117 protein-coding genes and 1 pseudogene (2 of these 118 running past the window's edge) are annotated in these 113,002 nt (G+C 58.6%); 65 read left to right on the top strand and 53 right to left on the bottom strand.

The window, feature by feature from the left end; translation table 11 throughout:
* The 4 genes in view from EAO82_RS05690 to EAO82_RS05675 are tightly spaced (at most 19 nt apart) and all read right to left on the bottom strand, a layout consistent with a single transcriptional unit that may run on beyond the window.
* Positions 1-47, bottom strand: partial view of a phospholipid-binding protein MlaC gene (locus tag EAO82_RS05690; RefSeq protein ID WP_096346819.1) — the start only. It extends 601 nt beyond the left edge of the window; the window shows 47 of its 648 coding nt (coding positions 1-47); the start codon lies at positions 45-47; the stop codon falls past the left edge of the window.
* A 13-nt stretch (positions 48-60) separates the two neighbouring features.
* Positions 61-525 carry an outer membrane lipid asymmetry maintenance protein MlaD gene (gene mlaD / locus EAO82_RS05685; protein ID WP_096346818.1) on the bottom strand — a complete coding sequence of 155 codons (465 nt, stop codon included), beginning with the start codon at positions 523-525 and terminating at the stop codon, positions 61-63.
* Positions 526-544: 19 nt separating this feature from the next.
* Positions 545-1,327 (bottom strand): lipid asymmetry maintenance ABC transporter permease subunit MlaE, encoded by a 783-nt coding sequence (mlaE, locus tag EAO82_RS05680; RefSeq protein ID WP_096346817.1) that lies wholly within the window; start codon positions 1,325-1,327, stop codon positions 545-547.
* Positions 1,327-2,142 carry an ABC transporter ATP-binding protein gene (locus tag EAO82_RS05675; RefSeq protein ID WP_096346816.1) on the bottom strand — a complete coding sequence of 272 codons (816 nt, stop codon included), beginning with the start codon at positions 2,140-2,142 and terminating at the stop codon, positions 1,327-1,329. Before EAO82_RS05675 ends, mlaE begins: the two co-directional genes overlap by 1 nt.
* Before the next feature lie 310 nt (positions 2,143-2,452).
* On the opposite strand from EAO82_RS05675, the gene EAO82_RS05670 reads away from it, so the two are divergent.
* From EAO82_RS05670 to EAO82_RS05625, 10 genes are all read left to right on the top strand, one after another.
* Positions 2,453-3,424: a KpsF/GutQ family sugar-phosphate isomerase gene (locus EAO82_RS05670; RefSeq protein ID WP_096346815.1), complete on the top strand. Its 972-nt coding sequence runs from the start codon at positions 2,453-2,455 to the stop codon at positions 3,422-3,424.
* Entirely contained in the window at positions 3,421-3,954 is a 534-nt protein-coding gene (locus tag EAO82_RS05665; protein WP_096346814.1) for a KdsC family phosphatase, read from the top strand. Before EAO82_RS05670 ends, EAO82_RS05665 begins: the two co-directional genes overlap by 4 nt.
* A complete protein-coding gene (gene lptC / locus EAO82_RS05660; RefSeq protein ID WP_096346813.1) occupies positions 3,954-4,541 on the top strand; it encodes an LPS export ABC transporter periplasmic protein LptC in 588 nt (195 codons plus the stop codon). Before EAO82_RS05665 ends, lptC begins: the two co-directional genes overlap by 1 nt.
* Positions 4,528-5,061 (top strand): lipopolysaccharide transport periplasmic protein LptA, encoded by a 534-nt coding sequence (gene lptA / locus EAO82_RS05655; RefSeq protein WP_096346812.1) that lies wholly within the window; start codon positions 4,528-4,530, stop codon positions 5,059-5,061. Before lptC ends, lptA begins: the two co-directional genes overlap by 14 nt.
* Entirely contained in the window at positions 5,058-5,783 is a 726-nt protein-coding gene (gene lptB / locus EAO82_RS05650) for an LPS export ABC transporter ATP-binding protein (protein ID WP_096346811.1), read from the top strand. Before lptA ends, lptB begins: the two co-directional genes overlap by 4 nt.
* An 82-nt stretch (positions 5,784-5,865) precedes the next feature.
* Entirely contained in the window at positions 5,866-7,365 is a 1,500-nt protein-coding gene (locus tag EAO82_RS05645; protein WP_096346810.1) for an RNA polymerase factor sigma-54, read from the top strand.
* A 93-nt stretch (positions 7,366-7,458) separates the two neighbouring features.
* Complete coding sequence (hpf, locus tag EAO82_RS05640) at positions 7,459-7,767, top strand: ribosome hibernation-promoting factor, HPF/YfiA family (RefSeq protein ID WP_096346809.1); 309 nt, start codon at positions 7,459-7,461, stop codon at positions 7,765-7,767.
* A 17-nt stretch (positions 7,768-7,784) separates the two neighbouring features.
* Entirely contained in the window at positions 7,785-8,246 is a 462-nt protein-coding gene (ptsN, locus tag EAO82_RS05635; RefSeq protein WP_096346808.1) for a PTS IIA-like nitrogen regulatory protein PtsN, read from the top strand.
* 3 nt (positions 8,247-8,249) lie between these two features.
* Entirely contained in the window at positions 8,250-9,104 is an 855-nt protein-coding gene (gene rapZ / locus EAO82_RS05630; protein ID WP_096346807.1) for an RNase adapter RapZ, read from the top strand.
* A 2-nt stretch (positions 9,105-9,106) separates the two neighbouring features.
* Positions 9,107-9,379: an HPr family phosphocarrier protein gene (locus EAO82_RS05625; protein WP_096346806.1), complete on the top strand. Its 273-nt coding sequence runs from the start codon at positions 9,107-9,109 to the stop codon at positions 9,377-9,379.
* 236 nt (positions 9,380-9,615) lie between these two features.
* Here the strand turns inward: EAO82_RS05625 and pmbA are convergent, their stop codons facing one another.
* The gene (gene pmbA / locus EAO82_RS05620; RefSeq protein WP_096345655.1) at positions 9,616-10,971 is read right to left on the bottom strand and encodes a metalloprotease PmbA; all 1,356 of its coding nucleotides are present in this window, start codon (positions 10,969-10,971) and stop codon (positions 9,616-9,618) included.
* A 103-nt stretch (positions 10,972-11,074) separates the two neighbouring features.
* Between pmbA and yjgA the strand changes: the two genes are divergently transcribed.
* From yjgA to egtB, 3 genes are all read left to right on the top strand, one after another.
* The gene (gene yjgA, locus EAO82_RS05615; protein WP_096345689.1) at positions 11,075-11,590 is read left to right on the top strand and encodes a ribosome biogenesis factor YjgA; all 516 of its coding nucleotides are present in this window, start codon (positions 11,075-11,077) and stop codon (positions 11,588-11,590) included.
* Between the two features lie 120 nt (positions 11,591-11,710).
* Positions 11,711-12,688 carry an L-histidine N(alpha)-methyltransferase gene (gene egtD / locus EAO82_RS05610; RefSeq protein WP_174958734.1) on the top strand — a complete coding sequence of 326 codons (978 nt, stop codon included), beginning with the start codon at positions 11,711-11,713 and terminating at the stop codon, positions 12,686-12,688.
* Positions 12,685-13,887 carry an ergothioneine biosynthesis protein EgtB gene (gene egtB, locus EAO82_RS05605; protein ID WP_096345657.1) on the top strand — a complete coding sequence of 401 codons (1,203 nt, stop codon included), beginning with the start codon at positions 12,685-12,687 and terminating at the stop codon, positions 13,885-13,887. Before egtD ends, egtB begins: the two co-directional genes overlap by 4 nt.
* A gap of 93 nt (positions 13,888-13,980) precedes the next feature.
* Here egtB and EAO82_RS05600 read toward each other — a convergent pair whose 3' ends face one another.
* The 8 genes from EAO82_RS05600 to bioB form a co-directional block, all read right to left on the bottom strand.
* A complete protein-coding gene (locus EAO82_RS05600) occupies positions 13,981-15,786 on the bottom strand; it encodes a phenylacyl-CoA dehydrogenase (RefSeq protein WP_096345658.1) in 1,806 nt (601 codons plus the stop codon).
* 260 nt (positions 15,787-16,046) lie between these two features.
* Entirely contained in the window at positions 16,047-16,799 is a 753-nt protein-coding gene (locus EAO82_RS05595) for a putative metalloprotease CJM1_0395 family protein (protein ID WP_096345659.1), read from the bottom strand.
* Positions 16,800-16,817: 18 nt separating this feature from the next.
* Positions 16,818-17,126, bottom strand: a complete 309-nt coding sequence (locus EAO82_RS05590; RefSeq protein WP_096345660.1) for a flagellar basal body rod C-terminal domain-containing protein — start codon at positions 17,124-17,126, stop codon at positions 16,818-16,820.
* 91 nt (positions 17,127-17,217) lie between these two features.
* Positions 17,218-17,898 (bottom strand): dethiobiotin synthase, encoded by a 681-nt coding sequence (gene bioD, locus EAO82_RS05585; RefSeq protein WP_096345661.1) that lies wholly within the window; start codon positions 17,896-17,898, stop codon positions 17,218-17,220.
* Position 17,899: 1 nt separating this feature from the next.
* Positions 17,900-18,688, bottom strand: a complete 789-nt coding sequence (gene bioC, locus EAO82_RS05580; protein WP_096345662.1) for a malonyl-ACP O-methyltransferase BioC — start codon at positions 18,686-18,688, stop codon at positions 17,900-17,902.
* Entirely contained in the window at positions 18,681-19,397 is a 717-nt protein-coding gene (locus EAO82_RS05575) for an alpha/beta fold hydrolase (RefSeq protein ID WP_174958731.1), read from the bottom strand. The genes bioC and EAO82_RS05575 overlap by 8 nt, the downstream gene beginning before the upstream one ends.
* Positions 19,390-20,580, bottom strand: a complete 1,191-nt coding sequence (bioF, locus tag EAO82_RS05570; protein ID WP_096345664.1) for an 8-amino-7-oxononanoate synthase — start codon at positions 20,578-20,580, stop codon at positions 19,390-19,392. The genes EAO82_RS05575 and bioF overlap by 8 nt, the downstream gene beginning before the upstream one ends.
* A 133-nt stretch (positions 20,581-20,713) precedes the next feature.
* A complete protein-coding gene (bioB, locus tag EAO82_RS05565; protein ID WP_096345665.1) occupies positions 20,714-21,775 on the bottom strand; it encodes a biotin synthase BioB in 1,062 nt (353 codons plus the stop codon).
* Between the two features lie 361 nt (positions 21,776-22,136).
* On the opposite strand from bioB, the gene EAO82_RS20965 reads away from it, so the two are divergent.
* The 9 genes and pseudogenes from EAO82_RS20965 to yaaA all read left to right on the top strand — a co-directional run bounded on the left by EAO82_RS20965 (position 22,137) and on the right by yaaA (position 34,771).
* On the top strand, positions 22,137-22,595 hold the full coding sequence (locus tag EAO82_RS20965) for a ComF family protein (RefSeq protein ID WP_231703288.1): 459 nt from the start codon (positions 22,137-22,139) through the stop codon (positions 22,593-22,595).
* A 134-nt stretch (positions 22,596-22,729) separates the two neighbouring features.
* Positions 22,730-23,710 carry a serine/threonine protein kinase gene (locus EAO82_RS05555; protein ID WP_096345667.1) on the top strand — a complete coding sequence of 327 codons (981 nt, stop codon included), beginning with the start codon at positions 22,730-22,732 and terminating at the stop codon, positions 23,708-23,710.
* 88 nt (positions 23,711-23,798) lie between these two features.
* Positions 23,799-25,601, top strand: coding sequence for an acyl-CoA dehydrogenase (locus EAO82_RS05550; RefSeq protein ID WP_096345668.1), 1,803 nt, complete (start codon positions 23,799-23,801; stop codon positions 25,599-25,601).
* A gap of 156 nt (positions 25,602-25,757) precedes the next feature.
* Positions 25,758-29,105 carry a mechanosensitive channel MscK gene (gene mscK, locus EAO82_RS05545; protein ID WP_174958728.1) on the top strand — a complete coding sequence of 1,116 codons (3,348 nt, stop codon included), beginning with the start codon at positions 25,758-25,760 and terminating at the stop codon, positions 29,103-29,105.
* 106 nt (positions 29,106-29,211) lie between these two features.
* Entirely contained in the window at positions 29,212-29,778 is a 567-nt protein-coding gene (gene yeiP / locus EAO82_RS05540; RefSeq protein WP_096345670.1) for an elongation factor P-like protein YeiP, read from the top strand.
* A 38-nt stretch (positions 29,779-29,816) separates the two neighbouring features.
* Entirely contained in the window at positions 29,817-30,473 is a 657-nt protein-coding gene (locus EAO82_RS05535) for an alpha/beta hydrolase (protein ID WP_096345671.1), read from the top strand.
* 113 nt (positions 30,474-30,586) lie between these two features.
* Positions 30,587-32,020: pseudogene (gene rhlB / locus EAO82_RS05530) on the top strand (ATP-dependent RNA helicase RhlB); the annotation flags it as partial.
* A gap of 386 nt (positions 32,021-32,406) precedes the next feature.
* Complete coding sequence (locus tag EAO82_RS05525) at positions 32,407-33,789, top strand: PhoH family protein (RefSeq protein WP_096345672.1); 1,383 nt, start codon at positions 32,407-32,409, stop codon at positions 33,787-33,789.
* Positions 33,790-33,994: 205 nt separating this feature from the next.
* On the top strand, positions 33,995-34,771 hold the full coding sequence (gene yaaA, locus EAO82_RS05520; protein WP_096345673.1) for a peroxide stress protein YaaA: 777 nt from the start codon (positions 33,995-33,997) through the stop codon (positions 34,769-34,771).
* 12 nt (positions 34,772-34,783) lie between these two features.
* Here the strand turns inward: yaaA and EAO82_RS05515 are convergent, their stop codons facing one another.
* Positions 34,784-35,557, bottom strand: coding sequence for a class II aldolase/adducin family protein (locus tag EAO82_RS05515; protein WP_096345674.1), 774 nt, complete (start codon positions 35,555-35,557; stop codon positions 34,784-34,786).
* 120 nt (positions 35,558-35,677) lie between these two features.
* On the opposite strand from EAO82_RS05515, the gene EAO82_RS05510 reads away from it, so the two are divergent.
* Complete coding sequence (locus tag EAO82_RS05510) at positions 35,678-36,433, top strand: Crp/Fnr family transcriptional regulator (protein WP_143520280.1); 756 nt, start codon at positions 35,678-35,680, stop codon at positions 36,431-36,433.
* A 9-nt stretch (positions 36,434-36,442) separates the two neighbouring features.
* Here EAO82_RS05510 and EAO82_RS05505 read toward each other — a convergent pair whose 3' ends face one another.
* Positions 36,443-36,901, bottom strand: a complete 459-nt coding sequence (locus tag EAO82_RS05505) for a flavodoxin domain-containing protein (RefSeq protein WP_096345676.1) — start codon at positions 36,899-36,901, stop codon at positions 36,443-36,445.
* Positions 36,902-37,022: 121 nt separating this feature from the next.
* On the opposite strand from EAO82_RS05505, the gene EAO82_RS05500 reads away from it, so the two are divergent.
* Positions 37,023-37,469: a PAS domain-containing protein gene (locus EAO82_RS05500; protein WP_096345677.1), complete on the top strand. Its 447-nt coding sequence runs from the start codon at positions 37,023-37,025 to the stop codon at positions 37,467-37,469.
* A gap of 202 nt (positions 37,470-37,671) precedes the next feature.
* On the opposite strand, the gene EAO82_RS05495 is transcribed toward EAO82_RS05500, so the two are convergent.
* Positions 37,672-38,637 carry a MerR family transcriptional regulator gene (locus EAO82_RS05495; RefSeq protein WP_174958722.1) on the bottom strand — a complete coding sequence of 322 codons (966 nt, stop codon included), beginning with the start codon at positions 38,635-38,637 and terminating at the stop codon, positions 37,672-37,674.
* 169 nt (positions 38,638-38,806) lie between these two features.
* On the opposite strand from EAO82_RS05495, the gene EAO82_RS05490 reads away from it, so the two are divergent.
* Positions 38,807-39,259 carry a thiol-disulfide oxidoreductase DCC family protein gene (locus tag EAO82_RS05490; RefSeq protein WP_096345679.1) on the top strand — a complete coding sequence of 151 codons (453 nt, stop codon included), beginning with the start codon at positions 38,807-38,809 and terminating at the stop codon, positions 39,257-39,259.
* Positions 39,260-39,268: 9 nt separating this feature from the next.
* On the opposite strand, the gene EAO82_RS05485 is transcribed toward EAO82_RS05490, so the two are convergent.
* The gene (locus tag EAO82_RS05485) at positions 39,269-39,532 is read right to left on the bottom strand and encodes a hypothetical protein (RefSeq protein ID WP_179298437.1); all 264 of its coding nucleotides are present in this window, start codon (positions 39,530-39,532) and stop codon (positions 39,269-39,271) included.
* Between the two features lie 253 nt (positions 39,533-39,785).
* On the opposite strand from EAO82_RS05485, the gene folM reads away from it, so the two are divergent.
* From folM to EAO82_RS05455, 6 genes are all read left to right on the top strand, one after another.
* Positions 39,786-40,487 carry a dihydromonapterin reductase gene (folM, locus tag EAO82_RS05480; RefSeq protein WP_096345681.1) on the top strand — a complete coding sequence of 234 codons (702 nt, stop codon included), beginning with the start codon at positions 39,786-39,788 and terminating at the stop codon, positions 40,485-40,487.
* 20 nt (positions 40,488-40,507) lie between these two features.
* Complete coding sequence (folE, locus tag EAO82_RS05475; RefSeq protein WP_218838573.1) at positions 40,508-41,071, top strand: GTP cyclohydrolase I FolE; 564 nt, start codon at positions 40,508-40,510, stop codon at positions 41,069-41,071.
* A 14-nt stretch (positions 41,072-41,085) separates the two neighbouring features.
* A complete protein-coding gene (gene folX / locus EAO82_RS05470; RefSeq protein ID WP_096345691.1) occupies positions 41,086-41,463 on the top strand; it encodes a dihydroneopterin triphosphate 2'-epimerase in 378 nt (125 codons plus the stop codon).
* 78 nt (positions 41,464-41,541) lie between these two features.
* Positions 41,542-41,844 (top strand): DUF1244 domain-containing protein, encoded by a 303-nt coding sequence (locus tag EAO82_RS05465; protein WP_096345683.1) that lies wholly within the window; start codon positions 41,542-41,544, stop codon positions 41,842-41,844.
* On the top strand, positions 41,844-42,179 hold the full coding sequence (locus EAO82_RS05460) for a HopJ type III effector protein (protein WP_174958719.1): 336 nt from the start codon (positions 41,844-41,846) through the stop codon (positions 42,177-42,179). Before EAO82_RS05465 ends, EAO82_RS05460 begins: the two co-directional genes overlap by 1 nt.
* Positions 42,180-42,207: 28 nt before the next feature.
* Positions 42,208-42,702 carry an RDD family protein gene (locus EAO82_RS05455; RefSeq protein ID WP_096345685.1) on the top strand — a complete coding sequence of 165 codons (495 nt, stop codon included), beginning with the start codon at positions 42,208-42,210 and terminating at the stop codon, positions 42,700-42,702.
* 16 nt (positions 42,703-42,718) lie between these two features.
* On the opposite strand, the gene lptG is transcribed toward EAO82_RS05455, so the two are convergent.
* Positions 42,719-43,780, bottom strand: a complete 1,062-nt coding sequence (gene lptG / locus EAO82_RS05450; RefSeq protein ID WP_096345686.1) for an LPS export ABC transporter permease LptG — start codon at positions 43,778-43,780, stop codon at positions 42,719-42,721.
* Complete coding sequence (gene lptF, locus EAO82_RS05445) at positions 43,767-44,882, bottom strand: LPS export ABC transporter permease LptF (RefSeq protein WP_096345687.1); 1,116 nt, start codon at positions 44,880-44,882, stop codon at positions 43,767-43,769. The genes lptG and lptF overlap by 14 nt, the downstream gene beginning before the upstream one ends.
* A gap of 159 nt (positions 44,883-45,041) precedes the next feature.
* Between lptF and EAO82_RS05440 the strand changes: the two genes are divergently transcribed.
* The 13 genes from EAO82_RS05440 (at position 45,042) to EAO82_RS05380 (ending at position 58,139) form a co-directional block, all read left to right on the top strand.
* A complete protein-coding gene (locus EAO82_RS05440; protein WP_096345688.1) occupies positions 45,042-46,535 on the top strand; it encodes a leucyl aminopeptidase in 1,494 nt (497 codons plus the stop codon).
* 75 nt (positions 46,536-46,610) lie between these two features.
* The gene (locus EAO82_RS05435; protein ID WP_096344727.1) at positions 46,611-47,042 is read left to right on the top strand and encodes a DNA polymerase III subunit chi; all 432 of its coding nucleotides are present in this window, start codon (positions 46,611-46,613) and stop codon (positions 47,040-47,042) included.
* Between the two features lie 3 nt (positions 47,043-47,045).
* Positions 47,046-47,648, top strand: a complete 603-nt coding sequence (locus tag EAO82_RS05430) for a hypothetical protein (RefSeq protein ID WP_096344726.1) — start codon at positions 47,046-47,048, stop codon at positions 47,646-47,648.
* A 121-nt stretch (positions 47,649-47,769) separates the two neighbouring features.
* On the top strand, positions 47,770-50,670 hold the full coding sequence (locus EAO82_RS05425) for a valine--tRNA ligase (protein ID WP_096344725.1): 2,901 nt from the start codon (positions 47,770-47,772) through the stop codon (positions 50,668-50,670).
* 77 nt (positions 50,671-50,747) lie between these two features.
* Complete coding sequence (yejK, locus tag EAO82_RS05420) at positions 50,748-51,755, top strand: nucleoid-associated protein YejK (RefSeq protein WP_096344724.1); 1,008 nt, start codon at positions 50,748-50,750, stop codon at positions 51,753-51,755.
* A gap of 254 nt (positions 51,756-52,009) precedes the next feature.
* Entirely contained in the window at positions 52,010-53,200 is a 1,191-nt protein-coding gene (locus EAO82_RS05415) for a PepSY-associated TM helix domain-containing protein (RefSeq protein WP_096344723.1), read from the top strand.
* Positions 53,197-53,739 (top strand): thiamine pyrophosphate-binding protein, encoded by a 543-nt coding sequence (locus tag EAO82_RS05410; RefSeq protein WP_096344722.1) that lies wholly within the window; start codon positions 53,197-53,199, stop codon positions 53,737-53,739. The genes EAO82_RS05415 and EAO82_RS05410 overlap by 4 nt, the downstream gene beginning before the upstream one ends.
* Positions 53,739-54,059, top strand: coding sequence for a hypothetical protein (locus EAO82_RS05405; RefSeq protein ID WP_096344721.1), 321 nt, complete (start codon positions 53,739-53,741; stop codon positions 54,057-54,059). Before EAO82_RS05410 ends, EAO82_RS05405 begins: the two co-directional genes overlap by 1 nt.
* Positions 54,056-54,622: a DUF6162 family protein gene (locus tag EAO82_RS05400; RefSeq protein ID WP_096344720.1), complete on the top strand. Its 567-nt coding sequence runs from the start codon at positions 54,056-54,058 to the stop codon at positions 54,620-54,622. The genes EAO82_RS05405 and EAO82_RS05400 overlap by 4 nt, the downstream gene beginning before the upstream one ends.
* 16 nt (positions 54,623-54,638) lie before the next feature.
* Positions 54,639-55,568 carry a metal ABC transporter solute-binding protein, Zn/Mn family gene (locus EAO82_RS05395; RefSeq protein ID WP_096344719.1) on the top strand — a complete coding sequence of 310 codons (930 nt, stop codon included), beginning with the start codon at positions 54,639-54,641 and terminating at the stop codon, positions 55,566-55,568.
* Positions 55,565-56,335: a metal ABC transporter ATP-binding protein gene (locus tag EAO82_RS05390; protein ID WP_096344718.1), complete on the top strand. Its 771-nt coding sequence runs from the start codon at positions 55,565-55,567 to the stop codon at positions 56,333-56,335. Before EAO82_RS05395 ends, EAO82_RS05390 begins: the two co-directional genes overlap by 4 nt.
* Positions 56,332-57,231 (top strand): metal ABC transporter permease, encoded by a 900-nt coding sequence (locus tag EAO82_RS05385; RefSeq protein ID WP_096344717.1) that lies wholly within the window; start codon positions 56,332-56,334, stop codon positions 57,229-57,231. Before EAO82_RS05390 ends, EAO82_RS05385 begins: the two co-directional genes overlap by 4 nt.
* A complete protein-coding gene (locus EAO82_RS05380) occupies positions 57,228-58,139 on the top strand; it encodes a metal ABC transporter solute-binding protein, Zn/Mn family (RefSeq protein ID WP_096344716.1) in 912 nt (303 codons plus the stop codon). Before EAO82_RS05385 ends, EAO82_RS05380 begins: the two co-directional genes overlap by 4 nt.
* 27 nt (positions 58,140-58,166) lie before the next feature.
* Here EAO82_RS05380 and EAO82_RS05375 read toward each other — a convergent pair whose 3' ends face one another.
* From EAO82_RS05375 to EAO82_RS05335, 9 genes are all read right to left on the bottom strand, one after another.
* Positions 58,167-59,501 carry an MFS transporter gene (locus tag EAO82_RS05375; RefSeq protein WP_174958716.1) on the bottom strand — a complete coding sequence of 445 codons (1,335 nt, stop codon included), beginning with the start codon at positions 59,499-59,501 and terminating at the stop codon, positions 58,167-58,169.
* Positions 59,494-60,303 (bottom strand): class D beta-lactamase, encoded by an 810-nt coding sequence (gene blaOXA, locus EAO82_RS05370; protein ID WP_096344736.1) that lies wholly within the window; start codon positions 60,301-60,303, stop codon positions 59,494-59,496. Before blaOXA ends, EAO82_RS05375 begins: the two co-directional genes overlap by 8 nt.
* A 10-nt stretch (positions 60,304-60,313) precedes the next feature.
* Positions 60,314-61,066: a TerC family protein gene (locus EAO82_RS05365; protein ID WP_096344715.1), complete on the bottom strand. Its 753-nt coding sequence runs from the start codon at positions 61,064-61,066 to the stop codon at positions 60,314-60,316.
* Between the two features lie 143 nt (positions 61,067-61,209).
* Positions 61,210-61,971, bottom strand: coding sequence for an ABC transporter permease (locus tag EAO82_RS05360; RefSeq protein ID WP_096344714.1), 762 nt, complete (start codon positions 61,969-61,971; stop codon positions 61,210-61,212).
* Positions 61,968-62,933 carry an ABC transporter ATP-binding protein gene (locus EAO82_RS05355; protein WP_096344713.1) on the bottom strand — a complete coding sequence of 322 codons (966 nt, stop codon included), beginning with the start codon at positions 62,931-62,933 and terminating at the stop codon, positions 61,968-61,970. Before EAO82_RS05355 ends, EAO82_RS05360 begins: the two co-directional genes overlap by 4 nt.
* A gap of 76 nt (positions 62,934-63,009) precedes the next feature.
* Entirely contained in the window at positions 63,010-63,621 is a 612-nt protein-coding gene (locus EAO82_RS05350) for a hypothetical protein (protein WP_143520250.1), read from the bottom strand.
* Positions 63,622-63,765: 144 nt separating this feature from the next.
* The gene (locus EAO82_RS05345) at positions 63,766-64,989 is read right to left on the bottom strand and encodes an SLC13 family permease (RefSeq protein WP_096344711.1); all 1,224 of its coding nucleotides are present in this window, start codon (positions 64,987-64,989) and stop codon (positions 63,766-63,768) included.
* A gap of 103 nt (positions 64,990-65,092) precedes the next feature.
* Positions 65,093-66,028, bottom strand: coding sequence for a glutathione S-transferase family protein (locus tag EAO82_RS05340; protein WP_096344710.1), 936 nt, complete (start codon positions 66,026-66,028; stop codon positions 65,093-65,095).
* Positions 66,029-66,041: 13 nt separating this feature from the next.
* Complete coding sequence (locus EAO82_RS05335; RefSeq protein ID WP_231703331.1) at positions 66,042-66,338, bottom strand: GIY-YIG nuclease family protein; 297 nt, start codon at positions 66,336-66,338, stop codon at positions 66,042-66,044.
* A 152-nt stretch (positions 66,339-66,490) separates the two neighbouring features.
* Here EAO82_RS05335 and EAO82_RS05330 point away from each other — a divergent pair, with 152 nt between their 5' ends.
* Positions 66,491-66,973, top strand: coding sequence for an asparaginase domain-containing protein (locus EAO82_RS05330; RefSeq protein WP_096344708.1), 483 nt, complete (start codon positions 66,491-66,493; stop codon positions 66,971-66,973).
* A 113-nt stretch (positions 66,974-67,086) separates the two neighbouring features.
* On the opposite strand, the gene tldD is transcribed toward EAO82_RS05330, so the two are convergent.
* The 8 genes from tldD to mreB form a co-directional block, all read right to left on the bottom strand.
* Positions 67,087-68,529 (bottom strand): metalloprotease TldD, encoded by a 1,443-nt coding sequence (tldD, locus tag EAO82_RS05325; RefSeq protein WP_096344707.1) that lies wholly within the window; start codon positions 68,527-68,529, stop codon positions 67,087-67,089.
* Entirely contained in the window at positions 68,522-69,382 is an 861-nt protein-coding gene (locus EAO82_RS05320) for a carbon-nitrogen hydrolase family protein (protein WP_096344706.1), read from the bottom strand. The genes tldD and EAO82_RS05320 overlap by 8 nt, the downstream gene beginning before the upstream one ends.
* Position 69,383: 1 nt before the next feature.
* On the bottom strand, positions 69,384-73,241 hold the full coding sequence (locus tag EAO82_RS05315; protein ID WP_096344705.1) for a YhdP family protein: 3,858 nt from the start codon (positions 73,239-73,241) through the stop codon (positions 69,384-69,386).
* Positions 73,242-73,257: 16 nt separating this feature from the next.
* Entirely contained in the window at positions 73,258-74,715 is a 1,458-nt protein-coding gene (gene rng, locus EAO82_RS05310; protein WP_096344704.1) for a ribonuclease G, read from the bottom strand.
* 98 nt (positions 74,716-74,813) lie between these two features.
* Positions 74,814-75,401: a Maf family protein gene (locus tag EAO82_RS05305; protein ID WP_096344735.1), complete on the bottom strand. Its 588-nt coding sequence runs from the start codon at positions 75,399-75,401 to the stop codon at positions 74,814-74,816.
* 7 nt (positions 75,402-75,408) lie between these two features.
* Complete coding sequence (mreD, locus tag EAO82_RS05300) at positions 75,409-75,885, bottom strand: rod shape-determining protein MreD (protein WP_096344703.1); 477 nt, start codon at positions 75,883-75,885, stop codon at positions 75,409-75,411.
* Positions 75,882-76,862: a rod shape-determining protein MreC gene (gene mreC, locus EAO82_RS05295; protein ID WP_231703287.1), complete on the bottom strand. Its 981-nt coding sequence runs from the start codon at positions 76,860-76,862 to the stop codon at positions 75,882-75,884. The genes mreD and mreC overlap by 4 nt, the downstream gene beginning before the upstream one ends.
* A gap of 141 nt (positions 76,863-77,003) precedes the next feature.
* Positions 77,004-78,041 (bottom strand): rod shape-determining protein MreB, encoded by a 1,038-nt coding sequence (gene mreB, locus EAO82_RS05290; protein WP_096344701.1) that lies wholly within the window; start codon positions 78,039-78,041, stop codon positions 77,004-77,006.
* 304 nt (positions 78,042-78,345) lie between these two features.
* Here mreB and gatC point away from each other — a divergent pair, with 304 nt between their 5' ends.
* From gatC to EAO82_RS05265, 5 genes are all read left to right on the top strand, one after another.
* Positions 78,346-78,633 (top strand): Asp-tRNA(Asn)/Glu-tRNA(Gln) amidotransferase subunit GatC, encoded by a 288-nt coding sequence (gatC, locus tag EAO82_RS05285; RefSeq protein ID WP_096344700.1) that lies wholly within the window; start codon positions 78,346-78,348, stop codon positions 78,631-78,633.
* 103 nt (positions 78,634-78,736) lie between these two features.
* Entirely contained in the window at positions 78,737-80,188 is a 1,452-nt protein-coding gene (gene gatA / locus EAO82_RS05280) for an Asp-tRNA(Asn)/Glu-tRNA(Gln) amidotransferase subunit GatA (RefSeq protein WP_096344699.1), read from the top strand.
* Between the two features lie 18 nt (positions 80,189-80,206).
* The gene (gatB, locus tag EAO82_RS05275) at positions 80,207-81,652 is read left to right on the top strand and encodes an Asp-tRNA(Asn)/Glu-tRNA(Gln) amidotransferase subunit GatB (RefSeq protein ID WP_096344698.1); all 1,446 of its coding nucleotides are present in this window, start codon (positions 80,207-80,209) and stop codon (positions 81,650-81,652) included.
* A gap of 48 nt (positions 81,653-81,700) precedes the next feature.
* Positions 81,701-82,105 carry a septal ring lytic transglycosylase RlpA family protein gene (locus EAO82_RS05270; protein ID WP_096344697.1) on the top strand — a complete coding sequence of 135 codons (405 nt, stop codon included), beginning with the start codon at positions 81,701-81,703 and terminating at the stop codon, positions 82,103-82,105.
* A gap of 168 nt (positions 82,106-82,273) precedes the next feature.
* Positions 82,274-84,358, top strand: coding sequence for a BCCT family transporter (locus EAO82_RS05265; RefSeq protein WP_096344696.1), 2,085 nt, complete (start codon positions 82,274-82,276; stop codon positions 84,356-84,358).
* Positions 84,359-84,419: 61 nt separating this feature from the next.
* On the opposite strand, the gene EAO82_RS05260 is transcribed toward EAO82_RS05265, so the two are convergent.
* Entirely contained in the window at positions 84,420-85,004 is a 585-nt protein-coding gene (locus EAO82_RS05260; protein ID WP_096344695.1) for a YajG family lipoprotein, read from the bottom strand.
* A gap of 165 nt (positions 85,005-85,169) precedes the next feature.
* Here EAO82_RS05260 and EAO82_RS05255 point away from each other — a divergent pair, with 165 nt between their 5' ends.
* The gene (locus EAO82_RS05255; protein WP_096344694.1) at positions 85,170-85,439 is read left to right on the top strand and encodes a hypothetical protein; all 270 of its coding nucleotides are present in this window, start codon (positions 85,170-85,172) and stop codon (positions 85,437-85,439) included.
* Here the strand turns inward: EAO82_RS05255 and EAO82_RS05250 are convergent.
* Positions 85,400-85,693 (bottom strand): PA4642 family protein, encoded by a 294-nt coding sequence (locus tag EAO82_RS05250; protein ID WP_218838538.1) that lies wholly within the window; start codon positions 85,691-85,693, stop codon positions 85,400-85,402. The genes EAO82_RS05255 and EAO82_RS05250 overlap by 40 nt on opposite strands.
* 58 nt (positions 85,694-85,751) lie before the next feature.
* Complete coding sequence (locus EAO82_RS05245; RefSeq protein WP_143520249.1) at positions 85,752-86,231, bottom strand: hypothetical protein; 480 nt, start codon at positions 86,229-86,231, stop codon at positions 85,752-85,754.
* Positions 86,232-86,304: 73 nt separating this feature from the next.
* Between EAO82_RS05245 and dauA the strand changes: the two genes are divergently transcribed.
* Positions 86,305-88,050 (top strand): C4-dicarboxylic acid transporter DauA, encoded by a 1,746-nt coding sequence (dauA, locus tag EAO82_RS05240; RefSeq protein ID WP_096344733.1) that lies wholly within the window; start codon positions 86,305-86,307, stop codon positions 88,048-88,050.
* A 27-nt stretch (positions 88,051-88,077) separates the two neighbouring features.
* Here dauA and EAO82_RS05235 read toward each other — a convergent pair whose 3' ends face one another.
* Complete coding sequence (locus tag EAO82_RS05235; RefSeq protein WP_096344692.1) at positions 88,078-88,635, bottom strand: hypoxanthine-guanine phosphoribosyltransferase; 558 nt, start codon at positions 88,633-88,635, stop codon at positions 88,078-88,080.
* A 163-nt stretch (positions 88,636-88,798) separates the two neighbouring features.
* Here EAO82_RS05235 and upp point away from each other — a divergent pair, with 163 nt between their 5' ends.
* Together upp and EAO82_RS05225 are read left to right on the top strand one after the other, a co-directional pair.
* The gene (gene upp / locus EAO82_RS05230) at positions 88,799-89,440 is read left to right on the top strand and encodes a uracil phosphoribosyltransferase (protein ID WP_096344691.1); all 642 of its coding nucleotides are present in this window, start codon (positions 88,799-88,801) and stop codon (positions 89,438-89,440) included.
* Complete coding sequence (locus tag EAO82_RS05225; RefSeq protein ID WP_096344690.1) at positions 89,440-90,705, top strand: uracil-xanthine permease family protein; 1,266 nt, start codon at positions 89,440-89,442, stop codon at positions 90,703-90,705. The genes upp and EAO82_RS05225 overlap by 1 nt, the downstream gene beginning before the upstream one ends.
* A gap of 9 nt (positions 90,706-90,714) precedes the next feature.
* Here the strand turns inward: EAO82_RS05225 and EAO82_RS21090 are convergent, their stop codons facing one another.
* The 6 genes from EAO82_RS21090 to EAO82_RS05195 form a co-directional block, all read right to left on the bottom strand.
* Complete coding sequence (locus EAO82_RS21090) at positions 90,715-91,116, bottom strand: type IV pilin protein (protein WP_096344689.1); 402 nt, start codon at positions 91,114-91,116, stop codon at positions 90,715-90,717.
* A 31-nt stretch (positions 91,117-91,147) separates the two neighbouring features.
* On the bottom strand, positions 91,148-94,273 hold the full coding sequence (locus EAO82_RS05215; RefSeq protein WP_096344688.1) for a PilC/PilY family type IV pilus protein: 3,126 nt from the start codon (positions 94,271-94,273) through the stop codon (positions 91,148-91,150).
* Positions 94,254-94,775, bottom strand: a complete 522-nt coding sequence (locus EAO82_RS05210; RefSeq protein ID WP_096344687.1) for a PilX N-terminal domain-containing pilus assembly protein — start codon at positions 94,773-94,775, stop codon at positions 94,254-94,256. The genes EAO82_RS05215 and EAO82_RS05210 overlap by 20 nt, the downstream gene beginning before the upstream one ends.
* Positions 94,776-94,788: 13 nt before the next feature.
* Entirely contained in the window at positions 94,789-95,613 is an 825-nt protein-coding gene (locus EAO82_RS05205) for a prepilin-type N-terminal cleavage/methylation domain-containing protein (protein WP_096344686.1), read from the bottom strand.
* Positions 95,613-96,266 carry a type IV pilus modification protein PilV gene (pilV, locus tag EAO82_RS05200; RefSeq protein WP_174958713.1) on the bottom strand — a complete coding sequence of 218 codons (654 nt, stop codon included), beginning with the start codon at positions 96,264-96,266 and terminating at the stop codon, positions 95,613-95,615. Before pilV ends, EAO82_RS05205 begins: the two co-directional genes overlap by 1 nt.
* Before the next feature lie 191 nt (positions 96,267-96,457).
* On the bottom strand, positions 96,458-97,396 hold the full coding sequence (locus EAO82_RS05195; RefSeq protein WP_096344684.1) for a 2-hydroxyacid dehydrogenase: 939 nt from the start codon (positions 97,394-97,396) through the stop codon (positions 96,458-96,460).
* Positions 97,397-97,460: 64 nt separating this feature from the next.
* On the opposite strand from EAO82_RS05195, the gene EAO82_RS05190 reads away from it, so the two are divergent.
* A complete protein-coding gene (locus tag EAO82_RS05190; RefSeq protein WP_096344683.1) occupies positions 97,461-98,105 on the top strand; it encodes a LysE family transporter in 645 nt (214 codons plus the stop codon).
* Between the two features lie 5 nt (positions 98,106-98,110).
* On the opposite strand, the gene hemH is transcribed toward EAO82_RS05190, so the two are convergent.
* Both hemH and EAO82_RS05180 read right to left on the bottom strand, forming a co-directional pair.
* Positions 98,111-99,133, bottom strand: coding sequence for a ferrochelatase (hemH, locus tag EAO82_RS05185; protein WP_096344682.1), 1,023 nt, complete (start codon positions 99,131-99,133; stop codon positions 98,111-98,113).
* Positions 99,134-99,145: 12 nt separating this feature from the next.
* Positions 99,146-100,042: a TIGR01777 family oxidoreductase gene (locus tag EAO82_RS05180; RefSeq protein ID WP_096344681.1), complete on the bottom strand. Its 897-nt coding sequence runs from the start codon at positions 100,040-100,042 to the stop codon at positions 99,146-99,148.
* Positions 100,043-100,349: 307 nt separating this feature from the next.
* Here EAO82_RS05180 and EAO82_RS05175 point away from each other — a divergent pair, with 307 nt between their 5' ends.
* From EAO82_RS05175 to EAO82_RS05130, 10 genes are all read left to right on the top strand, one after another.
* Entirely contained in the window at positions 100,350-101,339 is a 990-nt protein-coding gene (locus EAO82_RS05175; RefSeq protein WP_096344732.1) for an NAD(P)/FAD-dependent oxidoreductase, read from the top strand.
* The gene (locus EAO82_RS05170; protein ID WP_096344680.1) at positions 101,336-101,554 is read left to right on the top strand and encodes a TIGR02450 family Trp-rich protein; all 219 of its coding nucleotides are present in this window, start codon (positions 101,336-101,338) and stop codon (positions 101,552-101,554) included. Before EAO82_RS05175 ends, EAO82_RS05170 begins: the two co-directional genes overlap by 4 nt.
* A gap of 145 nt (positions 101,555-101,699) precedes the next feature.
* A complete protein-coding gene (locus tag EAO82_RS05165) occupies positions 101,700-102,596 on the top strand; it encodes a MerR family transcriptional regulator (protein ID WP_096344679.1) in 897 nt (298 codons plus the stop codon).
* Positions 102,597-102,601: 5 nt separating this feature from the next.
* Positions 102,602-104,026, top strand: a complete 1,425-nt coding sequence (gene phrB, locus EAO82_RS05160; RefSeq protein WP_096344731.1) for a deoxyribodipyrimidine photo-lyase — start codon at positions 102,602-102,604, stop codon at positions 104,024-104,026.
* Entirely contained in the window at positions 104,019-104,447 is a 429-nt protein-coding gene (locus EAO82_RS05155; RefSeq protein ID WP_096344678.1) for a nuclear transport factor 2 family protein, read from the top strand. The genes phrB and EAO82_RS05155 overlap by 8 nt, the downstream gene beginning before the upstream one ends.
* A complete protein-coding gene (locus EAO82_RS05150; protein WP_096344677.1) occupies positions 104,444-105,217 on the top strand; it encodes an SDR family NAD(P)-dependent oxidoreductase in 774 nt (257 codons plus the stop codon). The genes EAO82_RS05155 and EAO82_RS05150 overlap by 4 nt, the downstream gene beginning before the upstream one ends.
* Positions 105,217-106,464 carry an NAD(P)/FAD-dependent oxidoreductase gene (locus EAO82_RS05145; protein ID WP_096344676.1) on the top strand — a complete coding sequence of 416 codons (1,248 nt, stop codon included), beginning with the start codon at positions 105,217-105,219 and terminating at the stop codon, positions 106,462-106,464. The genes EAO82_RS05150 and EAO82_RS05145 overlap by 1 nt, the downstream gene beginning before the upstream one ends.
* Before the next feature lie 5 nt (positions 106,465-106,469).
* On the top strand, positions 106,470-107,273 hold the full coding sequence (locus tag EAO82_RS05140) for a DUF1365 domain-containing protein (RefSeq protein ID WP_096344730.1): 804 nt from the start codon (positions 106,470-106,472) through the stop codon (positions 107,271-107,273).
* Complete coding sequence (locus tag EAO82_RS05135; protein WP_096344675.1) at positions 107,263-108,615, top strand: SAM-dependent methyltransferase; 1,353 nt, start codon at positions 107,263-107,265, stop codon at positions 108,613-108,615. The genes EAO82_RS05140 and EAO82_RS05135 overlap by 11 nt, the downstream gene beginning before the upstream one ends.
* A gap of 1 nt (position 108,616) precedes the next feature.
* On the top strand, positions 108,617-109,147 hold the full coding sequence (locus tag EAO82_RS05130; protein ID WP_096344674.1) for a DUF2878 domain-containing protein: 531 nt from the start codon (positions 108,617-108,619) through the stop codon (positions 109,145-109,147).
* A gap of 83 nt (positions 109,148-109,230) precedes the next feature.
* On the opposite strand, the gene EAO82_RS05125 is transcribed toward EAO82_RS05130, so the two are convergent.
* The 5 genes from EAO82_RS05125 to prfA form a co-directional block, all read right to left on the bottom strand.
* On the bottom strand, positions 109,231-109,758 hold the full coding sequence (locus EAO82_RS05125) for an acyloxyacyl hydrolase (RefSeq protein WP_096344673.1): 528 nt from the start codon (positions 109,756-109,758) through the stop codon (positions 109,231-109,233).
* A gap of 65 nt (positions 109,759-109,823) precedes the next feature.
* Entirely contained in the window at positions 109,824-110,612 is a 789-nt protein-coding gene (murI, locus tag EAO82_RS05120) for a glutamate racemase (RefSeq protein ID WP_096344672.1), read from the bottom strand.
* A complete protein-coding gene (locus tag EAO82_RS05115; RefSeq protein ID WP_096344729.1) occupies positions 110,609-111,358 on the bottom strand; it encodes a molybdopterin-synthase adenylyltransferase MoeB in 750 nt (249 codons plus the stop codon). The genes murI and EAO82_RS05115 overlap by 4 nt, the downstream gene beginning before the upstream one ends.
* Positions 111,351-112,178 carry a peptide chain release factor N(5)-glutamine methyltransferase gene (prmC, locus tag EAO82_RS05110; RefSeq protein ID WP_096344671.1) on the bottom strand — a complete coding sequence of 276 codons (828 nt, stop codon included), beginning with the start codon at positions 112,176-112,178 and terminating at the stop codon, positions 111,351-111,353. Before prmC ends, EAO82_RS05115 begins: the two co-directional genes overlap by 8 nt.
* On the bottom strand, positions 112,178-113,002 hold the 3' portion of the coding sequence (gene prfA, locus EAO82_RS05105; protein WP_096344670.1) for a peptide chain release factor 1. 261 nt of this gene lie beyond the right edge of the window; the window shows 825 of its 1,086 coding nt (coding positions 262-1,086); its start codon lies beyond the right edge, outside the window; the stop codon is at positions 112,178-112,180. The genes prmC and prfA overlap by 1 nt, the downstream gene beginning before the upstream one ends.

Raw genomic sequence — 113,002 nt, 5'->3', positions numbered from 1 at the left:
GGAATGCTCAGCGCCAGGGTCAGAAACAGGTTGGTCAGTACACGCATAGTGAATCTCCGATTAATCTTCTTTGCTGACGGTATTGAGCAGGAAACGTCCAATCAGTTCCTCAAGCACCAGTGCTGACTGGGTATCGTAGATCTGATCCCCGTCTGCCAGCATGGTCTCCTCGCCGCCGACGCTGATACCGACATATTTTTCACCGAGCAGCCCAGCCGTCAGGATGGAGGCGGTGCTGTCCGATGGCAGGGTATTGATGTTGTCGTTGATGGCCATCTCGACCTTGCCGGTGTAGCGATTCTTGTCAAATTCGATGCCCGTGACCTGGCCGATGGTGACACCGGCCATGGTGACCTTGGCGCGCGAGGTCAGCCCCGCCACGTTGTCAAAATGAGCATAGACCTTGTAGCTGTCAGTCGAGGCGCTCATGGTCAGGCCGCTGACACGCAATGCCAGCACCAGCAAGGCCAGGATGCCAATCAGGATGAACAGACCAACAGTTAATTCGAGTGTACGGGTACGCATGTTCGGTTTCCTTGGCTGATCAGAACATCAACGCGGTAAGAATGAAATCCAGGCCGAGAACAGCCAGTGACGCATAGACTACGGTGCGGGTCGTCGCACGACTTATACCCTCGGAGGTAGGCTCGCAGTCATAGCCCTGGAACACCGCGATCCAGGTCACCACAAAAGCAAACACCACGGACTTGATCAGCCCGTTGACCACATCATCCGAGAAGGTCACGGAGTTCTGCATATTGGCCCAGTAGGAGCCGGAATACACACCCAGCCAGTCCACTGCGACCATCGCACCACCCCAGATACCCACCACGCAGAAAATCATTGCCAGCAGCGGCATGGAGATAAAGCCGGCCCACAACCGCGGCGCAATCACATACTTGAGCGGATCGACGCCGATCATTTCCAGGCTGGACAGCTGCTCGGTGGCCTTCATCAAGCCAATCTCGGCGGTCAAGGCCGAGCCAGCACGACCGGCGAACAACAGCGCAGTCACCACCGGCCCCAGCTCCCGCAGCAACGTCAGGGCAACCATCTGCCCCACGGCCTGTTCCGAACCGTAAGTGCTCAGAATGTTGAAGCCCTGCAGGGCGAGCACCATACCAATAAACAGGCCGGACACAATAATAATCGCCAGCGACAATACGCCGACCGCATACAGCTGCTTGAGCAACAGCGTCCAGCCGCTGCCAAAATTCGAGCGCCCGCACAGGGCCTGAAACAAGAACACGCCGGAGCGGCCCAGCGCCGCCAGCACATTCAGCCCCGAGGCCCCCATCAGCGCCACTCTGTCAGTCAGGGTTCGCATTATTGGCTCTTCCCTTTGAGCAGATCGTCCATAAAGGACGGCGCAGGATAATGGAAAGGCACAGGGCCGTCAGGCTCGCCGAGCATGAACTGGCGAATACGCGGATTGTCCGAATGCATCAGATCGTCCGGCTTGCCGTGCCCGAGCACCTGGCCGTCACCTACTACATATAGATAGTCGGCAATGCTTGCCGTCTCGGCCAGGTCATGCGACACCACGATGCTGGTCAAACCCAGCGCGTCGTTGAGCAAGCGAATCAGCCGCACCAGCACACCCATGGAAATAGGATCCTGGCCAACGAAAGGCTCGTCATACATCATCAGTTCGGGATCCAGTGCAATGGCTCGAGCCAGGGCAACACGGCGCTTCATACCACCGGACAGCTCGTCCGGCATCAGCGCATGGGCACCGCGCAGGCCCACGGCCTGCAACTTGAGCAGCACGATATCGCGGATCAGCTCTTCGCTAAGATCAGTGTGCACGCGCAGCGGAAAGGCGACGTTTTCGAACACCGACAGATCAGTAAAGAGCGCGCCGCTCTGGAACAGCATGCCCATATGCTGACGAGCCTCGAACAAGGCCTCGCGCTTGAGCTGCGGAATATTCTGGCCATTGACCAGCACTTCGCCGCTTTCCGGGCGCAGTTGCGCACCGATCAGGCGCAGCAGCGTGGTCTTGCCGCAACCGCTGGGACCCATGATCCCGGTCACCTTACCGCGGGGTATGCGAATATCCACCCCATCAAAAATAAGGCGGTCGTCGCGCCTGAAAGTTACCTTTTTCAGGTCAACGATATAGTCTGAAGAGTCGGTCATAAATGAATCAGGCTTCTCGGAGCTGCCATACTGCGGCGGGCAATTTGAACGCGCTAATATATCAGTTTGCGTTAGGCAGCCCAAGTAACCGTCGAACAATTGGTTGCTTAGGCAATATCTGCTAATCAATTGGGCGCGCGGATCAAGCGCCCACTGCTGGAATGGGCTAGTGACAACCCCCTGGCAATAACCCAAGGGAACGTCAGGGCGCTGAGGCCCTCCAAGTTGACATAGCGCTGCCACCCTCACTGGTGAGTTGGGCGGCACAAGGCGCTATACTAGCCAGTCAGACCATCACTCAAGATACTTCATGCCTGATTTCAACTACATAGCTTCTGCCCGCCGCACCATCGAGATGGAGCGCGATGCCGTCAACAGTCTGCTGGAGCGGCTGGACCACCATTTTGATGCCGCTTGTACGGCGCTGATGGCCTGTACCGGGCGGGTGGTGGTCACCGGCATGGGCAAATCCGGACATGTAGGCAAGAAGATCGCCGCCACCCTGGCCAGCACCGGCACCCCGGCATTTTTTGTTCATCCTGGCGAGGCCAGCCATGGCGACATGGGTATGATTACCCGTCAGGATGTGGTTATCGCTCTGTCCAACTCCGGCAACACTGCTGAAGTGGTCACCTTGCTGCCACTGCTCAAGCGCCTGGGGGTGCCGCTGATCAGCATTACCGGCAACCCGGATTCGATCATGGCCCGTTCGGCGCTCGCTAACCTGCACACCGGCGTAGAGCAGGAAGCCTGCCCGCTCAATCTGGCCCCCACCTCCAGCACCACTACCGCGCTGGTAATGGGCGACGCCCTGGCCATTGCGCTGCTGGAAGCGCGGGGCTTCAGTGCCGAAGATTTCGCCTTTTCCCATCCAGGCGGCACGCTTGGAAGGCGGCTGTTGCTGTTGGTAGATGACATCATGCATGGCGAGGCAACCATGCCGCTGGTAAGCCCGTCGACCTCATTACGCGACGCCCTGCTGGAAATGACTCGCAAGGGGCTGGGGCTGACCGGCATTGCCGATGAAGAAGGACGCCTGGTCGGCATCTTTACCGATGGCGATTTGCGTCGCACGCTGGATCAAAGCATTGATATACGCACTGCCGGCATTGCCGAGGTAATGACCCGTAACTGCAAGACCGTGCAACAGGGCATACTCGCCGCAGAAGCGTTGAAGGTCATGGAAGACGGCAAGATCAGCGGCCTTTTCGTCGTCGACGAGCAGCATCGCCCGGTCGGCGCCCTCAATATGCATGACCTTTTACGCGCAGGAGTTGTATGAGCGGACCAGACCAGCAATTGCTTGAGCGCGCCAGAGCCATCCGTCTGGCCATTTTTGATGTGGACGGTGTACTCACTGACGGGCGCTTGTACTTCATGCCCGATGGCACCGAGTTCAAATCCTTCAACACCCTGGACGGACACGGCATCAAGATGTTGATGGCATCGGGGGTGGAAGTTGCCATTATCAGCGGCCGTTCGTCGCCGCTGGTGGAAAAGCGCGCCGCCAACCTGGGCATTCGTCACCTGATTCAAGGCCGCGAAGACAAGCTCAATGCTCTGGCCGAGCTGCGCAACGTGCTGGACTTTGAGCTGGAGCAGATTGCCTTTCTGGGCGACGACCTGCCAGATCTGCCGGTGATGCGTCGCGTTGGCCTGGGTATAGCCGTCGCCAGCGCTGATTCTTTCGTCCGTGAGCATGCGCACGGCATTACCGAAGCATCAGGCGGAGCTGGTGCAGCGCGCGAGTTCTGCGAACTGATCATGTACGCGCAGGGTTCGCTTGATAACGCCCGGGCAGCCTACCTCTGATGCCGACTATTCCGAAAATTCCGCGCTATCTGCTGACTGCCGGCTTTATTGGCCTGGCGGTGGTGCTAGGCCTGTCGATCGGTTATTTCAATATCCGGCCGGCCAGCTTCAATGACAGCCTGACCATCAGCGATCCCAATCAGCCGGACTTCTTCATGGAAAACAATCGCATACTCATGCTCAACGAGCAGGGTACGCCGGCCTATGAACTGACCAGCGTCCGCGCCACCCATCAAGCCGACGACGACAGCACCAAGCTGGAGAGTCCGCGGTTGATTTTTTACCGGGCGGAGGACGGTGAGCCCTGGCTGTTGGAAGCAGAGCACGGCGTCGTTACGCAGGCAGGCGATCAGGTTGAACTGACCGATAATGTCTTGCTGCAGAGCCAGAATCCCGCCCAAACCGACCGACGCATGACGACACAGGCGCTGACGCTGTTTCCCGCGCGAAATTATGCCGAAACCGCACAAAGCGTTAGAATCGAAAACGCCGGCAACGTGACCAACGCTGTCGGCATGCAGGTTTATCTTAACGACGGCCGCCTAGAGCTGCTGTCCACCGTAAGGGGTCAACATGAGGTGCGTTAAATCCCTGGGCCTCGCGGCCCTGGTACTGGGGCTGGGAATGTCCGCGGCAGTGTTTGCCGCCGACCGTGACCAACCCATCCGCATTCAGGCCAACAGCGCGACGCTGGATGACCGCAGCAACACCGCCATTTACACCGGTAATGTCATCATCACCCAAGGCAGCATGCGCCTGACCGGCAACCGGGTGACGCTGAACACCGACGCCGAGGGCGCGGTGAGCAAGATTGTCAGCCAGGGCACACCTGCGACTTACAAGCAGACGCCCGAAGGCGGCTCGCCAGTGGATTCCCGCGGCCAGACTATTGAATATCTGGCCGATGCCGACCGCGTAGTGCTGATCGACGAGGCCTTTCTGGAGCAGGACGGCAATACCTTTCAGGGTGAATACATCAGCTATGACATCACCCGCGAGGTGGTGGACGCCGGCCGCGCCAACAGCGACGGCGGCACTGGTGGCGAGCAGGACCGGATCGAAATCCTCATCCAGCCACGCAAACGCACTGAACCGGCCAACCCATGACCACACTGGAAGCGCGTCACCTGGCCAAAGCCTATAAATCCCGCAAAGTCGTACGGGATGTATCGGTCTCCATCAACAGCGGCGAAGTGGTCGGTCTGCTCGGGCCCAACGGGGCAGGCAAAACCACGTGCTTCTACATGATTGTCGGCTTGGTCAAAGCTGACGAAGGCAATATTCTGGTCAACGGCGTGGATGTGACCAAGCTGCCCATGCACGGTCGGGCACGCCAGGGTATCGGCTACCTGCCTCAGGAAGCCTCCATTTTTCGCAAGCTCAGCGTCGCCGATAACATCATGGCGATCCTGGAAACCCGCAAAGACCTGAACAAGCAAGGCCGCGCGGACGCGCTGGAGTCGCTATTGCGTGAATTCCACATCCATCACCTGGCCAACAGTCTGGGTATGAGCCTGTCCGGTGGCGAACGCCGCCGCGCGGAGATCGCTCGCGCTCTGGCCACCGAACCCAAGTTCATTCTGCTGGATGAACCTTTCGCCGGCGTTGATCCGATATCGGTCAACGATATCAAACAGATTATCCAGCACCTGAAAAGCAAGGGCATCGGTGTACTCATCACCGATCATAATGTGCGAGAAACACTGGATATCTGCGACAAAGCCTATATCGTCAACGACGGGCATATCATTGCCGAAGGCGACGCTGAAACCGTCCTGGCCAACCAGACGGTGAAAGACGTGTATCTGGGGCACGCCTTCCGCCTGTAGATATTCAACCGACCATGCATGCTAAAATTCTGTCGATTAACGCTATCGATTTAACATTGCGCACAAGGTAATACGCTCAAACATGAAACCATCGCTCGCCCTCAAGATGGGGCAGCAGCTGACGATGACGCCGCAGCTGCAGCAAGCCATCCGACTGTTGCAGCTATCCAGTCTGGACCTCCAGCAAGAGGTCCAGGAGGCGTTGGAAGCCAATCCCATGCTGGAGATGGCTGATGAAGGCGATGATGATTTCTCTCCGAGCCAGGAAAATGGCTTGGACAAGGATGACGCGCCGGCGGTCACCATCCCGGAACCGGTGGCGATGGACGCGATTGAGCAACACAGTCAGGCCGAAGAAGAAGGCAACTGGAACGAGCAGATCCCCAGTGAGCTGCCGGTGGACACGCAATGGGATGACGTATACCAGACCTCAGCCAGCTCGCTACCCAGCCAGGATGACGACGAGTGGGACTTTACCGCCCGCACCGGCTCTGGCGAGACATTGCAAAGCCATCTGGAATGGCAGCTCAACCTGATTCCGCTGTCGGAAACCGATCAGTTGATAGCGCTGTCGTTGATCGATGCGATCAACGCCGACGGCTATCTGGAAGAGTCCCTGGAGGAGATTCTTGCCTCGCTCGATCCCGAGCTGGAAGTCGAGCTGGATGAAGTAGAGATGGTTCTGCACCGCATTCAGCAGTTCGAACCTCTGGGTGTCGGCGCGCGCAACCTCAGTGAATGCCTCTATCTGCAACTGCGCCAGCTTCCCAAGGACACCCCCCTGCTCGAACAGGCGCAGAAGATCGTCAAGGATCACCTGGAACTGCTCGGCAGCCGCGATTTTACTCAACTGATGCGCCGGACCCGGCTGAAGGAAGAGCAACTGAGCCGCGCGATCAGCCTGATACAGACGCTCAATCCGCGCCCTGGCTCGGAAATCGCCTCGGGCGAGCCCGAATATGTGATTCCCGATGTGATCGTGCACCGTGACAACAAGCGCTGGATTGTCGAGCTGAACCAGGAGTCAGTACCCAAGGTGCGGGTGAACAATCATTACGCCTCCATGGTCCGCCGCGCGGATGCCAGCCAGGACAACACTTACCTGCGTAATCATTTGCAGGAAGCACGCTGGTTCATCAAGAGCTTGCAAAGCCGCAACGAAACACTGATGAAAGTCGCCACGCAGATCGTCGAGCATCAGCGCGGCTTCCTGGAGCATGGCGAAGAAGCGATGAAACCCCTGGTGCTGCACGATATCGCCGAGGCGGTGGGCATGCACGAGTCGACCATTTCGCGCGTAACGACGCAGAAATACATGCATACCCCACGCGGCATCTTCGAGCTAAAATACTTTTTCTCCAGCCATGTCGGCACCGCAGAAGGCGGTGAATTCTCCTCCACCGCCATCCGCGCGCTGATCAAAAAGCTGGTGGCAGCAGAAAACCCGAAGAAACCATTGAGCGATAGCAAGATCGCTGGTTTACTGGAAGAACAGGGCATCGATGTGGCCCGCAGAACCATCGCCAAATACCGCGAGTCGCTCAACATCGCCCCTTCGAGCGAACGCAAACGGCTGGTCTAGCCAGCATGCAATAACGATTTTAGTGATAGCAGGTGGCACCATAGGGAGCCAAGCACGGTTCCCTGTTACTCCAAGCCAATCAGGAGAAGTCGTATGCAACTGAACCTTAGCGGTCATCAACTGGACATCACCGATGCATTGCGCGATTACGTCAACGAGAAAATGTCACGTCTCGAGCGACACTTCGACAAGATAACCAACGTACAAGTCACCCTGGAAGTTGAAAAGCTGCGCCAGAAGGCCGAAGCTACACTCCACGTGGCCGGGGGCGAAGTAGTCGCCAATGCCGAGCATACGGATATGTATGCAGCCATAGATTTACTGACGGACAAGCTTGATCGTCAACTGATCAAGTACAAGGAAAAGAACCTGAATCGCCAGCAAGGCGTCAACGACCGTTAAGGCAGACTCTCCGCATCATTATGCAAATTGATCACATACTCACCCCCGAGCGCACCTTTGCCGGTGTGCAGGGGGTTTCAAAAAAGCGCGTTCTGGAGCTGATTGGCAAACTGGTCGCCCAGCATAGCCATCTTGATCCCGACAGCATTTATGAAAGCCTCATCGCCCGTGAAAAACTGGGCTCCACCGGCTTCGGCAATGGTATCGCCATTCCGCACTGCCGCCTGGAGGGCTGTCACAAGGCTGTTGGCGCGTTATTGCAACTCGAATCCAAAATCGACTATGACGCCCTTGATGGCGAGCCCGTCGACCTGATTTTTGTGTTGCTGGTGCCGCTTGAGGCTACCGAGCAGCATTTGCAGATTCTCAAGATGCTTGCCGGCAAGCTGGATCAGTCTAGCTTGCGCGAAGCCCTGCGCAACGCACCGGACGCCGAGAGTCTGTACCGCATCATGACCAGCGAAGACGACGGGAGCTGACCCATGCGTCTGGTTGTCGTCAGCGGACGCTCTGGATCCGGCAAGAGTACAGCTCTGCATCTGCTGGAAGACAACGGCTATTACTGCATAGACAACCTGCCTGCTGGCTTGCTGCCGGAGCTGGCCAAGCAGGTTAATAATACCGGTTTGAATCTGCCCAAAGTCGCCATCAGTATCGACGCACGGAATCTGCCCAGTGATCTGGAGCGTTTTCCCGAGCTGCTGCAGCAGGTGCGTGAAGCCGGCGTTCAATGCGACATTCTGTTTCTAGCCGCTACTGATGAAGTACTGATCAAGCGTTTCTCGGAAACCCGACGCAAACACCCGCTGACCAATGGTACGCATTCGCTGGGAGAGGCACTGGCCGCAGAATTACGTTTACTTGAGCCGATCATTGATCTGGCCGGCCTGAAGATCGATACCAGCCATCTCAACCTGTATCAGCTGCGGGACTTGCTGAAGCAGCGTTTGCTGGGCAGCCAGTCCCACGGCACCTCAGTGATGATCCAGTCTTTTGGCTTCAAGCGCGGCGTTCCAGTCGACTCCGACCTGGTATTTGACGTGCGCTGCCTGCCCAATCCCTACTGGAAAGCCGAGTTGAGGCCCTATTCTGGCCGTGACCCGCAAATTTGCGATTACCTGCAAGCCCAGCCCGAAGTGCAGGAAATGTATGACGATATTCACCAGTTCCTGAGTAAATGGCTGCCCCGCTACGCGGCGGGCGAACGCAGCTACATGACCATTTCCATCGGTTGCACTGGCGGTCATCACCGCTCGGTTTACCTGACCGAACGATTGGTCAAGGAACTGTCCACAAGCATCCCGAACCTGCTGATCCGCCACCGCGACCTGCCCTGACGATGCCAACGACCCGCGTACAAATCATCAACAAACTCGGCCTGCATGCCCGCGCCGCCGCAAAATTCGTCGGCGTGGCCAACCGCTATGGCTGTCAGGTGAAAATCGGCGGAAACGAAGAAGAATTGGTCGACGGCAAAAGCATCATGCAAGTGATGATGCTGGCCGCAAGTAAAGGCTCGGAAGTCTGTATCAGCTGCGAAGGCGAAGAAGCGGATCAAGCCATGGAGGAACTATTGGCCTTGATCGAGGATTATTTCGGCGAGGGGGAGTAGCGCAAGCTGCAAGCTGCAAAATGGTAACCGGCACCCAGCTATCCCACAACCCGCCCAGTCATTCCCGCCGATCCCCCGTCATTCCGCTGATCCCCCGTCATTCCCGCCGCCCCCCCGTCATTCCCGCGCAGGCGGGAATCCAAGCGGACCAAAAACCAAACCCAGAACTCTCAAACCCCTGGCTTTACTTGCCGCTTGCCGCTTGCAGCGTGCAACTTGAAGCTTGCCGCTGCGTCTCACTCCCCTCCCACCGTCATGCCGTCTACCAGCCAGCTGCCGGTCAGATTATTACCGCGACGCTCAATATCCGAGCCGACACAGCGCAAATTGGCGAACATGTCTTTCAGATTGCCGGCGATAGTCACTTCCTGCACCGGGAACTGGATTTCGCCATTCTCCACCCAGAAGCCCCCAGCACCGCGTGAATAGTCACCGGTCACCCCGTTGATGCCCTGCCCCATCAATTCGGTCACCAACAGCCCGGTGCCCATTTCCTTGAGCAGCGCCGGTAAATCGCCGGCGTTGCTGGTCACGTGCAGGTTGTGCACGCCCCCCGCATTTGCGGTACTCGGCAAATTGAGCTTGCGCCCGGAGTAGGTGCCCAGGACCCAGCTACGCAACACGCCCTGATCAACGAACGCCTGTTCGCGAGTCGCCAGACCGTCACCATCAAACGCGGAGCTGCCGAGAGCACGGGGCATATAGGGCCGCTCGTCGATGGTTACCCAGTCAGGAAATATCGGCTGACCCATGGCATCCAGCAAAAAAGTCGATTGCCGGTAGACTGCGCCGCCAGCAATCGCACCAATCAAATGTCCCAGCAGCCCCGAAGCCTGATCTGCGGCGAACAAGACCGGGACTTTGGCGGTTTTGACTGTGCGCGTACCTAACCGTGCCAGCGTGCGCTGCGCCGCCTTGCGACCCAGAGCCTCGGCACTCGGCAGATTGGCCGCCAAACGGTCAACACCATACCAATAGTCGCGCTGCATACCCTGATCCGATGCCACGATCATCACCGCCGAAGCACTATGCCGAGTGCCCAGCGAACTGCCGATAAAACCATTGCTGTTGCCATAAACCCGGCAGCCTTGCTGGGTGCTGATATTGGCACTGTCGCTGGTCAACCGCGGGTCCATCTCCAGCGCGGCGTTCTCACACACCAGAGCCCGCTCGATAGCCTGCTCGGCACTCAACGCCCAGGGATGATAGAGATCCAGATCCGGCAATTCAGTGGCCATCAACTGGGGATCGGCGAGCCCTGCGAAACTGTCTTCGGAGGCATGCTGGGCGATGCCCAGCGCAGCTTCGATAGCCGAGCGAATGGCTTCGTCCGAGGTGTCGGAGGTGCTCGCCGAGCCTTTACGTTGCCCTGCGTATAGTGTGATCGCAAAGCCCTGGTCGCGATTGAACTCGACGGTTTCAACCTCTCCCTGACGCACGCCCACTGACAGGCCAGTATTCTGACTGACACCCACCTCACAGGCGGTCGCGCCCTGGCGACGCGATTCGTCCAGAATAAAGGCAACCCGTTGCTCCAATTCGGCGCGCAGGATTTCGGGGTCTTCGAGTTGGGCTGGTTGAATCTGGCTCATGTAATCTCCTCTAAGGCAGGCATTGTACCTCGGACAGCGCTGCTGTGAACGGGTATCATGGCGCATTGAAACGTACCCGCAGCCGGGCCGCAACGAGGTGACCATGACAGAGTTTTACGACGACGAACAGTACGAGGAAGGCATCAGCAAAACTCAGGTCAAGCGCGAGCTGCAAGAGATGCGCGATCTGGGCCGCCGCCTGGTCGAACTCAAGCCGGCCCAGCTACAGAAACTCGAGCTGACCGAAGAACTGCGCGTTGCCCTTGAAGAAGCACACCGGCACACCGCCCGCGGCGCGCTCAAGCGCCATCTGAGTTTTGTCGGCAAGCTGATGAAGGATCAGGACGTAGACGCCATTCGCGCTTATATCGACCGGCTGGACAGCAGTACTCAGGCGCACGCTCAGCATTTTCATCAAATGGAGCGCTGGCGCGATCGGTTGCTGACCGGCAGTGCAGAAGAGCAGCAAGCCTTTATGAGCGCCTACCCGCAAACCGAGCGCCAGACGCTGCGGCAACTGGTGCGCCAGGCCAGCAAGGAAGCCGCCGAAAACAAGCCGCCAGCCGCTGCACGCAAGTTGTTCAAGCTGATCCGCGAGACCGTGGAAGCGGATATGTAATGACCCTCTGGGCTGCTGCCTGCTAGCCGAACGGTACGACCTGTCGTCCGATCGGTTGGCAAAAGCACGGACCTACTGCTAGCTTTCAGATTCTGAGCCCACAATGCACAGGATCTGACCGTGACCCCAGCCCTCGCCGTGCCACGTCTGGAAAATACCCTGGTGGAAGATCACACCAGGGAGCATCAACTCCTCCGCCAACGCCTCCTGCAACCCGCCGCACGCATCGACTCCAAGTATTTCTACGATGATATCGGCTGCGAGCTCTTTACCCATATTTGCGAGCTCGACGAGTACTACCCTACCCGCACTGAAGCCGCGATTCTCAGTCACTGCGGTGCCGAGATAGCCGCCGCCTTACCCAGCGGCGCGCAATGGATCGATCTGGGCTGTGGCGATTGCTCCAAATCCAGAAAATGGCTGGACAAGGTGCAGCCCTCGCGCTTGGTAGGGGTCGATATTGCCGCTGACTTTCTTCAGCATTCATTGGCCAGAATAGCGATCAGCCATCCCGGCGTTGAATGTATCGGCGTGGTCAGTGATTTCACCCAGTCGCTGGAATTGCGCGATCTGTTGTCGGAGCAGCCGCTGGCCCCTCCGGTATTTTTTTACCCCGGCTCCTCAATCGGCAACTTCGCCAGACCGGATGCGTTACGACTGCTGCGGCGCATCCGCCAGCATTGTGGCGAGCACGGCAAGTTGCTGATCGGCGTTGATCTGGTCAAGCCCCGCGCCATACTCGAAGCCGCCTATGACGATCGTGAGGGAGTCACGGCCGCCTTCAATCTGAATGTGCTTAACGTCGTCAACCGGGAACTGCGGGCGGATTTCCAACTCGAAAACTTCAAGCATGATGCGGTTTTCAATCAGCGCGACAGCCGTATCGAAATGCGCCTGGTGTCGCAAACGGATCACGACGTAGGCCTGGGCGCTGGCAGCGTCAGGCATTTCGATCAGGGGGAGAGTATCTTGACCGAGTACTCGCACAAGTACACTTCAGCGGATTTTGCCGCCATGTTGTCGGAAGCGGGCTTTACCCGGCACCATTACTGGAGCGACGAACAACACTGGTTCGGCGTGTTTCTGGCGCAAGCATGAGCCTGCCTCAGCCATTACCCCGTGCCGCCTCACTGGCCGCTCGCTTCAATTCAGTACGGGCCTACAGCCTGGCACTGGTTGAAGGCTTGAGCGCAGAGGACTGCCAGGTGCAGTCCATGCCCGACGCCAGTCCACTGAAATGGCACCTGGCGCATACCAGTTGGTTTTTCGAGACCTTTCTGCTTGCGCAGTCGAGCCGCCCGCCACCGGCCTTCGATCCGGACTTCAAGGTCCTGTTCAACTCCTATTACATTGGCGTCGGCGAGCGACACCTGCGCGCCGAACGAGGCCTGCTCACGCGTCCTGGGTTGGACCGGGTTCTCCAGTACCGCGACCATGTGGATCGGCATATGCTCGCCCTGCTTGCCGATTCCGATCTCCGCGATACAGAGCTCGATCTGATCGAGCTGGGGCTGCAACACGAGCAGCAGCATCAGGAGCTGATACTCACCGACCTCAAGCACCACTTCAGCTGTAACCCACTAGCGCCTGCCTGGCGGGCAGAGTCAGCGGATCAGTCACCCCGTGCGGGCGACGACCTCGACGCGGCTTTCCAGACTTATTCTGGCGGTCTGATCGAAATGGGTCATCAGGGCTCGGGTTTCAGTTTTGACAATGAACGGCCCCGGCATCGGGTCTGGCTGGAACCCTTCGAACTGGCCACGCGCAATGTCAGTAACGGAGAGTATCTGGCGTTTATGCTTGATGGCGGTTATCGCCGGCCCGAGCTGTGGCTGTCGGAAGCCTGGGACCATATCGGTCTGCATGGCTGGCAGGCGCCGCTTTACTGGCAGCACGATGCACAGGGCTGGAGCGTATTTACCCTGCACGGGAAAGTGCCGCTCAATCACCATGCGCCAATCAGCCACATCAGTTTCTACGAGGCGGACGCTTATGCACGTTGGGCCGCGGCACGTTTGCCCACTGAAGCGGAATGGGAGCTTGCTGCACAATCAGAGGATCTGCCGGGACTACATGGGGAAGTATGGCAATGGACCAACAGCGCCTATCTCGCCTACCCCGGATACCAGCCAGCGGCGGGCGCGGTGGGTGAATACAATGGCAAATTCATGCTCAATCAGATGGTCTTGCGCGGCAGCTCGGTCGCTACGCCAGAAAGCCATGCGCGGCATAGCTATCGGAATTTCTTTCCTGCCCAGGCGCGCTGGCAATTCAGCGGCGTGCGTCTGGCACGGTAGCCATCGGCCTAAAGCCATCAGCACAAAAAAGGCCACTCCCTTGCGGGAGCAGCCTTTCTCAGTACGACTATTTCAGCACTACAACCTGAAAGATCAATAACCCAGAGCGAAGTTCTCTGCAGGCATGTCCATCAGGTTGTCTGCGCCTGACAGCATCGCATCTACGTGCATGCGAGTGCGCGGCAGAATGCGCTGGAAGTAGAAACGCGCGGTCTGCAGCTTGGCCTGGTAGAAGGCTTCGTCAGAAGTACCTTCGGCCAGCTTCTCGGCTGCAACGCGAGCCATGTCGGCCCAGAAGTAAGCCAGGCAAGCGTAACCGGAGTACATGCAGTAATCCACTGACGCAGCGCCGACCATTTCGCGGTCCTTCATCGCAGCCATACCAACCTTCATGGTCAGCTCGCCCCATTCCTTGTTCACCTGATTCAGCGGCGTTACGAATTCCTTGATGGAGTCGTTGCCTTCCTGGTTCTGGCAGAACTTGTGCACGATCTTGGTGAAGCACTTCAGCGCCTCGCCCTGGGTCATCAGTACTTTACGGCCGAGCAGATCCAGTGCCTGGATGCCGGTAGTACCTTCATACAGCATGGAGATCCGCGCATCACGTACGTTCTGCTCCATGCCCCACTCGGCGATAAAGCCATGGCCACCGTAGATCTGCACGCCGTGGTTGGCAGCTTCGAAGCCAACTTCGGTCATGAAGGCCTTGGCAATCGGCGTCAGGAAGGCCAGCAATGCGTCAGCCTGCTTCTTCTGCTCTTCATCCTGGCTGTTCTTGACGATGTCGACCTGCTTGGCAGTGAAATACACCATTGCGCGGTTGCCTTCGGCAAAGGCTTTCATGGTCAGCAGCATGCGGCGTACATCAGGATGCACGATGATCGGATCAGCGGCCTTCTCTGGCGCCTTCGGACCGGTCAGTGAACGCATCTGCAAGCGATCGCGAGCGTACTCGATGCCACCCTGGAAACCGATCTCGGCATGCGCCAGACCTTGTAGTGCAGTACCCAGGCGCGCGGTGTTCATAAAGGTGAACATCGCATTCAGGCCCTTGTTCGGCGGCCCAATGAGGAAGCCGGTGGCGCCGTCGAAGTTCATCACGCAGGTCGCGTTGCCGTGGATGCCCATCTTGTGTTCCAGCGAACCGCAGTTAACGCCGTTACGCTCGCCGTTCTCGCCATTCGCATCGGGCAGGAACTTCGGCACGATGAACAGGGAGATACCCTTGGTACCAGCCGGTGCATCGGGCAGGCGGGCCAGGACGATGTGGACGATGTTCTCGGCCATATCGTGCTCACCCGAGGAGATGAAGATCTTGGTGCCGCTGAGCTTGTAGCTGCCGTCGGCCTGTGGCTCTGCCTTGGTACGCAGCATGCCCAGGTCAGTACCGCAATGCGATTCGGTCAGGCACATGGTGCCGGTCCACTGGCCGGAAACCAGCTTGGTCAGGTAGGTGTGCTTCTGGTCGTCGGTGCCGTGGGTGGAGATGGTGTTCATGCAACCATGGGACAGACCGGGGTACATGCCCCAGGACCAGTTGGCCTGGCCGATCATTTCGCTGATCGCCAGCCCCAGTGACTCGGGCAGGCCCTGGCCGCCGTGATCGACATCATGTGCCAGGCTCGGCCAGCCGCCTTCTACGTACTGCTTGTAAGCTTCCTTGAAACCGGACGGCGTCTTGACGCCTTCAGCGCTCCAGGTACAGCCTTCGGTATCGCCAACACGGTTGAGCGGCCCGATCACGTTCTCACAGAATTTGGCGCCTTCTTCCAGAATGGCATCGACCATATCCGGCGTGGCGTCTTCGCAGCCAGGCAGGCTCTTGTAGTGTTCTTCATAACCCAGCAGTTCGTCGCGGACGAAGCGGATGTCACGCAGGGGAGCCTTGTAATCGGGCATGGTACTTGACCTCAACGGTTATAACGGGATTCAAGAGCAGCATCAGGGCTGCGGTTGGGTGCTGCGTTTGATCATGTGCGGACTAAATCCAGCACGCCATCAGCAGCTAATTCAAACAGACGTTTGAAACATACGTTTACGCGCAAATGATGTCAACTCTTTGTACGCCGCGAGGCTACAAAAAAATTGTAACGGGAGAGCCCAGAGAGAGATTGAGTGGTGGAGAAAATGACTTGCGCCTGGGAGTCAGGCTGGAACGTTTAAGCTTGAGCGCGCAACGTCGGGCCGGGGATGCTGTCTGCTGCATCTACCTGCTTGTATGCAGCGATGCCCTTGTCAGCTTCGGTATTAACTGGCGTGCGATCGCGATTATCCGCTTTCGCATCATCTTCACCGGTCGCAGCATCCAGGGTGTCAGTCGCCAGCTCAGCTCGCGCTTGCGCCATCGCCTGCGCCGCCTGCGCAGCAACTGACAGATCCTGCGCGGAGGGTTGCGCTGGAGCCAGAGCTGCGCGCTGAACCTGCTGCAATTTCTGCAGCGTCGCTGCCGGATCGCCGGGGATTGCCGCCGTATCGATGGCAACCGACCCGCCCACCGCATACATGCGGCCATCCGGACCACGCTCATAACTGTAACTGACAGCACCGGCATACTGACCGCCGACCGCCTTGTGCGCCTGCTCGTGCGTACGCACTTCCCGGTCACGAGTGGCAAGCTCACGGATTTCTGTCTGGGTAACGCGTAACAGTTCCGCCTCTACCTGACTGAGCTGACGCTGTACTTGCGCCTGTTGCTCGGATTGGCTATCAGCGGAGGATTCATCAGAAGGGCTGGCGGCAGTAACTGTGAGCGCAGCACTCCGCGCCGCCGGGTCATCTTCCCGGCCAATGGAACTACTGACAGCAGCAGGATCGGAAGAGCCGTTGACCGCAACGCCCATCGACGCGCCCGCCATGCGCGGGTAGGCAGAAGCCGTGCCCGAAAAGGCGGGGGAAATAGAGAGATTACTCATTGAAGAAAGCCTGGCGGATCAGGCAGTGACGTCCAGCAGTGTGCCAAGCACTTCATCTGCTGTATCAATGACCGAGGCGCCCGCCTCTACTTCGCGTTGACTCAGCTGCAACTCGACCAAGCTATCCACCAGATTGACTGGCCGATTGGTATCCACGGCAACGGTGGCTGCAGGCTGGCCATTGGCAGGTTGCAACGGTATAGCCTGGGACGCGGCGGGGTCGCGCTGAACGCCCATGCGGGCGATCTCGGCAGCGGCAGTATTGGCGCGGTACTGTCCCTGACGAACACTATTCAGTCCGGCTGACATCAGGTCGAGTGAAGCCATGGGGTTTACCCTCAATAAATACGGTTAACACCATTAAAGCACAAAGCCACTACAGCGAGCACCGCCATCGGTCAGTTCGCGACAGCCGGGATCAAGACAGTGGTGCCAGATCCAGATAGTCGGCAATGGCGGCCGCTGAAGGCTGCTCCATCCACGGCACGAATCCCAGACACGGCGCACTCAACTGCAGACGCAGGGTCGCCAGATTTTCCGACGGACGGCTCATATGTGGATCGACCTGGTTGGCTACCCAGCCGACCAACTTCAATCCATCGGCAGCAATGGCTTCAGCGGTCAAGATCGCGTGATTGATGCAGCCCAGCTTCATGCCCACCACCATCACTACCGGAATATCCAGATCCCTGGCCAGATCTGCCAGGGTTTGTTCGTCATTCAAGGGCACGCGCCAGCCACCTGCGCCCTCCACCAGAGTCAGGTCGGCATTGCTGTCGAACACCTGGAGGCAGCCACCCGCCAGTATTTCTACCGTCAATGGCACGCCCTCTTCGAGCGCGGCAATGTGCGGCGCTATGGCCGATTTGAGCGCAATCGGATTGATCAACTCGTAAGCCAGTTCGGGCTGACACTGCGCCTGTAACGCCAGCGCGTCTTCATTGCGCAGGCCGTTTGGGGTTTCATCACAGCCCGCCGCGACCGGTTTGGCGGCAGCCGTAGTCAAGCCCGCCTTCCTGGCCGCATGCAGCAGGCCACAGGCGATGGTGGTTTTACCTATCTCGGTGTCGGTACCGGTAACAAAGAAACGTTGGGGCATGTTACGACTCCTTGAACATGAGTATTTGCGCCACCTGGTAGGTCGCGGGCAGCCCGGCGGGCTGACGGAAGGTTTCATAGGCCTGGGTTAGCGCGCGCAGGCGCGCACGCCCGGTCAAGCCGCCCGGACGTCCTGCATTAAGGTTATGGGCACCCAGTGCCTTCAACTCCTGGGTCAGCCCACTGAGCTGCGCGTAACGCAGCACGTGCTCTTCTACCTCACAGTGCCAGCGGCCAAAACCGGCCATCGCCAGCATTTGCTGCAAGTCGGCCAAGGGCATGAAGCGGTTGACGTGGACGAAGCCATCGACAGTCTGCCAAGCCTGCTGCAACTCTGTCAGCGTGCCTTCTACCAGTGTAGAAAACGCCAGACAACCGCCAGGTCGCAATGCTTGCGCGGCCTGAGTCAATGCCCGCAGCAGATCAGGGCACCATTGCAGCGCGAGACTGGAGAAGATCAAATCCTGTGAAGCGGGTTTGAGCGGCAATGCTTCCGCATCGGCCACTACCCAGGAACTCTCGGCAATGGATTGGCTATTGGCGAAGCGCAGCATGCCTTCTGCCAGATCCAGACCCATTACCGGCTGTTGAAAGCGTTGCGTCAGCGCGCGGGTGAAATAACCAGTGCCACAGCCCAGGTCAATTATCGCCTGCGGCGCAAAGCGCTCGGGCAACCGCGCGAGCAGATTCGAGCCTACCTGACGCTGAAACTCTGCCGCCTGATCATAGGAGCTGGCGGCGCGGCTGAAGGATTCAGCCACCCGGCGCTTATCGATAACCATCTCAGTCATATAGCCGACCCAAAAATGCGGCGATGCGCTCGGCCAACCAATCTGGCTGTTCCAGAGGGAGCGCATGGCTGGCCTGAGCGTGAACTGCGACCTGCAAAAGGGGTTGCAGGTCTGCAAGCGCCTGCGCCGCCGCCGCGGGTACCAGCGCATCCTGCCCGCCGAAGCAATGAAGGCTGGAGGCAGCCGAGGCTTTCAGCGCCGCGCGACTGTCCAGCACACCGAGCAAGGCCAGCGCATGCAGCCGCTGGTCCGCATCGGCGCCATCCCATTCGAGCTTCTGTGCCAGGGCGCGTGGTTGCTCGCTGCCCTGACCCACCAGCAAGGCAAAACGTTTGAGCGTTTTTTCAGGCTGAATACGGAAATCATTCAGAAATGTCTTGAACGTCTCGGCTGGCATGGCCGCGGGCCAATCCTTGCGCACCACAAAACAGCCATTGCTGGCGATAGTCACCACGTGACTGAAACGCTCGGGGAACCGCCGCTGTAATTGAATCGCAAGCATGCCGCCCAACGACCAACCTACCAACACCCCCGCCGGCAACTGCTCAGCCAGGGCCGCCAGATCGGTTTCCAGCGTCGAAAGTTGCAACGCCGACATTCCCTGGGTGCCGACCTGCCAGCCGGGAAGCGCTTGGGTCAATGCATCGGCCAGTGGCTGCATGGCATCCTGGGAAAGAGCCCAGCCGGGTAAAAGCGTAATGTCAGGCATCATGAGCCTCGGATGATTGCGTCACGGGTAGCTGCGCCACGGCGCGTTTCAAGGCGTCCAGCAACTGGTTGACGTCGTCTTCGCTGTGCGCCGCGCTGAGCGTCACGCGTAGCCGCGCGGTGCCCCGCGGCACGGTAGGCGGGCGGATGGCAGTAACTAGAATGCCCTGTTCACGCAACGCTGCCGAGAGCGCCATCGCACGCTCGCTGCTGCCGACCAGAATCGGCTGGATCGGTGTGGGGCTGTTCATCAGTTCCAGGCCGATATCCGCCACACCAATGCGGAACTGCGCAATCAATTGCGCCAGCCGCTCCCGGCGCCAATGTTCACCCTGAAGCAATTGCAGGCTGCGCAACGTGGCGCAGGCAACTGCCGGCGGCTGACTGGTGGTGTAAATATAGGGTCGGGCGAACTGAATAAGCGTCTCGATCAACTCTTCACTGCCCGCCACAAAGGCGCCAGCAGTACCGAAAGCTTTGCCCAGGGTGCCGATCAATACCGGCACCTGCTCCACACTGAGGCCGAAATGCTCGACAATCCCGCCGCCATTGTTGCCAAGACAGCCAAAGCCGTGCGCGTCATCGACCATCACCCAGGCCCCCCGCTCGGCAGCGGTCGCACACACACCTGGCAGCTCCGCCAGGTCACCGTCCATGCTGAATACGCCGTCGGTGACAACCAGGGTATTGCCTTGCGATTTGTCGAGCCGACCGGCAAGGCTGTTCACATCGTTATGCAGATAGCGCGAAAACCGTGCACCGCTGAGCAGGCCGGCATCCAGCAATGACGCATGATTGAGCCGGTCTTCCAGTACCGTATCGCCCTGCCCCGCTAAGGCGGTGACTGCACCCAGGTTGGCCATATAGCCGCTGGACATGAGTAACGCTCGCGGCCGGCCGGTAAACTCGGCCAGCGCCTCTTCCAGTTCATGATGCGGCTGGCTGTGGCCGACCACCAGATGCGAGGCACCACCGCCCACACCCCAGCGACGCGCGCCCTCGGCAAAGGCTTCGATCACCGCCGGATGACTGGCCAGGCCGAGGTAGTCGTTATTGCAGAACGCCAGCAGCGGCTGACCATCCACCACCACGCGCACGCCCTGAGGTGACTCCAGCAGCGGGCGCTGCCGGTACAAATGAGCCGCACGGCGCTCAGCGAGACGGGATGACAGATTGAAGGACATAGGGCTCACGCAACTGCTAGCCGCCAGCTTGAAGCTGGCGGCGCATATTACCGATTGAGAAGATGACAGGCCGAGGGTGTTGAAGGCACCCGCGGCTTGCCGCTCGTCGCTGAAAGCTTGCTGCTGCGGTTAATCAGCCCGCCGCATTCACGAACATTTCACTATCGCGTTGTTCCACCAGCGCCTGCTCGATGGCCGCCTGATGAACTTCGTCGTCATGCTCTTCACGCTCTTCAGGCTTGATGCCCAGGCGGTCGAACAGACGCATGTCCTTCTCGGCCTGCGGGTTGGACGTGGTCAGCAGACGATCGCCGTAGAAGATCGAATTGGCACCAGCGAAGAACGCCAGGGCCTGGGTTTGTTCGTTCATCTGTTCACGACCAGCGGACAGGCGCACGTGGGATTTGGGCATCATGATGCGTGCCACGGCCAGCGTGCGAATGAAATCAAAGGGATCTACATCGGCTTCGTTTTCCAGTGGGGTGCCCTTGACCTTGACCAGCATGTTGATCGGCACGCTTTCCGGATGCTCAGGCAGATTCGCCAGCTGGATCAGCAGGCCGGCGCGGTCTTCCAGCGACTCACCCATGCCGAGAATACCGCCCGAACAGATCTTCATGCCGGCGTCGCGCACGTAAGACAGGGTCTCCAGGCGGTCACCGAAGGTGCGGGTGGTAATGATGTTGCCGTAGAACTCCGGAGAGGTGTCCAGATTGTGGTTGTAGTAATCCAACCCGGCTTCAGCCAGCTCGCGCGTCTGTTCCTTGGTCAACTTCCCCAGCGTCATGCAGGTCTCCAGGCCAAGCTTGCGCACGCCTTTGACCATTTCCAGCACATAGGGCATGTCCTTGTCGGACGGATGCTTCCAGGCCGCGCCCATACAGAAGCGGGTGGCGCCAATGGCTTTGGCAGCAACGGCTTCATCCAGGACCTTCTGGACTTCCAGCAGCTTTTCCTTCTCCAGCCCGGTGTTGTAGTGACCCGACTGCGGACAGTACTTGCAGTCTTCCGGACAGGCACCGGTCTTGATCGACAACAATGTGGAGACCTGTACCCGGTTGGCATCGAAGTGCTGGCGGTGTACGGTTTGTGCCTGGAACATCAGATCATTGAAGGGCTGGCGAAAGAGCGCCAGCACTTCGGCTGGCTTCCAGTTATGACGGGTGACTGAGGTGGTCAAGGATGAAACTGTCATGAATAGAATCCTGAAATAGGGATGAACAACCATCTATATTTAAGCTATGCACGCATGATAGCGACGGCAGGGAGGCTGTCAACCATTGCAAATCGCCAAGCTTTACAACTGGCTAAATAACAACCAATCCAGCCATTGTCTTTTATGCCTGAGTGGCGACTCAACTCGTCATCGCGCCTCTGTTCAACAAGGGCTGTGTGAGCCCTGCAGGCGTGATCTGCCCTGGCTCGGTACACGCTGCCGCCAATGTGCCCTGCCGCTGCCCTTTGCCGGCCAGCTCTGCGGGAAGTGCCAACAGCATCCCCCGGCTTACTCGCAGGTGATCTGTCCGTTTCTCTACCGTTTCCCACTGGATAGTCTGGTGCCCGCCTTCAAGTACCACAACCAACTGATTTACGGTCGCCTTCTCGCGCACCTGTTAACGGATTACGTCACCTATATGTATCAGGAACAGCAGCACGCTTTGCCCGACGCGCTGATCCCCATGCCGTTGTATCGCCAACGCCAGGCGCAACGCGGCTTCAATCAGGCCCTGGAGTTGGCCCGACCCGTAGCCCGTGCATTAGCCTGCCCCTTGCTGAGTTCGACGCTCAAACGGGTGCAAGCTACCCACACCCAGCAAGGCCTTACCGCGCAACAGCGAAAACACAACCTCAAGGGTGCCTTCGCCTGTTCCTCGCCCGACAAGGTGGCTGGCCTGCATCTGGCGCTGATTGATGATGTGTTGACTACTGGCGCCACCGCCGACGAGGCCGCTCACACATTGCTGCAGGCTGGCGCGCACAGCGTGAGCGTCTGGTGCGTAGCCAGAACGCCTTAGTGTCTGAAGGGTTATTTGCCGCGATAAAAGGGACCGGGAATACCGCTGTTACTACAGTCAGTTACATTGCGCCGTTACCCGAGTGTGCCGGGATGTGACACCATGGCAGCCTAATTCGGTCTGGCGGAGCTACCATGGACTCGCAACATCCTTTTGCCCTGCTTACCCCTGACACCGTGCTGGATGCGGTGGAATCGCTGGGGTTTCTCAGCGATGCCCGCACTCTGACGCTGAACAGCTACGAGAACCGCGTGTTTCAAATTGGCATTGAAGGCGAACAACCCCTGATCGCCAAGTTCTATCGCCCGGACCGCTGGAGCGATGAAGCCATTCTCGAAGAACATGAGTATTCGCTGGAGCTGGCCGACCGCGATATTCCGGTTATCCCGCCGATGCAGATCGACGGCCGCACCTTGTTCGAATTCGCCGGCTTTCGCTTCAGCCTGTTCAAGCGCTTTGGCGGTCGCGCGCCCGAGCTGGATAATCCTGATCATTTATTGATGCTCGGCCGCCTGCTCGGCCGCCTGCATGCGGTAGGTGCGATGAAGCCGTTCAAGCACCGGCCGACACTGACAGTGCAGAATTTCGGCCATGACAGCCTGGCCTGGCTGCGCGAATCGGGCATAGTCCCGGAAAATCTGCGCCCGGCGTATTTCTCCGTGGCCGATGATCTGATGCAGGTGATCGATCAGCGCATGCAGGCCAATCCCTATTCCACCATTCGTCTGCATGGCGATCTGCATGTCGGCAATCTGCTCTGGCGCGACGAGAGCCTGTATATGGTGGATATGGACGATTGCCGTCAGGGTCCAGCCATCCAGGATCTGTGGATGATGCTGTCCGGCGATCACAACCAACGCCAGGGGCAGTTGGCCGAGCTGGTGGAGGGCTATAATGAGTTTTATGATTTCGATCCACGGCAACTGGCGCTGATCGAATCCCTGCGCACGCTGCGCCTGGTGCATTACAGCGCCTGGCTGGCCCGCCGCTGGGACGATCCGGCGTTCCCTCGGCACTTCCCCTGGTTTGCCAGTGAGCGCTACTGGGCCGATCAAGTACTGACACTGCGCGAACAGCGCGCAGCGCTGGATGAGCCGCTGCTCCGATTGTTCTGATCAGGCCGTATAAGAGATATCAATGGCCGTTCCCAGTCACCTTTTGACTGAATACACTGCAACGCATCTTTTTTGAGAGGCAACGAGCATGACCGACACACTCCTCGACTCCCGCAATCTGGCCTTCGAACTGTACGAAGTGCTAGATGCCGAAGGTCTGACCCAGCGACCACGCTTCGCTGACCATAACCGTGAAACGTTCGACGCGGCGATTGGCACTGCACGCACCATCGCGGACAAGTATTTCGCTCCGCACAACCGCAAAAGCGACGAAAACGAGCCCAAGTACGTGGATGGTGCGGCCGAGCTGATTCCGGAGATCAAGCCAGCGGTCGATGCCTTCCTGGAAGCCGGTTTTCTGAACGCCACGCGCACTTTCGAGCAGGGCGGCATGCAGATGCCCAACCTGCTGTCGCAAGCCTGCTTTGCGCATTTCCAGTCTGCCAATGCCGCGACCTCTTCCTACGCGATGCTGACCATGGGTGCAGCCAACCTGATTGAAGCTTTCGGTAATGACGAGCAGAAGCAACGCTTCCTGCAGCCGATGATCGACGGCCGCTTCTTCGGCACCATGGCGCTGACCGAGCCGCACGCTGGCTCGTCCCTGTCGGATATCCGCACCAAGGCAGAACCCGCTGAAGATGGCAGTTACCGCCTGAAAGGCAACAAGGTCTATATCTCCGGCGGCGATCACCCGCTGTCAGACAACATCGTTCACATGGTCCTGGCCAAGCTGCCCGACGCCCCTCCGGGCGTCAAAGGCATCTCGCTGTTTATCGTGCCCAAGTTCCTGGTCAATGATGACGGCAGTGTCGGCGCACGCAATGACGTCGCCCTCGCAGGCCTGTTCCACAAGATGGGCTGGCGCGGTACGACATCGACCGCGCTGAACTTTGGCGAGAAAGGCGAGTGCGTAGGTTACCTGGTGGGCAAGCCGCATCAGGGTTTGAGCTATATGTTCCAGATGATGAACGAAGCACGTATCGGCGTCGGTATGGGCGCAACCATGCTCGGCTACGCCGGCTACCTGTACTCGCTGGAATACGCCCGCGATCGACCACAGGGCCGCCTGCCAGATGGCAAGGACCCCAGCTCCGCCCAGGTCGCGATCGTCGAACACACCGATATAAAACGTCTGTTGCTGACGCAGAAGGCCTACGTGGAAGGCGCCTTTGACCTGGGTTTGTATGCCGCCCGCCTGTTCGACGACACCGAAACTCTGGAGACCGAGGAGCAGCGCCGCACTGCGCTGGAACTGCTGGATCTGCTGACGCCCATCGTCAAATCCTGGCCGTCGGAGTTTTGCCTCAAGGCCAACGAGCACGCGATTCAGATTCTTGGCGGTGCCGGTTATACCCGCGAGTATCCGGTTGAGCAGTACTACCGTGATAACCGTCTGAACCCGATCCACGAAGGCACCCACGGCATTCAGTCTCTGGACCTGCTGGGCCGCAAGGTGGCGATGAACAACGGCGCCGCGCTCAAACAACTGTCCGGCCTGATTCAAGCTACTTGCGCCCGCGCCAGTGAGTACGATTCGCTGACCGCACTGCGAGAGCCGTTGGAAAAATTGCACGCGCATCTCGGCAAGGTCACCATGGCGCTGCTGGGCGATATGGGTCAGGGCAAGATCAACCAGGCATTGGCCAACTCGGCGCTGTACCTGAATACCTTCGGGCATATGGTCATCGGCTGGCGCTGGTTGGAACAGGCAGTCTGTGCCGAACGCGGACTGGCCGACGGCAAGGCCAGCGACGCGGACTTCTATCGCGGCAAGTTGCAGGCTGCGCGTTTCTTCCTGACCTGGGAAGTACCGGCTTGTCACCACGCGTTGAGCATTCTGGAAAATCGCGACGCCACCTGCCTGGAGATGCAGAACGACTGGTTCTGATCCGATCCGGCGCCTTGGCTGCACGCCACAGAAACCGCCCCCAGGGGCGGTTTTTTTATATCCTCGCGTATGTTTGCCGAAGGACCTGCTGAAGCTGCTTCCCAATCTCTGCGCGTAGGACTAACCTTTCGCACAGGATCATTCTGGAAACTCTTCATGTCGCGTTTTTTCAAACTGTTGTGCAGTGCCCTGTTACTGGGTCAATGGGCTCTGGCCGGTCATGCCCTGGCCCAGTCGGAAATCGAACAATCTATCGAATCCCTGCAGACCGAGATCACCACACTCGCCGAGAGTACGCAGCCGGATGCGGAAAAGCGCGAGTTCCAGGAAGCCTACCAGAACACCCTGACCTACCTTGAGCGCACTCAGAAACTCGCCGAAGACACCACAAAACTGGAAGAGGAGCTACAGCGCGCTCCGGAGCGGATACGTGCGGCCCGCCAGCAAATGGAGAATCTGCGTGCACAGGATTCCGAAAGCATACGTCGCCAGTTTGCCAGCCAGAACCTTGAATCGCTGGAAGATCTGCTCGGCGAAAAGGTCGGCCAGATGTTCACCTGGCAAAATGACCTGACCAGCGTCAATAGCGACCTTATCGCCGCCCAGACGCGACCGGAACGCACCCAGGCACAAGTGTCGGCCAACCAGACCCGTGAGCAGGCGATTGTCGAGCAGATCCGCATATTGCAGCGGCAACCGGACACGCGCATCAACCAGGCCAACCTGCGCATGCTCACCGCCGAGCAGGAAAGTCTGCAACTGACTAATCGCTTTATGCGTCGGCAACTGAACGCCAATAGCGTTCTGCAGGACCTGGCCACGCAGAAACGCGATCTGCTCAAACAGCAGATTGATGATATCGAGCGCGAGGTGGGCATCCTTCAAGAGGTGATCAATGAGAAGCGTCGCAGCCAGTCTGAACAGACGGTCAGCGAAGCGACAGAAGCCCTGGAAACCACCGAAAACGAACTGTTGCGCGAACAAGGCGGCCTCAACCAACGCCTGAGTGAAGAACTGCTTGCCGCGACCACGCGGGTCGGCGAGCTGACCAGCAAGAACATCCAAACGTTGCAACAGATCGAAAGCATGACCCAGATCGACCGCGCCTTGGAGCAGCAGATAGACGTACTGGAAGGCAGTGTGTTGCTATCGCGAATACTCCATCAGCAAAAGCGCGCTCTACCCAATGTGCGGCTGGACGCCAGCGTCGCCGACCAGATCGCCGATTTGCGCTTGCGCCAGTTTGAACTCACCAGCCTGCGCGACGAACTCGGCAGACCCCAGGTCTATCTGGATGAATTGCTCGGCCGGTTACCCGAAGACCTGCGGGACAACCTGCGGGACGATATGCAGCTGGTGATCGAAAGCCGTACCAATCTGGTCGACCAGCTCAGCAACAACATCAATACTCTGCTCAGCCAGGCCATCACGCTGCAGATCAATCAGCGCCAGTTGCAGCAGCTGAGCGGTGACCTCAGACGCACCATTGACGACCAGCTGTTCTGGGTTGCCAGCAACCGACGGATAGACCGTGCCTGGGTCACTTCATTTGCCGAGCAGGCCCAGCAGCAGGTGAGCGATATGCAACTGGCAACACAGGCCAGGCATGCGTTCGTCGCGCTGGAGGAAAAATGGCCCTGGCTGCTAGTGCTCGCACTGCTGGTAGTGGTGCATACCGCATACAGGAAAAGGATCAAGCAACGGCTGTTTACCCTGAATGAGGATGTCGGCCACTTCCGTCGCGATACTGTCTACCATACGCCCAAGGCCATTGCGCTCAGTGCATTGAACGTGCTGCCGGTGCCCGTGGTACTGGCGGCACTGGGCACGCTGCTGGGGCGTAGCGAAGATGCCGGTATGCCGGTCATCGGTGCGGCCCTTCTGAAGCTGTCGGTAGCCTGGTTCGTTCTGCATTTGCTGTATCGGGTGCTGGACCCGAAGGGCATCGCTGTGCGGCATTTCCGCTGGGAAGCCAGGCTGGTGCACCGGCTGCATCGGCTGACTCGCAACCTTGCCTGGATCACCCTGCCCGTGGTGCTGATCATCAGCCTGAATGCAGAAGTACCCGAGCAGCAGACCAACGACGTCATCGGCCGATTGCTGATGATGACCGGCATGCTGGTGCTGTCCGGTTTGCTGGGGCGGATGATGTGGCGCAGCGAGCCGCTGTACAACTCCCGCGTGCTGCACTTCACCGCCATGCTGGTACTGACGCTGACACCACTGGCGCTGGCGGGCATGACCTATTGGGGCTATCACTACACCTCGACAAAACTCGCCGACCGCTTTATCGATACGCTGTACCTGATTGTGCTGTGGATGCTGGTCGAGGGCACCGTAGTCCGCAATCTGAGCGTCGCCGGCCGCCGGCTGGCCTATCAACGGGCGATGGCCAAGCGCGAAGCTGCGCAGAACCGTGAAGGCCAGGAGAACGAAGCCGGGATCGAAATCCCCGAGATGGATATTCAGCAGATCAACCAGCAGTCCTTGCGCCTGACCAAACTGGGTATTCTCGTGCTGTTTGGCATTTTGGTCTATTTCGTCTGGTCCGATCTGATCAGTGCGGCCTATTATCTGGAGTCGGTCACCCTGTGGGAGTACGCCAGCGGTACACCGGAAAATCCGTCTACCACAGCGATGACCGCCGGAGACGTACTGGGAGCGCTGCTGATAGTGGTCTTCACCGTGACGCTGGCGCGCAACCTGCCCGGCCTACTGGAGATTCTGGTGCTGTCGCGCATGAAGCTGGAACAGGGCAGCAGCTACGCCATAACCACGTTGCTTAGCTACATCATCGTCAGTATCGGTGTTATCAGCGGTCTGTCCGCACTTGGGGTCAGTTGGGACAAGCTCCAATGGCTGGTAGCGGCGCTCAGTGTCGGCCTGGGTTTCGGCCTCCAGGAAATTTTCGCCAACTTCGTGTCCGGTCTGATCATCCTGTTTGAAAAGCCTATCCGTATCGGCGATGTGGTGACCATCGGGGAGCTGTCCGGCACCGTCAATCGCATACGTATTCGCGCCACTACCATCACCGACTTTGACCGCAAGGAAATCATCGTTCCGAACAAGACCTTCGTGACCGACCACCTGATCAACTGGTCGCTCTCGGATACCATTACCCGGGTGATCATCAAGGTCGGCGTGGCCTACGGCTCTGACCTGGCAAAAACCAAGGAACTGATGATGCAGGCGGCCACCAGCAACCCCCGGGTACTGAAGGACCCCGAGCCGCTGGTGTTGTTTCTCAACTTCAGTGACTCCACGCTTGAGCATGAATTGCGCATTCACGTGCGCGAGCTGATTGACCGGAATATGGCCATCGATGAAATCAACCGGGAAATTGACCGCTTGTTCGAGGAGAATGGCATTGAGATCGCCTTCCGCCAACTGGATATCAATCTGCGCACCAGCTCAGGAGTTGAAAAAAAGGTACTCAGCCAATTGCTCGACGAAAAGCCTCCAGAGCCTGAATCACCCCAGCCTGATAGCCCCGCGTCGCTCTAAAACACCGTTGATCCGCTGCGCCGGGGCCCCACCCCCGGCGCTTGATGCCTTCATACAAATACCCGCACAATATCCCTCTTCAACTTCCACCCGAGTATGCCGTTCCATGCCCAGAGCCGCCGAACTGAAAAAAGGCCAGATCGTCCAGATCAACAGCCAGCCGTACATCGTCTCGCATATCGAAGTGAAAAGCCCTTCGTCGCGCAGCGGTACGACCCTGTACAAGGTGCGTTTCAACCATGTGCAGACCAAGCAGAAGTTGGACCAGAGCCTGACCGGCGATGACATGCTCGCCTCTATCGACTTTCAGAAGCGCGCTGTGCAGTTTCTCTATCTCGACGCTGACGGCTACACCTTTATGGACAATGAGGACTTCAGCCAGTACACCCTGACGGCAGAGCAGCTGGAAGATCAGATTCCTTACCTGCACGACGGTATCGCCGGTCTGTACGGCCTGATTGTCGAGGGCAACCTGGTTGGCGTGGAGTTACCCGCGGTAGTGGAAATGCCCATCGAAGAAACACCGCCGGCGATTAAAGGCTCCTCCGCCAGCGCCCGAACCAAGACGGCTCGTTTCGCTACCGGCCTGGAAATTCAGATCCCTGAATATCTGGAAACGGGCGAGACACTGCGCATCAATACCGAAACCGGGAAATTCATGTCGCGCGCCTGAGTGCGTATCCCAGTCCGTTTCCCCACAAGGAATTACTCATGTCACAGCCGCATGTCATCGAACCCTCTACCACGACCCGCCACTGCGTTATCTGGCTGCACGGTCTGGGCGCCGACCGTTTCGACTTTGTTCCGGTAGTCGATGCCCTGGATCTGCCAGATGATCACGGCATTCGCTTTATTTTTCCCCAGGCGCCAACGCGGCCGGTCACCATCAATGGTGGTTTCCCGATGCCCAGTTGGTACGACATCCTGGGCATGGCTCCCGCGCGGGCGATCAGCCACGAACAAATGCAGGAATCGGCGGACACGGTTCTGAGCCTGGTTAACCAGCAGATTGCCGCCGGCGTGCCGGCAGAACACATCATCCTTGCCGGCTTTTCCCAGGGCGGCGCCGTGGTCTTGCATGCTGCGATGCAAAGTGATCTGACTCTGGGCGGCGTCATGGCTTTGTCTACCTACGGCCCCACTCTGGACACCCTGGTCGAGGGTAAAACCGCACGACCGCTGGCGGTGTTCTGCGCTCACGGTTTGAACGACGAGATGGTCAAAACCACTCTGGGCCGCCAGGCACATGACGTGCTGGAAGCCGCTGGCCATCAGGTTGAATGGCATGACTACCCGATGGGCCACGAAGTCTGCCCAGCACAGATTGCCGACATTCGGCAGTGGTTGGTCACCCGCCTGGCACTGTAATCCGAATGCCCCGGCCGGATTGGTCAAAAATTAACCGGCCAGGGCTTCGCGAATACAAAACGTTGCAGTACACTGCTGGGTGAATATCCATTTGCCCACACTGAGAGATGCCTGTGCTCAAAGCACTGAAGAGTCTGTTCAAGCCGCAAGACAAGCCTCAAGCCCAGCCGCAGCCTGCCACATCTAGCCCTCGTACTAGCTCTGCCGCTGACGCAAGAAAAAGCCCGTCTGTTGCCGCAAATACCGTTGCCAACAATACTGCCAATGGCCGCTTGGCTGGCAAACAGCGACCGCGCAAAGACAAGCCAGCGGCGCCACCGGTTGAGCCCATTACACCCTGGGCACGCGAGGACTTCTCAGTCGAGCCGGCCGAAGGCAAAACCCGCTTTCATGATTTCGACCTGCCCGACAGCCTGATGCGCGCGATTCAGGATCAGGGCTTCAGTTACTGCACACCGATTCAGGCACAGGTACTGGGCAGCACGCTCAAGGGCCAGGATGCCATCGGCCGGGCACAGACCGGTACCGGCAAAACAGCTGCGTTTCTGATCTCGACCATCACTCAACTGCTGGAAACGCCCCCGCCGGATGAGCGCTTTATGGGCGAGCCGCGTGCGCTGATCATCGCGCCGACCCGCGAACTGGTGATGCAGATTGCCAACGATGCAGTAGGCCTGACCAAGCATTGCCCGTTAAACGTGATGGCTTTTGTCGGCGGCATGGATTTCGACAAACAGATCAAGCAGCTGGAAAAGCAGCATTGCGACATTCTGGTGGCCACCCCGGGCCGTCTGCTGGACTTCTGCAACCGCGGTGAAGTGCATCTGGATCTGATCGAGGTATTGATCCTGGATGAGGCCGACCGCATGCTGGATATGGGCTTTATTCCGCAAGTACGGCAGATCATCCGCCAGACCCCGCGCAAGGGTGACCGCCAGACGCTGCTGTTCTCAGCCACCTTCAGCGACGACGTGATGAACCTGTCCCAGCAATGGACCCAGGATCCGGCCATCGTCGAGATTGAGCCAGAGCGTGCCGCCTCGGAGAACGTCGATCAGCAGGTGTACGCCGTGACCGGCAGCGACAAGTACAAGCTGCTGTACAACCTGATCACCCAACTCGATCTGACCCGAGTCATGGTGTTCGCCAATCGCAAGGATCAGGTTCGCCGCATTCAGGAAAGGCTGGTACGCGATGGCATCAATGCCGCCCAATTGTCCGGTGATGTGCCACAGCAAAAGCGCGTGCGCACCCTGGACAGTTTCAAGGATGGCAGCCTGCGCGTGCTGGTTGCTACGGACGTGGCCGGCCGAGGCATTCACGTCGACGGCATCAGTCATGTGATCAATTACACCTTGCCGGATGACCCTGAAGATTACGTACACCGCATTGGCCGCACTGGCCGAGCCGGCGCCAAAGGTACGTCTATCAGTTTTGCCTGCGAGGATGATGCATTCCAGATTCCGCCCATTGAAGCGCTATTGGGCAATAAGCTGGTATGTATTCCGCCGGAAATGCATCTACTCAAAGCCCTGCCTCAGCGCCACCAGAGCGCCGACGAGAAAGCCGCCAGCGATGCCAACGAAGCCGAGCAGGCCGCAGCGGCGGCAGCCAACAAGAAACGCGCAAGTGGACGTGACGGACAGCGGGGAAACCGGCGCTAACAGCGTTTTTCATCTCACCGGGCCAATGACTATAACGTGGTTTTTTGGCCCCTGAACATCCCCGTTCGTCGCCTGCAATATTTATTTCCAGTTTGGCTTTTTTGCGCTTGTGAAGGTCATTTGAACTGCGCTATATATCGGTCAACCGACCGAATCCTCAAGGTGATCCTCTGATACCTGATGGCCTATCGAGTCGGCCCGCGGACTGCCAGGCGCAGCTCAAGCGCCTGATACAGTCTCGTAAAATGGCACTTGCGAGGTAATTGCATATGGAAGCGTGCGGACCGACACGACATACCTTCTATGTTCTCGACACCAACGTCCTCATCCACGATCCCAACGCTCTGCTGAACTTTGAAGAACACCACGTCATCATCCCGATGACCGTTCTGGAAGAACTCGACAAACTCAAATCAGGTAAAGCCAGCACTGCCGCTGATTGTCGCCAGGCCATCAGATTGATAGACAAGACCCTCGCCGATGCTCCCCCTGACCAGGTAGAAAAAGGCGTGCCGATCCAGCGAGGCAAGCTGGGTCCGAATGGCACTCTGGCCATTCTGATGGACAAGACACCGATTCCGGCACACTGCCTGCCCAACGATCTGAACGACAACAAGATCATCAACCAGCTCTGCCAATTGCAGCACAAACATCCCGATTCTCGCGTGGTGCTGGTATCCAAAGATATCAACATGCGCCTGAAGGCGCGCGCCTGCGGCATCGATGCCGAGGACTATCAAACCGATCAGCTACTCGATGATATCTCTCTGTTAGCCCGCGGATACCATCAGGTTGAAGGATCCTTCTGGGACCGCGTCAAGCGCGTGGAAACCCATCAACGCCTGGGCAAGACCGTGCACGACGTGCAGTTGATCGACAACGTGCCAGCCTTGCATATCAACGATTTCATCATCGATGATCAGGGCTTTATCGGCTGGGTGAAATCGATTCAGGGCGACCATATGAGCCTGCGCGATTTGCATCAGGAGCAGCTGATGCATCAGGAGGCCTGGGGCTTACGGCCAAGGGACGTATTTCAGGCGCTGGCCATGTATGCCCTGCTCGATCCAGACATTCATCTGGTCAACCTGACCGGCGCGGCCGGATCCGGTAAAACCATTCTGGCGCTGGCAGCGGCCATCGAACAGACCATGGTCAGCAAGACCTACCGACGTATCATCGCCACCCGCAGTACGCAGGGGCTGGATGAAGATATAGGCTTTCTGCCCGGTACCGAAGCGGAAAAGATGGAGCCCTGGCTCGGCGCTATAACTGATAACCTCGAAGCTCTGCATATGGATGACGAGTGTACCCACGGCAGCGTGGACTACATACTCGACCGCGTTCCCTTGCAGTTCAAGTCGCTCAACTACATCCGCGGGCGCAGCTTCCAGCAGAGTTTTATCCTGATCGACGAGAGCCAGAACCTGACCCCGCACCAGATCAAGACGATCATCACCCGTGCCGGTAGCGGCTCGAAAGTGGTCTGCCTGGGCAACCTGGCGCAGATCGATACCCCCTACCTGAATGCCACCAGTTCAGGCCTGACCTACCTGACCGAATGCTTCAAGGACTTCCCCCACGGCGTACATATCCACCTGCAGGGCGTACCCCGCTCGATACTGGCGGAATACGCAGAAACGCACCTTTAGGAGCTGCAAGCTGCAAGCCAAAGATAGTGTCCCCTGGCGTTCCTGCGTCAAACTTCAGTGACCAGGAAAACCAGGGGCTTTATTTTTTCCTCTTGTAGCTTGGGGCTTGCCGCTTGCCGCTATTACCAACGCCTATCAAGCCAATGCAGAGCACAGCTAAGGGCAATCCGGCATAATAGCCTCCAGTCATATACGGAGGTTTTTTATGCTGTTGGTTATCTCGCCCGCCAAAACCCTTGATTACGAAACACCCCCGGTCACCAGCACCCATACCAAGCCGCGTTTTCTCGAACACAGCCGCGAGCTGATCGACATTCTCCAGGAAAAGTCGCCGCAGGATATCGCCGAGCTGATGTCGCTGTCCGACAAGCTGGCCAGCTTGAACGTGGCCCGCTATGGCAGCTGGAGCGGCCGATTTACCAAGGCCAACAGCAAGCAGGCGTTACTCGCCTTCAAGGGTGACGTGTATACCGGATTGGCGGCGGAAGATTTTACCGAGGAAGACTTTGCCTTTGCCCAGCAGCATCTGCGCATGTTGTCAGGCTTATACGGCCTGCTGCGTCCGCTGGACATGATGCAGCCCTACCGCCTGGAAATGGGTACCAAATTGGCCAACCCGCGCGGCAAGGATCTGTACAGTTTCTGGGGCGAACACATCAGCGAGTGGCTGAACAAGGACCTGAAGAAACAGGGCGACGATGTCCTGTTGAATCTGGCTTCTCAGGAGTACTTTGGCGCGGTAAAACCCAAGGCATTGAAGGCGCGAGTGATCGATACCGTATTCAAGGATCAGAAAAACGGCCAGTACAAGATCATCAGCTTCTACGCCAAGAAGGCCCGCGGCCTGATGGCGCGCTACGTGATCAAGGAACGCATTACCGATCCCGAACAGTTGAAAAACTTCGACCTGGACGGCTACCGCTTTGATGCAGCCAGCTCATCAGATGACAAGCTGGTGTTCTTGCGCGAGGAGAGCAACTAAGCCGTTAGGCTTTCACTGATCGAAGCCGGGGTTGACGCGCTGCAACTTGCGCAGCAACGCCGGCCAGGCCAGATTGGCGCCAGCACCCTTGGTGACCTTGCGCATGCTCTCGCGGGCGCCATCAAGGATCTGCTGCGGGATCGGAATCAGGTCACCGCCGCCAGCCTGGGCACTGACCTGAATCTCACAGCAACGTTGCAACGTGTACATGGTCAGAAAGGCTTCGGCGACTGACTTGCCACAGGTCATCAGGCCGTGATTTCGCAGAACCATATTATTTGCGTTGCCTAGGTCTGCCTGCAGCCGTGCCTTTTCTTCATCATTCAGCGCCACACCTTCGTAATCGTGATAGGCCAGGCTGCTCAATACGAAAATCGATTGCTGGGAAATCGGCAGAATGCCATTTTTCTGCGCAGAAACACCGACACCATCCGCGGTATGCGTATGCAGCACACAGCCGGCATCATGACGGACTTCGTGCACGGCGCTGTGAATGGTGAAACCGGCTGGATTGATATCGTAGGGCGTATCCGACAGCTTGTTACCCTGCAGATCGATCTTGACCAGATTGGACGCAGTCATCTCCTCGAACATCAAACCGTAAGGGTTGATCAGAAAATGTTCGGTGCCAGGGATTTTGGCTGATACGTGGGTGAAGACCACGTCATCCCAGCCGTACATCGCAATCAAACGATAGCAGGCGGCCAGATCAACTCGTGTCTGCCACTCTTCAGCGCTGACTTGATCCTGCAGATTAACCACTGGCAACGACTGAAATGCGTTCATCGGCTTTGTCCTCTTGTATGAGATAAAATATGGGAGCTGCACCAGGCGCCCAATGCTTGTCACATCCCTAGCCAGTTGCGGCATACTATGGGACGTTCAATATAAGAGAGAGTCTAGACGGTGACAGCAAAGCGGACTGTCAAGCAGGTTACAGTCGCCGCATCAGTGGATGACGGCAAACTATCCAAGCTGCTGCAGAACAATCGCTGGTTCAATGAGCTCCCGGAATACTGCCTGGAAGAAATGCTCGCGCTGGCAAGAATCCGTCAGTTGGACGATGGCGAGTGCGTCTATGCCAAGGATGATGAGCCCGACGGCTTGTATGGCGTCATCAGCGGCGCCGCGCGTATCAGCAATATCGGCCCGGATGGCCGTGAAGCGGTGTTGGCTGTATTGAGCCCTGGCAGCTGGTTTGGCGAGATCTCTCTATTCGACGGGCTGCCACGCTCGCATGACACGCATGCCAGCGGCCCCACTGAATTGCTGCTGATCCCGCGCAAAGGTTTTCAGCAGATGCTGGATCGACGGCCAGAACTCTACCCTCTGTTCATGCGTTTGCTGTGTCGGCGCATTCGCATCTCCTTTGCCATGCTCGAAGACAGCGCCCTGCTGCCACTGCCATCGCGTCTGGCCAAACGCTTGCTGATGCACGCGCACAATTATGGCCAGACCGACGATGAAGGCGGCCGCCCTTCTGTACAGCTATCGCAAGAATCGCTCGGCCTGATGCTCAACAGCTCGCGGCAAAGCATCAACAAATTGCTCAAGCGACTCGAAACCGCGGGCTGGTTGAAGATCCGCTATGGGCAGATTGTAATACTCGACGAACCTGCACTGACGCGGCTGGCCACGGGGGAAACCACTCTCGAGGTGTAAGGCTGCCGATCAAGCGCGCTGTGCGAGCGTGTTGACCCATTGCTCCAGCCAAGGCTGCGCGTCCACTTCCGGGGTGACGCTTTCGCTGGCATCCAGGCGCAGCATGGGCAAAACTTCCTCAGCCTGCAACTCGAGTAACAGCTCACGCATCAACTCACCACCCTGGCAAAAGGTGTCGCCATAGGCGGAATCACCCAACGCGATCACGCCGAATGGGATCTTGGTCAGCAACGGGAAACGGCTCTGCAATTCCAGATAGAACGGCATAAAACTGTCAGGCAATTCACCCATGCCGGTAGTCGACGTACACACCAGCAAACTCTCTGGCTGCGCTGCCAACATGGCGTCCACGTTAGCCGGCTTGACTCTTACCACGTCCAACCCGGCGCCTGAGCACACACTCGCCGCCTCATCTGCGACCATATCGGCTGTACCGAAAACCGAACCACTGAGTATTGCTACCTGCATGCGCTGACTCCCCAACTGCTTTGAAAGGCAGCCATTATGCCCCACTCTTGCGCCCGGAGGCGGTAGACAGCGCAGGTTGATGCTATAGAATGAGGTCAAATATCAGGAGAATATTGTTGCAATGATCAATGCCAAACTGCTGCAGCTTGTGGTCAACGCGTCGAATGACGGCATTTGTGTCGCCGAACAGGAAGGCGACGACAATATCCTCATTTACGTGAATAAAGCGTTTGAGGCGCTGACCGGTTACAAAACCGACGACATCCTGTACCAGGATTGCCGTTTTCTGCAAAAGGATGACCGCGATCAACCTGGCCTGGACGCCATCCGCAAGGCGGTGAAAGACGGCGTGCCCTGCCGCCAGGTAATACGCAACTACCGCAAGGACGGCAGCCTGTTCTGGAACGAGCTATCCATTACTCCGGTTTTCAATGAAGCCGACCAGTTGACGTATTACATCGGTATACAGAAAGACGTGACCGAACAGGTTGAGGCGCAACAGAAGGTCGAAGAGCTGCAGGCCGAGATCAGCCGCCTTAAAGCGCAATTGCAGGATTCGAAAGACTGAGCAAATAAAAAACCCCGGTAGCCCAAAGGGGAAGACGACTACCGGAGTGCGCAGTTGCAGCGAGGCTCTATGCTCCAAGCCCCTCGCATTTACTTATACAAAAATTATCCTAAAAAATAAGACTTGTACAGGAAAGTGCGCCGGCAGCGCTGGGTATTTGTAAAAGCGTATAACTTGAGTGCGAGAAACCGAGAAGCATTTTTTATTCTTCCAGCCGACCAGCCAGCAACAGACGCATTTTCGCACTCAGACCTTCTGCAGGCTCACCCAACAACACCATACCCGCCCTCAGTAGCTCTGCAGGTTGCACCTCACAGAGCGCCCCGACCACCGCAACCGGACACTCCAGCGCTTGCTCCATCCGCCTGAGGCTCTTGAGCAGATCGTCTTCGATCGTGCGGCCACCATACAGGGCGATCGCGTCACAACCGCAGCGCTGCGCCATATCAGTGAGTTCAGAGATCGACGGTACTGCAGGAAGGTAAACCACATCGACCTCGGCCGCGGCAATAAAAGCCGCGGCCACCAGCATCTCCAGTTCCTTTTGCGGCCCCGGCAACCCAGCAAGCATTACGCACGAGTAGCCTGAGCGACGATAACTCAAGCGCTGGAATAGCCGGCCACGCAAGTAGGCATCCAGAAACGCCCACTGCCCGGATAACCCAGACCCTTCGCCACTGTCGAGAAAGCGCCTCCATACCGGCAGCAGAACGTCGTCGAACATCACCGACATGGGGAAATCGCCCTGTACCTGACCGTAGATCAGATCCAGGCCGCGCAGATCGAAGGCATTCACTGCTTCGATCAAGCGTGTTTGCCAGCTCTGCAGATCCGCTGCGGCGACTTGGGCCGCAGCAACGCCCACTTCAATCACAGGCTCTGAGACGGCAGCAGGCTTGACCTGCCTGTCGATAATGGAGGCCACTTTGCTGACTGCGACGCCGCGATCAATCCATGACATGACCGAACGCACGCGCTCGATATCGGCCATGGAATAAAGCCGGTGGCCGCTTGGAGTGCGGTGCGGCACCAACAGACCATAGCGCCGCTCCCAGGCTCTCAAGGTCACCGAATTGACGCCGGTAAGCCGAGAGACCTCACGGATCGGATAGAGGTCTTCGTTACTCAGATCCAGAGGCGGTGCTGAAGAAGCTGGCGGTAATGTCATGGTGGTCATATCTACTTACAGTGAAAGTCCATGTTCTGTGCTGGAACGGTTGTGGGATGCTGTGTACGACCGCTAGATTAGCTCCCATTGTACAGAAGTTAGGCATTAGCAAAAGCCTGTACATCGATTGCCCAATACACCTAATCATCAGCGCGCCACAGGTTGTGCCATGACATCTAAAGCTCCGCCCTCCTTCGCATGCTGGCCTCTCACGCTGTATTACGACGGCCAGTGCCCGCTGTGTCTGCGCGAAATACAGTTGTTCCAGAGACGTAACCACCAAGGTCGACTGCAGCTGCGGGACATCGCCACAGACGACACCGCCCCGCTGCCGGGCCTGACGCGCGAGCAGATGCTTGATTGTCTGCATGCGCGTTTTGATGATGGGTTGATAGTCACGGGCATCGACGCGACCTATTGGAGCTACCGTGCCGTCGGCCTCGGCTGGCTGGTCAAGCCGCTGGCATGGCGCTGGGCGCGCCCGTTATGGCAATGGGGTTACAGGCGCTTCTGCGCCATGCGGCCACTCCTGGCGAAAATCATTCCCATGCCGGCGGTAAGTAATTGCGCGACTGGCCAGTGCCGCCCGCAAAACGGCGTACGGACCACGAAATCCGATTGATTGGCACCACTAGCGTCGCCCGATGACCTCATCCTGCGCCACGATCACCTTCAGCGGAACCTCAGCCAAACCCCATCCACGCAGATCTCGGCGCATCTGGCCCAGCTCGGACCAGTAGCGCGGCCTGCCCCGATGGTCTGTCAGCAGTTGCTGACCCAAGCCCTCTGCGTGTAGCTGCAGCGCATACCGCCCCAGAGCGCTATGCGTGATAATATTCACCGTCATTGTCGGGTTCGCCCGCCGAGTTTGCCTGAGTTCTTTGCCCTGTATCATGTGTATTGTCCTGCATTGTAAAAAAGCCCAGGTTAGGAATACTTGTACAAATATGCTGCGTTATACGCAAATTAACGCCTCTTTTAATGGATGATAGTGCAGATACAGTCCATTTGTAGCTAAATATCTGCACGTAGTTGTACATCTTTAGGCGTTGGTATAAGTTTTTTCCAGAATCTGGCAACCCTGAGCCGTTGTCGCTGTACCCCCGGCTCGGGACTGCCAGGTTCTATCCGAGGATATCGAGACACCCATGAATGAGCAGCAAAGCATATTGATCACCGGAGCAGCGCAGCGCGTGGGGCTGCACTGCGCGCAGCGCCTGGTCGAGGCTGGCTATCATGTGATCATTACCTGTCGTTACCAGCGTGAGGAATGGCTGACCTCTCCGCTAGAGGGGATCGAAGTCATGATTGCGGATTTCTCCACGCTGCCAGGGATTGAAGCGTTTATCGCGACCCTGAAAAGCCGGGCACCGCGGCTACGCGCAATCATCCACAACGCCTCGCTATGGCTGGACGACGACGCGGGCGTTGACGCGTTCCAGACCATGTTCATGCTGCATATGCAGGCACCGATGATGATCAACAATGCCAGTGCCGAGTTACTTGACCCCGACTGTCAGACGGACATTATCCATCTGACTGACTATGCCGCTCAACGGGGAAGTAGCCGGCATGCGGCCTATTGCGCGAGCAAGGCTGGATTGGAAAATCTCACCCTGTCGTTTGCCAAGCGGCTGGCACCCAAGGTGAAAGTCAACGCCATCGCCCCCGCCCTGATCATGTTCAACCCTGAGGATGACCAGGCTTACCGCACGCGGGCACTGGAGAAATCGGCGCTGGGTATCGAGCCCGGCCCGGAGGTCGTGTATCAGTCGATACGCTACCTGTTGGACAATAACTACGTAACCGGAACCAGCCTGAGCCTCAATGGCGGCAGGCATTTGAAATGACACACGACGAGACTCCAGAGATGAGCCTAGAGAACCTGACCCAGAACTACCAAGAGATCCTGACCAATCTGGGTGAAAATCCACAGCGTGAGGGTCTGAAAGGTACCCCTCTGCGGGCCGCCAAAGCCATGCAGTTTCTCTGCCGTGGTTATGATCAGTCGCTGGAAGAGATCGTCAACGGCGCCCTGTTCGACTCCACCAATGACGAGATGGTGATCGTCAAGGACATAGAACTTTACTCCCTGTGCGAGCACCACCTGCTGCCGTTCATCGGCAAGGCGCATGTGGCTTATATTCCTACCGGCAAAGTCATTGGCCTGTCCAAGGTCGCGCGGATTGTCGACATGTTTGCCCGGCGCCTGCAGATTCAGGAAAACCTGACCCGACAAATTGCTGATGCGTTGTTATCAGTCACCAATGCCAAGGGTGTCGCCGTGGTGATTGAGGCCAAGCACATGTGCATGATGATGCGCGGTGTGGAGAAACAGAATTCCTCAATGCACAGTTCAGTGATGCTCGGCGCCTTTCGCGATTCGGTAAATACCCGCCAGGAATTCCTCCAGCTGATCGCCCGGAGTAGCTGACAATGTCGCAACCGATGCCGCAATTGACCCCCGGTATGGCGCGCATCAGGGTCAAGAATCTGATGCTGCGCACCTTTATCGGTATCAATGACGACGAAGTCCGCAATAAGCAGGATGTGCTAATAAACCTGAGCATTCTCTATCCGGCCAGTGATGCGGTGGCGGGCAACCAGATTGAACAGGCGCTGAATTACCGGACCATTACCAAAGCCATTATCAACCACGTTGAAAACAACCGCTTTGCTCTGCTGGAGCGCTTGACTCAGGAATTGCTCGATCTCGTCATGAGCTATCCACAAGTGCGTTATGCCGAGGTCGAGGTCGACAAGCCGCATGCATTGCGCTTTGCCGAATCGGTATCGGTCACACTCAGCAACAGCCGCGAAGCTTGATAACAGCCCGAGATTGCCGCTGCGCCGACGGCCCAGTATCATCCCTGCGAACACGTCCCCTACCAAGCGGAGCTGATTATGACCAAGCAAGAGCGCATTGAACTTGAAGCGGCGGCCTTTCGTACTCTGCTCGGGCATCTGAGCAGCCGAAAGGATGTGCAGAACATCGACCTGATGACCCTAGCCGGCTTCTGCCGCAACTGCCTGGCCAAATGGTACAAGAGCGCCGCCGACGACATGGATATAGAGCTGTCGCTGGACCAGGCACGCGAAGAGATTTATGGCATGCCCTACGCCGAGTGGAAGTCCAAGTACCAGAAGCAAGCCAGCCCTGAGCAACAGGCTGCGCTCGACCAAGCCCAAAGCAAAGCAGAGAAGTGATGACCGCCGACCAACTGAGGGCTCGACTGGGCACAGATGAGTACCGCTTCGCCGATACGCTGGCGTTTATAGCCGAGCATTACCACTACCAACCTAGTGCTTTTACCAACGGCCCGGTCCACAACGATGCCGAGCAAAACCAGGGCTCCTGCAAGGTTCTGGCCATGGCCAAAGATCAGCAACTCAGCGACCAACAGGCACTTCAGTGCTTTGCCGAGCATTATCAGGCCGTATTAAACACGCCAGATGGTGAAGATCACGCTAATATTCGCGCCCTGATGCAACACGGCCAGGCCGGCGTCAGCTTTGCCACATTCCCCCTTACTCGGCGTTAAGCGGCAACAGCTGCTTTCTGGAGCAATCATGCAGGCCAAGCAACTGCAACCTGTCGGCGACTTCCCCGCCACGGGCCTGATCCGGCGTCTGGCCGCGATAGGCTACGACCTGTTTCTGCTGATCGCCATCTGGATGGTCACCGCCTTTGCTTATCTGGGTGTACGCATACTCATCAGCGGCGCGGAGCAGGTCCAGCAACAGGCCGACAGCGGTATGCTGGATGGCGACATCCTGCTGCGGCTGCTGTTGATCGGCGTCAGCCTGTTGTTTTATCTCAGCTTCTGGACGCTCAAGGGGCAGACGCTGGGTATGCAGGTATGGCGGATACGGCTAGAACAACCCAACGGCGATGCCATTACCCGCAAGCAGGGGGTCATTCGTTTCCTGGTCGCGCAGCCTGCCTGGTTATGCGGCGGCCTGGGTCTGCTGTGGATGCTCTGGGACAAACAATCGCGCACCTGGCAGGACATAGCCTCTGGCACGCGCCTGGTTACCTTGCCAAAGGGCACCTACAAAAAATAACCGGCGCGGAAGGTTTCTACCCTGCCCGCTTCATCAGCCAGGCGCCCATCACCAGCAGCAGCCCGATCGGTAGCAACACCGCAATCAGCGGCGAAAAACCGAACACCAGACTTGAAGGCCCAAGCAGGTCCTGCAAGATCTGGAAGCTGAAGCCAACCAGCACCCCGGTAAAAATGCGCTGCCCCAGCGTGACCGAACGCAAGGGGCCGAAGACGAAGGAAATGGCCACAAACACCAGCGCCAGGGTAGCCAGCGGCTGGAGCAGTTTTTTCCAGAACGCCAGCCAGTACTGACTGTTATTCAAGCCCTGCTCGGCCAGATACCCCTGATACTGCCAGATAGCCGCCAATGACAGCACATCCGGCTCAAGCATCACCACCCGCAACAGCTCGGCCGAGAGCAACACATCCCAGCGCTCTTCTGCACTGACCGATACTTCACTGTTGCCGTTCTCCTGAAAGCGTGTGGCCTCGACGTCCTGCATTAGCCAGTGATCACTTTGCACTGTGGCACGGCTGGCAAAGCTGGCCTCCAACAGGCGCCGCTCCTCGCCAAAGCGATAGCGCGTCACCCCCACCAGTTCACCGTCGGGCTGCACTGCATTGATATGCAAAAAGTCATCACCTTCACGGTGCCAGAGCCCGCGCGACTGGAATGCCCCATCACTGCCCTGGGCGATAGCCCGGCGATTTTCTGCCAGATTTTCGCTGTACGGAGCAGCATATTCTCCAAGCAGAATCCCGGCGAGCATCACCACCAACAAGGGCTTCATGACCGCACCAATAATGCGCGCAATGGAGACGCCCGCTGCGCGCATGATGGTCAATTCAGAGTTGCTCGCCAGCGTCCCCAGACCGATAAGACAACCAACCAGCGCCGCCAGTGGCAACATGTCATAGAGGCGCCGGGGCAGGGTAAATAGCGTATAGGTCAGCGCATCCATTGCGCTGTAATTACCCTCAACATCGTCCAGCTCACCAATAAAGGCGAACAACAGATCCAGGCCTAGAATGATCATCGCCACCACCACGATGTTCAGCAGTACGGTGCTGCCGATGTAGCGATCAAGCTTGCGCATGCTGATGCCCTCCCTTGCCCGGCCCGGCCGAAGACGGCGCCATCAGCGCCTCCCGATTAAGCGCCAGACCAACGCCGATAAACACCAGGTGTACCCACCACAAGCCCAATGCGGCGGGCACTGCGCCCGACTCCATCCAGCTGCGAGCGCTGATCAGCAAAGCCAGGTAGGCCATGTACAGCATGACCGCCGGCAACAGCTTGAGGAAGCGTCCCTGGCGAGGGTTGACTCGCGCCAATGGCACGGCAAAAAAGGCCACAACAAAGACTAGAATCGGTAGTGAAAAGCGCCATTGCAGTTCGGACTGCAGGCGGATGTCTGCCTGGCCGAACAGCTCGAGGGTGGGAATCGCTTCGCGGTCGGTGACCTCGGTAGCAACTTCAGGGCGCGGCAACAGCACGCCATAGGTGTCGTACTGGATAGCGCGAAAATCCGCAGCGCCGGGTTTGCCATCATAGCGAAAGCCGTTATAAAGCATCAGGTAGCGGCTGCCATCAGGATTCATCTGCTGGCGCCCGGTTTCAGCTACCAGCACACCAACCCGCCCTTCCTCGACATCACCGGCACGCTCGGTGATGAATACTTCCTGCAATTGCGTCCGATCAGCTGACAACCCACCGGCATAGGTCACCCGCTGCCCGTTACCCAATGACTGAAAGCGCCCAGCGGCCAGAGTGTCAAACTCGGTCATCGCGTCCTGCTCATTGAACAGTTGCTGCGTTTTAAACACGCCTGAAGGCGCCACCCACAAACTCAGAAAGCCAACTACCAGCGCTACCGCCAGTGCCGAGCCCTGGGTGTAGCCAATAATTTTGCGATCACTGATGCCGGTTACCGACAACACGGTCATCTCGCTATCCAGATACATGCGCCCGTAAGCCAGCAGAATCCCCAGGAACATGCCCAGCGGCAGAATCAGCACCATAAAGCCGGGCAGACGATAACCCATGATCAGAAACAGCACGCTCGGGTCCAATTGCCCGGCGGCAGCCTGGGCCAGGTACTTGATAAAGCGGCCGCTCATAATGATCAGTAGCAGCACGCCACTGACCGCAGTCAGGGTCAACAACACCTCGCGGCTTAGATAACGAAACACAATCACGATAACTTCCTTGGCTCAAGGCACGGGAATAAGCCAGAATGCAGGTAGAGCGCGGCTGGTTGCAAGCGCCCCCTCAAGTCCTGCAAGGTAGTCCCTGCATAAGGCTTGTTCTGGGCGGGTATTATCAGTCAAACCACATCATTTGTCTCGGGGAGCACCATGGAGTTCAACGTCAAGCACGGTACACTGGAAACGATCAAGACGGGCTGTCTGGTTGTCACCCTCAGCGAAGCGAAGACCCTTGCCGGTCCGGTCAAGGCCCTGGACGACGCCTGCAACGGTCAGATCAGCGCTGCCATCAAGCACGGCGACATCAGCGGCAAGGCCGGCCAGACCCTGATGCTGTTCGGCCTGCCGGGCATCACCGCGCAACGCGTACTGGTGATTGGTCGCGGCAAAGATGAAGAGCTGGGTGATCGCGCATTGCGCAAACTGGTGCAGAAAATTGCCGCCACCCTCAAAGAAGGCGGTGCCACCGATGCGCTGCTGACCCTACCTGCACTGGCAGTAAAAGGCCGCGATATATACGCGCGCACCCGCCTACTGGTGGAAACCCTGCGCGAAAGCCTTTATCAGTTCGATCAGTTCAAGAGCCAGAAAGCGACGCCCTCACGGCTGAAAAAATGCCTGCTGTGGTCGGATGACAAAGCTGATGCAGCTGCACTTAACTTGGCTATACGCCACGGTCAGGCGATCAGCGACGGTACCGATCTGACCCGCACGCTGGGCAACCTGCCAGGTAACATCTGTACGCCGACCTATCTGGCCAAGGAAGCCAAAGCACTGGGTAAACAGCATAAAGAGCTGGAGATTGAAGTACTCGAAGAGAAAGACATGAAAGCCCTGGGCATGGGTTCACTGCTCTCGGTAAGCGCCGGTAGCGCCGAACCCGCCAAGCTGATTCGCTTCAGCTACCAGGGTGGCAAGGCCAAAGACAAGCCACACATGCTGGTCGGCAAAGGCATTACCTTTGACACCGGCGGCATCAGCCTCAAGCCCGCAGCTGCCATGGACGAAATGAAATACGACATGTGTGGCGCTGCTAGCGTATTCGGCGTGGTCAAGGCGGTGGTCAGCATGCAGTTGCCGATCAACCTGGTGTGCCTGGTTGTCGCTGCCGAGAACATGCCCAGCGGCACCGCGACCAAGCCTGGGGATATTGTCACCAGCATGTCTGGTCAGACGATTGAAGTATTGAATACTGACGCCGAAGGACGCCTGGTATTGTGCGACGCCCTGACCTACGCCGAGCGCTTCAAGCCTGCCAGCGTGGTCGATATCGCCACCCTGACCGGTGCCTGTGTGGTAGCCCTTGGCGCCCACACCACCGGCCTGCTGGGCAATAATGACGCGCTGATCGAGCAACTGCTGGCTGCCGGCCAACAAGCCGACGACCGCGCCTGGCAACTGCCGCTGTTCGATGAATATCAGGAACAGCTGGACAGCCCCTTCGCCGACATCGCCAATATCGGCGGCCCCAAGGCCGGTACCATTACCGCGGCGTGCTTCCTCTCGCGCTTTACCAAGGCGTACCCCTGGGCGCACCTGGACATTGCAGGCACCGCCTGGACCAGTGGCGGCAAGGACAAAGGCGCCACCGGCCGGCCGGTACCGCTGCTGACTCAATATATGCTCAACCAGGTGAAAGCCTGACCCAGAGCTGGCCGCGGGAAGCAGTAGGTGCTTCCCGCGGCCAGCGACTCAGCTCCATTAATCCAGCGAACCGCAATGACCCGCATCGACTTTTATCTGTTGACCAGCAGCGAACCGCAAAAGCGACTCGAATACGCCTGCCGGTTGGCGCACAAAGCCTGGCACAAGGGCCATCAAATCTATCTGCACTGCACCGACGAGGAGCAGACCCAGGCACTGGACGAATTGCTCTGGAGCTTTCGCGCCGATGCCTTTTTACCCCACGCCCGCGCCACCGAACAGCCTGAGGCCAAAGTTGTCTATGGCTGCGGCGATGACGCCGGCGACCACCACGATCTGTTGATCAACCTGGCTGACGAGAGTCCGGCGTTTTTCAGCCAGTTCAATCGCCTGGCTGAAATCGTTATCGAACTTGACCCGGTTCGCGTTCCGGCACGTGAGCGCTTTCGTTTCTACCGTGAACGGGGCTATCCTCTGCAGACCCACCAGTTACGCACAGCGGGATGAATCATGACGCAGCGCGACCCATCTGAACCCTCAAGACTCCTGAAGGATCTGGAGTCCATCCGTACGCTGCTGGACGAGCATCCGGAAGACGAGAGTCAGAGCGCGGCTGCACACTCCTCAAGCGCCGACGATCAGTTGGATATTCCGCTGCTGCAGGACGTGATTGTCGATGCGCCAGGGCTGAACCTGACCGCGCCGCTTACCCCGATTGACCATCACTCCGCCGAAGACGAAGCAGCAGCGCACCAACCCGGACGCCCCAAGCCCAATCCATTTTTACCCTATGATCAACTGGCCAGGCTCGCAGAAGAGCGGGTGCAACTGGATCGCCTGATGGCTGGCCATATCCCGCCAGCCCCCAAACCCGGCATGCAGCACACCAGCACCCTGGTCAGCCCACCACCCGTTTATTCGACCAAGCATTTCGGCACCCCGCCTGACGTCCAGGCCGGTGCCCGGCAGTTACGCATGGAAGCTCGCCTGCACGCCGAAGCGCAGTTGATTCTGCAAGACGTGATCGACGATCTGATTCCTACCATAGAAGCCGAACTGCGCAACCGGCTGCGGGAAAAGCTTGAGCAGATGGTTCAGGAACAAATGAAATAACGCATCAGACTGGGCCTGACCTGCCCCAGACCGCTATAATGCTCGTTTGCGCGACAGTCGCACCCTCTTGCAAGTGCGGCTAATCACTCGCTCACCCAACATCCGGACACCCAGAACACCCATGGACAAGACTTACCAGCCCAACGCCATTGAAACCTCCTGGTACCAGACCTGGGAGCAGAACAACTACTTCGCTCCCCAGGGCTCAGGCGAGTCCTACACCATTGCCCTGCCGCCGCCGAACGTGACTGGCAGCCTGCATATGGGCCACGGTTTCAACAACTCGATCATGGATGCGTTGATTCGCTTCCGCCGCATGCAGGGTCGCAATACGTTATGGCAGCCGGGTACCGACCACGCCGGCATTGCTACGCAGATGGTCGTCGAGCGGCAGCTGGGCGCTCAGGGTGTGAGCCGGCATGATCTGGGCCGTGACAAGTTTCTGGACAAGGTCTGGGAATGGAAGGAAGAGTCCGGCGGCAATATCACCCGTCAGATCCGCCGGCTGGGCAGCTCGGTAGACTGGAGCCGCGAGCGCTTCACCATGGACGAGGGTTTGTCCAACGCGGTGAAGGAAGCCTTCGTTCGTTTGCATGATGATGGGCTGATCTACCGCGGCAAGCGCCTGGTTAACTGGGACCCGACCTTGCACACGGCGATTTCCGATCTGGAAGTGGAAAACCATGACGAGACCGGCTCGCTCTGGCACCTGCGTTATCCGCTGGCCGATGGCGAGAAAACCGCGGACGGCAAGGATCATCTGATTGTCGCCACTACGCGACCGGAAACCATGCTGGGCGATACCGCTGTTGCGGTTAATCCCGATGACGAGCGCTATCAGGCCCTGATTGGCAAGTTTATCGACTTGCCACTGGTTGGCCGCCGCATCCCGATTGTCGGCGACGATTACTGCGATCCCGAGTTTGGTACCGGCTGTGTAAAGATCACCCCAGCCCACGATTTCAATGACTATGAAGTCGGCAAGCGTCACGCAATGCCGCTGATCAACATCCTCGACAAAGATGCGGCGATTCTCGCCAGCGCGCAGATTTTCAATATCGGCGGCAGCCTCAATACCGACCTGGACGCCAGCCTGCCGGAGGCCTATGCCGGCCTGGATCGGTTCGAGGCGCGCAAGCGAATCGTCGCCGACCTGGAGGCTGCGGATCTGCTGGAAAAAATCGAGCCGCACGCACTCAAGGTACCCAAGGGCGACCGTTCCGGCGTGGTGATCGAGCCCTGGCTCACCGATCAATGGTATGTCTCCACCAAGCCGCTGGCCGAACAGGCGATTGCTGCGGTGGAAGATGGCCGCATCCAGTTCGTGCCCAAGCAGTACGAAAACATGTATTTCTCCTGGATGCGCGACATTCAGGACTGGTGCATCTCGCGCCAGCTCTGGTGGGGCCACCGCATTCCGGCCTGGTATGACGAGTCCGGCAAAGTCTACGTCGGCCGCGATGAAGCCGAGGTACGCGCCAAACATAATCTCGGCGATGCCCCGCTACGCCAGGATGAAGACGTACTGGATACCTGGTTCAGCTCCGGCCTGTGGACCTTCTCCACCCTCGGCTGGCCCGAACAGACCGACGCCCTGAAGACCTTCCACCCGACCGATGTGCTGGTCACCGGCTTCGACATCATCTTCTTCTGGGTCGCGCGGATGATCATGCTGACCATGCACCTGATGAAGCATGACGACGGCACCGCGCAGATTCCGTTCAAGACGGTATATGTGCATGGTCTGGTGCGCGATGGCCAGGGCCAGAAGATGTCCAAATCCAAGGGCAACGTTCTGGATCCGCTGGATATCATTGACGGCATCGATCTGGAATCCCTGGTCAGCAAGCGCACCAGCGGCATGATGCAGCCCAAACTGGCAGACAAGATCGAGAAGCAGACCCGCGCCGAATTCCCCGACGGCATAGCCGCCTACGGCACCGACGCACTGCGCTTTACCAACTGCTCGCTGGCCTCAACCGGCCGCGATATCAAGTTCGACATGGGCCGCGTCGAGGGCTACCGCAACTTCTGCAACAAGATCTGGAACGCCGCGCGCTATGTGATGATGCAGTGCGAGGATAAGGATTGTGGCGCTGCACAGGGAAGTGCGAGTGTCGGGGGAGGCAGGATGCCGGAAGCGACCGTCAACGACGAACCGGTTGAGTTGACCCTGGCCGACCGCTGGATTATCTCGCAACTGCAACGCACCGAAGCTGAAGTCACCCGTCAGCTCGACCAGTTCCGCTTTGATCTGGCCGCCACCGCACTCTACGAATTTATCTGGAACCAGTACTGCGACTGGTATCTGGAGCTGTCCAAACCGGTACTCTGGGACGAGAACGCTCCGGCCGAGCGCCAGCGCGGCACGCGCCGCACGCTGGTGCGGGTACTGGAAGTGGCGCTGCGCCTGGCGCACCCCTTCATGCCCTTTATCACCGAAGAAATCTGGCAGCGTATTGCGCCCATGGCCGGCAAAGCTGGCCCAACGATCATGCTGCAACCCTGGCCAGTGGCCAATGAAGAGCGCATCGATGCCGCCGCCGAAGGCGATATCGAATGGCTCAAGGCGCTGATTCTTAGCGTGCGTAACATCCGCGGCGAAATGAACGTGGCACCAGGCAAGGAACTGGAACTGCTGCTGCGCAAGGCCGGCAGTGAAGACCAGCGCCGTCTGACCGAGAACGATACGTTCCTGAAAAAGCTGGCCAAACTCTCCTCCATCCGTGTATTGGCTGAAGGTGAAGAGGCGCCGCTGTCCGCTACCGCGCTGGTAGGCGAGCTGGAAGTACTGGTACCCATGGCCGGACTGATCGACAAGACCGCCGAGCTGGCGCGTCTGGACAAGGAGATCGTGCGTCTGGAAGGAGAAGTCAAACGCATCGGCGGCAAGCTGTCCAACGCCGGCTTTGTCGACAAGGCCCCACCGGCGGTGATCGACAAGGAACGCGCCAAGCTCAGCGACGCCGAGAAGGCGCTGGTGCAGCTCAGTGAACAACGCACGCATATCGCCAGCCTGTAGGCACGCAGCGGCCGACATGTACGTCGGCCGCTTTTTCATGCCCAGGCGCCCCGGCACACCCGATCAGAAGAGACACCATGCCCATCGATAACAGCATCGTTCATCAGATTCACAAGAAGCCTGACGGTCAGCCCGCCAGCCTGACCCTGCGCGAAGCCGAACTGGCCAATTCCGAGGCGCTGGAGCAACTTCTGGCCGGGCTGATCGAAGCCTACAACAGCAAGCCGAACAAGGCCTGGGGTTACTTTCATGAGGAGAGCGGCGCCTACCCATTCAGCGGGTGGTTGCAGCAACTGATCGATCAGGAACTTGATTTCGTCAACTTCACGGCCAAGGCCAGTGAGCAGCTGAAAACACTGATGGAAGCATCCAACCTGGCGCTGGGCGGGCACGTGCTGTTTATCCGCTACCGCCAGGGCATGACCGCGTTCCTGGTGATTGCATTGCTGCACCATACCGAAGGCGTCACCGTGACTGACAACCTGGATGTGGCTGCCGCTCGCCACCTGGACCTGTCCGCATTGAATATGGCCGCCCGAATCAATCTGACCGAGTGGAAACAGAACGCCAGCTCCAAGCAGTACATTTCCTTTATCCGGGGTCGAAGCGGCAAGCGTGTCTCGGACTACTTCCGCGACTTTATCGGCTGTGTCGAGGGCGCCAATCCCGAGGAAGAAACCACCACCCTGCTGCAGGCCTTTCAGGACTACGTCGGTGAAGCCGACATGGAGCCGGTAGTGGTCAAGGACAAGACCAAGGCGATGAGCAGCTACGTCAGCGGCCAGGCCCGCCAGGGTGAGCAGGTCGCACTGGAAGAGCTGTCCGGGCTGATGGATGAAGCACAACCCCGGGCTTTCTACGACTATATCCGCAATAAAGATTACGGCCTTTCACCGGAGATACCGCCGGACAAGCGCACGCTGAACAATTTCATGCGTTTCTATGGCAAGGCTGATGGTTTGTCGATCAGCTTTGAAGCGCATCTGCTTGGTGAACGCGTGGAATATGACGAATCCGACGATTCGCTGGTGATCAAGCATCCGCCCAAGGGGCTGGTGCAGCAGTTGCAGAAAAAGAAACGTTAAAGCGCCGACGCGTTCCAGCCACTCCCCACCCTCCCCCTGCCTGCTCAGCTTGTTATGCAAAAGCTGAGCAGGCGCTTTAGTCTGCTGCTCTCATGATCTGCCTGACTTGGTTCTTTTACTGTTTCTGCTTGATTCAACGCCCCGCAACAATCTAGAATGATAATCCTTATTATTAAGATTTGAGTGCAGCCGACTCCGCTCTTGCGCTGTCATTCGCCATTTATTTCGCTTTCCAACACTCGGTTCACTGACCCATGGCTAAGAAGTCTCAGGCTCGCACCTGGTTTCTCGTTCACAGCTGGCTGGCGCTGCCGGTCTGGTTTTTTCTGCTGATCATCTGCGTAACCGGCACGCTGGCTACGGTCAGTCAGGAAATCATCTGGCTGGCCAGCCCGGATGTGCGTGCCAACAAACCTTCGGATGATGCCCAGCGGCTTACCCACAGCCAGATCCTTGCGGCTATCGAGGAGGCCGCTCCGGAAGTCATCGTGCGCGGAATCAGGCGCCCGGATGAAGGCCACTTTGCCTTGAACGTCCAGGCTACCTACCCGGACGGCAGCTCACCCACGCTGTACGTCAATCCCTACACTGGCGCCATCCAGGGCGTCAGCCCACAGTTCGACTTCCGCCAGTTTACCCGCGCGCTGCATGGCTGGTGGCTGGTGCCCTTCACCAACGGATTCAGCTGGGGCTGGTATCTGGTGTCGTTCATGGCTTTGCCGATGCTGGTGTCGCTGATCACGGGTTTAGTAGTTTACAAGCGCTTCTGGAAGGGCTTCTTCAAACCCAAACTGCGTTTCAATCAGGGCGCACGGATCTTCTGGGGCGACTTTCATCGTCTTTCCGGCATCTGGTCGATCTGGTTTATCGCCGTTATTTCAATAACGGGGATGTGGTTCCTGGTACAGGCCGTGCTGTTCGATAATCAGATCTCCATCTCCACCGAGGGCATTCCTCCGGTGATTGCACGCGATGTAGTGCCCCTGGCTGCCTCCGCCGAGACGGTTCCACGTATCGGCCTCGATGAGGCGGTAGCCATCGCCAAGGATCGCGTGCCCGGCCTCGATGTCAGTTCAGTGAGTTTGCCGGGTTATGCCTACGGCCATATTTCCATCAGCGGCCGCGGCTATTATCCACTGATGTTTCAATCAATCGATATCAACCCGTACAACGGCGATGTGGACAAGGTGCGCCTGCTCGATGATCGCAGCGGACTCGAATTCGTCACCGAATCCATGCGGCCGCTGCATACCGGTGATTTTGGCGGCCTGTGGATCAAACTCATCTGGTTCGTATTCGGCCTGATTCTGAGCATGATGGTGTTCAGCGGCCTGCTGATCTGGACCAAGCGCACCGCCAAAGCCACCGCGGCTGTGGTCAGCAAACGCAAAACGACGCGCCAGACCGCGTCCAGCCTTGAGCACACACCGGTGAATCAATCATGAGCAACGCTGTTTCGTCTTCCCGATCCTCGAAGCTGAGCCTTTTCTGGCGCCGCTGGCGGTTTCATATCAACATCCTGTTGGTGCTGATACCCCTGGGCTTTATGCCCAAGTACTTTCAGGACGTCGCCCTGTTTCGCGGCGAAAGCGGCCTGGGCGAACGGGAAATTGGCGAGGTGCAGGTCGGTCCCTGGAGCCTGCGCCTGGCGGAATTCCGCGAGCTCCCCCCGCACCTGGAAGGCCCGGCGGGTTATATGAAAGCCTTCAATGCCGCGCTGTGTGAGGAATGCATCAGCCAGGTCAAGGCGACTTACCTGCGCGTGGGCAAGCCGCGCAGCCTGCGCGCCGCCGGAGCGCTGTTCTTCGGCACACCTTATCGCATGGGCGCCAGCCTGCCGTTACCTGAAGACACGCCGACGGATGCGCAATTATGGATCACCATGGAGGGCTGGGACGGTAGCGTCCACCAGGCTCCCCTAGACCTCGCTACCGCTTCACCAGTCACTCTGGCCTGGCTAGAGAAAACAGGAGATACGCTCTGATGAAAACGATCAACCAACGCCTGCTCATGCTGCTCGGCATGGCCTTGTCGCCTCTGGCTTTGGCGCACAATCCGATCTGCCAGTGCGAGCCCGGCAGTGAGGATGAAATCGTCTGCACTGGCGGCTTCTCCGATGGTAGCGGCGCGCCCGGGGTTACCCTGGATGTAATCAGTTACGACGAAGAGGTGCTGGTACCCGGAAAACTGGAAGACGACTCGCGGTTCAGCTTCAAGCGACCGGATGGCGAGTTCTACATTCTGTTCGACGCCGGCCCTGGGCACGTGGTTGAAGTCGACCACACGGATATTTCCGGCCTATGACCGCTCAGGTAATACGCCCTGCCGGTGCTGGGCATGAGACGCTCTGGGTACTGGCCCTGTGCGTGCTGATCCTGCTGGGGGCCAGCGCCGTGGTGCTCTCACATGCCAAGGCCGATATTGAAAGTGACATTGCCGACTACCAACTGGACGCGCGAATGGATCTGACCGCAGCCGAACAGGGCGTGCATACCGACCTGGGTGTAGCCTTCGAGGAGATGCAGTGGTATCTGAACGAACAGGGTCAGCTACCCAGCCCGACCGAGCTGGCCGAAGAAGGTTTCCCGCCGTTTATCGATGATGCCAGCGCCAGCAACCGGGGCAGTCACCAGTGGCAACGTTTGCAACTCGGAGCGGAAACCTTCTATCTGGGCCAAAGTCAGGCGCAGGATATCGCAGGCACCTTTCTGCTTTGGCCGCAGACTAGCGACGCCGAGATATGGCTGACCCGTGATGACGACGTTACTTTGCCCACTACCTTGACCACCGAGCATTTGATTGCCTCGGGCTGGCGGCAAGTCATCGCCCATTTCGATGCTGGCGTCACCCGCCAACATCGCCACTGAACTGGACTCCCTAACTATGTCTTTTCCGCGACCCTTACGTCGGCTGCTGCTTTGTGTATTAGTGACGTTAAGCACCACCACCCTCTCCTCCTTTGCCCATGCTGCGGATCCGCAACGTTTGCAAATAGGCATCACGCTGCACCCCTATTACAGTTTTGTCAGCAATATCGTCGGCGATCTGGCGGATGTGGTACCGCTGATTCCCGCAGGATTCAATCCGCATGCTTACGAGCCTCGCGCGGAAGATATCAAGCGGATTGGCGAACTTGATGTAATCGTACTCAATGGCGTCGGCCACGATGATTTTGCCGACCGCATGATTGCCGCCAGTGAGAAGCCCGATATCGCCTTGATCGAAGCCAACGCCAATGTACCTCTGCTCTCGGCCACCGGCATGGCCGCGCGCGGCGCGGGCAAGGTGGTCAATCCGCACACTTTCCTGTCGATCAGCGCGTCAATTACGCAAATCAATACCATTGCCCGTGAATTGGGCAAACTCGACCCGGTCAACGCCCGAGCCTATAGCCAGAACGCCCGCGCCTACGGCAAACATCTGCGAACCATGCGCGCAGAAGCCCTGACCAAACTGAGCCAGAACAAGGGCGCCGAGTTGCGCGTTGCCACCATTCACGGCGCCTACGATTACCTGTTGCGCGAGTTCGGTCTTGAAGTCACCGCGGTGGTCGAGCCGGCCCACGGCATAGAGCCCAGCCCCAGCCAGTTGAAAAAGACCATCGATCAACTGACTGATCTGGACGTGCAGGTCATTTTCTCGGAAATGGATTTTCCCTCAAGCTATGTCGACACCATCCAGCGTGAGTCCGGGGTGAAACTCTATGCACTGACGCATATTTCCTATGGGGAATACGAAACCCGGAAATACGAAGAGGAAATGGCCAAAAACCTGGATACCGTGGTGCGTGCCATTCAGGACAATAATCCATGACCGCTTGCGAGCCTCTGCCCGTCGGCGCGGTGCACGGGGATATTCGTGGCCCGGCGATTCACTTCAATGCTGTCGATCTTGACCTCGGGCGCACGCGAATTCTTGAGCAGGTCAGCTTTCAGATCGCCGCTGGCAGCATTCACGCACTGGTCGGACCCAATGGTGGCGGCAAAAGCTCGCTGATCAAGACGCTGCTTGGCCAGATGCCCCATCGCGGCGAGCTCAGTCTGCACTGGCCCGCCATCCCGGGCACCATTGGTTACGTGCCCCAGGCCATGGAGTTTGATCGTGGCCTGCCGATTACCGTGGACGATTTCATGGCTGCCATGTGCCAACGCAAGCCCGCCTTTATGGGACTGTCAGGCAAACACAAACCGGCGATTGAACAGGCCCTGAGCCGCGTAGGCTTGTTCGACAAGCGCAAACGTCGCATGGGCGCGCTGTCCGGCGGTGAACGCCAACGGGTGCTGCTGGCTCAGGGGCTGGTGCCGGAAGCGCAATTGCTGGTGCTTGACGAACCCATGTCGGCGCTGGATGAGCCGGGCGTGCAAGTCTTCGAACAACTGCTCGCCGACTGGCGCCGCGCCGGCACTACCGTGCTCTGGGTGGAGCACGACCTGCAGGCCGTCAGCCGCTTGGCTGACCGCGTCACCGGGCTCAATCGCAGTGTGCAGTTCGACGGCGATCCGCAGCAGTTGCTCGACCCCGAATGCGTGCTGAAACTGTTTTCCAGTCATCCAGCACGCACCGTGGAGGCTCAACCATGAGTTTTGAAGCCCTACGGGAAACAATTCAGGCCTGGAGCAGCGCGGGTTATCTGCCCGAAGCCCTGGCCTACGGCTTCATTGTCAATGCGCTGCTGGCCGGCTTGCTCATCGGCCCGGTGCTGGGCGGCCTGGGTACCCTGGTGGTGGTCAAGCGCTTTGCATTCTTTTCCGAGGCGGTGGGACATGCTGCACTGACCGGGGTGGCCATCGGTATTCTGCTCGGCGAGCCCTATACCGGCCCCTACGGCAGCCTGTTCGGCTACTGCCTGCTGTTCGGCATTCTGCTCAACTATCTACGCAACCGTACCGGGCTGGCGCCGGATACGCTGATTGGGGTGTTTCTTTCCGTATCCCTGGCAGTCGGCGCCAGCTTGCTGCTGATTCTCGCCGGCCGCATCAATATCCACATTCTCGAAAACGTGCTGTTCGGCTCGGTATTGACGGTCAATGGCCAGGACCTGGCGGTACTTGCGGTGGTGTCGCTGCTGGTTATGGGCCTGGCCTTGCCGATGTACAACCAGATCATGCTCGCCAGTTTCAATCCTCAGTTGGCCAGCGTCCGCGGCATCCGCGTGCGTGCACTGGATTACCTGTTCGTGATTCTGGTGTCGATGGTGACCGTCGCCGCCGTCAAGGTGATTGGCGCGATTCTGGTTGGTGCGCTGCTGGTGATTCCGGCTGCCGCAGCGCGGCTGTTAAGCCAGTCACTCAAGGGCTTTTTCTGGTTATCCGTACTGATCGCTACCTTCAGTACCCTGGCCGGCATTTTTGTGCCCATCGCCCTGGATCTGCCGATCCCGTCCGGCGCCGCCATTATCATCACTGCCGGTATCATTTTCGCGCTCGCGGCTATCGCCCGCGGAACGCTGCCCAGCCTCAAAGGTAATATTGGATGAACAAATCTATTGTCTATCGTCCGGCTATCGCGCTGCTTGCCGCTGCCTGGTTCAACGCCGCAGTGGCCGCGGATGACGCCAATCGGATACAGGTACTGGCGACCTTGCCAGTAACTTATGGTCTGGGCTCCATGCTGCTCGCGGATAGCAATGTCGAGCTGGTCCGCGCAGCGCCTGAAAGTCTGCCAGCCAGCCGGCAGCCCTCGTACTTTTCCGGACGTGGTGCCAAGGGGCTGGACAAGGCTGCCAGCGAAGCGGATGCAGCCATTACGCTGCGCTCGCTCTGGCCGGAAGATCCGCTTTATCCGCTGGCGCGACGCAGTAACATCCGCATTGTCGAGATTGATGGCGCTCGCCCCGTCGACCGGGCTCTGCCAGGTATAGCGCTGCAGCCGGAAATCACTGATCAGCTCGCTAGCCAACCTTGGATGAGCATCAACAACCTTGGACGCATGGCTGATGTCATGGCCGCTGACCTGGCCCGGCTCGCGCCGGCAGATCAACAGCAGATTGATACTAATCTCGCGCTATTCAAGCAGCGTTTGCTGCAACTCAGTGCGGAAAGTGAAAGCCGATTGGCGCAGCTGAACAACATCACCGTTGTCAGTCTGACCAGTGACGACGACTACCTGCTCAGCGGGCTGAATCTGGACGTCGTGCAGGTTCCAGTGCCTGAGGATGGCAACTGGACCTCGGAGCAGTTGGCTGAACTCAGCACTCAGTTAAGTGCCTACGATGTTGCCGGCGTGGTGGTTGATCGGGAGCCTGACGCAGCGCTCGGCGCAGCCATTGCGGCTGCTGGCAGCAGCGTGATCCTGCTGCCTGAGAGCGAGGGCAATCCGATCGAAGTGCTGAGCGCGACCATCGATCAGTTGCTCAACGTCCTAGCTGAAGACCCTGCTGCCTAAACAAGCAGCCAGGCCCAGCGGCCTTGCTCAGGCCGCTTCATCCTGCCAGCGCTCCGCCGCCTCTGCGCCACGTGCTTCACGCATCGGCAATATGCACAGGATAGCCACCACAAACAGCAGCAGACAGAACACAATGGCATCAGCCAGGCCGAAGCCCCACTGGATGATGCCCAGGCCGAAGATGCCAAATACCGCAGCCAGCTTGGACGCCATACCCCACAGACCGAAAAATTCCGCCGCCTTGCCCTTGGGCGTCAGTACGCCGACCAGTGCACGAGTGGCCGATTGCGACGAACCCAGACTTGCCCCAGCCAGCACCCCGGCGATCAGGAATACATACTGCGCCTCCCAGAACACACCGAACCAGTTACCGATAAGTACAGTCAGAGCCGGCGTCTGCCAGATGGCCATGATCGCCACCAGCCACAGCGCCAGCGTAATCAGGTAGGTGGTACGGGCACCGATATGGCTCTGCAGCCAGCCAAACCCGACCGCGCCCAAGGCCGCAGTAATCTGCACAATGATGAACATGTAAACGCGTACGTCCTCATCCCAGCCGATCACCTGGGCGCCGTAGATAAACGAGAAGGCGATGATGATGTACACACCGGCCATGGCGAAGAACACTGACACCAGCAAATAGCGCAGGTCCTGAAAATACTGGACCTCGCGCCAGGTCGTCAGCACTCGGCGCACACCGATGCTCAGCAGGTTTTCACCGGTGGGCGCTGGGCGTGGCGCGCCGCGCTCCTTCAGCCACAGAAAGGTGGGAATCGCCGCAATCAGGAAGAACGCGCCGGCAAAGGGACCGACCCAGCGCACGGTGTCGTAGTTGTCCGCAGACACCTCACCGAGAAACAGCAAGGCAAAAATCGCCGCGACCAGCCCGCCGATATAGCCCAAGCCCCAACCCAGACCCGAGATCCAGCCCAGCGCCTTGCGCGGTCCCAGATCAGGCAGGAAACTGGCGATAAAACCCTCGCCGATGGAATAGGCAAAATTGGACAGAATGATCAGCAGCACTGCCAACGTCAGCCAGCCAGGCTCAATGATATACAGCAGCGCGGTGGTGATCACCGTCAGCAGGTAGCTGGCAAACAGAAAGCGTTTGCGACTGCCGGTGTAATCCATGATCGCACCGCACAGTGGGTTGGCCACCACGACGAGCAAATAACTCACCGCCAGCGCCAGGCTCCAGAGCAGGTTGCCCAGGCGGTAATCCGGCGCATCGCCGACAATCACCCGGGTGAACAGATCACCGTAAATCACGGTAATGATCAGCAGCGTATAGCCCTGATTGGCGAAGTCGAACATGGCCCAGCCGAAGATCTCGCGCTTGGGGGCCATTGGCGTTTCAGTCATTTGCCTCTCCCGGCAGGGCTTCAATCGAGGTCAATATTTCCCGGGTAATGGCCTCGCGCTTGTACAGATCGTCCAAACGATGCGGCGTATCGATATTCAGCGCAAAGAACACCGGGCCGGTCGGCCACTCAACCCAGCCGACCCACCAGCCGTGCTTACCCTGCCAGCCGGTTTTGGCACGCAAGATCCAATCCGGGCCGGCCTGGTTGATCATCACGTCCTTGACCAGCCGCTGGTGTTGCATCTCGAAGGGCAATTGGTTCCGATAGAGCTTCTGCAGGAACAGCACCTGTTCATAAGCTGAAATTGCCAGTTCACCATCAATCCAATAGGGGCCGCTATCAACGCGCGGATCGGCATTGCCGTAATCGATGCGCTCCAGATAGTTGCGCGCCTGCCCCTCACCCAGCTTGGCCGCGAACTGCTCGTACACCCAGACCGCAGAGTTGCGCATCGACGAGCGCAAATCCTGGTCCTGATTGTGCGGCGCAAAGCTGCGCTCGACGCCGTCCCAGGGGAACACATGAAACTCATCGCGTACCAGGCCGGCATCCAGCGCCATTAGCGCATGAGGGATCTTGAAGGTGGAGGCCGGCGAGTAGCGCCGCTCAGCACGTTCAGGGTCAACCACCCAGATCTGGCCAAAGCCTCGACGCTGATCGGCTACTACAATGGTCCCGGTGGCCTCGAATTTCTCGAACACTGCAGCCCAGTCTGCCCGCGTCTCAGGCGCAGTATCTGCCTGGACCCATGGCGTGAGCAGACAGCCCAGTAACGCCGCCAGAAAAGCATACTTCGACATCAGCAACCTCTTACTCCTCAATCTTCTTGTGCAGCTCCACCTTATCGGTTGCCCTGCCGCGGCGAATGCGAATATTCAGCAGTTCCACGGCCATGGAAAACGCCATGGCGAAGTAGATGTAACCTTTCGGCACATGTACATCAAAGCCCTCTGCCATCAACGTAAAGCCGATCAGCATCAGGAATGACAGCGCCAGCATCTTGATCGTCGGGTTGCTATCCACGAACTCGCCGATGGGCCGCGCGGCGACCAGCATAACCATTACCGATATAACGATAGCGATCACCATCACCGATACGTGATCAACCAGGCCGACGGCGGTGATCACCGAATCCAGCGAAAACACCAGATCAAGCACGGCAATCTGCACAATAACAGCTGCGAAACTGCTGACCACCTTAGAGGCGACTGAAGAATCGTCGTTGACCGCCTCGAGACTGGCATGCACTTCATGGGTCGACTTGGCCAGCAGAAACAATCCGCCAATAATCAGCACCAGGTCACGCCCGGATATTTCCTGACCGAAGATGCTGAACCAGGGGTCTACCAGACCTATGATCCAGGCCAGGGAAAATACCAGGCCCAATCGCGTGAGCATGGCAAAGCCAATGCCGAGCTTGCGCGCCAGTTCCCGCTTCTCCGGTGGCAGCCGCCCAACCAGAATGGAAATGAAAATGATGTTGTCGATACCCAGCACAATTTCCAACGCTACCAAGGTGCCCAATGCAATCCAGGCTTCGGGCATATAAATCCATTCGAACATGAAAGTGCTCCGCTAACGCAGTTAAAATGCGGCCTTCAGCGCCAAGCTGAAAGCGGGTGTTCACAACAGATTATGCTTATAGCACCTTCACTGCCGAGCGCGCGGAAAATCTCGAATCAGCTGTCAGACAATCTGAAAAAACCTTATGGTTTAAGCCTGTATCCGGTTTTGAACACTAGCCATACCAGGCTCAGACAGATCAGCAGAAACACCAGTGTCATCCCCACACTGACGCCAATATGCACATCGGCTACGCCGTAAAAACTCCAGCGAAAGCCGCTGATCAGATAGACTACCGGGTTGAACAGCGTCACTGTCTGCCAGAACGGCGGCAGCATGGTAATTGAATAGAAACTACCACCCAGAAATGCCAGCGGTGTGACAATCATCAGCGGAATGATTTGCAGTTTCTCGAAGCCGTCTGCCCATATGCCGATAATGAAGCCAAACAGGCTGAAGGTAATGGCCGTCAGAATCAGAAAGCCCAGCATCCAGATCGGGTGCTGGATCTCGTAGGGCACGAACAGCCTGGCGGTGAGCAGAATCAGCAGGCCGAGAATCACTGATTTGGTGGCCGCTGCGCCGACGTAACCGATCACGATTTCCGCTGGAGACACCGGCGCCGACAGTACCTCGTAAATGGTACCGGTGAACTTGGGCATGTAGATGCCGAACGAGGCGTTGGAAATGCTTTCGTTGAGCAGCATCAGCATGATCAATCCGGGAATGATAAAAGCCCCGTAACTGACCCCGTCGATCTCCGCCATGCGCGAGCCGATGGCCGCACCAAAGACAACGAAATACAAGGACGTAGAGATTACCGGCGAGGCGATACTCTGCAGCATGGTGCGGCGCAACCGCGCCAGCTCGAAACTGTAGATCGCCCAGATACCATAGAAATTCATGAAGCCACCTGTACTGAAGGCGCGGCAGAAGTCATCCCGCCGCGACCGTTGACCAGCTCGACAAAAATATCTTCCAGTGAACTCTGGCTCGAATGCAGATCCTTGAAGTCGATCCCTTCCTGCGCCAGCGCTCGCAGCAACCCGGCGATGCCGGTCTGCTCCTTGAGCGCATCGAAGGTGTAGATCAGCTCGTAACCTTCGTCCGCCAACGTCAGGGGAAACGCTGCCAGGGACGCAGGAATCGCCGGCAGCGGCTGTTGCAGATGAATGCTCAATTGCTTGGTACCCAACTTGCGCATCAGGGCCGCCTTCTCGTCGATCAGGATAATCTCACCCTGACGGATCACCCCGATCCGATCGGCCATTTCCTCAGCTTCTTCGATGTAATGGGTAGTGAGGATGATAGTCACGCCACTTTCCCGCAGCCGCCGTACCATCTCCCACATATCGCGCCGTAGCTCGACGTCGACGCCGGCGGTGGGCTCGTCAAGAAACAGCACATCGGGCTCATGGGACAAGGCCTTGGCAATCAGCACCCGGCGCTTCATGCCGCCGGACAGGCCCATGATCTTCTCGTCGCGCTTGTCCCACAGCGACAAATCGCGCAAGACTTTCTCCAGATGCGCATCATCGCGTTTCTTGCCAAACAGGCCGCGACTCAGTCGCATGGTCGCCCATACCGTGTCGAACATGTTATTGGTCAGTTCCTGGGGAACCAGGCCGATGGTTTTGCGCGCGGCACGATAATTCCGAACGATGTCGTGACCATTGACCAGGACCTGGCCGGAGGTGGCGTTGACGATGCCGCAAATGATGCTGATCAGGGTTGTCTTGCCGGCGCCATTAGGCCCGAGCAGCGCCAGGATTTCGCCACGGCGGATGCTGAGGTCGACGCTCTTGAGCGCCTGAAAACCCGACGCGTAGGTTTTGGTCAGACCGCTGACGGTGATAATAGGGTCCACTGGGCCTCCTTGAAGCTGGCTAGCGAAATTCCTCTATCTTCTCATGTCCACGCCGCCAGCGCAGACATGTCCGTCTTTATTCGAGATAGAGCGTGGGATGACTTATTTCCGAATCTGTCGATGCTGAGTCGAAGGGCGCCCTCTCCTCCTCCATACACACGCCATGGCGCAGCAGATAGAGGCCATTTACAGCACGTACCAGACCAGGACTGGTCCGGGTAAAAAAGATGCCTGCCGCTTGGCGATCTTCTTCAGAATCCAGCGGCAATAGCTGAGCCCGCGCTTTGATTGCATCAAATATCTCCAGTCCCTCGTGCAGATCACGCTGCGCCGAGTGACAGACGGATGTCGGCGGTAAGGCCGCAAAGTCAGTCTTGAGGCGCGCAATTTCAGCCTGGTAGACCGTACGGCAGCGGCTCAACTGCTGCAGAAAAGCGCTTTTTTGCTGGGGCTTTACCAGTCCGTCGGCCATGGCATCGGCCAAGGCTTGCTGAAACTCGGCTGCTGGCGCGGCGCACAGGCGCTGGGCGTCCACGCCGGGAGCTTCCACAGACGATAGTTTATCACTGGTGTCAGTAAGCGGTGGGGGGTCGGCGGCGAGGAGCGGGCTGCTCATCGGCAGCGTGAATAGCAGCGCTGCCCCTACACCTGCCCAGAACCCTTTGGCCTGATATGAAATACGGATCACAACACCCCTGATATTGGATTGAATATTTTCCTGCGAACGACCGATCAATCAACCCATGCATCCAGAGCTTTTCGACAGCGGTTAGTGCGCCAATTTTAAGGTCCGGGCAAGGCCTTTACCAGACCCCAGGGGTTCGCAGCGGGATTAGCCTGCGACAGCGACGGTCAACCAGATACCAGCCAGCAACATGGATATCAAGGTCACTGGCACGCCGCTGCGGGCAAAATCGATGAATCCCAGCCTGACGCCCTGACGCCGGGCGCTTTCCACCACGATGAGGTTTACGACACTGCCAATCAGCAGAAAGTTGCCTGCCAGGGTCGACATCACCGCCAGGCTGATCAAACTGGCTTCACTCAGCTCAGGCCATAACCCCAGCAGCAAAATAACAAAGGGCACATTGCCGATCAGGTTACTTGCTATCAGTGACAGGCCTGCCAAGGCCGCCACGCTTTCTGGCAACTCACCACCCACGGTCAGGCTGTGGGCAAACTGTGTCACTTGCGGAATAGCCGCGGCAGCGCCGGTCACTAGGAACAGGCCGATAAACAGCAGCAACAGGTTCCAGTCGACCTTTTCGACGTACCTATGACTGTCTACCGTGCGCGAGAGCATCACCAGAACAGCGATAGCCAGCGCAGAATATTCGCGAGGGAATGGCAGGGAGAACAGCAGGATCAAAGCCAGCGTCGCCAGCATAGGCTTGTAGCGGTAACTCTGATGCGGCATCGCCTCGCTGACGGCGCTCTGCGACGGCGGCTGGTATTTCCAGCCATGCCGCCACTGCCACCAGATAACCGCGTAAACCACCGTCAATGCCATCAACGCCGGTACCGCCGCCGCCAGTGTATAGCTCCAGAAATCCAACCCGCCAGCTTGGCCAATAAGAATATTCTGCGGATTGCCAATCAAGGTCGCGACCGAGCCGGCGTTGCAGGCCAGCGCCAGTGCCAGCAGGAACGGACGTGGATCCAGACCACGCTGGCGAAGGGTGCGGCATAGCAAGGGCGTCAGCGCGAAGGCGACGATATCGTTCACCAGGATCGCCGAGAGCAGTCCGCCCATGGCGACCACGCCAAGCAACAGCAATTCCGGCTTTTGCGCGTGCCGGTCAAGGAGCTCGGTCAGCCCTGTATAAGCGCCAGAGAAATCGAACTGCGCAGACACCAGCATCAACGCAAACAACAGCAGCAACGCGCCGCCATCCAGATAATCCATGGCCTGAGCCGGCGACATCGCCCCCGACAGCAGCAGCACTGTCGCAGCCGCGACGGCGATCCAGGCGCGGTCCACGCGTAGCCCTCGGATTCCACCCACAGCCATGCCGAGGTAGGTCACTACAAACGCGATCAGTATCAACCAGGTCATGACCAGGTTCCGTCAAGGGATGGCAAAAAGGGATGGCAAAAAAATCCCCCCATCTGCAACGCACATGGGGGGATTTTATGACCCGGATGTCTATTACCAGCGCTTAAGCCGCGCTGATCTTGAACCCGTAGCGCGGGAAGTGCACCTGCACCAGCCCGGCACGCTCGTCTTCACGGGAAATGACGATTTCTTCGGCGTCTTCGAATACCAACTTGCCGGCCACCTCTTCAGTCCCGTAATCGACTGCGCTGACAGTGACCTGCTGGCCAGCAGCAAACCCGCCTGGGCTGACAAAATCAGTCGCGGGCATGCTTTCCGGAGTCGCTTCGTTCGCTATTCTGATCGCTTCAGCAGACTCCATGGCAGTGGAGGAGCCATGACCAAAATCGGCCATGCGCGCCATCCAGGCCTTGACCGCCGGATAACCTTCCAGGACTTCTGCCACTGCCTTGTTGCTGGCGACAAACCAGAGCGCATGGTAATGGGCAAAATCCGCTACGCACGCCTGGTCGCCAAGCAGAAACTCACCATCGCGGTCGAGCTGAGTTTCCAGCCGGCCAATCAAAGCGGGCCACTGCGACAAGGCTACCGCAGAGTCCAGACGGCTGGCTGTGCCGCCAGAGAACAGGGCCTTGCGGTCAGCCATAAAGCCCTGGACCATTGCCTCAGGCGCACCGGCAAAGCGTGCAGCCAGACCCTTGGGTTGGAAGTTGATCGCTACACCATGCTGAAACAGCACCTGGTCAGCAAATTGCGCCAATCCAGCCGCAGCCGCCTCTTTACCTTCCGGGAACAGCGCTGGGGTGGCTTTTTCACGCTCGAGGCGGCGCGCGATCAACGCGGTGTCACAATAAATATCGGCGCCGATCTGCAGCACCGGGGTCCTGCGATACCCGCCCGTTAATGCCGTCAGGTCTGGCTTGGGCATTACCGCAGGAATCATTACCGAGTGCCAGGCCAGCCCCTTGAAACCCAGCATCAGACGGGCCTTCTCAGCAAAAGGGGACTGCGGATAGTGATGCAAAATCAGATCGGTCATCGGAATTCTCCTGTCAAAGTGGATCCAGCTTAGCGCGTGCGTCGGATGCTGCACAGCTACTCGCAGCAATTGATAGCTCGGCATTGAGCTGACTGATCAGTCGCTCCTTGGTCGCCTTCGCCAGCGCCTTCACGCAGCGCTCCTGACGCAGTGCATCGGAATGATCGGTACAGCGCTCAAACCACACCAGCGCCACTGCCGGGCTACGATTAAAGAATCGCGCACCTTTGCCGCGCTGGTGCTGGAGCAGTCGGCGATGCGGATCGGTACTGATGCCGGTATACAAGTGACCATTGGCAGCCCGCACCATATAAACCCACCAGACTTTCACGGCTGCCGTCGGGGCAGACGTCTGTTCGGCGCTTCCGGCACTGTTCGCGGCGCAATGTCCGGCGCGATGTTCAGGGCTGTGTTTGCTGTTAGGCACAGGCATACTAGCTATCTTGAACCTTGGAGTAAGCCATGTTTATACAGATTTTCAGTACCGGTGGCACCCTGGACAAGGTCTATTTCGATGCCTTGAGTGAATACCAGATTGGCGACCCGGTGGCCCCGGAGTTGCTAGAGCAGGGCCGTGTCGGTTTTGACTATGCGGTCGAGTCATTGATGAAGAAAGACAGTCTGGAGCTGGATGACACCGACCGCAGGCTGATTCACGACAAAATCAAAGCCTGCCCGCACGAGTATATTCTGATCACCCACGGCACCGACACCATGACGGTAACCGCAGCGGGCCTGGCCGATATCGACGGCAAGGTGATAGTGCTGACCGGCGCCATGCAGCCTGCGCGCTTTCGCGATTCCGACGCGCTGTTTAATCTGGGCCTGGCGATCGGGGCTCTGAACACCTGCCAGCCGGGCGTGTATATCGCCATGAGCGGCCGGGTGTTCCCCGCCGACGGTGTTCGCAAGAACCGCGTCGCGGGGCGCTTTGAGGAGCGCTAGCTGCAAGCTGCAAGGATGATGATCAGGTCCAGACGAGCGTCAAGGTGCCTCTGCCGCTTTCAACTAGACGCTTGCCGCTTGTAGCTTGCCGCTCCTGCCCACTACGGGCAGGCTCAGCCCGTACCGCCGACGGTAATCTGATCGATCTTAAGCGTCGGCTGACCGACACCCACTGGCAAGGACTGACCGTCCTTGCCACAGGTGCCCACGCCGCTGTCGAGTTTCAGGTCATGGCCGACCATGGACACGCGGTTCATCACTTCCGGGCCATTACCAATCAGCGTCGCGCCTTTGACCGGCGCGGTAATTTTGCCGTCTTCGATCAGATAGGCTTCGCTGGTAGAAAATACGAACTTGCCGCTGGTGATATCCACCTGCCCACCGCCCAGATTGGCGCAATAGATGCCTTTCTTGACCGAGCGAATAATATCTTCCGGATCGCTTTCGCCCGCCAGCATATAGGTGTTGGTCATGCGCGGCATCGGCAGGTGGGCGTAGGACTCGCGGCGACCGTTACCGGTGGCTGGCACGCCCATCAGCCGGGCATTCAGTTTGTCCTGCATATAGCCCTTGAGAATGCCGTTCTCGATCAAGGTGGTGCAGTTGGTTTGATTGCCCTCATCGTCCACGCTCAATGAGCCACGCCGCTCGGGAATAGTGCCATCGTCAACGATGGTACACAGGCTGGAGGCAACTTTTTCACCCACCCGGCCGCTGTAAGCTGAGCTGCCCTTGCGGTTGAAGTCACCTTCCAGACCATGGCCGACCGCTTCATGCAACAGCACGCCGGACCAGCCCGGACCCATGACCACCGGCATCGCCCCTGCCGGTGCCGGTATGGCTTCGAGATTGACTACCGCCTGACGCACCGCCTCCCGGGCATAGCCGAGAGCGCGCTCTTCTGCTTCGAAAAAGCGGTAATCGGTGCGTCCGCCGCCGCCAAAGCTGCCACGCTCACGCCGACCGTTGTGTTCGATAATGACACTGACATTCAGGCGGATCAGCGGGCGGATATCACCTGCCCAGGTGCCATCACTGGCAGCCACCAGCACGGTGTCATGCACGCCGCCAAGGCTGACGCTGACCTGGGTAATACGCGAATCCAGACTACGCGTGTAGGCATCCAGACGTTGCAGGAAGGTCACTTTGTCAGCCTGGGGCATCACATCCAGTGGGTTGTCTGCTGCATAGAGCGGCTGACTGTTGCCACGCTTCCACGCCTGCACACTGCCCGCCTGGCCAGCGCGCGCTATGGAGCGCGCCGCGCCAACCGCCTGACTCAAGGCTGGCATGCGGATGTCATTGCTGTAGGCAAAGCCGGTTTTCTCGCCGGACTGAGCACGCACGCCGACACCCTGGTCGACATTGAAACTGCCATCCTTGACGATACCGTCTTCCAGCACCCAGGACTCGCTGATCTGATGCTGAAAATACAGATCGGCCGCATCTACGCCCGGAGCGGAGACGATTTGACCCAGCACATTGGCAATGTGGTCGGGACTCAGTTCGGCCGGCATCAACAGACGGCTCTCGACTTGTGCGAGCAGATTACTCATGCGTTTGGGACTCCTTGGCTGCTGGGACAATAGTGTCCACAGCGGCAAAACGACGGTGCTGTAGCACGGGCATCCGCCCGCGCACAGACTCAAGATATTCCGGGTCCAGAGCGCCAATAACCACGCCCTCACCCTGGTCCATGCCGGCCTGGATCTCGCCCCAGGGGTCGACAAGGCAACTGTGACCAAAGGTCTCACGCCCCCCCGGGTGAAGCCCACCCTGGTTGGCAGCCAGTATGTAACACTGGGTTTCGGCCGCCCGCGCGCGCAGCAGAATATCCCAGTGCGCCGCGCCGGTAACCGCAGTGAAAGCCGAGGGCACGACTATCAGCTCAGCGCCCGCACGACGCAGCGCCAGGTACAGCTCGGCGAAACGCAGATCATAACAGATGCTCAGCCCGACTCGACCGACCGGTGTATCGATGCACACCAGTTGATCGCCGTAGCCATAATCACGCGATTCCTGATAGCTGCGCTGATTGTCGGCGACTTCCACATCGAACAGATGCAGCTTGTCGTAGCGAGCCACTTCGCGACCATGATCGTCGAACACCAGGCAGGCCGCCATGGCTTTGCCGCCAGGCTTGCGCGGCAGCGGAATACTGCCGCCGACCAGCCATACCCCATGGCGCTCAGCCTGGTCGGCTAAAAATTGCTGGATCGGCCGGGCACCGCTGGCCTCTTCCTCGGCGACTCTGGCCAGGTGGGGGCTGCCAAACAGCGCGAAGCATTCCGGCAGCAGCAGCAAGCGCGCACCCTGGGCGGCGGCGCGGGCGATCAGCTCGCCAGCGCGGGTCAGGTTCGCGTGTACGTCCGGACCGCTGATCATTTGTATGGCTGCAACTTGATGCATCTCAGTCCTCCTCCAGGGCGGCTTTGTTGTCAAACGCGCGGTCAAATTCCACGCTGGGCTGTTTCCAGTCGCCACTGATCTTGTATTTTACCGAGGCAAAGCGTGCTACCCGATCACCCAGAATCTTGTCAGCGATGAACAGCGCACCGCCGATATAGGGCGCACCGACCAGTAGCGCGGCCAGCGGCAGATTGTTGGTCACTGGCAAGGTGACCAGCAAACCCATGTCAATCTGGTCCGCCGCCAGGTCCAATTTGCCGTCCAGTTGCAGCTTGGCGCCAGGCCCATCCATCACCAATGGGCTAACGGTGTGCATGGTCCCATCGGTGAACACCAGGTCACCGTTCAAAGTATCGTAAGCGGTACCACTGCCGAACAGATCACTGAAATCCAGGCGCAGGCGCCGGGTAAAGGCATTGAAGTTCAGCAGGCCGAAAATGCGCAATGCATCAGCGCCGCCCTCGCCGCTCTGTAGCGCGCCGTCCTTGGCCTGTAGCTGGAGCTGACCGGTGCTGCGGCTGAGAGCGAAAAAGATGGGCGAGCCGGGCCAGCTCAAATCGGCCTGCATGGCAAAGCTGTCGCTGGTCAGTGTGGGCGCATAATGCCAGGCTTTCAACACATCACCCATGTCGTCAGCGCGCATCTGTCCCTTGAAGTGGCTACGTGGCCCCGCTTCCCGCCAGTCCAGCTCTCCGGTCAGCTGCAAGCCACGCAGGTTGACGCTCAGATCACGAATTTTTGCCCCTGACGCGTCGGGTCGCAGACGCATGTCCACCGCCCCCACGGGCTCACCGGCCCAATAGAGCTGGTCAATATGCAGATCCACCGGCGGTAGCGTGCTCGGCTTGACCATGCGCAGGCTGTCCTCGGGCAGCAATGGTTTAGCCAATGCATCATCTGTCTGAGCATCGGCCGGACGCTCAAGCTGCAACCGTTGCAAATTCACCTGCAGTGGCTCGGATGTGGCATCGGGCAACGTCACCTGGCCGCGAATACGCGTCTGATCGATATCAAACAGCCAGCCGCTATCAACGCGTACACCTGTTACCGCGAGCCCCTCCAACTCCTGGCCGAAGCCGGAAAAACGTTCAGCGCGCAGATCCACCGCGCTGACGACCTCGCTCGCAGTGCCGCGCAACGGCTGCAGCTCCTTCGCTTCCGGCAGCGCAAACTGATGGGTCTCCCACCAGCGCTGCCATTCATCCAGATCCAGATCATTCAATCGCGCACGAACATTCAGGCCCGAGGCAGTACCCGCAGGCGCCAGCTCGGTGCGATAGGCGAGCTCACCACTCGGTGCACCATCGACCACCTGTAGTTGCCCGGCAAGGTCCGCTCCCAGCCTGAAATCCCAGCGCTGGCGCTGCTCATTCAGACGTAGCGTCAGCGTGCTCGGCAAGCGGCTCGCGGCCGGCTTGGCCAGGGGGCCGGGCAAGTCCAGACTGACGCCTTCCAGGTCGCTGTTTATCTCAATGCGCTGCTGCCCGGTACCCAGTGTCACCGTGCCCTGCCAGCGCGTTTCGCCGTCGACCAATCCGGCCGGCATGGCCGCAAGTAACGGCCAGCCACGCAGGTTATCCATGCTGTGCCGTCCGCTAAGTTGCACACGCTGCTCACCGACCACACCATCAATGCTTCCGCTGACAGGCCCACCCAGCACCTCGGCTTTGAGGTCCCGGGCCTTGATCCCTTGTTGCAGATCAAACTCAAAATCCCCGGTGACCTTGGTCAACGGTGTTTGCAGCTGGGGTATCAGCAGCTGATCTGCTTTTGCCTGCCAATTGATCTGTATTGATGGAGCCTGCTGCCCCTCAAGCGGGAGCGTCAGAGCGATATCGCCACTCAGCTCGCCGGTGCCCTGCCAGCCGTTTAAAGGGTCACCGGTAGTTTGTGCCAGAGGCGTGTCCTGCATGATCGTCAGGGCATTGGCCAGCGGCCCTTCGGCATGCCCGGAAATACTCAACAACACGGGCGCTTGGGCGTTTTCACGCCGCGTGCTGACCTTTACGTCGCTCAAGCGGGTATCCAGCAGTTGCGCTTCGGCGGGCTGGATATCCAACTCCGTATTGTTCAGCCGCACTACGCCATGGGCCTGTTCCAGCCTGGGCCAGCCCGGACGAAACGCCAAACTGCCCTGTTCGACCTGCAGGTACAGCTTGAGCTGGCGCTCATCTGGACCGGCGCCGCGCAATAGTGATCCCTGATACTGAAACACCGCCAGCGGCACCTGGCCCTGAAACTCTGCAGCGGCCAACCATTCGGCCAATTTAGGGCTGAACCCGGTAGCGGAAGTCGGCAGGTAACGGTCGGCATACAGCGCATCGCTATCGCGCAGGGACACCTGGAGGTCCATGTTCGGAACGCCACCCGGGGGTGGAAGCTGCAAGTTGAGATCAACTGCTATAGGTCCTTCCTCGGCGGTGACCTTCAAGCCCGAGGCATCCAGGCCCAGGCCGGATTCTTGCGCCCATTGCCAGGCCATTTTCCCCTGCAACCGTTCAAACGCCCAGGCTTGCGGGAACAGCCGCGGCAGATGCATGCCCCAGTCATGACTGTCGACGCGCAGCTCTCCGGCGGCAGCACTGCCAGCCATCGTGCCGCTGATGCCGTTCAGCGCAGGCACGCCTTCCCAGGCCTGCACCCCGATCCGGTCCAGGGCAGCGTCGATCTGCAGGCCGCCGAGATCCTTCAGATCGGCAGTGCCGCGCAGGTGAATATCACGCAGGAACCCAGTTGGATTGAGCGTCGCAAGGCGTTCGCGCTGGCGATCTTCGGTGATAAAAGGGGGTAACAATTGGCTGAGCAGCGCCAGCGGCAAGCTGTCCATGCGTAGCTGCCAGTCGCCCTGCGCGGTGTCCCGCTCCAGTTGCACACGGGTTTTAGGCCAGGCACGCTCATCCAGGCGCAACATCAGGTTGTCGACCTGCACACGCTGCGTAGCACCCTGTTGGAAACTGAAATCGGCGAGCAAGTCGCGGATCAGCGGCACCGGCTGATCAGTCGCCATTTGTAACCTCGGCACCACGACCTGACCTTGCAGCGCCTGTAATCGCTGCTCACCCCAGTTACCCCAGAAGCGCCCGCCCGCGACCAGCTCTTGCAAACGGGCAGACTCCAGCAGATTGGGCGGCAGATAGCGAGACCAGTCCAGCGCAGGCAACTCAAGGAAGAAACTCAGCTGGGTCTCTTCCCAGCGGCGAAACACCTCGGGTGCATTGGCCTGCAGACGGATCTGCTGGCCGTCAGGTAAGCGCACCTGGGCATCCAGTCGCTGCCAGTCAGCCCCATTGAGCAGCGTCAGATCACCATTGCGAAACAGCCACTGGGGCTGGGCGTAGGGGCTGATCTGAATCTGCGTATTCAGCAAGGTGATCCGACGCTGGTCAAACAGCAGTTCCAGCGCCTGGTCCAGACCCAACTGACTGGTCTGCAGCTCACCCAGCCCGTAGAGCCGCCAGCGACCCTCGGCATTCTCTACCAACTCCAACGCCAAGCCCTCGACCTGCAGCGCATCCATCACCAGGCGCTGCTGCCAGAGGCTGGACCAGATGTCGATCCTGGCAGTAACGTCTTCCAGCGCAAACAGCACCGGACTGTCCGGACTGGCATCCGCATGCACCTGCAGACCGCGCAGGCTCAATACCGGATGAGCGCCCTGCATTTCGCCGGCAAGGCTATCGAGCAGAATGTAGCGACCGGTTTTCTCTTCGGTCCAGTCGAGCAACTGCGTCTGATAATCGGCTATCGCCGGCACAAACTGACGGCCCAGGCTGACGTAGGCAGCGGCCAACAGCAACCAGGCCACCAGCAGCACGATCAGCCCATCCAGGGTACGCTTTAACCAGCGTTGCCAGCGCATTGAGGTCAGCCCTTCATCACATCAGCACCACGTCATATTGTTCCTGGGTATAGACCGTCTCGACCTGAAACTTGATCGGGCGCTCGATAAAGATCTCCAGATCGGCAACATGCCCGGATTCCTCATCCAGCAGGCGGTCGATCACCGACTGCGACGCCAGCACCATGTAAGCGCCGGCCTGATAGGCCCGCGCCTCACGCAAAATTTCACGGAAGATTTCATAGCAGACGCTTTCCGGGGTCTTTTGAATCCCGCGGCCTGAGCAACAGGGGCAAGGCTCACAGAGAATCTGTTCGAGGCTTTCACGGGTGCGCTTGCGTGTCATCTGCACCAGGCCCAGCTCGGTTATACCGATGATATTGGTCTTGGCGTGATCGCGTTCCAATTGTTTTTCCAGGGTGCGCAACACCTGGCGCTGGTGTTCTTCATCTTCCATATCGATGAAATCGATAATGATGATGCCGCCCAGGTTGCGCAGCCGCAGTTGCCGGGCGATGGAGGTGGCGGCCTCCAGATTGGTCTTGAAAATGGTTTCTTCCAGGTTGCGATGACCAACAAACGCGCCGGTATTCACATCAATGGTAGTCATTGCTTCGGTCTGATCGATGACCAGATGCCCGCCGGACTTGAGCATGACCCGCCGCTCCATGGCCTTCTGAATCTCGTCTTCGATGCCGTAGAGGTCAAAAATCGGTCGTTCACCCGGATAGTGCTCAAGAAAACCGGATACCGCCGGCATCAGTTCCTGAACAAACACTTCGATCTTCTGGAAGGTTTCGCGCGAATCCACCCGCACCTTTTCCGTCCGCGGGCTGACCAGATCACGCAAGGTGCGCAGCGCCAGTGACAGGTCTTCATAGATGACCGAAGGCGAAGGGGCAGCCTGAATCTGCTGCGAGATCTGCAGCCACAGGCGGCGGACATAGCGAATATCGGCGAGAATTTCATCTTCACGCGCAGCTTCGGCGGCGGTGCGCAGAATAAAGCCCCCCGCCTCTTCGATCCCTTCAGAAGCAACACAATCGGCAACGATCTGTTTCAGCCGCTCGCGCTCGCTTTCTTCCTCGATCTTCAGGGAAATCCCCACATGCGGCGTGCGCGGCATATAGACCAGAAACCGGGATGGAATCGACAGGTGGGTGGTCAGGCGCGCGCCCTTGGTGCCAATCGGATCCTTGGTGACCTGCACCACCAGAGCCTGGCCCTCGTGCAACAAGGCGGTGATCGGCTCTACCGCCGAGCCTTCACGCTCGGACACCTCGGAGGCATGAATAAAGGCGGCACGTTCCAGGCCGATATCAACGAAGGCCGCCTGCATCCCAGGCAACACCCGGACCACCTTGCCCTTGTAAATATTGCCAACAATACCGCGACGCAGCGTGCGCTCGATGTGCACTTCCTGCAGCACGCCGTTTTCCACCAGGGCGACCCTGGTTTCCATGGGCGTGACATTGATCAGTATTTCTTCGCTCATGCGCTCTCCAAACCAGATCGCCGAAATGCGACTTCGCTCGCGATCCTTTCAACGGTCTGGACACTGTGCTTCAGAATACCGGAAATCGGAATTCCATTTCAGAGCGGCTGCCAACTGGCGATACCAAAATCCGCTAACAGACCGGCCGTTTCCAGCAAAGGCAGGCCGACTACCGCACTGTAACTACCTTCGATCCGCTGCACGAATACAGCTGCCAGGCCCTGAATACCATAACTGCCAGCCTTGTCTGCAGGTTCACCGGTGGCCCAGTAAGCTGCAATTTCAGCCTCGCTCAAAGACCGAAAAAATACCGTGGTATCCACCCTGAGCAATTCACAACGCTCACCACTGGCGACAGCCACCGCAGTCAAAACCTGATGCTCTCGACCCGACAGACTGCGCAACACGTCGGTAGCCTGCTGCTGATCAACCGGTTTACCAAGGACGCGCCCGTCCAGTACCACCACCGTATCTGCTGCCAGTACCACCGCTGCAGCTTCGGCAGCTACCCGCTGCTGACCGGCAGCCACCTTGGCCAGGGTAACTCGCTCAACGTAGGCTTCCGCGGACTCACCAGGCAGAACTTGTTCATCGACATCACAGGCAAACTGGCGATGCACCACGCCGATCTGCGACAGTAGTACGCTGCGCCGGGGAGAGGCTGAAGCCAGATACAAACTGGCTATAACCGGCTCAGAGTACATGAAAGCGCATTCTGATGACGCGCAACACCGACGATACCCAGGGCCAGAGTAATGCACTGACCAGCGCCGGCAATAGAAATAGCAGAATTGGCGGCCGGCTGCCGGTCAGACTGCTCAGCCACAGCAGAACCATCTGCGCAATGCCCAGGACTGGCAGCATCACCAGACTCTGCTGCCATAGCGGGAAGCGTCGAATACGCTGGTGCAACAGCAACATCATCCAGGCTACCAGTGTCATGACCAGCGCATATTGCCCGAATAGTTGCCCATAAAGTACGTCCGTAGCCAAACCGGCAACCCAGGCGGTCAACAGTCCAATACGGTGCGGTAGCGCCATGACCCAATACGCCGCAACCATGGCTACCCACATCGGCCGTCCCAGATCCATCGGTGCGGGCATGGGCATGACGCTAAGCAACAAGGCAACGATAAAGGTCAGTGCAACGATCAGATTGGTTCGCATCATTGCGCTCCCTCGACGGCCGGTGCTTCGCTGGGGGGCAAACTAAGGGGTGCGTCGAGAGGAGCTTCGAGCGTTTCGGTCGCCGCTTCCGGCGCGCCCGGAGCTGACAGTACTGGATCCTGAAGCGCCTCTTCGACGGCTTGCACTTCCGCATCATTCAGCTCGCTATCCTCTTCCAGTACGGGCACCAGTTCGCCGTAACCGGACTCGGCACTGAATACCAACAACATATAGCGGCTGCGCGTCAGTTGGGCGGTGGGCGCGACTTTCACGTCGGCAAAAGGTTGCGACGGGTCCTGCTCCACAGACAGCACCCGGCCTACCGGGTAACCGGCAGGAAAGCGCTGGCCAAGACCAGAACTGACCAGAATATCGTCCACGCGGATATCCGCGGTATCCCCGACAAAGCGCAGCTCCAGCCATTCGTTGTTACCGGCACCCGAGGCGATCGCACGCAAACCATTGCGGTTAACCTGTACCGGCAGACTGTGCGAACTATCGGTGATCAGCAGCACCCGCGCAGTGAACGGCATGACCTCCACCACCTGCCCCATCAGCCCGGTAGCGTCGAGCACCGGCTGACCGAGGAACACACCATCGCGTTCACCCTTGTTGATCAGCACTCTTTGGGTATAGGGATTGGGATCAACACCAACCAGCTCGGCGACCAGCACGCGCTCGTCCACCAGCGAGGATGAATTGAGCAGCTCGCGCAAACGCACGTTCTGCTCGGTCAGGGTCGCCAGCTTTTGCAGCTTGCGCTGGATCAGCAAGGCTTCGGCGCGTAGGCGTTCGTTTTCAGCCAACAGGTCGGCGCGGCTGGAAACTTGCTGGTACACGGCATCCCAAAGGCGTACCGGCAAGTCGGCAACATAGTAGATAGGGGTCAGGATCAGACTCAAATTGGAGCGCACAGGCTGCAATGTCGATACGCGCGCATCGGCTACCATCAGCGCAATGGACAGCACTGACAGGACCAAAACCCGTACGCCCAGAGATGGGCCTTTGATGAACAGCGGTTTGATGGCGAGCTCCTCGCAGCGACAGACTTCAGGCTGTCAGCAACCCAGATCAGCAGCACAAACCCGCAAAGGCTGCGGGCTTGCGTGCCTGCAATCCGATCACTCGGTTGAGAGCAGATCCATGGTGTGCTGATCCATCATTTCCAGCGCTTTACCGCCCCCGCGGGCCACGCAGGTCAGCGGCTCCTCGGCGACAATCACCGGCAGGCCGGTTTCCTGAGTAAGGAGTTTATCCAGATCACGTAGCAATGCGCCACCACCGGTCAGGATCAGGCCGCGTTCGGCAATGTCTGATGCCAGCTCTGGCGGAGACTGCTCGAGCGCGCTCTTGACCGCCTGCACGATAGTTGCAAGGGACTCCTGCAACGCTTCGAGCACTTCATTGGAGTTCAGCGTGAAGGCGCGCGGTACGCCCTCGGCCAGGTTGCGGCCACGCACGTCGACTTCCAGCACTTCACCACCGGGGAAAGCCACACCGATTTCCTGCTTGATGCGTTCAGCAGTGGATTCGCCGATCAGGCTGCCGTAATTGCGGCGTACATAGGTAACGATGGCTTCATCAAAGCGATCCCCGCCGACTCGCACTGACTCGGCATAAACCACGCCGTTGAGCGAGATCAGCGCGATTTCGGTAGTACCACCACCGATATCCACCACCATCGAACCGCGAGCCTCTTCCACCGGCAGGCCGGCGCCGATAGCCGCAGCCATGGGCTCTTCGATCAGAAAGACTTCACGGGCGCCAGCACCGAGCGCCGATTCACGAATCGCACGACGTTCCACCTGGGTGGATTTGCACGGCACACAAATGAGTACACGGGGGCTGGGCTGGATGAAACTGTTTTCATGGACCTTGTTGATGAAATACTGCAGCATCTTTTCACAGACGCTGAAGTCGGCGATAACGCCATCCTTCATCGGACGAATCGCCTGAATATTGCCTGGCGTACGACCCAGCATGCGCTTGGCGTCGGTGCCGACGGCGACAACACTCTTCTGGTTGCCATGGGTACGAATGGCCACAACGGATGGCTCATTCAGAACAATGCCGCGGTCGCGGACATATATTAGCGTGTTGGCGGTGCCCAGATCGATGGATAAATCACTGGAGAACATGCCACGAATTTTTTTGAACATGCGGTAAGTACACCCTGGTGCGCGTGGGTTAATCGTAGAAGAAACACTGATAAACTACCTGTCTGGAAAACGGGCCGTCCTCACAAGACTGTCTGAGGCGATATGCCGGCGGGCCAACTCGAATGCGCAGGTAACTGATCGGTACTTCCGGAAGTGTCGCAACTCTAACAACGGCGGGGTTTTTGGGCAAGGCGCGTCTGTGGTAAATTCGCGCCTTTGTCTTGATTTCCGCGACAAAATCACCATATCTCAGATACATCGGGTACATTCAGCCGCATCGCCCCTGCTTCACGGAGAACAGCACATGGCATTAGACCGCACAGAGGTGGAAAAGATCGCCCATCTGGCCAGAATCGCTCTGAATGAAGAGGATATTCCCGCCACCACGGCGAAGCTGTCCGGCATTCTCGAGCTGATCGATAAAATGCAGGCTGTGGATACTCAGGGTATCGCCCCGTTAGCTCACCCGCTGGAGACCACTCAGCGGTTACGCACTGATGCTGCAACTGAAAGCAATCAGCGCGATGCTTATCAGGCCATCGCCCCGGCGACCGAGGACGGTTTGTATCTGGTGCCCCGGGTTATTGAATAGCCGTTATCGAATAACCGGTATTGAATAGCCAGTATCGAACAAACGTTATTGACCAACGCTGCTTATCAGCGCTGGACTCGCCAAGACACGAGAAGAATTTCCCATGCATGAGAAAACTCTGGCCCAGCTGTCGCAGGCCCTGCACAGCAAGACGATCTCCAGCGTCGAGTTGACCGAACATTATCTCAAGCGCATCGAGCAGTTTGATGGTGCGCTCAACAGCTTTATTACCGTGGCACCGGAACTCGCCTTGACCCAGGCCAAGGCCGCTGACCAGCGCCTGGCTGACGGAACCGCCACGGCCTTGACCGGCATACCGCTGGCCCACAAGGACTTGTTCTGTACCCAGGGCCTGCGCACCAGCTGCGGCTCAAAGATGCTCGACAACTTTGTCGCGCCCTATGAATCGACCGTGACTGCGCGCTTTATTGAAGCCGGCGCGGTGACGCTGGGCAAGACCAACATGGACGAGTTCGCCATGGGCTCCTCCACCGAATCGAGTTTCTACGGCCCCACGCGCAATCCCTGGAATACCGAGCATGTGCCCGGCGGCTCGTCGGGCGGCTCCGCTGCTGCGGTCGCCGCACGTCTTTGCGCTGCTGCCACCGGCACCGACACCGGCGGCTCGATCCGTCAGCCGGCCGGCTTTACCGCGTTGACTGGTCTGAAGCCGACCTACGGCCGAGTCTCGCGCTGGGGCATGATTGCCTATGCATCCAGCCTGGATCAGGGCGGCCCGATGGCGCGGACTGCCGAAGACTGCGCGCTGATGATGCAGGTCATGGCCGGCTTCGACAGCCAGGACTCCACCAGCGTCGACCAGCCGGTGGCCGACTACAGCGCCGGCCTGAATGATTCGCTCAAGGGTTTGCGCATTGGCCTGCCGAAGGAATATTTTGCCAGTGGTCTGGACGCTGCTACCGCTGACGCCATTCAGGCCGCGGTGAAGCAATTCCAGGCACTCGGCGCCGAGGTCAAGGAAATCAGCCTGCCGAATGCCGGCCTGGCGATTCCAGCCTATTACGTTATTGCGCCGGCCGAGGCCTCCTCCAACCTGTCGCGTTTTGACGGTGTGCGCTTCGGCTATCGCTGCGAACATCCGGCCGACCTCACTGACCTGTACAAGCGCTCACGCGGCGAAGGCTTTGGCGCGGAAGTGAAGCGGCGCATCATGGTCGGTGCTTATGCGCTGTCCGCCGGTTATTACGACGCTTATTACTTGCAAGCGCAGAAGATCAGGCGCCTGATCAAGAACGACTTCATGGCCGCCTATGAACAGGTCGATGTGATTCTGTGCCCGACCTCGCCGACGCCAGCGTTCAAGATCGGTGAAAAGATCGATGATCCGGTCAGCTTGTATCTGACCGACATCTATACTATCACCGCCAACCTGGCAGGCGTACCCGGTATTGCCCTGCCCGCGGGGTTTGCCAACGGACTGCCTCTGGGCATGCAGTTGCTTGGCCCGTATTTCAGTGAGGCGCGCCTGCTGAACATCGCGCATCAGTATCAGCAGGTTACCGACTGGCACAGCCGCACGCCGGCCGGCTACTGAGAGGATTGAGAACAGACTATGCAATGGGAAATCGTAATCGGCCTGGAAATCCACGCCCAGCTCACCACCGCCTCGAAGATCTTCTCCGGCAGCGCCACCGCTTTTGGCGCCGAGCCGAACACCCAGGCCAGCCTGATTGATCTGGGCATGCCTGGTACCTTGCCGGTACTGAATGCCCAGGCGGTGCGCAATGCGGTCAAGTTCGGTTTGGCCATTGATGCCGAGATCGCCAGCAGCAACGTCTTCGCGCGCAAGAACTACTTTTATCCCGACCTACCCAAGGGCTACCAGATCAGCCAGATGGACCTGCCGATCGTCGGTAAGGGCTTTCTCGATATCACCCTGGAAGACGGCAGCATAAAGCGCGTCGGCGTCACCCGTGCACACCTGGAAGAGGACGCAGGCAAGAGCCTGCATGAAGATTTCCATGGCATGAGCGGCATCGACCTCAACCGTGCCGGCACGCCGCTACTGGAAATCGTCTCCGAGCCGGATATGCGCAGCGCCAAGGAAGCCGTGGCCTATGCCAAGACCATTCACTCGCTGGTGCGCTATCTGGGCATTTGCGATGGCAACATGGCCGAAGGATCGCTGCGCTGTGATTGCAACGTATCCATTCGGCCCAAGGGCCAGACCGAATTCGGCACCCGCTGTGAGATCAAGAACGTCAACTCTTTCCGTTTTATCGAGAAGGCGATCAACACCGAAGTGCAGCGTCAGATCGAGCTGATTGAAGATGGCGGCAAGGTCATACAGGAAACTCGCCTGTATGACCCCAACAAGGACGAAACCCGCTCCATGCGCAGCAAGGAAGAGGCCAACGACTACCGCTACTTCCCCGACCCCGACCTGCTGCCGGTCATTATTGAGCAGGCCTTTATCGAGGAAATCCGCGCGGAGCTGCCGGAATTGCCACAGCAAAAGCGTGAACGCTTTGAAAGCCAGTTCGGGCTCTCGGCCTACGACGCCAGCGTGCTCTCGGCCCAGCGCGAGCTGGCTGATTACTTCGAGGAAGTGCAGCGCGTCTGCGGCGATGCCAAACTCGCAGCCAATTGGGTGATGGGCGATCTGTCCAGCCTGCTGAACAAGTCGGACCTGGATATCGAGCAGTCGCCGGTCAGCGCCGAGCAGCTGGGCGGCATGATTGCGCGGATCAGGGACAACACCATCTCCGGCAAGATCGCCAAGATGGTCTTCGAAGCCATGGCCGCTGGCGAAGGCAGTGCCGATCAGATCATCGAAGCCAAGGGCCTGAAACAGGTTACTGACAGCGGTGCGATCGAAGCGATGCTGGATGAAGTGCTGGCAGCCAACGCCGAACAGGTCGAGCAATACCGCGCCAGCGACGAAAACAAGCGCGGCAAGATGTTCGGCTTTTTCGTCGGTCAGGCGATGAAAGCATCCAAAGGCAAGGCCAACCCGCAACAGGTCAACGAACTGCTGCGAAGCAAACTGGAAGGCTGACTGCGGCCCATCGCGCCTGCCGATGCGGGTTGATTACGGAGAACTGTGATGCGCCGGATTGTTTTGCTAGCCCTGCTCTCACTGATACTGCCGCTACAGCCCGCCCAAGCGGACATCAGCGATGCCGCGGAAGACATACAGGACGCCATCTGGCAGGAAACCGGACGGGCGTCCTACTATGCCGCACGCCTGCAAGGTCGGCATACCGCCAATGGCGAGCGCTACGACCAGTCAGAACTCACCGCCGCCCATCCGAGCCTGGCCTTTGGCACCCGCGTCTGCGTGACCAATCTGTATAACGGCCGCGAAACCGTGGTGCGGATCAACGACCGCGGCCCCTTCGTCGGCAACCGTATCATCGATCTTTCCCGCCAAGCCGCGCTGGATCTGGGCATGATCCAGCGCGGTGTGGCGCGCGTCCGCTTGAGCCTCTGCGACGAAGAAAACAGCTAAGCCAGCGGCGTTATTCGCAACTTCTTGTTGTATTGCGCGGGACAAACTCCCGGCATGAGTGTCTATACTGGGGCGCAAACAGACAACAAAAGGCATTTCTATCAGCTCCTTTCCTCCATCTCCCTGCTTCGCGCCCCCGATTCTGCCAACAGATAAAAGGACGGCACCATGACTGAAAACACGTCTGACAACTCGACTGAAAAGCCAAGCCGCTGGAAATCCACCATACTGGTTCCGGTCTTCGCGCCAGCAGTGATCATTACCCTGCTGTTAGTGGTCGGCACTGTCAGTAATCCAGAACTGGCGGGTGAAGCGTTCAGCAGCACCCTGGCCTACATCACCACCACCTTCGGCTGGTTTTATATGCTCGCGGTGGCCATGTTCCTGATTTTCATCGTGATGATCGCGTTCAGCAAATGGGGCAATATAAAACTTGGGCCTGACCATTCGGAGCCGCAATACAGTTTTCCGGCCTGGTTCGCCATGCTGTTTTCCGCTGGCTACGGCATTGCGTTGCTGTTCTTCGGGGTTGCCGAGCCGGTATTACACTATGCCGCTCCCCCGGCCGGCGCCGCGGAAACCGTCGACTCGGCCAAGCAGGCGATGCAGATTGCGTTTTTTCACTGGGGCTTTCATATCTGGGCGATCTACGGCCTGGTAGGTCTGGTGCTGGCCTATTTCTCCTTCCGGCATGGCTTGCCGCTGTCGATGCGTTCGGCGCTGTACCCGCTGATTGGCGACCGTATTTATGGCCCGATCGGTCACACGGTGGACGTATTCGCGATCCTCGGCACGCTGTTCGGCATCGCCACTACGCTGGGTCTGTCGGTTTCGCAGATCAATGCGGGGTTGAATTATCTGTGGCCCAGTATCCCGGTGAATATCACGGTGCAGATCATCGCCATCGCGATAATTACCAGCCTGGCTCTGATCTCGGTTGTCGCCGGCCTCGACAAGGGTGTGAAGAACCTGTCGATTCTGAATATGGTGCTGGCGATAGTACTGATGGTCTTCGTGTTCGCCGTTGGGCCCTCGATCATGATTCTGGAGACCTTCCTGCAGAATACCGGTAGCTATCTGAACAATATCGTCGAACGCACTTTCAATCTTCAGGCTTACACCCGCAGTGACTGGATCGGCAACTGGACCTTGTTCATTTTCGGCTGGACCATTGCCTGGGCGCCCTTCGTCGGCCTGTTTATCGCCAAGATCAGCCGCGGCCGCACTATCCGCCAGTTCGTCATGGGCGTGATGCTGGTACCGACGATCTTCACCTTCCTGTGGTTTTCGATCTTTGGTGATACCGCGCTGCACCTGATCATGAACGAGGGTTACACCGCGCTGATTACTGAGGTGCAGAACGATACTGCGATTGCCCTGTTCAAACTCTATGAACGGTTGCCGCTGACCTCGATCGTGTCCTTCATCACGGTGATCCTGATTATCACCTTCTTTGTTACCTCCTCGGACTCCGGCTCGCTGGTGATTGATTCGCTGGCCTCAGGCGGCGCCATGCATACGCCTGCCTGGCAGCGCGCTTTCTGGGCGATACTTGAAGGGGTGGTGGCGTCGGTGCTGCTGCTGGCTGGCGGTCTCAGTGCGCTGCAGACCATGACCATTGCCAGCGCTCTGCCGTTCTCGATCATCATGATTATCTCGGCGATCGGAATGTGGCGGGCGCTGGTGATTGAAGGCCATCGCGATCAAAGCCTGCTGCACCCCATGCAGTCAACCCGCCACCACACAGGCAATCCGACCACCGCCTGGAAAAAGCGTCTGGCAGGCATCGTCAATTTTCCCGACAAGGCCCAGGTGGAGAAGTTTATCAACGGTGTTGCGTTGGAGGCGATGCAGGGTCTGCAGCAGAACATGGTTGAGCAAGGTTGGGAGGCCGAAGTACATGCCGATACCGAACATGGCCGGGTGTATATCGAAATCATCAAGGAAGGTGAGCTCGACTTTATCTACGACGTGCGCATGCGCGAGTATGCGCGGCCGAGCTTTGCGTTTCCGCAGATGGCTCGTGCTGACGAGGCGAAGGAGTTCTACTACCGCGCCGAGGTGTTTTTGCGTCGCGGTGGTCAGACTTACGACGTCTACGGTTATGACCAGCAGGAGCTGATTGGCGATATCCTCGACCACTTCGAGAAGTATCTGCACTTCCTGCATATATCCCCCGGCAGCCTGCCGTGGAACATGGCCGAGCATGATGAGATGCTGCATGACGTACCGGAGGTCAAGCCCACCAGCTAAAACGAAAAAGCCCGATCGGCAAGTGCTGATCGGGCTTTTATCGTCCTGCCAGTGCTGGGACTTACTGCTGCAGCACGCGCAAAATCTCCGGATCCTTGAACACCCGCGTTAATGCATCACTCATCACATCGGTCACCAGGCGCGTATTGGTTGCCTGGTTCGGCGCGTAGCCAAAACGATGATTGGCTGAAGCACCGTAGCGTCCCTTGTACTGCTGGTTCATGCCCCGCGCTTCGGCTGCGAAGGTCGCGCCTATGTCCGCTTCTGTAACGTAGGTAGTAGCTGTGGGTGACTGGTAGCTAAGCTCGGCGAGGCTGACAGTGAGCCGATTAGCATTTGGCGTGTCTTCGGCGACCACCATGAAGCCCAATTGCCGAAGCGATTGCTCGACCTGCTGCTTGATCTGCGTCAGCGCCTGATCGTTAATCGTCAGGTTGCTTGAGTTCGGGTAAAGACCGCCGCGGGTGCCGAGCACCTTGGACTGGCGTGTGTCCTGAACCACCACCGCGACTGGCTGCGAACTGGCCACCGGATTGAGCGGCACCAGCACCTTGGGCTGCACATTCAGTTGCTGTGGGCTATGCGCACAGCCGACCAGCACCACCGCGAGACCCGCCACGGCCAGCATTGCCAAACGATTAAGCATACTCAACTCTCCTGAACTTGATAATGAAATAAACGAAACAGCGCCGACATTGGCAGCTTGGACATCCCCCAGCATACGCTGGTTCCAGCTCGAGCGGTGAGGCTTGAATGGTCACACTGATGACATCTTCCAAGGGCAAACTGGAGATCTTTCTGGAGGATTCCCATGCTGATTTCAAGACTGCTGCGGCGCCAGCCCGTGACTCGAAATTTCGCCCAACTGGACACCCAAGGCAACTGCGTGTCGCTGTGGGTGCTGGAGAACACGCCTGATAGCGGACGCTGGGTACAGGTCAGCGAGTTCAATCCGCTGTGGCTCGGCCAGCCTTTACCCAAGCATGCCAGTGTGAGTTCAGCGACCACGTCATCCGCCCTGCCACCGCCGTTATCTAACCCTCAGGCCTTAGCGCCGGCGGCTTTGAGCACCTCGGCGTAGTCCTGCGCTTGAGCGTGCTCGGTAATGGTTTGCAGAAAGGTCTGACCATTGGCATCGAGCGCATTCAAGTCGAAACCCTGCGCTTTGAACATCTGCACAAAACGCTCGAAGTCATGCGCGCGCAAACCACGGTAAGCTCGCGTCAGAATGTGGTGTTCAACTGATTCGCCCGCGTACGGCCGCGCCTGAAGAAAAACCGCTACCTGCTCATCGGTCATCGGCTCGCCAATCACCTTTTCTTTATCTTTACGCACCCTTAGCTACCTCAGCAAATTGCAAAGTCCGCATTGTACCCAGCCCGCAGCGTACTCACTAGTCGCCGCCATGCACATCCGCCCAAATCGTGCCATTACCATAAAAGCGTGCCTGCACAAATGCCGGAGCGTCGCCATCAAGCAGACGCATCAGGGTTTGCATGTGCGCTACTGGATATTCGATAAGCAGGGTCTGAGTGTCGGGCTCAAGCCTGGCGGGACGGGCTTTACTGCCGGCGTCCACAAAAGCAATCCGCGCCTGATGGACCGGGCTCCCGGCGATCAAGCTGCGCCCTTGCACAAACACCCAGACGCCCGCGGACTGCGGTGAAGGCAAAGCGTTGGGTCGGTACTCGGTGCCCAGGGTCAGGCGGTAACTGTCCACCTCGAACAGCATCTGATCGGGCTTGTCCTGCCGCGCAGCATAGAGATCATCCGGCATGTACTGGTCATGTGGCAGACCCAGCGTATTAGCCATAGGTGCACTACTCAGCAGCGCGAGGAGTATGCTAACTAGTGCTTTGGAACCTATCGACATGCGTTTCCCCTTTGAAACAGACAAAGATCTGTTGTGGCACTCCCGCCTTACCTTTGTCAATCCGAGATACCCCATGAGCAAAGCGTCCATCAAGCTGCCGCTGTTCACCGCACTGCGCGACAGCTTACGGGAAGGTTACAGCCTCGCTACATTGCGCGGCGATTTGCTCGCCGGGCTGACCGTCGGCATTATCGCCATCCCACTGGCCATGGCGCTGGCCATTGCCGTTGGGGTAGCCCCCCAACATGGACTGTATACCGGCATTATCGGCGGCCTCGTCATTGCCCTGGCGGGCGGCTCAAGATTCAACATATCGGGCCCGACCGCGGCCTTTGTGGTGATTCTTCTACCCATCACGCAGGCCTACGGGCTGGGCGGGCTGCTGTTGGTCACCGGCATGTCCGGGGTAATCTTATTGGTACTCGGTCTGGCACGGATGGGCAATCTGATCCAGTTTGTGCCCTACCCGGTAGTGATGGGGTTTACCGCGGGCATCGGCATCGTCATCGCCACCCTGCAGATCAAGGATTTCTTTGGCCTGCAGAACGTGGGCCAGCACGAAAGCTATCTGGATCAGGTTCAGGCGCTCGCTTCAGCCCTCCCCAGCATTCAACTCGGCGACACACTGGTCGGCTCGGCGACCCTGCTGGTTCTGCTCGGTTGGCCATACCTCACCCGCCGCATCCCGGGGCACCTTGTCGCTCTGCTCGTAGGCAGTTTGCTCGCTGTACTGCTGTTACAGCTCGACCTGCAGGTGAGCACGCTCGGTTCGCGCTTCAGTTACGAAATAGACGGGATAACGCATCCCGGCATTCCCCCTTTTGCCCCGCAGTGGCTATTGCCCTGGACCCTGCCCGGTGCTGACGGAACGCCTTTGCAGGTGAACTTCAATCTGTTGCGCGAGCTGCTGCCTTTCTCCCTGGCGGTGGCAATGCTCGGCGCGATCGAATCGCTACTCTGTGCGCTGGTCGCCGACGGTATGGCCAATACTCGCCACGATCCCAATGCGGAACTGATGGGTCAGGGGCTGGGCAATATGATCGTGCCATTCTTCGGCGGCATCACTGCGACGGCAGCCATTGCGCGGACGGCTACCAGCGTGCGTTCGGGTGCACGCACACCGATGGCTGGGGTTTTCCACGCGCTGGTCATCCTGCTCGCGGTGGTGCTACTGGCCGACCTGTTTGCCTATTTGCCCATGGCCTCGCTCGCGGCGATGCTGCTGATCGTGGCGTGGAACATGAGCGAGGTTCCTCACGTACTGCACATGTTGCGAATTGGGCCGCGGCAGGACGTGTGGGTACTGCTGATCTGCCTGGCGCTGACGGTGTTGTTCGATATGGTGCTGGCCGTGGGCGTCGGGTTGTTGCTGGCTTCAGCGTTGTTCATCAAACGCATGGCGGACCTTAGCCAAGGGGCGAAGATGCCGCGGCATCAGCACCTTGCCCTGTCAGAGTTGCCCGACAGCGTCGCCTTGTACCAGATCAACGGCCCCTTGTTTTTCGCAGCAGCAGACAAGGCCTTGAGCGCCATGAGCCGCTTTGACGAAGGCATTGCGTTCCTGGCGATCGATATGCAGGCGGTGCCGAGCATGGATATGAGCGCGCTGGTGATGTTTGAGAAAGCGCTGAGAGATCTGGACCGGCGGGAAATCCGCGTATACCTGATCGGCGTCAACGCTTCGGTGCGTCTCAAACTCAAGCGCGCCGGGGTAGGTGCGCTACAGGGTCGCCGGCACTATGTCGCCAATCCGGACCGGGTCGCAGAGCTGATTCGTCAGCAACTGGCCGATGAAGACAACGCCTCGGCAAAAATCTGAAGCGCTCAGGCTACCAGGGCGCCTGGATCAGGCTTCAGGTATCGCAAAAATACCGTTGGCATTGCGCCAATAGCCCTTGTAGTCCAGGCCAAAGCCGAAGATGTAGCGATCTACTACCGGCATCCCGGTAAAGTCCGCGCGCATCCCCGCGTAGGCCTTGCGGTCATGCTGCTTGTCGAGCAAGACCGCGGTAAGCACCTGGCTAGCGCCCGCATCCCGGCAATATTCAACAATGGCTGCCAGGGTGTGACCTTCGTCAAGAATGTCGTCGACGATCAGCACCGTGCGCCCGACCAGCGAATGCTCGGCGCGAGCCTTCCAGAACAGCTCGCCGCCGGACAGCTTATTCCGATAACGCGTGGCATGCAGATAGCCAACCTCCATCGGGAAGTCCAGGCGGGTCACCAGTTGACCAGCAATCACCAGGCCGCCATTCATCACGCTATAGACGATGGGATTACTATCGGCCAACGCGGCATTGATCTCGGCTGCCATGCGATCCATGGCCGCTTCTATATCGGCCGCGGTAAACAGGCAGTCGGCCTCGGCCTTGACTTGCCGAATGTGATCCAGATCGACGGACATGCAGAACTCCCGGTACGAAGCTAATAGAGGGTGCGCAAATTACTGATCCTGAGCGCGAAAGGCAAGCACGGCGGGTCGCGCGACGGATCAAGGCGGATGACCGCAAACGGACATTAGTTTAGGCTATGCCCATTCCAAGCGCCCCGCACGAGAGTATCTGCTGATGAATATCAAAGAAATACGTCACCCTCTGATCCGCCACAAGCTGGGCCTGATGCGCCGAGCCGAGATCAGTACGAAGAACTTTCGTGAACTGGCGCAGGAAGTGGCGGCCCTGCTGACCTATGAAGCCACCCAGGATATGCCGTTGGAACCTCAACAGATCGAGGGTTGGTGCGGCACCGTCGAGGTGGAAAAACTTTCCGGTAAGAAGGTCACTGTCGTGCCCATTTTACGCGCCGGCCTGGGCATGCTGGACGGCGTACTCAGCTTGATCCCCAGCGCCAAGGTCAGTGTGATCGGCCTGGTGCGCAATGAGGAGACCCTGGAGGCGGATACCTACCTGGAAAAACTCGTGGGTGAAATGAACCAACGCATGGCACTGATCATCGATCCAATGCTGGCCACCGGTGGCTCTCTGGTCGCCACCATAGACATGCTCAAGCGCGCCGGTGCCAGAGAGATCCGCGCACTGGTTCTGGTCGCCGCGCCAGAGGGCATAGCCCGCGTTTACAAGGCGCACCCAGACGTACAGATATTTACCGCCTCGATTGATGAGCGCCTCAACGAGCACGGCTATATCATTCCCGGCCTCGGTGATGCCGGCGACAAGATCTTCGGTACCAAACAGAAGGATGTTCACTGATGGATGCAGTGCAGACCACGGGCTGGCGCAGCGCGCTGGCAGGCTCGCAAATGTTGTTTGTAGCTTTCGGCGCGCTGGTACTCATGCCCTTGATTACCGGCATGAATCCCAGCGTTGCGTTGTTCACTGCCGGCATCGGCACCTTGATTTTCCAGTTCACCACCCAGCGTCAGGTGCCGGTTTTCCTCGCATCAAGCTTCGCCTTTATTGCTCCTATTCTCTACAGCAATCAGACCTGGGGCCTGCCCGCGACGCTTGGCGGACTCATGGCGGCGGGGTTCATGTATATCCTGCTCAGCTTGATCGTGCGCCTGCGTGGACCTGGATTCATCCACCGGTTGTTGCCACCGGTGGTAGTCGGGCCGGTGATTATGGTTATCGGTCTCGGGTTGGCGTCGGTGGCCGTCAATATGGCCATGGGCAAGGCCGGCGATGGCAGTGCACAATTGGTCGAATACTCCACCGCGATGATTATTTCCATGTCCGCCTTGGCTACCACCATTGTGTTCGCGGTGTTTGCCAAGGGTATTTTCAGACTTGTGCCGATTCTCGCCGGCGTGCTGGTGGGCTACGGGTTGTCCTGGTTCCTCGGCGTGGTTGATTTCAGCGTTGTTGGGGAGGCCGAATGGATGGCGGTACCCAGCTTTGTGACCCCTGAATTCAAGCTGGCGGCGATCCTGTTCATGATCCCCGTCGCCATTGCGCCGGCGATTGAACATATCGGCGACGTGCTGGCGATTGGCTCGGTAACCGGCAAGGATTACATCAGAAAGCCCGGGCTCCAGCGCACGCTGCTCGGCGACGGGCTGGCCACCTCGGCCGCTGCCTGCTTTGGTGGCCCGCCAAACACGACCTACTCGGAAGTGACCGGCGCTGTGATGTTGACGCGCAATTTCAATCCCAACGTGATGATCTGGGCGGCGGTGTTTGCCATTGGCCTTGCCTTTATCGACAAGTTCGGCGCGGTGCTGTTGAGCATGCCGGTACCGGTGATGGGTGGCATTCTCTGCCTGCTGTTTGGCTCCATCGCGGTGGTCGGCATGAATACGCTTATCCGCCACCAGGTCGACCTGTCACAAGCGCGCAATCTGTGCATTGTGTCAGTGACCCTGGTATTCGGTATCGGCGGTCTGATCATTGGCAATGACAGCTTCAGTCTGCAGGGCATCAGCCTGTGCGGCGTGGTAGCCATTCTCATGAATCTGCTATTTCCCCACCCCACCGCTGAAATGGCCGCCGATGCTGGCGAAGAGCCCGCCGAGTAACCTCTACTCTCAGCGCCGCCAGCATCTAATGTCAGCTGGCGTGCGCTGCCCCACCTGATTGAGCGTGTACCGGGCACAGACGTCCCCTGCCAAAATGCCCTGCGGCACTGCGCGTGCAGTCAAACTGTAGCTATCCTCGTCAAGCACCGCAGTGAGGGCAAATACCGCTTGTCCCGCCACAGGGCTCTGGCTAGCCAGCACCAGGGTACCCGCGTCGTAAGCGCCATGGCGGGTAAAATGCCGCTCTAACAACTGGGCACTCTCAAGCAGAACAGTTGCAACCTCTGCGCGCCGCGCCTGGCGAACGTGTTCCTGGTAAGAGGGATAAGCGATGGCTGCCAGAATGCCGACGATCGCGGCCACGATCATTACCTCAATCAGAGTGAAGCCTGCCTGCTTCAATTTTCTCATCCGCGTCTCCCTTGCATAAGCCCTGTAACGATCACATCAATTGCCGCCACATGACCCGATTGAAACGGCAGTTGCCCGAGCCCACCACCAGATCGACCGAAGTAGTAGTGGCAGCAAGGTTATATTCCTGACCGCAGTAGATCGTGCGGCAATCGGGAGCTCCAGGCTGGCATGCACATTCATCGACCGCCGGATCACAGGGGCAGAATTCCGTTGCGGCATCACAGCGCTGAGGTTCAGCGGGGCCGCCCGCGCCGGGTTCCGCTATAGGATTGTGGGATTCGTCGGAGCCATCGGAGCCGTCGGAGCCGTCGGAGCCGTCGGAGCCGTCGGAGCCGTCGGAGCCGTCGGCGGGAAGCATGCGCGGTTGCTCAAGTATCACCAGATCCCCCGGCAGGCCGCCGTCAATGCTGACACCCGCCTGGGGCGTATCGGCGCTGTCAACCACGCCATCATCATTGCGGTCCAGTGTCGCCACCGCAGGCATGCCGCCAGAAAACACATCGATGGACATCAGCCAGCCCGCGCCCTGACTCAGACAAGGATCACCACTAGCCTGAACAAACCCGGTATTGAACAGGAGCCGCCCGCCGCGAATCAGCAAGTTACCCGTTACTCGCTCACCCTGGGCGTGGCCAGCCGCAATCAGGGGCAGATACCAACCGTCGCCAAGCGTACCGCTCCAGTTCACCCTATCCTGGCTTACGGCTCTGACCCGACGACTCCCCACACTTGATTCGCCGGTAATGCGCTGTGGTTGGAGTGTTCCGGCGGTGAGATTGCCTTCGCCCCCAGGCCGATCCCATATGGCATACACCGCCTGCAGCGCAGTACTGCGCTGATCCGCCGCCTCCAGAAACTTGCCGGTCCCGAAAATGACCAGCCGCCCGCCTTGAGGGTGTTCAACCAACACCGGCTGCGCGCTGATGGGCTGGCCCACACCGGCTTCCAATTCAGCGGTGAACAAGGGCGCACCGTCGAATGCGACCGCCCAATCGGAGCGCTCACCTGCCAGATCGAATTTCCACACGCGCCCCTGCAAATCCCCGGCATATGCAGCAGTCACCTCGCCGTGGTAATTCGTCACCACCTGCGGAGCAGACAACCCATTGCCCGTTACCGAATCGGCGCTGCCCGCCGCGAGACTGCGGAGTAACTCGCCATCGCTGACACGGATCACATACAAGGTCGGTTGACCGGAAGCGCCGCCATAACCGTTCCCGGCGATGATTACCCACTCTCCATTTAAACGCGCAAACACCGGCTTGCCGTAACTGTGACCCAACTCGCTATAGCCGGCAGTACCAGGGCTTATTTCCCACTCAGCGCCGAGCGCAGCATTGCCCGACACTTGATCAAACAGACGTACCGCGAACAGGCCACGCCCACCCGCGCCCAGACCGCCCACCGCCAGCGTTGCCCAGACGTCATTCAATTGGGCATCGCCCACTGCGATCCCGCCGTCGACGCCGGATACATGGCCATTTTGCACAAAATTGGTCGCCGCGCGGGCACCCAGCGCAGCATGCGCACTGGCAGGCAGATATGCCAGGCGATGCTCACCGGTATCCGCAGCGAGCACATGCAGAAATCCATCATTGGCGCCAGCCAGCAACGACGAATACATATTGGCCCGCTTGATCTGCAGATAGTCGGCATAACCGGTGATGTTCCTGGAGACCAGCGCTGTTCCAGCATCAGTCAGTGCCAGCGAAGAGTTGATCACGTCACCCATCAGCCGAGCACGGACGCGGTACCCAGTAACATCCGCCCCACGACTCCAATCCAACAACGACTGAGCCGACTGAGCGCCAGCCGCTTCATCGAGAAGGTGACGCTGACCCTCGGTCAACTGGGTGTAGGTACTGTTATCCAGTGCGAGCACTGCGCCCGGCCGGTTATTCTGCGGCAGACGCCAGGTCTGATAGAGCGCTGCCGAGTCCACCGTCACCGTGCTGTCGCTACTCCATACCGGAGTGCCTGCACGGCCTTGAGCGTCAAGACTCAGAGCCTCTATCGCTCCGCTCCAGTCCAGTGAATTGTACTGCGTGCGGTAATACAGCGACCCCGTCGCCAGCGCGGGTGCGCTGGCAACTGCGCCACCACCGGAGCCTGCGGTCGCATTGATCTCCCGCATGACATCATTCAACGCACCGGTCAGTTGTTCGGGATTAAATGCCGTGTAATAACGCCCGCCTCCGGCCTTGGCGACCCCGGCAAGGCGCGCATCATCAATCGCGAAGCCCAGGGCATAGGTGCGCAGGTTCTGCTCTGGAAAAGCCGGATCATCCCAACTCTGGCCGGCCGCATCGTTACCGATTGCGTGCCGCTGAACATTGCGCAAATCGATCTCGTAGGCAAATTTCGCGATGTCATTGAGGTAGAAGCGGCTACCTTCCGTGCTCAGCGGTTCGCCGGTACTGTCACCGGTATTATCGCCGTCCCAATTGGGCAGATTGGCGGTACCTGCAAGCGCTGGATTGTCGATATCCGGGTCCTGAGATACAGCGGTCGGAAACTCTGAATCGTAGGTCGGCAGCCCGTCGGTGACGATCACGCCAACATTCTTCTGGCAACGGTATTGGATCGGGCTGGCAAATTGCGCACGATTTGCGGCACTACTCGATTGCGGGTAAAAGGCACGCATCCCGCGCAGGTAGCGCGTCACTTCGTAATAGGTTTCTGCCAACGGCGTATAAGTGTATGCCGCCGAACGAGTACTCGGCCTGAGCGCATCAAGCTGGCGATTCAGTGCGTTGAACTTGTCGATGCTCGCGCTATTTTGTGCGGAGATATCACCTACCTCGACCAATAGCTTTCCGCCTGGCGCGTTGCGACGATCGCCGCGGCCCTCGGTGTCCCGGAAAGCGAACAGACCAAAATTCACATGGCGGTTGTTGCCGATCACCTTCTTGGCCGCCTGCCGAGCAATGTCCAGGCGTGTTTCACCGTCGATGCGGTTGATAACCATGCTGGACGAATTATCAAACACCATCACGACGTTGGGCGGCACCCCGGACGCGGACAACAAGGGACCGCTGAACGGAGTGAAGCCGGCCTGCGCTGGCAGTGCGACAAGGACGCCCAATACCACACCACACACCCGTGCTCTAACGCCAACCGCGAGGTGTGACTGCTCAGACCACATAATGCACATAGACACTCTCCAGTACCGTGCGCGTCGATCCTTTGAAACTCACCACTACAATGCGATAGAGGTTGCCCGGTCCTTCATAAGGCAGGCTGGCTGACAGGGTATTGGCTGGTGCCAGCGTTTCACCCAGACCGGTGACGCGATACCAGACCTGCATGTTGTTGGTCTCGGCCGAGGTAGCTATCTGCACCCAGCCGGCCCCTGGGGAGCCCGTCGCATCGATATCCAGAGCCGACTCGGGAATAACGCAATCCGTCGCCTGACAGGGCGTGGGCAAAGGCTTGTTTTCCTGCGCCGCTATAGCCAGTTGCTGATAAACGATGCGCAAGGCCGCCTCGGCTGCCTGCACGCTGTCGTTTTTGAGTTTTGTGCTGGCGGCCATACGCTCTTGACTGGTAGATGACTTGATCCCCGCCACCCCGACCAGCGTCAGCAGCAATAGAAATACCAGACTCGCGATCAGTGCCGAGCCACGCTGCACCCTGTCTGATTTTTTACCCCACATGCTCAACTCCAGATCAGTCAATTCGATTACGGATGGCCACCACCTGCATGAAGTTCTGCGCCCGTACCTGGCCGTCCTCCGGGCTTTGCGGGTTATCGCTCATTTGCAGATCCAACTTGACGCTGCGTACAAGCTGGGCCTGAGCGGCCGCAATCTCATCCATGTATCCACCACTGACCTGCCGGTCATCTGCGCTGGCAGCCAGGCCGAAACCCAGGGACAGGTCCGCCACACCTTCAATCAATGTCTGGAAATTGCCTGCGCCGTTGTTGCGTATCTGCAATGCGTGATTTTTCACCCGATATTCAACCTGACGTAGCGGAATCACCAGGTCGCCGGATCTGACGGCAAGCTCATCAGCGCTCGCTATACGCAGGTCATCGGTGTCCCGGCAGTTGGTGACTATCAGCCAGCGCGCGCCATAATTGCTGGCGCTGCGGGTAGTGTCCGCAGTGAAGATCTCGGCGTTGGGCACTGCGGTAATCAGGGTCAGGGTCCCGGCAGTGCTGCCAGCGGAATAACTGATGGGCGCCTCAAGCGCTGGGGGAACGGCACTGCGAATACTTTCCGGCAGGCGCGCCAGATCCAGGCAACCGTACATGTTCAGCATGCGCAATTCCTGGCTTAAACGTCCAAGCAGGTAACGCGCATCCTCCTGCAGGGTGGCTGCAGCGCGCTGCACTACGAGTGTCTGTTTACTGGCGATAAATACCTGAACCACACCCATTACCAGAACCAACCCGAGCGTCAACGCAATCATCAGTTCGATCAGACCAAAACCGGCACACCGCCGCGCCATAAGCGACGCCTTCAGCGGTGAATGCAGCGCGAATGTCATTATCTGACCACCGAAGACACAACGAAGCGGGTATCCTCTTCGTCGGCCACCGTTCTGGCTTCGGACCAACTGATGCTGATAGTCGCGCGGTCGCCACTGATAACAATAGCGCCCGTGCTCCTGGGCAAGTAGCAGGTGACCGCCTCGGTGAAATCCGCCAGGTCGCGTACCGCTATATTGCCGCCGCCTTTGCTCCTGGTGCAGTCCCCTTCTATCGATGCTGCATAGTTTTCCAACGATGCTGAGTTGGCACGCATGCGATCCAGTAGATCACTGGCTATCAGACTTGCCTGGGTGCTGTAGCTGGCACTGGCGCTGTAACGGATCGCATTGAGCTGCAAGGAGGCTGCACCCAGTATGCCAACCGCCAATACCAGCACTGCAATCATGACCTCCAGCAGACTCACTCCACGTTGCTGGCTGATTGACAGAACGGGGGCTCTGCCGGGCAAGCGCAAGGGCGTTACAGCAACAGCATCCCACTGGGAAGCAGTACGCTTTCCATGAACAGCGACGCAGCGGTAGAAGACAGCGGTAGCGAACGCCACCGCCAATGAAACAAGCGCTATCGGTATCTCGGTGCCGCCATGGCTCTTTGCAATGGCGCGGCGAGATCCTTCGCCATCCAGTTGCAACCGCATCCGTGCATACATGACCAGCCAGTCCCTTGAGTCGTATCTGTACATTCCATCCTGTACACACTACGACAGGGTCTTGATGGCTACCGACGTTAGCGGCTCATCTCGGGGCTGACAACTACCAAAAAGGGTGAGATGAAAGTTGCGCAACACCTATGGTCCTGACCCGCTTGAACCACAGACGCTGCGCTATTGCCTGGTAAAGGCTAACCGGCGAAAGCGCGCAGGCCGTCCGCCAATTGCCCCACAATCCGCTGACGCGCCTCTCGGCTGCCCCAGGCAGAGTGCGGGGTAATGACCAGGTTGGGAATATCGGTTGCCAGCAGCGGATTGCCATTCACTGGCGGCTCGACGCTCAGCACATCACAGGCCGCCCCACCCAGGTGCCCGCTGCGCAGACTGTCAGCCAGCGCCTGCTCATCGACCATGCCGCCGCGCGCCGCATTGATCAGCAAACTACCTGGCTTCATCAGCGCCAACGCCTCGGCGTCGATCATGTTGCGGGTCTGATCGGTGAGAGGGCAATGCAGGCTGAGGATATCCACCTGCGGCAGCAGCTCCGCCAACTCCGGTCGGCCAGGGTGTGGGCGGCCCGGCAACGAGCCGGCAATCACTTGCATACCAAAGGCTTCAGCCAGACGTCCGACGGCCTGACCCAGTTCGCCGTAACCAAGAATACCCAGGGTTTTGCCGGAGAGTTCGGCAATCGGATAGTCCAACAAACAGAACTGGCTGCTGCGTTGCCAGGCGCCCTCTTTGACCGCCTGGCGATAGGATTCGAAGCGCGTGATCAGCACCAGCATGAGCATCAGCGAGTGCTGCGCGACGGCCGGCGTACCATAAGCCTGACAGTTGCGTACCTGAATGCCCAGGCGCTCCGCTGCCTGCAGATCGATATTGTTCATGCCCGTGGCGGCGACCAGAATCAACCGCAAATCCGGGTTGCTCTGCATTGCCGCTTCATCAATGACCACCTTGTTGGTGATGACCACTGAACGGCCTGCTATGCGTTCTTGCACCTCTTCGGGTGAGGTGCTCGGGTAAGCCTGGAAGTCGGCAGACAGCGTCTGCAACTCACCCATATCCAGATCGTCCTTGTTCAGACTGGCAAGATCGAGAAAAACAACGGAAGGCGAATTATTCATGCGGACTGTATCTACCTGGCAGTGGGTTCAGCGTCTAGAATGGCGGCTTTGAACGGGGGAGTCCATGTATCTAAACGAATTTCTGCTGGTGGCGTTGGTACATCTGCTCGCCGTTATCAGCCCGGGCCCCGATTTTGCCATTGTCATCCGCAACAGCGTGGGTTCCGGGCGCCGCGCTGGCCTGCTTACTGCGCTGGGGGTTGGCTGCGGCATTCTGGTGCATGTCGCCTACTCCTTGCTGGGCATCGGTTTGATCGTTTCCCAATCGGTGTGGCTATTCAATTTGCTGAAACTCGCCGCAGCCGGCTATCTGTTTTACCTCGGCATCAAGGCGCTCCGCTCACAACCTCAGATGCTCGACGGCGAAATGAGCCGGCGTCCGCCTTTATCGGGCGCCAAGGCGTTCAGTAACGGCTTTGTCACCAACGGGCTGAATCCCAAGGCAACACTGTTTTTTCTGTCGCTCTTTACGTTGGTCATCAGTCCGCAGACACCTATTGGCATTCAAACGTTTTACGGCTTTTATCTCGCCATCGCCACCGGCGGCTGGTTTTGCCTGGTGGCCGTGCTTTTCAGTCACGCGCGGGTGCGCCGAGGCTTCGGCCGCCTGGGTCACTGGTTTGATAGGCTGATGGGCGTAGTGCTGATTGGCCTGGGCCTGCACCTGGTGCTGAGTGAGTGGCTGAAGCGCGGGGCCCAGCCACTCTAGGCGGTTCAAGCAGCGCCGGGCTCGGTTTTGCACCACTGAGCCAATGTATCGATCCATTGCGGGTGATCGTTCAGGCAGGGCACCAATACCAGCTCTTCTCCGCCGGCCTCAATAAACTGCTCACGGGCACGGTCGCCGATCTCCTCCAAGGTTTCGATACAGTCGGCGACGAACGCCGGACACATGACCAGCAGGCGCTTGACGCCCTGTTCGGCGAGTTCTTCAACGCGGGCTTCAGTGTAGGGCTCGATCCATTTGTCCTTTCCCAGCCGCGATTGAAACGCCAACGACCACTGATCGTCGCGTAACCCCATACGCTCGGTAAAGGCGCGCGTGACCGACACGCATTGAGCGCGGTAACAGGTGGCGTGCGCGGGGGACGGCCGATCGCAGCAGTCAGGGTAGTTCAAGCAGTGGGAGCCAGTGGGGTCGGCCTTACGCAAATGCCGCTCCGGCAGCCCGTGATAACTGAACAGCAGATGATCGAAACCTTGCTCCAGATGCGGCGCCGCGCTGGCGACCAGCGCATCTATATAGCCAGGCTTGTCATGAAATGCCGGCACCACTGTCAGCTTTATATTCAGCTTGTGCTCAGCCACAACGCGTTCAGCCTCCCTGATCGAGGTGGTCACCGTACTGGCAGCGAACTGCGGGTATTGCGGCATAAACAGGACTTCTTTTACACCTTCACGGCTGGCCAGGGCCAACAGACCCTTTTCAATCGACGGTTCGCCGTAACGCATTGCCAGTTCAACCGGCATGTCCAGCTTGGCTTGCAACGCCTGCTGTACCCGCCGGCTGATTACCACCAGAGGCGAACCTTCCTCCCACCAGATGGACGCGTAAGCGGCGGCCGATTGCTTGGGCCGCAACAACAGGATCAACCCAACCAGCAAGCGGCGGGCAGGCCACGGCAGATCGACCACATAGGGGTCCATCAGGAACTGGTTGAGATAACGGCGCACATCTGCCACCTCAGTACTGGCGGGTGAACCCAGGTTGGCAAGCAAAACCGCACGATCAGACATCCACACTACTCCTCAGGTTTTCACGACATCGGCCAAGGCCGTTTCAAGGTGTTCAAAGCGAAACACGTACCCCGCCTCACGAAGCTTTTCCGGCAGCGCACGCTGTCCGGTCAGCAACAATCGGGACATTTCCCCAAGCGCTGCTTTCAGCACGAATGCAGGGACAGGTATTATCGCAGGTCTTTTCAGGGCGCTGCCCAGGGTCTTGGCGAACTCGCGATTCGTTACCGGATGCGGCGCGGTAGCATTAAACGGCCCTTTGCATTGCGAATTATTCAACAGAAAAACAATAATCCCGACCATGTCCTCGAGATGTACCCAGGGCATGTACTGCTGACCGGATCCGATCGGCCCGCCCAACCCAAGTTTGAACGGCGGCAACAGGCGCTGAAGAAAACCGCCCTTTGGTGCCACGACCAACCCGGTGCGCAGTTGGCACACGCGGATGCCGTGCGCCGCGGCACGCTTGGCCGCAGACTCCCAGGCATCACACAGGGTATGGGTGTACTCCGGCTTGGGAGGGGTGGCTTCGGTCACGACCGCCGCCCCCGCATCACCGTACCAACCCACGGCGGAGCCACTGATCAATACCTGCGGCTTCACCGATTGACGTCCTAACCACTCCACTAGATGCTCGGTCAAGGTGACGCGGCTAGCCCACAGCGCCGCTTTGCGTTTGCTGGTCCAGGGTTTGTCGGCGATCGGCTCACCCGCCAGATTCACCACCGCCTGAACAGGCTTGCCGCTCAGTTGCGACAGTTCACCGACAGCATTGATACCCGGGCCGCAGCGGGACGCCACCGTCTCTGGCCGCCTGCTCCACACCGATACTTCATGGCCGTCGCTCAGAAGCTTCCGGCAAAGAGCACTGCCGATCAATCCGGTACCGCCGGTAATTAGCACATGCATGTTCAACTCCCTGTCACAAAAGGGTTGAGAAGAATCCCCATAGCCAGCACCCGAAGCGATCACCATCCGTCATATGACGCAAACACGCAGAGCTATGCAGATCGATATAGTGCAAGCAGTTCAAAATTCACCACTGAGCATATCAGCCGTAGACAGGATGAAATTGCAGACAGTTCACAATTGTAGGATGCTATACAGACTTATCATCGTGTACAAGTTATGTCGAATGCATTCCAGCTATAGTTTGTGCCTATAGTCCAAGCCATCAAAGCTGGAAACCCGAAATCGATTCAGGGAATAGATGACCATGACTCACCCTTACAATATCGCTGTCATCGGCGCCGGCATGGCCGGTATCAGCGCCGCCACCGCTTTAAGTCGCGCGGGCCATAGCGTCAAGCTGTTCGACAAAAGCCGCGGCAGCGGCGGACGGATGAACAGCAAGCGTACCGAAGTGGGCGATCTGGACATGGGCGCCCAGTATTTCACCGCCCGTGATTCGCGATTCCGTCACGAACTCAAGACCTGGCTCGACAACGGATGGGTCGCCGAATGGGCGCCAGCCCTGTACGCCTACGACCAAAACGGCTTGCGCAGCGCGGCGGATGACCAGCAACGCTTCGTCGGCGCGCCGCGCATGACTGGCCTGACCAGGCAGCTACTGCAAGGACTGGACTTTGCTAGCCAGACGCGTATCAGTCACCTTGTTCGGCATGAAGACAAGCACTGGCTGCTGGTCGATGAGCAGCAACACCAGCACGGCCCCTTTGACCGCGTTATCGTTGCCACCCCCGCACCCCAGGCAGTGGCATTGTTGGAGCAATCGCCACAACTGGCCCACGCCGCGGCGCAGGTGCAAATGCAACCTGGCTGGGCATTGGCGGTGGCCTTTTCCGACCCCCTGCCCACACCCGTCGAAGCGTGTTTCGTTCGAGCTGGCGCGTTGGACTGGATCTCCCGAAATAGCAGCAAGCCGGGCCGCACCGGGCAGGATAGCTGGGTGCTGCAATCCACCCCCAAGTGGGCCAGTGAGCATCTGCAAGTGGACGCCCAGGAAATTACCCGCGAGCTGCTCGTCGCCTTTGCTGAAGTTATTGGCTGCAGCTTGCCGGAACCGCTGTTTACCCACGCCCATCGCTGGCTCTACGCCCGACCAGCCGATGCCTGCAACTGGGGTGCGCTGGCCGCGCCAGAAAAGGACCTGTACGTATGCGGTGACTGGTGCATGGGTGGGCGGGTCGAAAACGCCTGGCTCAGCGGGCAGCAAGCGGCGAACACGTTGATGGAGAAGCGATGAATCAAATCAATCCGCGCAAGCTGCTACTGTCGAAATGGACCGCAGTCCAGCCGCTGCAACGTGAGAAGCATTTTATCGTGACCGATTGCCAACTGGACGAGCAGGAAGAAGCAGTGGTCAGCGTAGACCTCCAGGCGGTACTGACCAAGCGCACTCAGCGTCTGCCATGGAAGCTGTTGAAAGACAGCAAGCAATGGCAGGCGGGATGGCGTTAGTCTGCAACTGCGACTAATACTTGTACAATAATATAGCTGGTGTACACTAAATCTTATACAGAACTATAACGCTGTATAAGCCAGGAGTCGCCATGCTATCAATCTACAGCTCACTGCCATGTGCCGCCTCTAAAGTGGAGCGTTCATGAGCATGCCGTCCAGCATCATGTTGCCCATTCGCGAAGTATCCCGAGTGACGGGCGTCAACGCAGTCACTCTACGGGCCTGGGAGCGTCGTTATGGTCTCATTACGCCGCATCGCACGGGCAAGGGTCACCGCCTGTATACCGAAGAAAACGTGCAGCAAATTCAGGACATCCTCACCTGGCTTGGGCGCGGTGTAGCAGTTGGGCAGGTAAAGGAGCTACTGCATGCTCCGCAGCCAGTGGACGAAGACGCGAACTCCCCCTGGCATGAAATGCGGCGAGTGATGATCCAGGCATTTGTGCAATACGATGCTGCCGAACTCGACCGCATCCTGAGCGTTACGCTTCAACGGCATGATGCCGACCGTCTGTGTCATTTTCTGTTGGAGCCGGTGCTGGAGCAGCTGCAGCAGCGCTGGCAGGGTCAGTTCGGCAGCCAGTTGGAAATGGTCTTCTGCCACAGTTGGCTGCGTAGCAATCTCGCCGCTCACCTGCACGCGAAAAACAGCCAGTTGCATGGCCGCCCAATACTCCTGGTCAATTTATCCGAGCAGCACTGCGAAGCCGGTATCTGGCTATTGGCGTTAATGCTCAATGCCCAAGGCATTCCGTTTTGCATGTTGGAATGGGAAGTACCTGCAAGTGAATTGGCCCTGCTGGCAGAGCGCTGCCAGCCCCGCGCCATGCTGTTTTTCAGCAGCCAGGCGCTGGCATTAAATCAACTGCGCCGGCAACTACCCAAACTGGTTCAGCTGCAGCCGGTACCGGTGATAGTCGCCGGTCCCGCGGCGCGCATCCATGAACAAGAGCTTGCCGAACTCGGCATACTGGCGCTGCCTGAGCGCGCCAGCATTGCTTACCCTCTCTTGCTGGCTCAGCTAAGGACATTGCAATGAGTGCAATACAACTATGCTGGCTGCGCAATGATCTGCGCCTGCACGACAACCACGCCCTCTGGCACGCCAGCCAAAATGGGCCGGTGGTGGCTGTGTGCTTGCTCACCCCTGAGACCTGGCTAGAACATGATGACGCGCCTGTGAAGGTAGACTTTTGGCGGCGCAATCTGGAGCAGCTTAGCGAGCAGCTCGCCAGGTTAAATATACCGCTGAAGATACTCAGCGCAGATAAATGGGCAGATGCAGCGCAACTATTGCTGGATCTGGCCGCGGACCTGGATGCGCAGGCGCTGTTTTTCAATGACGAATACGGTGTACATGAACAACAGCGCGATGATGCGGTAGCTGCTGCGTTCACTGCACCAGGCCTGCAGTGCGAACGCTTCACCGACCTGATTCTGTTCAAACCCGGTAGCCTCCTGACCCAGGCCGGCAGCATGTTCAAGGTCTACAGCCAATTCCGCAAACAGGCTTACCAACGGCTGCATGAGAGCCTGCCCGCCTGCTTGCCCGCACCGGACGAACAGCAGGAGACCGGCATCAAGGCTGACGCGGTACCCAGGCAAATTGCCGGTTACCAGCCCGCCACCACCCAGCAGCGCTCGCTCTGGCCGGCTGGAGAAGACGCTGCCAGTGAACGTCTGATCCTGTTTACCGAACAGATCATGGCCGATTACGACAGCGCCCGTGATCTTCCCGACGTGGATGGCACCAGCCGGCTTTCAGCGTACCTGGTAGCAGGTGTGCTCTCCCCCCGCCAATGCCTGCACGCCGCAATCAGCGCTAATCAGGGCGAGTTCGACTCGGGCAACCCCGGCGCTATTACTTGGGTCAACGAGCTGCTATGGCGCGAGTTCTACAAACATATTCTGGTCTGCTATCCGCGCGTATCCATGCACCGGGCCTTTCGCCCGGAGATGGAAAGCATTCCCTGGAGAGATGACTCTCCGGCGCTGGAAGCCTGGCAGCAGGGGCGCACCGGCATCCCGATTATTGATGCGGCAATGCGCCAATTGCTGACCACCGGCTGGATGCACAACCGTCTGCGCATGCTCACCGCCATGTTCCTGACCAAGAATCTGTTGATTGACTGGAAGCACGGCGAACGCTGGTTTATGCAGCAGCTGATCGATGGCGACCTCGCGGCCAACAACGGCGGCTGGCAATGGAGCGCTTCCACCGGCACCGATTCGGCGCCCTACTTCCGCATCTTCAATGCGGTGACCCAATCACGCAAATTCGATCCGCAGGGCGACTTCATCCGCACCTGGGTGCCAGAGATCGGGCACCTGTCCAGCAAACAGATTCATCAGCCGCCGGTTGACGATTTATTTGCCTCATCAGATTACCCCGCGCCACTGGTCGACCTGGGTCAAAGCCGCAGGCGGGCTCTGGACGTCTTCAAACAACAAGGTGACCAGCATGACTGAAGACTTTCCGGCGTTTTTCGCCAAAACCTTCGCCGAACTGGACAAGCATAACCTTGACCGGCTGACGGAAATCTATGCCCCTGACGTGCACTTCACCGACCCGCTGCACGATGTACGGGGCCTCGAGGCCATGCGCGATTACTTTGAACAGCTGTACGCCAACGTCACGCATATCGATTTTGATTTCCACCAGTGCGACAGCGTGCGCGATGGCCAGGCATTACTGCGCTGGACCATGACCTTCTGCCATCCGCGGCTGAACAAGGGCCGGGAAATACAGGTGGAGGGCTGCAGCTGTATCTTCTTCGAGAATCAGCGGGTGACCAGACATATCGACTATTACGACGCTGGCGCGTTGCTGTACGAGCACATTCCGCTGCTCGGCGGGATCATCCACTGGCTGAAAAGGAGACTGGCATGAGCACGCAAAAACGTATCTGGCTAACTGGTGCGTCCAGCGGCATTGGCCAGTCCATTGCCGAACAGCTGGCGATCGAAGGTCATCTGATTGCAGTCAGCGCCCGGCGCGAGGACCCGCTTCAACAACTGGCCGACCGCTTTCCAGGGCAAATACTGGTATTGCCGGTAGACATGACCGACGCAGAGGCCGTACGCCAGGTGGGCGTGCGGATAGAAAACGCCTGGGGCGCACTCGACTGGGCGATTCTGAATGCCGGCACCTGCGAATACGTCGACATTGCCGAGTTCGAATCGGCGATGTTTCAGCGGGTCATGCAGGCCAATGTCCAGGGTACGGTGCAATGCATCGAGGCGGCATTACCCCTGTTGCGCAAGGGCACGCAGCCGCGCTTGGTCGGCGTAGGCAGCAGCGTGACCTTCTGCCCTCTGCCCCGCGCCGCTGCCTACGGCGCCTCCAAGGCAGCGATCCGTTACCTGTTTCAGTCTCTGGAGCTGGATTTGGCGCAGTGGAATATCGGCGTGACGCTGGTCAGCCCTGGCTTTGTCGAGACACCGCTGACCGCGGGCAATGATTTCCCCATGCCGATGCAGGTCAACAGCGACGATGCCGCCGCGATCATTATCAAGGGCATTGAAAAGGGCAAACGCGAAGTCAGTTTCCCCGGCCCGTTTATTACCGTGCTCAAGCTGATGGGCAGCTTGCCCAATCGGCTGCGCTTTGCGCTGACCAAAGGCATGGCGCGCCCGGCATCGAACAAGGAAGCGTCATAATGCGGATCGCGATCGTTGGTTCCGGCATCTCCGGTCTGGTCAGCGCCCGCATGCTCTCGCGCCAGCATGATGTCAGCGTATTTGAAGCGGCAGACTGGATTGGCGGGCATACCCATACGGTCGACGTAGAAGTCGAGGGCAAGGCATACGCGATAGACACCGGCTTTATCGTTTTCAACGACTGGACCTACCCGAACTTTATTCGCCTGATGGATCAATTGGGCGTGGCATCGCAAGAAACCGAAATGAGCTTTTCGGTGAACCAGCCTGCGACCGGGTTGGAGTACAACGGCCATAGTATCAACAGCCTGTTCGCCCAGCGCAGCAACCTGCTTTCCCCCGGCTTTATTGGCATGGTGCGCGATATTCTGCGCTTCAACCGTGAAGCGCTGGACGACCTCGACTGCGGCCGCATTCACAGCGAGACCACCCTGGGCGACTATCTGCGTGCCAAGGGTTACGGGCAACGCTTTACCGAACATTACATCGTTCCGATGGGCGCCGCGATCTGGTCGATGTCACTGGCCGACATGCTGGCCTTCCCGCTGGCCTTCTTCGTGCGCTTTTTTAAGAACCACGGGTTGCTGTCAGTCAGCGACCGGCCGCAATGGCGGGTTATCAGCGGTGGCTCACGCTCCTATATCGAGCCGCTGATTGCCCCGTTCAAGGATTCAATTCACCTTAACTGTCCAGTGCAGAGCATCAGCCGCGATGAGCAGGGGGTGACCGTGACCAGCCAGAACGGCGAAGAACGCTTCGACAAGGTCATCCTCGCTTGCCACAGCGCTCAGGCGCTGCGTTTACTGGCTCAGCCAACTGAAACCGAGCAGTCCATTCTTGGCGCCATCGGCTATGCCGACAACGAAGTGGTGCTGCATACCGATACTGCTCTTCTGCCACGACGCAAACTGGCCTGGGCCAGCTGGAATTATCGGCTCGATAGCACCCAGCAGCGCGCCGCTGCGGTGACCTATAACATGAATATTCTGCAAGGCATCAAGTCAGACACCACCTTCTGCGTCAGCCTCAATCAGACCGACGCCATCGACCCGGCGAAAATTCTCCGCCAGTTCAGTTATGCACATCCGCAGTTCAGTCTGGCGGCCGCAGCAGCTCAGGCACGCTGGCAGGAGGTGCTCGGTGCAAACCATACCTACTTCTGCGGCGCATACTGGGCCAATGGTTTCCATGAGGATGGTGTGATGAGCGCGCTACGGGTCACTGAAGCGCTCGGGGAGAGTGTCTGATGTCGCTGAACAGCGCGCTCTATACCGGGGTGATTCGCCATCGGCGACATGCCCCGCGCAAACACCACTTTCGCTACCGGATCAGCCTGCTGTGGCTGGACCTGAGTGAGCAACAGAGCGTGTTCTCGCTGAGCGGCTTATGGTCGGGGCGTTGGTGGTCACCCATGCGCTTCAGTGAGTGTGACTACCTCAAGGATCAGCATAATGACGGTGAAAGCCTGAGTGACACGGCCAGGCGCCTGGTCAAGGAGCAATTAGGCAAACAACTGGATGGGCCGGTACGCGTACTGACGCAGGTTCGCAGTTTCGGCATGTTATTCAATCCGGTCTCGTTTTTTTACTGCCACGATCAGCAAAACCAACTACAGGCGATTATTGCCGAAGTATCCAACACGCCTTGGCGCGAGCGTTTCTGCTATGTCATGGCCACCGATCCGGCACAGCCGCTGCAGCACTTCGAACTCGACAAGGCGTTCCACGTATCGCCGTTTTTGCCGCAGGAACTGACCTATCGCATGCGTTTCAACCGGCCAGCCGACACCTTGATGGTGCACATGGAGGACTGGCAGGACAGTACCCGTTTGTTCGACGCCACCTTAACGCTCTCACGTCAGCCACTCAGCGCCGCATTGCTGCGGCGCGAGGCATTGTCCTTCCCGTTCATGGTAGGCAAAACCGTGCTGGGGATTTACTGGCAGGCCGTGCGACTGGCCTTCAAGCGTATCCCCATTTTCGATCATCACTCGCCTTCCGCAAGGTCGGCGGCAGCCTCAGCGATTCAGGTAAAGGAGCAGTCCCATGAAAAATAGCCGAGGTGAGTCAACAGCCAGCTGTTGCGAGCCGATTAACTCCGATGCCGGTGAACGCACCCGAGCATTGCTGGGCGCCACTCGCGACCTTAACGCCGAAGACAAAACCCGGCGTAGCTGGTTGGTGCGTTTGAGCCGCACGCTGGTGCTCAAGCAGCTCAAAGCCATCGAACGCGGCACCATTACGGTTTATGACCAGGGTGAAATCATGCATTTTGGCCAGCCTGACGCGGACGGCCTGCATGCAGACATATACGTGCACAGCCATGCGGCCTACCCGATGATTGCTACCAACGGCAGCATTGGTTCGGGGGAGGCCTATATTCACGGCTTCTGGACCACGCCCGACCTCACCGCGGTGACCAAGATATTTGTGCGTAATCTGGATGTGCTGGATGCCATGGAGAAAGGCATTGCCCGCATTGGGCTGCCCGCTCTCAAAGCGCTGCACCGATTCAATCGCAATACCCTGAGTGGTTCGCGGCGCAACATACAGGCGCACTATGACCTCGGCAATGACCTGTTCGAGAATTTTCTCGACCCGACCATGATGTACTCCGCCGCGGTGTTTCCGCCGCAGGGCGACAACCTGGAACAGGCACAACTGAACAAGCTTGAACGCATCTGCCGCAAGCTGGAGCTCACCGCCGATGATCATCTGCTCGAGATCGGCACCGGCTGGGGCAGTATGGCCATCTATGCCGCACAGCATTACGGCTGCCGCGTGACCACCACCACCCTGTCCAAGGAACAGTTGGCCTACGCCACCGCCAAGGTAGAGGAGCTTGGGCTGCAGGACCGCATCACCCTGTTGCTGCAGGACTACCGCGAACTGACCGGCGAATACGACAAGCTGGTGTCGATCGAAATGGTCGAGGCGGTTGGGCATGAGTACTTTCGTACCTACTTTGAAACCTGCGCGAAACTGCTCAAGCCGCACGGCATGATGCTTCTACAGGCGATTACCATCCGCGATCAACGCTACGATCAGGCGCGGCGCAGCGTTGATTTCATTCAGCGTTATATCTTCCCCGGCGGGTCCTTGCCGTCCGTCAGCCTGATTGGTGAACTGACTCGCAAGCACACGGACCTGTCCATGCTGCACCTGGAAGACATCGGCAGCCACTATGCCCGCACTCTGCGCTTCTGGCACGAGAATCTGAAAACCGCGCGCGGTCACCTCGAGCAGCTGGGGTATGATGACTACTTTTTCCGGCTTTGGGAGTTCTATCTGTGTTACTGCGAAGGCGGTTTTCTCGAACGCTCAATCGGTACCGCGCAGATACTGCTGAGCAAACCAGACGCCCGGCCGGAACTCGATTTGTACAATCTGGGAGTCTGATATGCCGGTGAAATTGATCGCCAATGCGTTGCTGTTCCAGGCTGGCTGGTTTGCCTGTGTACTGGGCGGTACCAGTGTGTGGTTGCTGGTGCCGCTGGCAGCGTTGATCGTGCACTTCACCTGGATCAGTTCCTGGGCGGCTGAAGGCAAGCTGGTGGTCAGCGTTATGTTGGCCGGCGCCGCGCTGGATTCGTTCCTGCTGCAGATGGGGGTGTTCCAATTTACCGGCGAGCCGCTGCTGGCACCGCTGTGGCTAGTGCTGCTGTGGGCCATGCTCGGCACCACGTTGAATCATTGCCTGGCCTGGAGCGCAAAACCGCTGTGGATGGCCTGTGTGCTGGGCGCCGTTGCCGGGCCCTTCTCCTATTTTGCCGGCGCCGCGCTGGCAGAGGTCAGGCTGCCGCTCGGCACACAACTCAGTGCGGTGATCCTGGCGATCTGCTGGGCGATCATGTATCCGTTGCTTCACGGTTTCGCACACCTGTATCGCGAGCAATTCCGGCTACGTCAGTTGAGCCTGCACAAGCACTGATGCGTCTACCGCAGTAACAAAAATGCCGAGTTCACCTCGGCATTTTTGTCATCGTCAACCGGGCCAGAGCCCGGCTCTTCTGATCAGAAGTTGACGCGGTAGTACAACGCAGCTTTATCGATGCCTTGGTTCGGCTGTTTGATGCTGGCATTGGAGTAGTGGTAATAACGCACACCTACCTCCGAACCAGAAGCAAAACGCATACCCAGACCAATACGATCCTCGAACTGGAAGGTCGAGCCGATATCAGCACCGGGTGCCAGATCAGTCTTGGAGAACAAGGCTGCGCCAATACCCGCTTCAACAAAGGGGGTGACGGTGTTCATGGCACGAGGAAAGTTCAACTGGAACATCGGCGCCAGCGTGGCACTAAAGGCGTCAACCCCATCCCAGTAGGTCAAACCTGCGTCCCAATAACCGCCAAGCTCCATCGCCCCACCATCACTCTGCCAAATCGGCTTGCCAAAATCGAACTGCATGCCAGCCCGATAGGTTGGCTCGGACTCCGAGCTCTGGCCCAGTTCCAGCGTGAAACCGCGGGCGGCAAATGCCGGCTGTGTGAGCAGCGCGGCGCACAGGCCGGCCATTACCCAAAGACTACTTTTCTTCATCTATCCATTCCTGAAAAAACGTTTGGCAAAAGTGACCAAGACTTCAGTTCAGAGCTTAGTCGAATTTACACCGGCAACCATTCCACTTTGGCATCATGCCCCCAAAGGACCGGCAACACATTGCGCATCTGCTCCACATTGCCGCTGGTCCAGAACCGCTCGGCGACACTGGGACCCGCTGCCAGCAGGTTGGCGTCCGCCAGCCTGCCGTGTAGATGCCTGGCCACTGCGGCCCCGGTGTCGATAAGATTGACCTCCGCAGGCAGCAAATGTTGCAAAACACCTCGAATAAACGGGTAATGCGTGCAGCCAAGTATCAGCGTGTCGCAGCCCGCGGCAAGCAAAGGTGCAGTAAAACCGCGCAGTAAAACTTCAATTCGCGGCCCCTGCAACTCCCCTTGTTCGATCAACTCTACCAGCCCGGGACAGGGCTGGGTAATCACCTTTACTGAGCCGGCAAAGCGATCCAGCAAGGCTGCAAATTTGGCGCTTTGCAAAGTCCCGGTAGTGGCCAACACGCCAACGATACCGCTGCGCGTGGCCAGGGCGGCGGGCTTGACCGCAGGCTCCATACCGATAATGGGCAGGTCATAGAGGCTGCGCAGATCATTAACCGCCGCTGCAGTAGCGGTATTGCAGGCCACCACCAGGGTCTTGGCGCCCTGCCCCAACAGAAAATCGGCAATCGCCCGACTGCGCTGGCGTATCTGTTCCGGACTTTTCTCACCATAGGGCACGTAGCCACTGTCGGCGACATATAGCAGCGATTCATTGGGCAGCTGCTGACGAATTTCACGCAGCACCGACAAACCGCCAACGCCGGAGTCGAAGACGCCTACTGGGGCGTCGTTCACGCGCGTGCTCCGCAGCAGCTGCAGGCGGGATCGCGGCGAATACGCATCTCCCGAAAACGGCTAGTGAGCGCATCGATCAACAGCAGACGGCCAACCAGTGGCTCGCCAAAATCGGCCAGCAGCTTCAGCGCTTCCAGCGCTTGCAAACTACCTACCAGCCCCACCAACGGACCGATCACACCCGCTTCACTGCAGCTCAGGGTCTGGTCGTCGCCATTTCCGTAAAGGCATTGGTAGCAGGGGCTGTCGGCAATGCGCGGGTCGAATACGCTCAACTGCCCTTCCAACCGAATGGCCGCACCGGAAACCAGTGGTTTGTTAAAGGCCACGCAGGCGGCGTTGACCGCTTGGCGGGTGGCGAAATTATCTGAACAGTCGAGCACCAAATCCACGCCAGTTACCGCATCCTGCAGCGCGCTATCGGCCAGGGCCTGCTGCAGTCGACGAATCTGTATCTGCGGATTAAGCGCCAGCAGATGATCGGCCGCAGAGTCGACCTTGGCTCTGCCGATATCAGCGGTGTGATGAATGATCTGCCGCTGCAGGTTGGTCAGGTCGACCTGGTCGTGATCGGCCAGGACCAGAGTACCGACACCTGCGGCAGCCAGATACAAGGCTACCGGCGCGCCGAGACCACCGAGGCCGACAATCAGTACGCGGCTGTCTAGCAGTCGCTGCTGCCCCGCGACATCAATCTGCGGCAAGAGAATCTGCCGGCTGTAACGCAGCAACTGCTGATCATCCACGCCATTGCCCTCCACTGACACGTTGGTGACCAGCCAGATCCTGCCAGGATTGCACTGCAGCGAATCCACGCTGCAGCAGCTCGCATACGGACGCAGACTGATCCCAGCCGTGCTCGATCAGCAGCCAACCATCGTTGTGCAAATGCGCTGGTGCCTGCTCGATAATCTGCCTGATGGCATCGAGCCCGTCGGTACCGCTAACCAGCGCACTGACCGGCTCGAAGCGAACATCGCCCCGCTGTAGATGCGGATCCGTGGCGGCAATGTATGGCGGGTTGCTGACGATCAATTCAAAGGTATCGGTGGCTAAAGCTGAAAACCAATTGCTCTGTACAAAGCGGGCGTTGCCGAGCTTATGAGCCAGTCGATTACGCTCAGCCAGCTCAACAGCTTGCGCCACAGTGTCGCAGCCGAGCACTTGCCACTCAGGGCGCTCTTTGGCCAGTGCCAAAGCAATCGCGCCGCTACCGGTCCCCAGATCCAATACCCGTGCCGCGCCAGGTGGCCCCAATTCCAGCGCCAGCTCGACCAAACGTTCAGTATCGGCGCGGGGAATCAGGGTGGCCGGGCTAACCTGTAAATCCAGACTCCAGAATCCCTGCTCGCCGAGCAGATAAGCTACCGGCTCGCCTTGTCGTCGTCGCGCCATCAGCTGTTCGTAGGCCGCCAGCTGCTCGGCATCCAGGTCGCGCTCTGGCCAGGTTCTCAAGTAGCTTTGCGACTTGCCCAATACCTTGGCCAGCAGCAATTGGGCATCCAGATCCGGCGTGGCCGAATCCGGCAGCTCAACCTGCGCCAGCAAGTCAGCAATGCAGGTCATCAGATCTGTTCCAGAGAGGCCAACTGATCAGCCTGGTATTCACGCAGTAGCGGTTCAATCACCTGATCGAGGTTGCCCTGCACTACATCGTCGAGGCTGTAGAGCGTCAGATTGATGCGGTGGTCGGTCAAGCGCCCCTGCGGGAAGTTATAGGTGCGGATACGTTCGGAGCGGTCGCCCGAGCCAACCAGCGAGCGCCGCGTGTCGGACATTTCCTTTTCCTGCGCCTCGCGCTGGCGGTTATCCAGCCGCGCCTGCAGCAGGCTCATGGCCTTGGCCCGGTTCTTGTGCTGGGAGCGCTCTTCCTGACACTCGACCACAATACCGGTGGGCAGGTGCGTCAGGCGGATAGCCGAGTCGGTCTTGTTCACGTGCTGGCCGCCCGCGCCGGAGGAGCGGTAGGTATCGACGCGCAGATCGCCGGCATTGATCTCGATCTGCGCCTGCTCGTCAGCCTCGGGCATGATCGCCACAGTGCAGGCCGAAGTATGAATACGCCCCTGGGATTCGGTTTCCGGCACGCGTTGCACGCGATGGGCGCCGGATTCGAATTTCAGCCGGGCATACACGCCCTGGCCTTCGACTCGAGCGATAACCTCTTTATAACCGCCATGCTCGCCAGTATTTTCCGAGAGGATTTCGATGCGCCAGCCCTGCCGTTCAGCATACTTGCTGTACATGCGGAACAGGTCACCGGCAAAAATTGCCGCCTCGTCGCCGCCGGTACCGGCACGCACTTCGAGAAACACGTTGCGCTCGTCATTCGGATCTTTCGGCAGCAACAGAAAATTCAGCCGCTCTTCGATCTCGGCCAGGCGCGTGGC

The sequence above is a fragment of the Halopseudomonas pelagia genome (genome assembly GCF_009497895.1).
Taxonomy (GTDB): Bacteria; Pseudomonadota; Gammaproteobacteria; order Pseudomonadales; family Pseudomonadaceae; genus Halopseudomonas; species Halopseudomonas pelagia_A.
Note: the sequence above shows the minus strand (reverse complement) of the source record. Positions and strands in the feature narration are given on the sequence as shown.

Coding starts and splice junctions, on each gene's coding strand:
- mlaD (WP_096346818.1), bottom strand. CDS start 525: ATGCGTACCCGTACACTCGAATTAACTGTTGGTCTGTTCATCCTGATT.
- mlaE (WP_096346817.1), bottom strand. CDS start 1,327: ATGCGAACCCTGACTGACAGAGTGGCGCTGATGGGGGCCTCGGGGCTG.
- EAO82_RS05675 (WP_096346816.1), bottom strand. CDS start 2,142: ATGACCGACTCTTCAGACTATATCGTTGACCTGAAAAAGGTAACTTTC.
- EAO82_RS05670 (WP_096346815.1), top strand. CDS start 2,453: ATGCCTGATTTCAACTACATAGCTTCTGCCCGCCGCACCATCGAGATG.
- EAO82_RS05665 (WP_096346814.1), top strand. CDS start 3,421: ATGAGCGGACCAGACCAGCAATTGCTTGAGCGCGCCAGAGCCATCCGT.
- lptC (WP_096346813.1), top strand. CDS start 3,954: ATGCCGACTATTCCGAAAATTCCGCGCTATCTGCTGACTGCCGGCTTT.
- lptA (WP_096346812.1), top strand. CDS start 4,528: ATGAGGTGCGTTAAATCCCTGGGCCTCGCGGCCCTGGTACTGGGGCTG.
- lptB (WP_096346811.1), top strand. CDS start 5,058: ATGACCACACTGGAAGCGCGTCACCTGGCCAAAGCCTATAAATCCCGC.
- EAO82_RS05645 (WP_096346810.1), top strand. CDS start 5,866: ATGAAACCATCGCTCGCCCTCAAGATGGGGCAGCAGCTGACGATGACG.
- hpf (WP_096346809.1), top strand. CDS start 7,459: ATGCAACTGAACCTTAGCGGTCATCAACTGGACATCACCGATGCATTG.
- rapZ (WP_096346807.1), top strand. CDS start 8,250: ATGCGTCTGGTTGTCGTCAGCGGACGCTCTGGATCCGGCAAGAGTACA.
- EAO82_RS05625 (WP_096346806.1), top strand. CDS start 9,107: ATGCCAACGACCCGCGTACAAATCATCAACAAACTCGGCCTGCATGCC.
- pmbA (WP_096345655.1), bottom strand. CDS start 10,971: ATGAGCCAGATTCAACCAGCCCAACTCGAAGACCCCGAAATCCTGCGC.
- yjgA (WP_096345689.1), top strand. CDS start 11,075: ATGACAGAGTTTTACGACGACGAACAGTACGAGGAAGGCATCAGCAAA.
- egtB (WP_096345657.1), top strand. CDS start 12,685: ATGAGCCTGCCTCAGCCATTACCCCGTGCCGCCTCACTGGCCGCTCGC.
- EAO82_RS05600 (WP_096345658.1), bottom strand. CDS start 15,786: ATGCCCGATTACAAGGCTCCCCTGCGTGACATCCGCTTCGTCCGCGAC.
- EAO82_RS05595 (WP_096345659.1), bottom strand. CDS start 16,799: ATGAGTAATCTCTCTATTTCCCCCGCCTTTTCGGGCACGGCTTCTGCC.
- EAO82_RS05590 (WP_096345660.1), bottom strand. CDS start 17,126: ATGGCTTCACTCGACCTGATGTCAGCCGGACTGAATAGTGTTCGTCAG.
- bioD (WP_096345661.1), bottom strand. CDS start 17,898: ATGCCCCAACGTTTCTTTGTTACCGGTACCGACACCGAGATAGGTAAA.
- bioC (WP_096345662.1), bottom strand. CDS start 18,688: ATGACTGAGATGGTTATCGATAAGCGCCGGGTGGCTGAATCCTTCAGC.
- EAO82_RS05575 (WP_174958731.1), bottom strand. CDS start 19,397: ATGCCTGACATTACGCTTTTACCCGGCTGGGCTCTTTCCCAGGATGCC.
- bioF (WP_096345664.1), bottom strand. CDS start 20,580: ATGTCCTTCAATCTGTCATCCCGTCTCGCTGAGCGCCGTGCGGCTCAT.
- bioB (WP_096345665.1), bottom strand. CDS start 21,775: ATGACAGTTTCATCCTTGACCACCTCAGTCACCCGTCATAACTGGAAG.
- EAO82_RS05555 (WP_096345667.1), top strand. CDS start 22,730: ATGGACTCGCAACATCCTTTTGCCCTGCTTACCCCTGACACCGTGCTG.
- EAO82_RS05550 (WP_096345668.1), top strand. CDS start 23,799: ATGACCGACACACTCCTCGACTCCCGCAATCTGGCCTTCGAACTGTAC.
- mscK (WP_174958728.1), top strand. CDS start 25,758: ATGTCGCGTTTTTTCAAACTGTTGTGCAGTGCCCTGTTACTGGGTCAA.
- yeiP (WP_096345670.1), top strand. CDS start 29,212: ATGCCCAGAGCCGCCGAACTGAAAAAAGGCCAGATCGTCCAGATCAAC.
- EAO82_RS05535 (WP_096345671.1), top strand. CDS start 29,817: ATGTCACAGCCGCATGTCATCGAACCCTCTACCACGACCCGCCACTGC.
- EAO82_RS05525 (WP_096345672.1), top strand. CDS start 32,407: ATGGAAGCGTGCGGACCGACACGACATACCTTCTATGTTCTCGACACC.
- yaaA (WP_096345673.1), top strand. CDS start 33,995: ATGCTGTTGGTTATCTCGCCCGCCAAAACCCTTGATTACGAAACACCC.
- EAO82_RS05515 (WP_096345674.1), bottom strand. CDS start 35,557: ATGAACGCATTTCAGTCGTTGCCAGTGGTTAATCTGCAGGATCAAGTC.
- EAO82_RS05505 (WP_096345676.1), bottom strand. CDS start 36,901: ATGCAGGTAGCAATACTCAGTGGTTCGGTTTTCGGTACAGCCGATATG.
- EAO82_RS05500 (WP_096345677.1), top strand. CDS start 37,023: ATGATCAATGCCAAACTGCTGCAGCTTGTGGTCAACGCGTCGAATGAC.
- EAO82_RS05495 (WP_174958722.1), bottom strand. CDS start 38,637: ATGACATTACCGCCAGCTTCTTCAGCACCGCCTCTGGATCTGAGTAAC.
- EAO82_RS05490 (WP_096345679.1), top strand. CDS start 38,807: ATGACATCTAAAGCTCCGCCCTCCTTCGCATGCTGGCCTCTCACGCTG.
- EAO82_RS05485 (WP_179298437.1), bottom strand. CDS start 39,532: ATGATACAGGGCAAAGAACTCAGGCAAACTCGGCGGGCGAACCCGACA.
- folM (WP_096345681.1), top strand. CDS start 39,786: ATGAATGAGCAGCAAAGCATATTGATCACCGGAGCAGCGCAGCGCGTG.
- folE (WP_218838573.1), top strand. CDS start 40,508: ATGAGCCTAGAGAACCTGACCCAGAACTACCAAGAGATCCTGACCAAT.
- folX (WP_096345691.1), top strand. CDS start 41,086: ATGCCGCAATTGACCCCCGGTATGGCGCGCATCAGGGTCAAGAATCTG.
- EAO82_RS05465 (WP_096345683.1), top strand. CDS start 41,542: ATGACCAAGCAAGAGCGCATTGAACTTGAAGCGGCGGCCTTTCGTACT.
- EAO82_RS05460 (WP_174958719.1), top strand. CDS start 41,844: ATGACCGCCGACCAACTGAGGGCTCGACTGGGCACAGATGAGTACCGC.
- EAO82_RS05455 (WP_096345685.1), top strand. CDS start 42,208: ATGCAGGCCAAGCAACTGCAACCTGTCGGCGACTTCCCCGCCACGGGC.
- lptG (WP_096345686.1), bottom strand. CDS start 43,780: ATGCGCAAGCTTGATCGCTACATCGGCAGCACCGTACTGCTGAACATC.
- EAO82_RS05440 (WP_096345688.1), top strand. CDS start 45,042: ATGGAGTTCAACGTCAAGCACGGTACACTGGAAACGATCAAGACGGGC.
- EAO82_RS05435 (WP_096344727.1), top strand. CDS start 46,611: ATGACCCGCATCGACTTTTATCTGTTGACCAGCAGCGAACCGCAAAAG.
- EAO82_RS05430 (WP_096344726.1), top strand. CDS start 47,046: ATGACGCAGCGCGACCCATCTGAACCCTCAAGACTCCTGAAGGATCTG.
- EAO82_RS05425 (WP_096344725.1), top strand. CDS start 47,770: ATGGACAAGACTTACCAGCCCAACGCCATTGAAACCTCCTGGTACCAG.
- yejK (WP_096344724.1), top strand. CDS start 50,748: ATGCCCATCGATAACAGCATCGTTCATCAGATTCACAAGAAGCCTGAC.
- EAO82_RS05415 (WP_096344723.1), top strand. CDS start 52,010: ATGGCTAAGAAGTCTCAGGCTCGCACCTGGTTTCTCGTTCACAGCTGG.
- EAO82_RS05410 (WP_096344722.1), top strand. CDS start 53,197: ATGAGCAACGCTGTTTCGTCTTCCCGATCCTCGAAGCTGAGCCTTTTC.
- EAO82_RS05405 (WP_096344721.1), top strand. CDS start 53,739: ATGAAAACGATCAACCAACGCCTGCTCATGCTGCTCGGCATGGCCTTG.
- EAO82_RS05400 (WP_096344720.1), top strand. CDS start 54,056: ATGACCGCTCAGGTAATACGCCCTGCCGGTGCTGGGCATGAGACGCTC.
- EAO82_RS05395 (WP_096344719.1), top strand. CDS start 54,639: ATGTCTTTTCCGCGACCCTTACGTCGGCTGCTGCTTTGTGTATTAGTG.
- EAO82_RS05390 (WP_096344718.1), top strand. CDS start 55,565: ATGACCGCTTGCGAGCCTCTGCCCGTCGGCGCGGTGCACGGGGATATT.
- EAO82_RS05385 (WP_096344717.1), top strand. CDS start 56,332: ATGAGTTTTGAAGCCCTACGGGAAACAATTCAGGCCTGGAGCAGCGCG.
- EAO82_RS05380 (WP_096344716.1), top strand. CDS start 57,228: ATGAACAAATCTATTGTCTATCGTCCGGCTATCGCGCTGCTTGCCGCT.
- EAO82_RS05375 (WP_174958716.1), bottom strand. CDS start 59,501: ATGACTGAAACGCCAATGGCCCCCAAGCGCGAGATCTTCGGCTGGGCC.
- blaOXA (WP_096344736.1), bottom strand. CDS start 60,303: ATGTCGAAGTATGCTTTTCTGGCGGCGTTACTGGGCTGTCTGCTCACG.
- EAO82_RS05365 (WP_096344715.1), bottom strand. CDS start 61,066: ATGTTCGAATGGATTTATATGCCCGAAGCCTGGATTGCATTGGGCACC.
- EAO82_RS05360 (WP_096344714.1), bottom strand. CDS start 61,971: ATGAATTTCTATGGTATCTGGGCGATCTACAGTTTCGAGCTGGCGCGG.
- EAO82_RS05345 (WP_096344711.1), bottom strand. CDS start 64,989: ATGACCTGGTTGATACTGATCGCGTTTGTAGTGACCTACCTCGGCATG.
- EAO82_RS05340 (WP_096344710.1), bottom strand. CDS start 66,028: ATGACCGATCTGATTTTGCATCACTATCCGCAGTCCCCTTTTGCTGAG.
- EAO82_RS05335 (WP_231703331.1), bottom strand. CDS start 66,338: ATGGTGCGGGCTGCCAATGGTCACTTGTATACCGGCATCAGTACCGAT.
- EAO82_RS05330 (WP_096344708.1), top strand. CDS start 66,491: ATGTTTATACAGATTTTCAGTACCGGTGGCACCCTGGACAAGGTCTAT.
- tldD (WP_096344707.1), bottom strand. CDS start 68,529: ATGAGTAATCTGCTCGCACAAGTCGAGAGCCGTCTGTTGATGCCGGCC.
- EAO82_RS05320 (WP_096344706.1), bottom strand. CDS start 69,382: ATGCATCAAGTTGCAGCCATACAAATGATCAGCGGTCCGGACGTACAC.
- EAO82_RS05315 (WP_096344705.1), bottom strand. CDS start 73,241: ATGCGCTGGCAACGCTGGTTAAAGCGTACCCTGGATGGGCTGATCGTG.
- rng (WP_096344704.1), bottom strand. CDS start 74,715: ATGAGCGAAGAAATACTGATCAATGTCACGCCCATGGAAACCAGGGTC.
- mreD (WP_096344703.1), bottom strand. CDS start 75,885: ATGATGCGAACCAATCTGATCGTTGCACTGACCTTTATCGTTGCCTTG.
- mreB (WP_096344701.1), bottom strand. CDS start 78,041: ATGTTCAAAAAAATTCGTGGCATGTTCTCCAGTGATTTATCCATCGAT.
- gatC (WP_096344700.1), top strand. CDS start 78,346: ATGGCATTAGACCGCACAGAGGTGGAAAAGATCGCCCATCTGGCCAGA.
- gatA (WP_096344699.1), top strand. CDS start 78,737: ATGCATGAGAAAACTCTGGCCCAGCTGTCGCAGGCCCTGCACAGCAAG.
- gatB (WP_096344698.1), top strand. CDS start 80,207: ATGCAATGGGAAATCGTAATCGGCCTGGAAATCCACGCCCAGCTCACC.
- EAO82_RS05270 (WP_096344697.1), top strand. CDS start 81,701: ATGCGCCGGATTGTTTTGCTAGCCCTGCTCTCACTGATACTGCCGCTA.
- EAO82_RS05265 (WP_096344696.1), top strand. CDS start 82,274: ATGACTGAAAACACGTCTGACAACTCGACTGAAAAGCCAAGCCGCTGG.
- EAO82_RS05260 (WP_096344695.1), bottom strand. CDS start 85,004: ATGCTTAATCGTTTGGCAATGCTGGCCGTGGCGGGTCTCGCGGTGGTG.
- EAO82_RS05255 (WP_096344694.1), top strand. CDS start 85,170: ATGCTGATTTCAAGACTGCTGCGGCGCCAGCCCGTGACTCGAAATTTC.
- EAO82_RS05245 (WP_143520249.1), bottom strand. CDS start 86,231: ATGTCGATAGGTTCCAAAGCACTAGTTAGCATACTCCTCGCGCTGCTG.
- dauA (WP_096344733.1), top strand. CDS start 86,305: ATGAGCAAAGCGTCCATCAAGCTGCCGCTGTTCACCGCACTGCGCGAC.
- EAO82_RS05235 (WP_096344692.1), bottom strand. CDS start 88,635: ATGTCCGTCGATCTGGATCACATTCGGCAAGTCAAGGCCGAGGCCGAC.
- upp (WP_096344691.1), top strand. CDS start 88,799: ATGAATATCAAAGAAATACGTCACCCTCTGATCCGCCACAAGCTGGGC.
- EAO82_RS05225 (WP_096344690.1), top strand. CDS start 89,440: ATGGATGCAGTGCAGACCACGGGCTGGCGCAGCGCGCTGGCAGGCTCG.
- EAO82_RS21090 (WP_096344689.1), bottom strand. CDS start 91,116: ATGAGAAAATTGAAGCAGGCAGGCTTCACTCTGATTGAGGTAATGATC.
- EAO82_RS05215 (WP_096344688.1), bottom strand. CDS start 94,273: ATGTGCATTATGTGGTCTGAGCAGTCACACCTCGCGGTTGGCGTTAGA.
- EAO82_RS05210 (WP_096344687.1), bottom strand. CDS start 94,775: ATGTGGGGTAAAAAATCAGACAGGGTGCAGCGTGGCTCGGCACTGATC.
- EAO82_RS05205 (WP_096344686.1), bottom strand. CDS start 95,613: ATGACATTCGCGCTGCATTCACCGCTGAAGGCGTCGCTTATGGCGCGG.
- pilV (WP_174958713.1), bottom strand. CDS start 96,266: ATGTATGCACGGATGCGGTTGCAACTGGATGGCGAAGGATCTCGCCGC.
- EAO82_RS05195 (WP_096344684.1), bottom strand. CDS start 97,396: ATGAATAATTCGCCTTCCGTTGTTTTTCTCGATCTTGCCAGTCTGAAC.
- EAO82_RS05190 (WP_096344683.1), top strand. CDS start 97,461: ATGTATCTAAACGAATTTCTGCTGGTGGCGTTGGTACATCTGCTCGCC.
- hemH (WP_096344682.1), bottom strand. CDS start 99,133: ATGTCTGATCGTGCGGTTTTGCTTGCCAACCTGGGTTCACCCGCCAGT.
- EAO82_RS05180 (WP_096344681.1), bottom strand. CDS start 100,042: ATGCATGTGCTAATTACCGGCGGTACCGGATTGATCGGCAGTGCTCTT.
- EAO82_RS05175 (WP_096344732.1), top strand. CDS start 100,350: ATGACTCACCCTTACAATATCGCTGTCATCGGCGCCGGCATGGCCGGT.
- EAO82_RS05170 (WP_096344680.1), top strand. CDS start 101,336: ATGAATCAAATCAATCCGCGCAAGCTGCTACTGTCGAAATGGACCGCA.
- EAO82_RS05165 (WP_096344679.1), top strand. CDS start 101,700: ATGAGCATGCCGTCCAGCATCATGTTGCCCATTCGCGAAGTATCCCGA.
- EAO82_RS05155 (WP_096344678.1), top strand. CDS start 104,019: ATGACTGAAGACTTTCCGGCGTTTTTCGCCAAAACCTTCGCCGAACTG.
- EAO82_RS05150 (WP_096344677.1), top strand. CDS start 104,444: ATGAGCACGCAAAAACGTATCTGGCTAACTGGTGCGTCCAGCGGCATT.
- EAO82_RS05145 (WP_096344676.1), top strand. CDS start 105,217: ATGCGGATCGCGATCGTTGGTTCCGGCATCTCCGGTCTGGTCAGCGCC.
- EAO82_RS05135 (WP_096344675.1), top strand. CDS start 107,263: ATGAAAAATAGCCGAGGTGAGTCAACAGCCAGCTGTTGCGAGCCGATT.
- EAO82_RS05130 (WP_096344674.1), top strand. CDS start 108,617: ATGCCGGTGAAATTGATCGCCAATGCGTTGCTGTTCCAGGCTGGCTGG.
- EAO82_RS05125 (WP_096344673.1), bottom strand. CDS start 109,758: ATGAAGAAAAGTAGTCTTTGGGTAATGGCCGGCCTGTGCGCCGCGCTG.
- prmC (WP_096344671.1), bottom strand. CDS start 112,178: ATGACCTGCATTGCTGACTTGCTGGCGCAGGTTGAGCTGCCGGATTCG.